The organism is Nostoc sp. C96 (assembly GCF_059384975.1).
Genome location: NZ_CM182020.1, coordinates 6,335,886 through 6,451,228, shown reverse-complemented (window position 1 = coordinate 6,451,228; position 115,343 = coordinate 6,335,886). Strand labels below are relative to the sequence as shown.

83 protein-coding genes and 1 tRNA gene (2 of these 84 cut by a window edge) are annotated in these 115,343 nt (G+C 39.9%); 38 read left to right on the top strand and 46 right to left on the bottom strand.

The annotated features are described in order from the left end of the window. On the bottom strand, positions 1-456 hold the start of the coding sequence (locus AC504W_RS27495; protein ID WP_494875431.1) for a cysteine peptidase family C39 domain-containing protein. It extends 2,616 nt beyond the left edge of the window; the window shows 456 of its 3,072 coding nt (coding positions 1-456); its start codon is at positions 454-456; the stop codon falls past the left edge of the window. A gap of 606 nt (positions 457-1,062) precedes the next feature. Here AC504W_RS27495 and AC504W_RS27490 point away from each other — a divergent pair. The 3 genes from AC504W_RS27490 (at position 1,063) to AC504W_RS27480 (ending at position 5,124) form a co-directional block, all read left to right on the top strand. Then, positions 1,063-1,719: a class I SAM-dependent methyltransferase family protein gene (locus tag AC504W_RS27490; RefSeq protein ID WP_494875429.1), complete on the top strand. Its 657-nt coding sequence runs from the start codon at positions 1,063-1,065 to the stop codon at positions 1,717-1,719. A gap of 63 nt (positions 1,720-1,782) precedes the next feature. Further along, a complete protein-coding gene (locus AC504W_RS27485; protein ID WP_494875428.1) occupies positions 1,783-2,871 on the top strand; it encodes an aliphatic sulfonate ABC transporter substrate-binding protein in 1,089 nt (362 codons plus the stop codon). Positions 2,872-3,714: 843 nt separating this feature from the next. Next, positions 3,715-5,124, top strand: a complete 1,410-nt coding sequence (locus tag AC504W_RS27480) for an AAA-like domain-containing protein (RefSeq protein ID WP_494875427.1) — start codon at positions 3,715-3,717, stop codon at positions 5,122-5,124. A gap of 64 nt (positions 5,125-5,188) precedes the next feature. On the opposite strand, the gene AC504W_RS27475 is transcribed toward AC504W_RS27480, so the two are convergent. From AC504W_RS27475 to AC504W_RS27460, 4 genes are all read right to left on the bottom strand, one after another. Beyond that, positions 5,189-5,884, bottom strand: coding sequence for a class I SAM-dependent methyltransferase (locus tag AC504W_RS27475; RefSeq protein WP_494878788.1), 696 nt, complete (start codon positions 5,882-5,884; stop codon positions 5,189-5,191). Positions 5,885-6,026: 142 nt separating this feature from the next. Beyond that, the gene (locus tag AC504W_RS27470) at positions 6,027-7,145 is read right to left on the bottom strand and encodes an iron-containing redox enzyme family protein (protein WP_494875426.1); all 1,119 of its coding nucleotides are present in this window, start codon (positions 7,143-7,145) and stop codon (positions 6,027-6,029) included. A 353-nt stretch (positions 7,146-7,498) separates the two neighbouring features. Beyond that, positions 7,499-9,337 (bottom strand): peptidoglycan D,D-transpeptidase FtsI family protein, encoded by a 1,839-nt coding sequence (locus tag AC504W_RS27465; RefSeq protein ID WP_494875425.1) that lies wholly within the window; start codon positions 9,335-9,337, stop codon positions 7,499-7,501. Between the two features lie 190 nt (positions 9,338-9,527). Continuing rightward, the gene (locus AC504W_RS27460) at positions 9,528-10,145 is read right to left on the bottom strand and encodes a hypothetical protein (RefSeq protein ID WP_494875424.1); all 618 of its coding nucleotides are present in this window, start codon (positions 10,143-10,145) and stop codon (positions 9,528-9,530) included. Between the two features lie 562 nt (positions 10,146-10,707). On the opposite strand from AC504W_RS27460, the gene AC504W_RS27455 reads away from it, so the two are divergent. From AC504W_RS27455 to AC504W_RS27440, 4 genes are all read left to right on the top strand, one after another. Beyond that, positions 10,708-10,926 carry a hypothetical protein gene (locus AC504W_RS27455; protein ID WP_096581765.1) on the top strand — a complete coding sequence of 73 codons (219 nt, stop codon included), beginning with the start codon at positions 10,708-10,710 and terminating at the stop codon, positions 10,924-10,926. A 623-nt stretch (positions 10,927-11,549) separates the two neighbouring features. Then, positions 11,550-11,882: a hypothetical protein gene (locus AC504W_RS27450; RefSeq protein WP_494875423.1), complete on the top strand. Its 333-nt coding sequence runs from the start codon at positions 11,550-11,552 to the stop codon at positions 11,880-11,882. Between the two features lie 215 nt (positions 11,883-12,097). Continuing rightward, positions 12,098-12,547, top strand: a complete 450-nt coding sequence (locus tag AC504W_RS27445) for a Het-E N-terminal domain-containing protein (RefSeq protein ID WP_494875422.1) — start codon at positions 12,098-12,100, stop codon at positions 12,545-12,547. A 28-nt stretch (positions 12,548-12,575) separates the two neighbouring features. After that, positions 12,576-14,804, top strand: coding sequence for an nSTAND1 domain-containing NTPase (locus AC504W_RS27440; RefSeq protein WP_494875421.1), 2,229 nt, complete (start codon positions 12,576-12,578; stop codon positions 14,802-14,804). A 141-nt stretch (positions 14,805-14,945) separates the two neighbouring features. Here AC504W_RS27440 and AC504W_RS27435 read toward each other — a convergent pair whose 3' ends face one another. Next, the gene (locus tag AC504W_RS27435) at positions 14,946-17,135 is read right to left on the bottom strand and encodes a S8 family serine peptidase (RefSeq protein ID WP_494875420.1); all 2,190 of its coding nucleotides are present in this window, start codon (positions 17,133-17,135) and stop codon (positions 14,946-14,948) included. A gap of 359 nt (positions 17,136-17,494) precedes the next feature. Here AC504W_RS27435 and glgB point away from each other — a divergent pair, with 359 nt between their 5' ends. Continuing rightward, positions 17,495-19,789, top strand: coding sequence for a 1,4-alpha-glucan branching enzyme (gene glgB, locus AC504W_RS27430; protein ID WP_494875419.1), 2,295 nt, complete (start codon positions 17,495-17,497; stop codon positions 19,787-19,789). 119 nt (positions 19,790-19,908) lie between these two features. Beyond that, positions 19,909-20,655: a Uma2 family endonuclease gene (locus AC504W_RS27425; protein WP_494875417.1), complete on the top strand. Its 747-nt coding sequence runs from the start codon at positions 19,909-19,911 to the stop codon at positions 20,653-20,655. A gap of 37 nt (positions 20,656-20,692) precedes the next feature. Here AC504W_RS27425 and AC504W_RS27420 read toward each other — a convergent pair whose 3' ends face one another. The 4 genes from AC504W_RS27420 to AC504W_RS27405 form a co-directional block, all read right to left on the bottom strand. Next, complete coding sequence (locus AC504W_RS27420; RefSeq protein WP_494875416.1) at positions 20,693-22,132, bottom strand: RtcB family protein; 1,440 nt, start codon at positions 22,130-22,132, stop codon at positions 20,693-20,695. 228 nt (positions 22,133-22,360) lie between these two features. Beyond that, positions 22,361-23,527 (bottom strand): IscS subfamily cysteine desulfurase, encoded by a 1,167-nt coding sequence (locus tag AC504W_RS27415; protein WP_494875415.1) that lies wholly within the window; start codon positions 23,525-23,527, stop codon positions 22,361-22,363. A gap of 2 nt (positions 23,528-23,529) precedes the next feature. Next, complete coding sequence (locus AC504W_RS27410; protein ID WP_494875414.1) at positions 23,530-24,156, bottom strand: type I restriction endonuclease; 627 nt, start codon at positions 24,154-24,156, stop codon at positions 23,530-23,532. Between the two features lie 44 nt (positions 24,157-24,200). Continuing rightward, positions 24,201-24,899: a Uma2 family endonuclease gene (locus AC504W_RS27405; protein WP_494875413.1), complete on the bottom strand. Its 699-nt coding sequence runs from the start codon at positions 24,897-24,899 to the stop codon at positions 24,201-24,203. A gap of 546 nt (positions 24,900-25,445) precedes the next feature. On the opposite strand from AC504W_RS27405, the gene serA reads away from it, so the two are divergent. Further along, entirely contained in the window at positions 25,446-27,026 is a 1,581-nt protein-coding gene (gene serA, locus AC504W_RS27400; RefSeq protein WP_494875412.1) for a phosphoglycerate dehydrogenase, read from the top strand. A gap of 74 nt (positions 27,027-27,100) precedes the next feature. Then, positions 27,101-28,015 (top strand): 50S ribosomal protein L11 methyltransferase, encoded by a 915-nt coding sequence (gene prmA / locus AC504W_RS27395; protein WP_096581745.1) that lies wholly within the window; start codon positions 27,101-27,103, stop codon positions 28,013-28,015. Positions 28,016-28,544: 529 nt separating this feature from the next. Here the strand turns inward: prmA and AC504W_RS27390 are convergent. From AC504W_RS27390 to AC504W_RS27370, 5 genes are all read right to left on the bottom strand, one after another. Then, entirely contained in the window at positions 28,545-29,570 is a 1,026-nt protein-coding gene (locus tag AC504W_RS27390; protein WP_494878555.1) for an IS701 family transposase, read from the bottom strand. A 77-nt stretch (positions 29,571-29,647) separates the two neighbouring features. After that, positions 29,648-29,908: a SemiSWEET transporter gene (locus AC504W_RS27385; protein WP_015112981.1), complete on the bottom strand. Its 261-nt coding sequence runs from the start codon at positions 29,906-29,908 to the stop codon at positions 29,648-29,650. Between the two features lie 101 nt (positions 29,909-30,009). Then, complete coding sequence (locus AC504W_RS27380) at positions 30,010-31,815, bottom strand: tetratricopeptide repeat protein (protein WP_494875411.1); 1,806 nt, start codon at positions 31,813-31,815, stop codon at positions 30,010-30,012. Between the two features lie 128 nt (positions 31,816-31,943). After that, positions 31,944-33,032, bottom strand: coding sequence for a chorismate synthase (aroC, locus tag AC504W_RS27375; protein WP_494875410.1), 1,089 nt, complete (start codon positions 33,030-33,032; stop codon positions 31,944-31,946). A 243-nt stretch (positions 33,033-33,275) separates the two neighbouring features. Next, entirely contained in the window at positions 33,276-34,859 is a 1,584-nt protein-coding gene (locus AC504W_RS27370) for a DHA2 family efflux MFS transporter permease subunit (protein ID WP_494875408.1), read from the bottom strand. A gap of 407 nt (positions 34,860-35,266) precedes the next feature. Here AC504W_RS27370 and AC504W_RS27365 point away from each other — a divergent pair, with 407 nt between their 5' ends. Beyond that, complete coding sequence (locus AC504W_RS27365) at positions 35,267-35,848, top strand: TetR/AcrR family transcriptional regulator (protein WP_494875407.1); 582 nt, start codon at positions 35,267-35,269, stop codon at positions 35,846-35,848. 360 nt (positions 35,849-36,208) lie between these two features. Continuing rightward, positions 36,209-38,866, top strand: coding sequence for an MASE1 domain-containing protein (locus AC504W_RS27360; protein ID WP_494875405.1), 2,658 nt, complete (start codon positions 36,209-36,211; stop codon positions 38,864-38,866). Between the two features lie 24 nt (positions 38,867-38,890). On the opposite strand, the gene AC504W_RS27355 is transcribed toward AC504W_RS27360, so the two are convergent. The 3 genes from AC504W_RS27355 to AC504W_RS27345 form a co-directional block, all read right to left on the bottom strand. After that, positions 38,891-38,963 (bottom strand) — tRNA-Ala (locus AC504W_RS27355). A 70-nt stretch (positions 38,964-39,033) separates the two neighbouring features. After that, positions 39,034-39,762, bottom strand: a complete 729-nt coding sequence (locus AC504W_RS27350) for an HAD family hydrolase (RefSeq protein WP_494875403.1) — start codon at positions 39,760-39,762, stop codon at positions 39,034-39,036. Beyond that, on the bottom strand, positions 39,759-40,673 hold the full coding sequence (locus tag AC504W_RS27345) for a class I SAM-dependent methyltransferase (RefSeq protein WP_494875401.1): 915 nt from the start codon (positions 40,671-40,673) through the stop codon (positions 39,759-39,761). The genes AC504W_RS27350 and AC504W_RS27345 overlap by 4 nt, the downstream gene beginning before the upstream one ends. A 268-nt stretch (positions 40,674-40,941) precedes the next feature. Here AC504W_RS27345 and AC504W_RS27340 point away from each other — a divergent pair, with 268 nt between their 5' ends. Then, positions 40,942-42,123 carry an RtcB family protein gene (locus AC504W_RS27340; RefSeq protein WP_494875400.1) on the top strand — a complete coding sequence of 394 codons (1,182 nt, stop codon included), beginning with the start codon at positions 40,942-40,944 and terminating at the stop codon, positions 42,121-42,123. A 226-nt stretch (positions 42,124-42,349) separates the two neighbouring features. Here AC504W_RS27340 and AC504W_RS27335 read toward each other — a convergent pair whose 3' ends face one another. Then, positions 42,350-42,967 carry a PadR family transcriptional regulator gene (locus tag AC504W_RS27335; protein WP_494875399.1) on the bottom strand — a complete coding sequence of 206 codons (618 nt, stop codon included), beginning with the start codon at positions 42,965-42,967 and terminating at the stop codon, positions 42,350-42,352. A gap of 242 nt (positions 42,968-43,209) precedes the next feature. On the opposite strand from AC504W_RS27335, the gene AC504W_RS27330 reads away from it, so the two are divergent. Then, positions 43,210-44,571: an alpha-keto acid decarboxylase family protein gene (locus AC504W_RS27330; protein ID WP_494875397.1), complete on the top strand. Its 1,362-nt coding sequence runs from the start codon at positions 43,210-43,212 to the stop codon at positions 44,569-44,571. On the opposite strand, the gene AC504W_RS27325 is transcribed toward AC504W_RS27330, so the two are convergent. Further along, entirely contained in the window at positions 44,548-45,885 is a 1,338-nt protein-coding gene (locus AC504W_RS27325) for an RNA-guided endonuclease InsQ/TnpB family protein (protein WP_494875395.1), read from the bottom strand. The genes AC504W_RS27330 and AC504W_RS27325 overlap by 24 nt on opposite strands. 84 nt (positions 45,886-45,969) lie before the next feature. On the opposite strand from AC504W_RS27325, the gene tnpA reads away from it, so the two are divergent. Next, a complete protein-coding gene (gene tnpA / locus AC504W_RS27320; protein ID WP_015112402.1) occupies positions 45,970-46,377 on the top strand; it encodes an IS200/IS605 family transposase in 408 nt (135 codons plus the stop codon). A 93-nt stretch (positions 46,378-46,470) separates the two neighbouring features. Further along, positions 46,471-46,788 (top strand): thiamine pyrophosphate-dependent enzyme, encoded by a 318-nt coding sequence (locus tag AC504W_RS27315; protein ID WP_494875394.1) that lies wholly within the window; start codon positions 46,471-46,473, stop codon positions 46,786-46,788. 145 nt (positions 46,789-46,933) lie between these two features. Here AC504W_RS27315 and AC504W_RS27310 read toward each other — a convergent pair whose 3' ends face one another. The 4 genes from AC504W_RS27310 to AC504W_RS27295 all read right to left on the bottom strand — a co-directional run bounded on the left by AC504W_RS27310 (position 46,934) and on the right by AC504W_RS27295 (position 54,006). Beyond that, entirely contained in the window at positions 46,934-47,539 is a 606-nt protein-coding gene (locus AC504W_RS27310; RefSeq protein ID WP_494875392.1) for a DNA-3-methyladenine glycosylase, read from the bottom strand. Positions 47,540-47,692: 153 nt separating this feature from the next. Beyond that, positions 47,693-51,001, bottom strand: a complete 3,309-nt coding sequence (locus AC504W_RS27305) for a GAF domain-containing protein (RefSeq protein WP_494875390.1) — start codon at positions 50,999-51,001, stop codon at positions 47,693-47,695. Positions 51,002-51,323: 322 nt separating this feature from the next. Then, entirely contained in the window at positions 51,324-52,511 is a 1,188-nt protein-coding gene (locus AC504W_RS27300; protein ID WP_096581672.1) for a TRC40/GET3/ArsA family transport-energizing ATPase, read from the bottom strand. A 247-nt stretch (positions 52,512-52,758) separates the two neighbouring features. Next, entirely contained in the window at positions 52,759-54,006 is a 1,248-nt protein-coding gene (locus tag AC504W_RS27295; RefSeq protein ID WP_494875389.1) for a glycosyltransferase family 2 protein, read from the bottom strand. Positions 54,007-54,312: 306 nt separating this feature from the next. Between AC504W_RS27295 and AC504W_RS27290 the strand changes: the two genes are divergently transcribed. Beyond that, entirely contained in the window at positions 54,313-55,716 is a 1,404-nt protein-coding gene (locus AC504W_RS27290) for a protein kinase domain-containing protein (RefSeq protein WP_494875388.1), read from the top strand. Positions 55,717-55,822: 106 nt separating this feature from the next. Here AC504W_RS27290 and AC504W_RS27285 read toward each other — a convergent pair whose 3' ends face one another. The 4 genes from AC504W_RS27285 to pedR all read right to left on the bottom strand — a co-directional run bounded on the left by AC504W_RS27285 (position 55,823) and on the right by pedR (position 58,708). Continuing rightward, the gene (locus tag AC504W_RS27285; protein WP_494875387.1) at positions 55,823-56,224 is read right to left on the bottom strand and encodes a hypothetical protein; all 402 of its coding nucleotides are present in this window, start codon (positions 56,222-56,224) and stop codon (positions 55,823-55,825) included. 161 nt (positions 56,225-56,385) lie between these two features. Next, entirely contained in the window at positions 56,386-57,384 is a 999-nt protein-coding gene (locus AC504W_RS27280; protein ID WP_494875386.1) for a glycosyltransferase, read from the bottom strand. Positions 57,385-57,397: 13 nt separating this feature from the next. Further along, complete coding sequence (locus tag AC504W_RS27275; protein WP_494875385.1) at positions 57,398-58,060, bottom strand: DUF6391 domain-containing protein; 663 nt, start codon at positions 58,058-58,060, stop codon at positions 57,398-57,400. A 384-nt stretch (positions 58,061-58,444) separates the two neighbouring features. Beyond that, complete coding sequence (gene pedR / locus AC504W_RS27270; RefSeq protein ID WP_096581660.1) at positions 58,445-58,708, bottom strand: photosynthetic electron transport-dependent transcriptional regulator PedR; 264 nt, start codon at positions 58,706-58,708, stop codon at positions 58,445-58,447. A gap of 478 nt (positions 58,709-59,186) precedes the next feature. Here pedR and AC504W_RS27265 point away from each other — a divergent pair, with 478 nt between their 5' ends. Beyond that, positions 59,187-60,164 carry a carbohydrate kinase family protein gene (locus AC504W_RS27265; protein WP_494875384.1) on the top strand — a complete coding sequence of 326 codons (978 nt, stop codon included), beginning with the start codon at positions 59,187-59,189 and terminating at the stop codon, positions 60,162-60,164. A 301-nt stretch (positions 60,165-60,465) separates the two neighbouring features. Here AC504W_RS27265 and sfsA read toward each other — a convergent pair whose 3' ends face one another. From sfsA to ssuD, 3 genes are all read right to left on the bottom strand, one after another. Then, positions 60,466-61,191, bottom strand: coding sequence for a DNA/RNA nuclease SfsA (gene sfsA, locus AC504W_RS27260; protein WP_494875383.1), 726 nt, complete (start codon positions 61,189-61,191; stop codon positions 60,466-60,468). A gap of 200 nt (positions 61,192-61,391) precedes the next feature. After that, complete coding sequence (gene ssuE, locus AC504W_RS27255; protein ID WP_494875382.1) at positions 61,392-61,958, bottom strand: NADPH-dependent FMN reductase; 567 nt, start codon at positions 61,956-61,958, stop codon at positions 61,392-61,394. 25 nt (positions 61,959-61,983) lie between these two features. Beyond that, positions 61,984-63,144, bottom strand: coding sequence for an FMNH2-dependent alkanesulfonate monooxygenase (gene ssuD, locus AC504W_RS27250; protein WP_494875381.1), 1,161 nt, complete (start codon positions 63,142-63,144; stop codon positions 61,984-61,986). Positions 63,145-63,556: 412 nt separating this feature from the next. Between ssuD and AC504W_RS27245 the strand changes: the two genes are divergently transcribed. After that, on the top strand, positions 63,557-64,093 hold the full coding sequence (locus AC504W_RS27245) for an MgtC/SapB family protein (RefSeq protein WP_494875379.1): 537 nt from the start codon (positions 63,557-63,559) through the stop codon (positions 64,091-64,093). 45 nt (positions 64,094-64,138) lie between these two features. Here the strand turns inward: AC504W_RS27245 and AC504W_RS27240 are convergent, their stop codons facing one another. Further along, positions 64,139-65,437 (bottom strand): FAD-dependent oxidoreductase, encoded by a 1,299-nt coding sequence (locus tag AC504W_RS27240; RefSeq protein WP_494875378.1) that lies wholly within the window; start codon positions 65,435-65,437, stop codon positions 64,139-64,141. Between the two features lie 196 nt (positions 65,438-65,633). On the opposite strand from AC504W_RS27240, the gene AC504W_RS27235 reads away from it, so the two are divergent. From AC504W_RS27235 to AC504W_RS27225, 3 genes are all read left to right on the top strand, one after another. Next, positions 65,634-66,245, top strand: coding sequence for a GDSL-type esterase/lipase family protein (locus AC504W_RS27235; RefSeq protein ID WP_494875377.1), 612 nt, complete (start codon positions 65,634-65,636; stop codon positions 66,243-66,245). 214 nt (positions 66,246-66,459) lie between these two features. Beyond that, on the top strand, positions 66,460-67,707 hold the full coding sequence (locus tag AC504W_RS27230; RefSeq protein ID WP_494875376.1) for a RuBisCO small subunit-like domain-containing protein: 1,248 nt from the start codon (positions 66,460-66,462) through the stop codon (positions 67,705-67,707). Between the two features lie 176 nt (positions 67,708-67,883). Beyond that, on the top strand, positions 67,884-70,163 hold the full coding sequence (locus tag AC504W_RS27225) for an FUSC family protein (protein WP_494875375.1): 2,280 nt from the start codon (positions 67,884-67,886) through the stop codon (positions 70,161-70,163). A gap of 215 nt (positions 70,164-70,378) precedes the next feature. On the opposite strand, the gene AC504W_RS27220 is transcribed toward AC504W_RS27225, so the two are convergent. After that, on the bottom strand, positions 70,379-70,783 hold the full coding sequence (locus tag AC504W_RS27220; protein WP_494875373.1) for a peptidoglycan-binding domain-containing protein: 405 nt from the start codon (positions 70,781-70,783) through the stop codon (positions 70,379-70,381). A 356-nt stretch (positions 70,784-71,139) separates the two neighbouring features. Next, positions 71,140-71,727 carry a hypothetical protein gene (locus AC504W_RS27215; RefSeq protein ID WP_494875372.1) on the bottom strand — a complete coding sequence of 196 codons (588 nt, stop codon included), beginning with the start codon at positions 71,725-71,727 and terminating at the stop codon, positions 71,140-71,142. Between the two features lie 842 nt (positions 71,728-72,569). Here AC504W_RS27215 and AC504W_RS27210 point away from each other — a divergent pair. After that, positions 72,570-73,001 carry a cyclic nucleotide-binding domain-containing protein gene (locus tag AC504W_RS27210; RefSeq protein ID WP_015112880.1) on the top strand — a complete coding sequence of 144 codons (432 nt, stop codon included), beginning with the start codon at positions 72,570-72,572 and terminating at the stop codon, positions 72,999-73,001. A gap of 263 nt (positions 73,002-73,264) precedes the next feature. Here the strand turns inward: AC504W_RS27210 and AC504W_RS27205 are convergent, their stop codons facing one another. Together AC504W_RS27205 and AC504W_RS27200 are read right to left on the bottom strand one after the other, a co-directional pair. Beyond that, a complete protein-coding gene (locus tag AC504W_RS27205) occupies positions 73,265-74,161 on the bottom strand; it encodes a succinate--CoA ligase subunit alpha (protein ID WP_494875371.1) in 897 nt (298 codons plus the stop codon). Positions 74,162-74,199: 38 nt separating this feature from the next. Beyond that, entirely contained in the window at positions 74,200-75,426 is a 1,227-nt protein-coding gene (locus AC504W_RS27200) for an ATP-grasp domain-containing protein (protein WP_494875370.1), read from the bottom strand. Between the two features lie 886 nt (positions 75,427-76,312). On the opposite strand from AC504W_RS27200, the gene AC504W_RS27195 reads away from it, so the two are divergent. Continuing rightward, positions 76,313-78,112 carry a hypothetical protein gene (locus AC504W_RS27195; protein ID WP_494879495.1) on the top strand — a complete coding sequence of 600 codons (1,800 nt, stop codon included), beginning with the start codon at positions 76,313-76,315 and terminating at the stop codon, positions 78,110-78,112. Between the two features lie 181 nt (positions 78,113-78,293). Here the strand turns inward: AC504W_RS27195 and AC504W_RS27190 are convergent, their stop codons facing one another. Then, entirely contained in the window at positions 78,294-79,319 is a 1,026-nt protein-coding gene (locus tag AC504W_RS27190; protein ID WP_494875368.1) for an acyltransferase, read from the bottom strand. 357 nt (positions 79,320-79,676) lie between these two features. On the opposite strand from AC504W_RS27190, the gene AC504W_RS27185 reads away from it, so the two are divergent. Both AC504W_RS27185 and AC504W_RS27180 read left to right on the top strand, forming a co-directional pair. Then, the gene (locus AC504W_RS27185) at positions 79,677-80,525 is read left to right on the top strand and encodes a peptidoglycan-binding domain-containing protein (RefSeq protein ID WP_494875367.1); all 849 of its coding nucleotides are present in this window, start codon (positions 79,677-79,679) and stop codon (positions 80,523-80,525) included. Between the two features lie 88 nt (positions 80,526-80,613). Next, complete coding sequence (locus tag AC504W_RS27180) at positions 80,614-80,967, top strand: phage holin family protein (protein ID WP_494875366.1); 354 nt, start codon at positions 80,614-80,616, stop codon at positions 80,965-80,967. 16 nt (positions 80,968-80,983) lie between these two features. On the opposite strand, the gene AC504W_RS27175 is transcribed toward AC504W_RS27180, so the two are convergent. Beyond that, positions 80,984-81,445 (bottom strand): cobalamin biosynthesis protein, encoded by a 462-nt coding sequence (locus AC504W_RS27175; protein ID WP_494875364.1) that lies wholly within the window; start codon positions 81,443-81,445, stop codon positions 80,984-80,986. A gap of 515 nt (positions 81,446-81,960) precedes the next feature. On the opposite strand from AC504W_RS27175, the gene AC504W_RS27170 reads away from it, so the two are divergent. From AC504W_RS27170 to AC504W_RS27140, 7 genes are all read left to right on the top strand, one after another. Next, complete coding sequence (locus tag AC504W_RS27170; protein ID WP_494875363.1) at positions 81,961-83,238, top strand: AAA family ATPase; 1,278 nt, start codon at positions 81,961-81,963, stop codon at positions 83,236-83,238. An 8-nt stretch (positions 83,239-83,246) separates the two neighbouring features. Then, positions 83,247-83,765 carry a hypothetical protein gene (locus tag AC504W_RS27165; protein ID WP_494875361.1) on the top strand — a complete coding sequence of 173 codons (519 nt, stop codon included), beginning with the start codon at positions 83,247-83,249 and terminating at the stop codon, positions 83,763-83,765. A gap of 95 nt (positions 83,766-83,860) precedes the next feature. Next, on the top strand, positions 83,861-86,431 hold the full coding sequence (mutS, locus tag AC504W_RS27160; RefSeq protein WP_494875360.1) for a DNA mismatch repair protein MutS: 2,571 nt from the start codon (positions 83,861-83,863) through the stop codon (positions 86,429-86,431). A gap of 293 nt (positions 86,432-86,724) precedes the next feature. After that, positions 86,725-89,034, top strand: coding sequence for a heavy metal translocating P-type ATPase (locus tag AC504W_RS27155; RefSeq protein ID WP_494875359.1), 2,310 nt, complete (start codon positions 86,725-86,727; stop codon positions 89,032-89,034). A 14-nt stretch (positions 89,035-89,048) separates the two neighbouring features. Then, positions 89,049-89,315: a hypothetical protein gene (locus AC504W_RS27150; RefSeq protein WP_494875358.1), complete on the top strand. Its 267-nt coding sequence runs from the start codon at positions 89,049-89,051 to the stop codon at positions 89,313-89,315. Between the two features lie 1,072 nt (positions 89,316-90,387). Then, complete coding sequence (locus AC504W_RS27145; protein WP_494875356.1) at positions 90,388-91,359, top strand: terpene synthase family protein; 972 nt, start codon at positions 90,388-90,390, stop codon at positions 91,357-91,359. A gap of 217 nt (positions 91,360-91,576) precedes the next feature. Next, entirely contained in the window at positions 91,577-92,965 is a 1,389-nt protein-coding gene (locus AC504W_RS27140) for a cytochrome P450 (RefSeq protein WP_494875355.1), read from the top strand. A 10-nt stretch (positions 92,966-92,975) separates the two neighbouring features. Here AC504W_RS27140 and AC504W_RS27135 read toward each other — a convergent pair whose 3' ends face one another. Then, on the bottom strand, positions 92,976-98,654 hold the full coding sequence (locus AC504W_RS27135; protein WP_494879494.1) for an AAA family ATPase: 5,679 nt from the start codon (positions 98,652-98,654) through the stop codon (positions 92,976-92,978). A 325-nt stretch (positions 98,655-98,979) separates the two neighbouring features. Then, positions 98,980-99,372 carry an MAPEG family protein gene (locus AC504W_RS27130; protein ID WP_494875353.1) on the bottom strand — a complete coding sequence of 131 codons (393 nt, stop codon included), beginning with the start codon at positions 99,370-99,372 and terminating at the stop codon, positions 98,980-98,982. 215 nt (positions 99,373-99,587) lie between these two features. On the opposite strand from AC504W_RS27130, the gene AC504W_RS27125 reads away from it, so the two are divergent. Further along, on the top strand, positions 99,588-99,989 hold the full coding sequence (locus tag AC504W_RS27125; RefSeq protein WP_494879493.1) for a nuclease A inhibitor family protein: 402 nt from the start codon (positions 99,588-99,590) through the stop codon (positions 99,987-99,989). A 224-nt stretch (positions 99,990-100,213) separates the two neighbouring features. On the opposite strand, the gene AC504W_RS27120 is transcribed toward AC504W_RS27125, so the two are convergent. From AC504W_RS27120 to AC504W_RS27110, 3 genes are all read right to left on the bottom strand, one after another. Further along, the gene (locus AC504W_RS27120; protein WP_494875350.1) at positions 100,214-101,083 is read right to left on the bottom strand and encodes a DNA/RNA non-specific endonuclease; all 870 of its coding nucleotides are present in this window, start codon (positions 101,081-101,083) and stop codon (positions 100,214-100,216) included. Between the two features lie 316 nt (positions 101,084-101,399). Then, positions 101,400-105,278: a PAS domain-containing hybrid sensor histidine kinase/response regulator gene (locus AC504W_RS27115; protein WP_494875349.1), complete on the bottom strand. Its 3,879-nt coding sequence runs from the start codon at positions 105,276-105,278 to the stop codon at positions 101,400-101,402. Positions 105,279-105,511: 233 nt separating this feature from the next. Then, positions 105,512-107,848: a glycoside hydrolase family 31 protein gene (locus AC504W_RS27110; protein ID WP_494875348.1), complete on the bottom strand. Its 2,337-nt coding sequence runs from the start codon at positions 107,846-107,848 to the stop codon at positions 105,512-105,514. A gap of 839 nt (positions 107,849-108,687) precedes the next feature. On the opposite strand from AC504W_RS27110, the gene glgP reads away from it, so the two are divergent. Further along, entirely contained in the window at positions 108,688-110,901 is a 2,214-nt protein-coding gene (gene glgP, locus AC504W_RS27105; protein ID WP_494875347.1) for an alpha-glucan family phosphorylase, read from the top strand. Positions 110,902-111,014: 113 nt separating this feature from the next. Beyond that, positions 111,015-111,815, top strand: a complete 801-nt coding sequence (locus AC504W_RS27100) for a Tab2/Atab2 family RNA-binding protein (protein ID WP_494875346.1) — start codon at positions 111,015-111,017, stop codon at positions 111,813-111,815. Positions 111,816-111,980: 165 nt separating this feature from the next. Here the strand turns inward: AC504W_RS27100 and AC504W_RS27095 are convergent, their stop codons facing one another. After that, positions 111,981-112,268, bottom strand: coding sequence for a DUF2470 domain-containing protein (locus AC504W_RS27095; RefSeq protein ID WP_096581593.1), 288 nt, complete (start codon positions 112,266-112,268; stop codon positions 111,981-111,983). 497 nt (positions 112,269-112,765) lie between these two features. On the opposite strand from AC504W_RS27095, the gene AC504W_RS27090 reads away from it, so the two are divergent. Beyond that, the gene (locus tag AC504W_RS27090) at positions 112,766-113,524 is read left to right on the top strand and encodes a metallophosphoesterase family protein (protein ID WP_494875345.1); all 759 of its coding nucleotides are present in this window, start codon (positions 112,766-112,768) and stop codon (positions 113,522-113,524) included. Positions 113,525-113,556: 32 nt separating this feature from the next. On the opposite strand, the gene AC504W_RS27085 is transcribed toward AC504W_RS27090, so the two are convergent. Together AC504W_RS27085 and AC504W_RS27080 are read right to left on the bottom strand one after the other, a co-directional pair. After that, entirely contained in the window at positions 113,557-114,411 is an 855-nt protein-coding gene (locus tag AC504W_RS27085; protein WP_494875344.1) for a M48 family metallopeptidase, read from the bottom strand. Positions 114,412-114,570: 159 nt separating this feature from the next. Further along, positions 114,571-115,343 carry the 3' portion of an IS110 family transposase gene (locus tag AC504W_RS27080; protein ID WP_494875343.1) on the bottom strand. It continues 604 nt past the right edge of the window, so only the last 773 of its 1,377 coding nucleotides appear in the window; its start codon lies beyond the right edge, outside the window — the gene reads right to left on this strand; the stop codon is at positions 114,571-114,573.

The window sequence follows — 115,343 nt, the reverse complement described above, 5'->3', positions numbered from 1 at the left end:
GTGCTGCGCTAAATTTGGTAAGCGTTGCAACCAAACTTGTAAATCCGCAATTGTGATTTGCGCCACAAAACCCGGACTGGCACCAATCGCCCGGTATGATAAAGGGCGATCGCAAAATAAATCATCTGCGCCAAATGTCTGCTCTGCTAATAACAACTGCGTAGAAACTTCTCGTCCAAGAGTTGCATCAGAACTTAGCAAACGCACTCGTCCTTGGCAAACTAAGTAAAAAAAATTGCTTTTATCTTCAGAAATACTACTATCAGTATAGTTTGTTAAATTATCACCGATTTGAAACTTATTAATTGTCCAAGACTGGCTAAATTCTGATGCTAAATTTGTATCCCCTGCAACTATGCTCAACAGTTTAAGAATGGTTGCTTCTGGAGTAATTGATTGCTGTTGGGCGCTAGAGTTTAATTCTTCTTGAACTCTGAACGAAGAAGAGGGGTTCATGGTTTAATTTCTGTTCTCAGTGTAAGTTTTTGATGCTATGCAATCTTTGTTTTATTTAATTAGATATAAGCAGTTAGTTTATCTGGAACACATAAGATTCATAGTTGACTTTTGAAAAAATTCAGTAATACTTACAGAGCTTTTTTTTATTCCCTATCCCTTCTCCTTGCGTGTTACCTCCCTACAAAGATAATTTCAGACATCACATCAGATTACTAAAGTAGTATTTTTATTTGTCTGAGCAACTGGTGAGCGAGTATTTAATTTTTCTTTTTCGTTACTTACATTTTCTGTTAATTTATCCATTACCCGGAAAATAAAACCATATCTTACACATATCAGTCTCAGACTGGATGTTAAGCAAATACGATTGTATTTATGTAGCTAAAATTACAATACCCTTAGCGATCGCCCGACCATTAATTACATTGCCAATTAAATCTTTGTAACTTCCAATACTCGTATTTACCACTTTGCCATCAGACTTGATTTTGCTGGAATTTCTGTGATAGCCTGCTTTTACTCTAAAATACTGTTAATCGATAGATTTACCGTAGTTTAGTTATGGTGCAAAGCCATAGTTTGCAGAAACGGAAATAACCCCTTATGCCAAAAGACTGGTTTGAATGGCACGACCTCTACAAAACTGACCAGAGGTTGCAGCAACGCTTAGAAATAGTGCGAGAATATATTGCCCACAGCTTAAATTTTTCCTCACCAGGAGTAATTCGGGTAGTGAGTGTTTGCGCTGGTGATGGACGAGATTTACTAGGTACTTTAGCAAATCACCCACGCGCTCAAGATGTTTATGCACGACTGGTTGAGCTAAATCCACAACTCGTAGAACGTGGACAAGCAACTATAGAATCGTTAGGTTTGACAAAACAAATTGAGTTTATCAATGGCGATGCAACTATCGCCTCTAACTATTTAGGAGCAGTACCAGCAGATATTGTGATTGTCTGTGGTGTTTTCGGTAATCTTGCTGATGAAAATGAACTAAATCGCTTATTAAGGAACCTGGGTTTTCTTAGTAAACCAGGTGCATTTGTAATTTGGACTCGTGGACATTCTCATAATATTCCTCACTCTGAAACAGTCCGTCAATCTCTGCAAAAAGCTGGATTTGCAGAAGTTAACTTTCAGCTGACAGCAACGGGAGATATGGGTGTGGGTATTCATCGCTACCTGGGTGAAAGCGTGGCTGAACCCAAAGAGGAACAGTTTTTTGTGTTTTCTGGGATTGCGAATAGAGCCAGGTAAACAATTACCGCTTAGTTATCAATTGTCTGGAAATAAGTTTCAATCTAGCCGTACAAAAAAATTATGGTCGCAACAGTTAAACCTCAGTATATAAACATTTTTCATCGCGTTACCCGGTTCTTCGTTCCAGGGTTGATCAGCGCCGCCACTTCATTCACATTGGTTAGTTGCACACAACCAACCCCAATAGCAGAAACCTCATCGACAGCTAATAACGTATCTGATACCAAGTCAGTGGGTATCAAAACCAAAGTACTGCGTATGGGGTATCAACAAGCTGGTGATTTGGTTAGGGTAACAAAAGTTTTAGAAAAGCGGCTGGAACCTTTAGGTATAAAGGTGGAATGGGCGCAATTTGCCCAAGGGCCACAACTAATGGAAGCGATGAACGTGGGCAAAATAGATTTGGGTTCTGTAGGTGAAACTCCACCCATCTTTGCTCAAGCGGCTGGGGCGCAGATTGTGTATGTCGTTGGTTCACGACGTACCGAAAATAGTGGTAAAGGTAGTGCGATCGCAGTACCACCAGATTCTCCCATTAAAACTTTAAAAGATATTAAAGGACAAAAAGTCGTCTTCCAAAAAGCATCCGCATCTCACTACTTTATTCTCAGAGCTTTAGAAGATGTAGGTTTGAAATATAGCGATATTAAAGTTTTGAGTATCCCCAACGTAGAAGCGAGTAGTGCCTTTTTAGAAGGGAAAATTTCGGTTTGGGTAACAGGTGATCCGCATCTAGCTAGAGCCGAAAAATTAAATAAAGTTAGGATTCTCAGAGACTCTCAAGGACTGGACTCTCCTGGGGGATACTATATCGGAGGAAAACAGTTTGCCATTGATAATCCAGAATTGCTGCGAATAGTCATTGAGGAGATTGATCAAATTCAGCGTTGGGCTGAGGCGCATCCCAAAGAAACTGCACAACTAATCGCACCTTATCAGAAATTACCACCCGATGTGATGGACTTGGTAATTAGCCGTCGCAGCTATGGGTTAAGAGCTATATCTACAGATTTAGTTCAAGAACAACAGCGAGTTGCAGATTACTTCTATAAAAATGGGTTGCTTCCCAAACCTGTGAATGTTCGAGAAGCAATGTTAACACCTGAGCAATATGCCGCGATTACTCCACCCACAATCAGTCAAAAATAACATCAAGCTGAATTTAGCTAGACTAGATGGTCATTATAGGTAATTAAGGTGCATATCCCCAAATTATTGAATAATTTGGGGATATTGTCGTTTACAGATGTTTGAGCATATCTATATCTTCTGGCTGTCGCCTAAGATACCTGAACTGATGAGATGCGATCGCATTATTAATCATAAGTCTGGCTAAAATCTAGTGTATTTACTTAATACATTTATTATGATGTTAATATGTTGTAGGTTAACTTAGAGGATTTACTCAGAAAAATCAATAGTTTACATACACAAGTTTATAAAAACCACAAAAGATAACACAAGCGTTGGAATTGCAGTAGAATGTCAGTTAACCAACCTAAAATAACAAGTTTGGGGCTGAATACAGCCTGAAATAGCTTAAAAATCAGCATTTACTGTGTTTTAGGCATTTTAATTTGACTAAAGTACTAGTTTGTTCTGAACTTAAGCTTTCTAGCTTATTCTGCAACAAATTTAATTTGCAGCTATAGCAATCCGTTAATGAATGGTAAATAAGCTCATTAATTTTTAATAATTTTTACTAGCGAATTAAGTAAAAAAACGGAGCAAAAAAATTCATTTTTTATACAATGCTTTTGTTGGTGGTTTCGACTTCCGTGAAAACTCAAAATTCGGAATGTTTTACGCTGTTTAAATTCTTCGAGTAGTTGGATCATCAGACTCTACAAATAACCTCTGGCAAAATTCATAATTTGTGTGCTTCTGCACAGTAGTTGCAGCAAATCAACGCACTGTCTGAGGCTAAAAATTGTTGATGCAAGAAGTTTGAAGTAGATTTTGTGTCCACAAACAATTGTTGGAACACAGCCTATGCAAGTGAAACAAACTAAAAGCAAAAGAAAACGAGGCGTTGTACTAACTCCGTCAGGGCTACAACGCTTACATGAAGCGATTTTATCTTGGGAGATTGCTAGAAATAAAGGCGATCGCTTAACTCTACAAAAACTCAGCACCCAGATTAGTATTTCGACTAAAACTCTGAGTCGATTATGGTCTTTAAGTAAAGGCGTAGATCAAAAAACTCTCAAATTGTGCTTTAGTGCCTTTAACCTCAAATTACAAGAAGAAGATTACACAGTATCGAGTGGTGAGGATGAAGGCGAAATCAGAGAATTCTTTCCCAGAAGTTCATATAAACAGGAAAATCATCTTACTCGGTTATCTAATTACGAAATCGAAAATCGTTGGCCATATCCAGATGGGCCTGTAGGTCTAGATTCTCCTTTATATATCGACCGTCCCCCAATCGAAGAAATAGTTTATCGAGAAATTACTCGCCCAGGCTGTGTAATTCGGATTCGCTCTCCCAGACAGATGGGAAAAACTTCTTTAGTGCTACGTATTTTAGCCTTTGCTCATCAGCAAGGATATCGCCCTGTTAACGTCAATTGCTACCAAATTGATGACACTTGTTTGACTGATTTAAATAAGCTTTTGCGTTGTCTTTGTTGGCAAATTGCCCAACAGTTAGAAATTGAGCCTAACCTTGATGATATATGGGATGAAGAAGTTGGCTATAAGTTAGCCTGTAGCTTCTACTTGCAAAAGTATATTTTTAAACGGAGCAGTAGTCCCATAGTGCTGGTTTTTAACGATGTTGATCGCTTTTTTGAATATCCGCACATTGCTCAGGAATTTTTTGCTTTGTTACGTTCTTGGTGTGAAGAAGCACGACAAAATTACAGTTGGCAAAAACTGCGATTAGTAGTGGTCTACTCCACAGAACAATATATCTCTCTAGATATTAATCGTTCACCATTTAATATCGGCTTACCTATTCATTTAACTGAATTTACTCAAAGCCAAGTCGAAGATTTAGCCAGAAGATATGAGCTAAACTGGAGTTCTGGTCAAGAATCTGCTCAAATCATGTCTTTAGTTGGTGGTCATCCGGCGTTAATTCAACTAACTTTATTTCATCTTGTTTCTCGCAAGATTACTTTACAAGATTTGATCGAAGAAGCGATCGCTAATGGCGGTATATACCGTCATCACTTATGGCGACACAGCTTAAAACTGCAAAGCTATCCTCATTTGAGCAAAATATATGCTGAACTTATCAAAACAAAACAAGGTCTGGTAATTGATCCTGTGGATGCTTATCAGCTAGAAAGTTTAGGCTTGATTTGCTTGGATGGCGATCGCATTTTACCCCGTTGCAAACTCTATCAAGCTTATTTTAAAAAACTACTACCTACTATTTGCTTACAATCTGTTTAGACCAGCCCCATAAAAAAACCTCCAATAATGCCTCTCCAAGAGGGGTATTGTTGAATACCATTGTTTATAAACTTGTCATAACTTGACCTAATTCATGAGATAAATCAATGGCTGATTCCTGCGATTTTTTAAATAGAACGCCAGCCAAAAAATAATAATCTCCAGAGTAAAATGCTTTATGATTTTCTTTTAAGGATTCTATATGTTTTTTTACTTTTGGTTCAGAACTATAATAGCCAAACTGCAAAGGTAAAACGACAAATTTATTCACACTATAGCCATTTTCTGCTGCTGTTTCTAAAGTACTAATTGGGTTAGAATAACTAGAAACTAAAACCAAGACATTTTCATAATCTAAAGATAAAAGCTCATTGGTAATTGATGCGCCATCTACACCGCCAAATAATAATGGCAGATAAATATCATCATCTGGGGCTGGTAAATATGGCGGATTAGCAACAAGATAATTAGCTTGAGGTTTATCAGAGTCAAACAAAGAGGAATTATGAATAATATATTTACCGGTAAGATTGTATTCATCTATAGTTAAATTTGCAGCTTTCCAGGCAGAAGTATTAAGTTCATAGCCTTGAATTAATCCCTCAAACTTATTTCTCAGTAGAGAGTTGATAACAGGACTGCCATCACCAGAACCAAATTCAACAATAGATGCCGGATTTTGACAATCTCTCATGACAAAATTTTCTAAACAATTAGAATAAAAATTAGATTCTTCCGGGCAGAAAAATATGTCTTTCATTTGATTGAAATACTTCCTTAAAGTAAGAGTTTTGCTGACATCAAGCCGAATCAAATTAGCTGTTTTGAGCAATTTGTTACTCAAACAGAACTAGGTTACAAAGCAATTAAAAATGCAATGAAAGGTAGCAATTTTTAGGTATTTATCTGATGGGTAAACTTGCTTGTTCGGCTGCACGAATAGAAAGGACAACAGCTTGAGCAGCGCGATCGCCCATTAATTTTTCTTGGTCGTATCCCAAAATTAATTCCCACCCATCATGGGGATATTGTTCGGCTAAAGGTAAAGCCACACTGTCTAACATCCATTGACCGTGGCGTTCATCTTCTTTGATATGCAGTTCCCAATAACCCATTGCTGCATCTGAAAGTTGCAATCGTTGGGCGGCTGTCAGATAATTTCTGTAACTCGCCGGGCCAGCAACTTCAAAATAAGTTAGCGCACCACTGTAACGCAGAAAATAACGTTTGCGTTCTGTTGTTAAAAAGTTTTGATTAGCACAAGCCAACACTTCCCAAGGGACTAAATCAAAGTAACCCTCTGGTTCAGTGTTCATATCAAACTCAGCTAACATTTGGGCAAAAAATGTAGAGTGCTTGCGAGATAAGCGCCCATTACCGTATTCTTCTAAAAGTACTCGCACCAAAGTACATTGCACCTCATTCGCCGCACCACCTAAAATCCGCGATAGACGACTACCTTCAACTAAACCATCAAATGAAGCGATCGCCAGTAAATGACAATAGCCAATCTCACTCATTTGTTCTCGAATATAGCGACTCTCTGGTGATAATGGCGGATCTAAATCGGCGGTGGCGCGTTCAATTAGTGCTTGTTTGACATTTAATTTTTGTAAGGACAGCACATCAATTTGCGCTAGTTCCCAAGCTTGCCAAGCTGCTTCAATTTGATGAAGACAACAACTCAAATAAAGCGATCGCTCATTTGTATAATGGCGCAAATCGTCATACCAAAATAACTTCAAGCGATTAATCCAATATAAGATTCTCTGAAGAAATAGGTGAGCGCGATTATCTCCATTACCATTTTGATAAGCAGCTTCTATTGCTATAGAGAGTGTTTGTTCAAACTCTCTGACTTTTGCTGTTACCTGATGCAGTTGATTATCTAAATCATCAATAGCTAGTAATTCTAAAAATAATTGTTCAGCCCGATGATACTGAGGCTCTATCTTTGCTTCTGGTTGTGAACTCTTAGCCACAGCCTCAAAGTTAGGGAATGTCAATAAATAGCTTTGCATGAAATCTTAGATACCTTTGCCAAAGAGTGAAAGTATTTTCATCTCTAATATCTAAAGTTCCACAGTTAAGCTTTCTTAACCTCTTTCGTGAGTTATAAACAAATATTAACTCTAGAGATACAGAACTTATGCCCCCTTATACCATTTCACTTTAAGTTTGATACAAATAGGTCGCAGGGGAGCAGGGAGCAGGGAGCAGGGGGAAAGAATGAAAAAACAATGAATTTGCATCAAGATTTTCGTGAAATGGTATGACTGCACCTATAAATCCTGTAGAGACGTGTACAATACAACGTCTCTAAATAATAAATTGCATCTTCATCAAGAAATGGGATTATAAACTTCAGACTTGATTATCGTGCTGTTTCTGTTGCAGAATTGACTTGTTGTGGTGGTAGATGTTCTAGAGGAATTAATGTTTCCATCACCGATTTGACAATTGGTGCAGCCACAGTAGAACCATAGGCATTTTCACCCTTCGGCTCATCGACAATGGCCAAAATTACATAGCGGGGAGCTTCCACTGGCAAAACTGCGACAAAGCTGGTAATTCTTGCACCAGGGATATAGCCACCATTGGGACTAGCTTTTTGGGCTGTACCTGTTTTCCCACCAATGCGATATCCGGCAATTTTAGAAGGTTTCCCAGTACCTTCCGAAACCACAGTTTCCATCATTTCCACAACTTGTTGGGCAGTTTTAGCGGAAAAAATTTGCCTTGGCGTAGGGAGTGTGGGTGAATAGTGCATTTTGCCATTGCTATCAACTAATCCTCGAACTACATGGGGTGTCACAAGTTTGCCACCATTAGCTAAAGCGCCGTGCAGTTGTACTAGTTGTAAAGGAGTCAGGGAAAAACCTTGTCCAAAAGATGCCGTGGCTGGTTCAATAGGTGAAGAAATAAATCTTGGTTGACTTTTTAATGAACCGCTAACTCCAAAAGGCAAATCAGTTTCTAAAGGTTGTCCTAAACCCAGACGTTCTAACCAGGTGTAGTAAACCGAGGGGCGCATTTTTTGAATAATTTGCACCATGCCGATGTTGCTGGAATTTTGGAGTATTTGGGCAATATTAATCCGCCCATAACCATTATGTTGAGCATTTTTAATTACCCGGTCAGCGACTTTAATATAACCAGGATCATTAAAAGTATCATTTGGTTGAATCACACCATTTTCTAATGCGATCGCCACATTTAATGGTTTAAAAGTTGAACCAGGTTCATAAAGATCAGCTACAGTCCAGTTTTTGAATAAATCAATTTTCGCTTTGCCATAGTCATTTGGGTTATATGTAGGTTGAGATACTAATGCTAGTAAAGAACCATCTAACGCATCCATCACAATTACGGCTCCACGTTTTGCATGGAACTTTTCTACCTGTGCTTTCAGCGCCGAGCGAGCAGCCCGTTGTAAGCGTGTATCAATAGTTAGTTGCAATTTCAGGTCATCAGCATGGAGAAAACCTTCTGGTGCATGATCTGGCTTTAACTCGCCGTTACCAGACTGCATTAACCGTACCTTCTGCACAGAACGTTCTAGCAGTTTTTCTTGGCTATATTCCACACCAGCTTGACCGCGACGTTCCAGGTCAACATAACCCACCACATCAGATGCAACATCTGCTTGCGGATATAAACGGGAGTATTTGGGAATAAATTCTAAGCCATTTAAGCGTAGTGCAATTACGCGATCGGCAACTTCTTCGGGTAATGCTGGCATGAGAATGATCCCACTTTTGCGACTTTGAAAAGTTTTGACTAAATCAGCCGCATCTTTATCAATGATAGGTGCTATCTTTTGGGCGATTTCTTCATTAGATTTATCAAATAGCTTCGGATGAGCATAAACAGTATATACAGGACGATCAACCGCCAAAACATTGGTATTGCGATCGACAACTAAACGACGCGGCATAAAAGGTCGCAAACTCACCATTTGTTGATTGCGCGCCTTCTGCGTCAGTTTTTTTCCTTGCAGAATTTGTAAATTATATAAGTTAAAAGCCAAACCTAATCCTGCGGCTAATAAAATAGCCCATACTACCAAAAGCCTGACTTTGCTACTTTGTACAGGTTCTTGAGTGTTGGGAGTGAAATTTCCCATTAACCTTTGTCGGGAAATCTTTTGCCGCTTTGAAACTGCTTGATTCCGAGAATTTCTAAATTTTAATCTACTGGATGACTTCTGCATCGGCTTCGTCCTTGATTATTTGTCATTTGTCTGTCAAAAATGACTAATGACTATTGCCTTTAACTAAGTTATTAATTCGTAATTTTTGGGTTTTATGCCCCTACCCTACAGCAACATCTATACGTAGACTTGTTTCAGCCTGTGTCTAAATCTCCTTTCCAATAGTTTTTAATTACGAATTACGAATTTTTTAATATCCCAACGGTGAGGAAGTTGGCTGTTGTATAGGAGAATTAGAAGCTTTATTAGAGGGCAAAGAACTGGCACTATCAGATGCTGAAGGTAAGAAAATAGTTTTATCTGGCGTTGGTGAAACTAATCCTGCACTGGGATTTTCGGCATCTTCAGCCATTTTGTTTTTTAACATGGCGTTAGTTGTAGTTAATTGTCGCTCATTGCGTTGCAGATTTTGTAAGCGGCGAAACTCTTGATTCCAAAGCTCTTGAGAATAGACTGTCCAACCATAAACAACCAGAGCCACTGCAACTAATAAAAACGTCACCACAGACGAGTAACGATGAACAGTGTACAACCGCAGCAACCAACTGGGTAAAACTTCAGCAGTGGGAACATGAGAAACTTTTGATGGTGTGAATTCTTGTAAACCTTTGGTAGCAGGAGCCGATAAACTTTTCGCAGCACGTCGACGGCGTTTAGGCGATGCGACTGGAGATTGATCTGGAAGTGGGGATGCACTGCTCATGGCTGACCCATTACCAGGGGAGCGCCGTCTTGGTGCAGTTGGTTTGGAATTTTGCCAGAACCAGGGATTAGGTGCAGACACAGCTGATTTACGAACAGCAGCCATAAATTTTCTTAGATAGGAAATAATGTATTCTAGTCTGTTTATTTAGTTTTGCTCAGGTTAAAATAGCCTTTTTTGGGATCTGAATGAGTATAGCGCTAACTATAGACCATGTTTAGATGTTTTTGAGATATAGCTATCCGTTGAGAAGTTGCACAAAAATTTGTTCTATGGTATCCGTTCTGTCCCTTCACAAGTAGTTCAGCAATCAAATATAATTCTCTATCTAAACCAATGTTTGCCTGACTTGAGCTATTCCCATATTTACAATCAAGGATTAGCCATTGGATAACTTGATATTTTAAGTAGTGCATCTCAGTATGGCAATACAAGACAAAAAGAAATTACTGTTTGCGATCGCCTGAACATCTTTGGGATAATCACTTAATCTCCCAATTAGATATCCTCATCCGTCTTTAGCATAGTAACTCAAGCACCAATAATCAGCCCTAAGTAGTGTTTTTAAATATCTCATAGACAGGGATTTTAACAATTACCAATAAATAGGTTATCGTAGTCAAAAGGCACAAACATTTGATTGCCACAATTTGGTGAAAGAGGAGTTATGAAAACAAAAATCTTTGGTTTAGCTGTAATGTTAAGTTTGGCGGCAGTTTTAGGAGCATGTGAAGGTGGTAACAACACAACACCGAGTGCTACAACTACACCAGCCACTACAGGTGAACCCTCCGATACTGGGTCTACACCTACTAATTCCCCCGCTGCGACAACTACTCCTACTGCTACTGCTTCCCCCACAGCAAGTCCTACTACAAGACCTTAGTTCTTTGTCTAAGATTTTAGTTTCTCAGACAAGTGCTTGAGTTTTAGTATTTCTCAGAGAGTGGATACCCAACTCAAATAAATTTCATACATCTGTTCAGCTAAGACAGTAATTATTGGACATTGGTAATGTTGGTTAACACCACAAACCAGTGTCCATTTAAATTTTGAACGTGAGCTTGCTCCCCTAAATTGATCTAGGTCAGCTTATAGTTCATCTCTGCACTGTATGTAAACCGGGAAAGCTAAATTTGCTATTTTGCTAACAAAGATTGAATCAATCATCCCGACTAGTATTCAAAAACATGGGTGATATCAAGTCTGTTTAATCACTGACAATATGTGATTGCAAGTGCAACGAAGTGGAACAACGCGATCGCCATGACTATGCGACTACTAAAGTGTACGAGGTTCGCCGTAAGGCATTCTCGTACCCTTCGGGAAGCAAGCTACACGCAGCGTCTCCCTTAGGAGAAGATTAGGCTTACGCCTACTTAATGACAAGTATTTAGCCGGACGTGGTATCGGTGTAAAGCCAAAAAGACAAGAAATTAAAATTAAATGGCAAGATTTAATTAGTATTTCTTTTCTTTTACAGCTTGATTTTGACTTTAGGGTGATGAGATGAGAAAAGTAAAATCTACCAAGCGATTAATATTGGGAATTTTGAGTATTACCTCTAGTGTGGGTGTGTGGTTAATCAGCCATTGGGGATCAGCCGTTATGGCCTTACCACCACCGGAAGACATTCCAGAAGAGATATTACGCACAGAAATTATTATAGAGGCTCGATCGCCCATTGATGGCAAACCCGTAAGTGCTGCCGAATACGTAGAACTACAAGCACAACTTCAAAAAGTTCCGCCACCAAAATTAAGCACCAATCTGCGGCAAACAGTCTTTCTGCTGCGGATACGTAATGCTTTGCTTCAGTTATTCCCATTTTTAGATTTGTAGTTATTGACTATCCAACTGGGATACAAACTTGATACTATAATACTGTTGATTATACTGACACCATGAACTTGTACTAGCGATCGCCCAATTAGGGAAGATGGCAATGGTACTGCATAAAACTTTGACGAGTAGCTGAACACTTATATAGATAACAAACTAATTTGACTGCCAAACCTGACAACATTGCGGATTCGGATATTAGATGAGGTGCATAGATGGATATTGTATTTCTGACTAAATTACTAGCTCCCTGCTTACCCTATTTGCTGAAATTAGGTGGGATAGCAGCCGAAAAAACCGTAGAAAAAGCAGCAGAGAATATTGCTCCCGATATCTGGGAAAAGGCCAAGAAAGTTTGGTCGAAACTAGGCACTAAAGTTGAATCCAAAGAGGAATTAAAGGTAGCAGCCGAGCAAGTAGCCGCCAAACCTGAAAGTTCAGCCCGTCAAGCCGTCTTTCAAGAAGAACTAGAAATCTTGTTGAAAGAAAATCCCAATTTGGCTGAGGAAATCGGCAAAATCTTGCAAGAAGAACAGCCAACAGCATCAGGAGTTCAAATCAATCAAACTGTCACCCATAATGAAGGACAGGCCATTGGACAAATGACCAATAGCAAGGCAGTTGGCAGAATTGACGGCAATATTCAGGGTGGAGTGAATTTTTAATCAAAAATAAATTGAGTGCGATCGCACTATGGAAAATCATTCAGATAGTGATGTACTTTCCCCTTCTAACTCCACTAATCAAATTCAGCAGGATTTTGGCAGTAATTCTGGACAAGTATTAGGCCAGATGATTGGTGGAATGGCCATCGGTCAACTCACAGTCTATCTTTCGCAAGTCCGAACTGAGTTAGAAACTTCCCAACCGCCTGCAAATAAGCTTGGTGCAAATCCCTATCAAGGTTTATTAGCATTTCGAGAAACGGATGGCGATCGCTTTTTCGGAAGAGACAAGCAAATTGAGCAACTATGGCAGAGATTTCGTGAGTTGCATGACAATGAATCTGCGGTGCGGGTGCTACCTATATATGGCCCATCAGGTTCAGGAAAATCTTCACTAGCCTTGGCTGGGCTAATCCCTCAATTGGGAGCTAAACCATTACCAGGAAGGAATCAGGCGCGGTTGGTGGTACTCGTACCAGGAAGCCACCCCCTTGAGTCTCTCGCCGCTATGTTGGCGAGGGTTACAACTAATGATCCCACCCCAGTGAGTAAGACGCGGGAATTTGCCCAAGAACTTACTCAGCAAAACAATCATCAAGAATATGATGGCTTGCGCCGCATTGCTGATGTCTTTCCTGATATTGCTGTCTCTCCCTTAATTGTTTTAGTCGATCAGTTTGAGGAAGTTTACACACTTTGTAAAGATAAAGCAGAACGGGATGCTCTTGTCGGAAACTTGCTGTGTGCAGCAGCAGAACCTTCAAAACGAGTATCTGTGATTTTGACATTACGGAGTGACTTTTTAGGCGAAACCCAACAACACCCACGCCTCAACAAACTCTTCTCAGAGCAAGGGTTTCTCGTGCCAATTATGCAGCCAGAAGATTTAGAAGCTGCTATTGTCAGACCAGCAGCACAAGCTGGATATCAGTTAAACAGTGCAGTTGTTCAACTCCTAGTAGAACAAACCGAAGGGCGAGAGGCTTTACCTTTATTACAATTTACCCTGACGCGGATTTGGGAAGGCTTGCAAAACGATGTTGACCCAGCCGAAACCCTAGAAAATATTGGTGGTGTAGGTGGCGCACTGGCCGAAGAAGCACAACGCCTGTATAAATCTTTGAATGCGGAAGAGCAAGCGATCGCTCGACGGATTTTTCTTGCATTGGTACAAATAGGGGAAGGCACAAAAAACACACGTCGCCGTGCTGCTTTATCAGAACTGATCGCAGATGAAAAAGAAGCCACAACTGTTCGGGCTATTATTAATCGTTTTGCTGCGCCTGGAGTGCGTTTCTTAGCCACCTTCTCAGATGAACAGTCTGGTGAAATGATTGAAGTCGCCCACGAAGCGATGATTCGCAATTGGGGACAACTGCAAGAATGGTTAACTGAATGCCAAGAAAATCTTCGCAAGAAACGCAAAATCGAGCAAGCTGCGGAAGACTGGATAGATAAGGATAAATCTCAAGAATATGTTCTTCAAGGTCGTCCACTGCGTGATGCGAGAGAGTTTATGCAAGCCCAAAAAGATTATCGGGAAACTGCACTCTCAAGTTTGGCAAAGGATTTCGTGATGGCAAGTTGGAGGAAACAAAGAAGCGATCGTTGGAAAAATACTGGATTTTTTATCGCTTTTCCATTAATAGGAACACTGATAATTCTGTATATTAGCATGATTAGTAGAGCGCAAGAAATACTCCATAGTACAACGTGTGAACCTAATTCTGAAATTCAATTAATGTTTTGGTATATATCGTGGACACATAACAATCAATTGCAAAAAGGAAATTTTTGTAATGAGACCATTAACGAAATCAAGCTTAAGAATGCTGATCTTGAGGATGCAGATTTTAGAGGAGCAAAACTGTACAAATCTCAGTTTCAAGGAGCAAATCTTTCAGGTGCTAAATTTATGAATGCTAGGCTGATAGATGCTCAGTTACAAAAAGGCAAAAAACCCACTAATCTGAAAGATGCCAATATGGAAAAAGCAACCTTAGATGGTGCTAATTTTCAAGAAGCTTACCTAGAAAATGTAAATTTTAAAGAAGCAACACTGAAGAATACAAATCTTTCTGAGACATATTTAAACAAGGCTAATTTTGATCATGCTATTCTTGACAATACAGATATGACTAAAGCCGAGCTTGAAGACTCTATCAATATCACAAAAGAGCAAATCAAAAATGCAAAACTTTGTCAAACTAAGTTACCAAAGCATCTTCAGAGTCTACGCAATCGAGATTGTCCATAATAAAAGAATACTTTATCTTGATTTATTAATTATGATTTTATGAATTTTACAATCAGCATTAACATTAAAAAATGTATTTTAATTTTATTCAATATAAATCTAAACATTATTTGAAATAAAACGAATTTATTTTGTAATTTTCTAGCACTTACATTGTAAGCAATCTTCTTTATTAGAGAATTTCTTACCTCTACAGCAGTCTAGACGATAATATTGTTTGTTTATTGTATCATAATAGAATGTTATGGCTTGACCATTATAATTATCTTCATATCGGTCATCATAAATATTAGAAATAACCTCTTGTTCCAAATTATTTCTATTAGCACTATCAAAATTATTAATATCAGAAACACATTCTGACAAAGCTTTGATAGCTGCATCTCTAACAGCATCATCATTACTCTGCAAAGCTTCAGTTAAAACTTGGAGTGCTGTTTCCTGATATTTACCAAATTTAATTAAACCTTGGGCTACAGAAATATGTTTAGCATCTATTTTAGAAACATCCAATGTTTTCTGCACTTCTATTACTTGACCTCTGATGTTTTTTGCTTCTGTCTTCCAGCAATCTTCTAAAGATTTTCGCAGAGAAGAAGTTAATTTCGCTTTTACTGAACGAGGCACAAAATTTATTTCGCTAATTCTAATTTCAACATCTTCAATCTCACGATTTTTAATTGCCCTTTCTAGAACCTGCTCAATTTCCCACAATATTTCATCGAGTTTTGCTTTGAGTTTAGGAAAATCTGAAGACATTGTTCTGCTCCTTGTGATTGTGGGAATATTTTGCCAGTTTTCTATTTCTGAATTCTGAGAATTGATCAACGGTAATTCAGCGTCATACAAGCTCATTTTTAAAACTGTATTTTTCACTGCTTCTATCGCAGCATCAGCATCAGCTAATCCATAACCTGTGGCTAAGTCTGGGCCTGCACGCGCCCGATACCCTCCTGTTCTTGGATGACCATAACCTTCCACAACATCGCGGGCTGTTTGCTGTAAAATTTCTTTGACTTTTGCTGGAGATAATCCTGAATCAAGCTGTTTCATCAAGGCGCAAACACCAGCTAACTGCGGTGCTGCGGCTGAAGTCCCGCTAAATGCAGCCCAGCCATCACTAGATTTAGTACCATCATCAAATAAAGAACGTACCTGATCTTTCTCGCTTCCAGGAGGAACAGGCAACATAATATAGGCTCCATAGGGACGCTGCCCAACCAACCCACATACATCGGGAACCCTGCGCCCTGGATAAATCGGACTGATAAAACTGCTGGCGTAATTGCTTGCTTCTAACTTGCCTTGCAACAGTCCATCTAGATGCAGATAAACACCTCCTGCTGCAATCACATCTGGGTGCTGAGATGGAAAGCTCCATTGACCATTCCCCGCCGCGAAAATGACGATAATTCCGCGACGCACGGCATCAGCAATGGCTACAGCTAAGGCTTGATTAAACGGAGAAAATTTGCGATCGCTCAGATCACAGCCCCAACTGCAAGTAATAATATCTGGTCGTAGGGCAACAGCTTTCTTAAAAGCAGCAACAGCGTTGACGTTCTTTACTTTGCCTGGGGCTGTGAAAACATCAGCTTTAACCATCGTTAACTCAACATCAGGAGCCACCGCCAGCAGATTGGCAGATTCTCCAGTGCCATGACCATTCTCATCTGCCAAAGGAGCCGATGCACCAGGCGCAAGAACAACATTGACTTGGTAGTTATACCTGTTAAAAAATGGATGACGATACCACCCGGTATCAAGCATGACCACCTTGACACCTCTACCTGTGATGCCTTGTTGATGAGCTACACTGGCATTTAATCCTTGAGCTATGTCTTCTGGTACACGCAAATATTTTGTAGTTGTTTCTGGTGGAGACTCCGCAGGAGTCGGGGGTCGAAAGTAAAAAACTGGTTCATTGATGGCAATTCCGTCTAATAGATGATCCCAACTGGTTTGTGATGTATCAATTTCACCAAAGGGCTTATCATCGATCGCATTGATAAATGTAGCTGTTGTTTCTCCAACTATCTCCTTGATCACCGGAACTTCCACTGTCTCTAGAGTTGTCTGAAGCGATCGCTCATAAACCTCAGCATCGGCAGCTATACTGATTGATGTTTTTCCCACATCTAAAATCTCAAAGCCTGCTGCCTGTAAGCGTTGCACTGCTGCATTGAGTCGGTTTGGTTCCGCATAAAATTGAGCCACATTCTCACTAGTGACGCGGCTTGAAGAATTTAACAACGATTCCCCACTGACTGAACGAACAATCGCTTCAGCGTAGATTTTTGACGGTAGTTGTACCTGCTGTTCCTTGCTCATTACATACACCTACTCGTAAGTAGCGGTGTAATCAATATCTTACAGATATTTTCCAAAAGTTTGAGAGACAATACAGCGTTATAACTATTAATTTACGTAAATAATCATCATTTCTGGTACTTTTCCTAGCTTGTAACTGAAAACCCTAGTTTTAAGTACCCAATGTCAAAATCTCTACCTTTTATCTTTCCCTAGCTCAACAGATATTTTCTGAGACTGAACGTGATCACCCCTTATCCCCCTTGTGCCTATCTGATGTACTATAACGGTGGCGATAAATTGCAAATAAATGTAAAGAATATATATAGATATTAAAAAAGTCGCTTTAGTTAATCACTTTATTCAACACAGGTAGCTTCATGTCCATAGCCACGATCGCTCAGGAACAGGTTAACCGCATTGTTTGGAATCAACATCACGATCCGTTTGAAATACTCGGTTCTCATGCCATAGAACAAAATGGTAAAAAAGTATGGGCTGTACGCGCCTACTTACCAAACGCAAGTGCAGCCTGGGTAATCGTTCCCGAAGAACGCCAAGAATACCCAATGCAACCCGTACATCATCCCCATTTTTTTGAATGTACGATTGAAACCCCAGAACTCGCCAACTACCAGTTACGAATTCAAGAAGGAGAACATGAGCGAGTTACTTATGATCCCTACGCTTTCCATTCTCCGCGCCTCACCGAATTTGACCTGCATTTATTTGCGGAAGGCAACCATCATAGAATTTATGAAAAACTAGGAGCGCATTCCACCGAAATTGACGGTGTGAAAGGTGTTTATTTTGCGGTTTGGGCCCCTAACGCCCGGAACGTTTCTGTACTGGGAGATTTCAACCTGTGGGATGGACGCAAACATCAAATGCGTAAAGGCTCCACCGGGGTTTGGGAATTATTCATTCCCGAAATCGGGGTAGGGGCACATTACAAATATGAAATTAAAAATTTTGAAGGACACATTTACGAAAAATCTGATCCTTTTGCTTTTCAGCAAGAACCCCGCCCAAAAACAGCATCCATCGTTACTGATTTAAGTTCATATCAATGGAATGACGAAGACTGGATAGAAAAGCGTCGTCACGCCGATCCCTTAACCCAACCTGTCTCTGTTTACGAACTCCACTTAGGTTCTTGGTTACACGCTTCTAGTGCTGAACCACCTACACTGCCAAACGGGGAAACTGAGCCTGTCGTTATTGTTTCGGAACTCAAGCCAGGTGCGCGATTTTTAACTTATCGAGAATTAGCAGACCGACTTATCCCCTACGTTAAGGATTTGGGATATACCCATGTCGAACTATTACCCATTGCCGAACATCCTTTTGATGGATCTTGGGGTTATCAAGTTACTGGTTATTATGCACCTACTTCCCGGTTTGGTAGTGCGGAAGATTTTATGTATTTTGTTGACCAGTGTCATCAACATGGGATAGGAGTAATTGTTGATTGGGTTCCTGGACACTTCCCCAAAGATGGACATGGTTTAGCTTTCTTTGATGGTACTCACTTATATGAACACGCAGACCCCCGCAAAGGTGAACATAAAGAGTGGGGAACTCTGGTTTTCAATTACAATCGCAACGAAGTCAGGAATTTCTTAGCCGCAAATGCCCTGTTTTGGTTCGATAGATATCACATAGATGGTATTCGTGTGGATGCTGTGGCTTCCATGCTATATCTTGACTATTGCCGTAAAGAAGGTGAATGGGTAACTAACCAATACGGTGGTCGAGAAAACTTAGAAGCGGCGGATTTTTTACGTCAAGTAAATCACCTAATTTTTAGTTACTTCCCAGGCGTGCTTTCCATTGCGGAAGAATCAACGTCTTGGCCGATGGTTTCTTGGCCAACCTACACAGGCGGTCTAGGTTTTAACTTGAAATGGAATATGGGTTGGATGCACGATATGCTGGATTACTTCAGCATGGATCCTTGGTTCCGCCAATTCCACCAAAATAACATCACCTTTAGTATGTGGTATAACCACAGCGAGAACTTCATGTTGGCCTTGTCCCACGATGAAGTGGTGCATGGTAAGAGCAATATGATTGGTAAAATGCCTGGTGATAGATGGCAGAAAATGGCCAATGTGCGTTGTTTATTTACCTATATGTTTGCTCACCCAGGTAAGAAAACCATGTTTATGAGCATGGAATTTGGACAATGGAGTGAGTGGAATGTCTGGGCTGATTTGGAATGGCAATTGCTACAATTTGAGCCACATCAACAATTAAAGCAATTCTTTAAAGAACTCAACCAACTCTACCGTTCTGAACCATCTTTATACACCCAAGATTTTGCCAGAGAAGGGTTTGACTGGATTGATTGTAGCGACAACCGTCACAGCGTGGTTTCCTTCATCCGCCGCGACAAAGATTCTGACAATTTTATCGTGGTGATTTGTAACTTTACACCCCAACCTCATTCGCATTACCGCATCGGTGTCCCAGAAAAAGGATTTTATACCGAGTTGTTTAATAGTGATGCTCGTCAGTATGGTGGTAGTAATATGGGCAACTTAGGTGGTAAGTGGACAGATGATTGGTCAATGCACAATCGTCCTTATTCTCTAGATTTGTGTCTACCACCTTTGGGTGTGCTGATGTTCAAATTGGATAAAGAGAAAACGGCTGAGGCTTTAGGTTATTAATTGTGGGGGTGGGGAGAGTCCCACCCTTTTTGATTTGGGAAAGTGCGATCGCGATCGAAAAATTTTGACCATCAATTAATATAAAAATACCCGCAACAATTACTCATCGGTGAAAAGCTATGTCAGATATCACCCTAGCTACACCAGATATTCAACTTCCACCCACTCAAGCAGAACTTTCCTATGATGACGGTGTACCAATGGAAAGCGCCCGACATAAAGCTCAGATGGATTTGCTCATAGATGCGTTAATTCCTTGGTTGGAACAAAGAGAGGATGGGTTTGTTGGCGGAAATATGTTTGTTTATTACAGTCTGGCACAGGTGCGAAACAAAGATTTTAAAGGGCCAGACTTTTTTGCTGTGTTAGGAGTTCCGCAAGGTGAACGTCGCAGTTGGGTAGTTTGGGAAGAAGGTAAAGCACCGGATGTAGTTATTGAGTTACTGTCTGACAGCACAGCGCCAGCAGACAAAAATGAGAAAAAACTGATTTATCAAAATCAAATGCGTGTCCCAGAATATTTCTGGTATGACCCTTTTAATCCTGATGATTTGGCTGGTTTCTCTAACGAAAAAGGTGTTTATCAACCCATTACAATCAATCCTCAAAACCAATTGGTGAGTCAATCTTTAGGTTTAGCATTGCAATTGTGGCAAGGAAATTATAAAGGTATTGATGCTACTTGGTTGCGCTGGGCAAGTTTGGGCGGAGAATTATTACCAACTCCTGAAGAAAAAGAACGCCAACGCGCAGAGAAAGCAGAATCCCAGTTACTCCAAACTGCGCGTAACTTACTGGAAACTGGGATGACAGTAGAACAAGTAGCTAGGTTAACAGGTTTGAGTGTATCTGAACTAGAAACATAGAACTTTGCTGTGCCTGTGGCGGGCTATACCTACGCACTTATGCTTTAAAAGTCAACACTGGACTCAATCTTGCTACGACATCTACCATTCCCTCCTCTACCTGCACATCAATCACTGACTGAATTGGCTTATAGGCTGCGGGTGCTTCTTCTATTCGGCGTTCTTCACGCAAGGTAATGCAGTCTACACCAGTTAATCCCAGTTCTGACTCGGTTTGAGATGCACCTTGGCGACTCAGGTCAAATCGGCTGCGTAGTCTCCCAACACCATGCGAGGCTGAATTACAAAAAGCTGGATTGCCTTTTCCTACCATCAGATAAGAGTAAGCGCCCATTGAACCAGGAATAATTACGGGTTGTCCTGGATAAGCGGGACAAGCACCTTTGCGCGTTACCCATCCTTGACCTTCGGGTAAGGTAATGTTGTGGGGTAAGTCGTAAATTAACGGTGCTTCCACATCACCATAGACTTCTCGCAACCGCAGACGTAGCAGTTCTGCTAATAACAGGCGATTGATAAAGCCGTAATTAGCAGCAGTCCCCTCGGCTTTGAGATAACTAGCAACTAGTTCCGGGTGGGAATGCACAGACAAAGGAAAAATCTGAGATTCTGGATACTTCAGACTTTTCGGCCAAGTTGCTTTAGTCCGGTCTCGCCACATTCCGCCAATGTACTTACCCACATTGCGCGAACCAGAGTGAATCATAAAGGCTAATTGTCCCTCTCTGATTCCCCAAGCATAAGCCAGAGCGCGATTTTCGATTCGCTCAACTTGCTGCACTTCGACAAAATGGTTGCCAGAACCAATGGTTGCGAGTCCTCCATCCCTTACTAGTCCAGTATCGGGAACTAATTCTTCTGGTGCTAAATTCCACTCACCATCCATTGCACCATCTAAAAAAATGCGATCGCTTTCCTGGGAAATTTGCTCCAAGTCTGACTTGACGAAACTACCTGTCGCCTGATTCAACATGGCATCCAACCAACCAAGAACACCATCCTGAAACAAGGCTTTCATCGTGTGTGCCGTCATAGTGACATCCCTTGTACCAAAGAAATAATCCCCCTTCATCCGTTCTACGAATGAGTCCCGCTGGGAGAGAAATTCATCAATGGTTAAATCGGCAACGTGCAGCCGCATTCCACAGTTAATGTCAGAACCGACAGCAGCGGGGATAACTTGACCAACAGTTTCGACTACAGAACCAATGGCTACACCTGCATCACCAGGGTGAAAATCAGGTGTAGCACAGGCACGACAGACACATCCGCCATTAGGGTGGCGCACATTTGCTAAATTAGCTAGTTGCTTAAGTGCCTTAGCTTCGACGGGAAAGCCTTCTGGTAGCAACACTTCTGCCGCTGGTGCATCGGGAGAATTAGTTAAACGGACAGAATAAACACCATTGAGATAATTGACATCTAACCCTTGTCGTGCTAAGGCACGCAGGAGACGTTGAAGATTTTTGGGCTGCATGAAACTCCATAAGAGTCTAAAAAAAGACCCTCGTTTTAAATTGATTGCAGAGACATGGGTTCAGCAGCCGCGTCTCAAGTATTTTTATGGGTTATTTTCCCAGAACTGTGGGGAAAACAACGGGTTAATTTTGAGTATTGTGCCTCTTTTTTTAATAACATAGGCTTTTAGGGTCTGGCAAGTAGATGATGTAAAGTCTGAGTAAGTGCTTTAGATTGGGTGATCTCATTACACCAAGGTTTTTTGCTTACGTAAACTTTGAATGGTAGCGATCGCACATTTGGCTACTATATCAATTTCCTCGGCAGTGTTAAATCTGCCAATGCCAAACCGCACAGAAGCATAAGCTAGTTGCTCAGAATTCCCCAAGGCTGTAAGAACATAAGAAGGTGCGGTAACTGCGGATGAACAAGCCGAACCGGAAGACACCGCCATTACAGGTTGCAGTCCCAGAGAAAGTGCAGCACCATCAACTCCCGCCACGCTGATATTCAAGTTTCCCGCTAACCGCTGGGTGGGATGTCCGTTGAGGTGAATTCCTTCTAACTGCGACAGTTGTAACCACAAACTTTCTCTTAATTGCGTCAGGCGTGCAGTTTCTGTTGCTTGTTCTGCTAAAGCAATTTCTACAGCTTTGCCAAAACCAACAATTTGCGGTGTGTACAAAGTTCCCGAACGCATTCCCCGTTCATGTCCACCGCCATGTTGTTGGGGTGCAAGTTGCACTCTGGGGTTGCGCCTGCGGACATACAATGCACCGATACCCTTTGGCCCGTATACTTTATGAGCAGTCAGCGACATTAAATCAATGTTCATTGCCTGCACATCTAAGGGAATTTTACCAATAGCTTGGGCAGCATCTGTATGGAAAATAATATTGCGATCGCGGCAAATTTTGCCAATGTCTGCTAAAGGCTGCAATACGCCAATTTCGTTATTCGCCGTCATCACAGATACCAAAATTGTTTCTGGACGACAGGCTGTTTCTAATTCATTTAAATCAATCAGTCCATCTTTTTGAACAGGCAAAATTGTAATTTCAAAACCCAGACTTTTGAGATACTCGCAAGGGTCTAAAACTGCTTTATGTTCTGTAGCGACAGTAATAATATGCTGACCTTTTTGAAAGTAAGCTTCTGCTATACCTTTAACGGCTAAATTATTCGCTTCTGTTGCACCGCTGGTAAAGACAATTTCTTCGGGTGTGGCGTTAATTGCTGCTGCTAATATTTCTCGCGTTTTTTTTACAGCCGCTTCGGCTTCCCAACCATAAACATGATTAATACTCGCAGGGTTGCCAAATTTTTCGGTGAAATACGGCAACATTGCTGCTAATACTCTTTCATCTACTGGTGTCGTAGCATGGCAATCAAGATAAATCGGACGATTAGACATAATCAACTTAAAACTTGACTTAATTTTCTTAAAATTTGCAAAACTTTATATAATTCATTTTCTCGTCTGGATAAAGTAAATTTATCAGACAAAGCATATTGGGGGTTATCTTGCTTGATTAGCTTGATAAATTGAAAATCTTCTCCATTAGTCACAAATCCATACACAGGCTTATCTATATTGGGACTAGCCAGCATATAAACTAACGCCTGGGGAATTGCTTCTAAAAGAGATAAACTGGTTCTTTTAGATTCAATTACCAACAGCCAAAATTCTTCTTGAATAACTAAGACATCGATTCTGCCTCTGATAATTTCTTCTGCATCTTCAACTGTAATTTCTATCGATTCTTCAGTGGCGATCGCAAATGGTTCACGATAAAATCCCGCCAAATCTAATAGTGGGGATAGTATCACCATTTTGACAGCATTTTCTAAGATTGGCGGGCGCTTAACTAAACTTAAAAAATTAGCTTTGACCCTATCTAAATATTGTGTATCTAAATTTGTAACTTCCGGTAAATCCTCTAACCATTCTGTGAATAATCTTTCATCTTCTGAAAGTTGTAGACTAAATCTTTCCTCTAAATAGGCAAGTCCGATATTTTGAGCTTGGACAACTTGAACCATATTAAATATTATGAATTTCGATTAATTATGCTCTCAACCAACTCTTAATCCAGAGTATCTGGATCTATCCCCAAGGCTCTTAATTTTTCTGCTAGTTGTTGAGCTTGTTGTTCTGCTAATTCCGCGCGTTTTTGTGCTTGTTTAATTTGTTCTTCTGGTGTCGGATATCTGTTCCCGGCTTCGTTATACCAATAAAGCCATTCTCTAGTTAAGCCACAGTAATTTCCTCGTTCACAACCAATTCCCAAGCCAATTTCTGCTAACCAAACAAGATTTCCTGGTTGTAATTGATACTTACCATTAACTAATTTATGTACTTCTAAACGAGGTTTGCGGCGACGACGAGGAGAATAAATCACATAATAAAGTACACCTAAATCCTGGTATTTATTTAATTTATCGGTGTATTCTTTACGATAATTTTGCGAAACTACTTCTAAAGCCAAAATTGGCAGAACATTTTCATCCCAAAGCACATAACTAGGACGCAGTTCTTCATCATAGAACCGTTCTACACCCAAACTCAAAAATCCATCTGGGACAATTGGTGGTTCATCAGGGTCATAATAAATACCCATATCTATGCCAAATAACCAGTCCATCCTTTCAGACCAAAGTATTAACAGAATAGCCTTGAGTAACCCTGGTATTAATTCTTGCAGTTCATTATCCACAGGAGTTTCATCAGAATCTGGTAGTTCTTCAGCAGAGGGCAAGTACTTCGGCAAGTTGTACTCTAACATAGCTGGTTTCCCCAAAACTTACGGACACTGGGCTTTACTCGATGAATCCACGCCAATATCCTCACCAGAATTATAGCGATTTCGGATTAACAGGTTATAGGTTACAGGTTATAGCTTACAGGTTATAGCTTACAGGAGAAACGTTTTATACTTCCTACTCCCTTGTATCCATAAGTCTTAACGATTAATAAATATATTAGTTTTTTGGCTCTCTTATTGGTTTATATTTACCAGAGGGTGTAATAACAGCCATTGATTTTCAGAGACTAGGAGGCAGCGTCAGACGATTTTAGATTTGAAATTTTGGATTTTGGATTGCTCCATAGACGTTGTTTTCAGAAGATGTCTAAGAAGTATCAAAATATTTATTCTGATCCCCCCGCCTGCGCCAGTCGCTTTCTTGTTTTACCTGACACTCTAATATCAACAGCACAAACTAGGCAATCTAAGTTGATAGTAACCGAATATTTTTGCTGAATTGCAGCGGATAAAGACTAAACTAAAAAGTCTTGTGCAGCAAAACCTATAGATTTAAATGAAGTAATCATGTCCAAGGTTCTCGTCTCCGATCCTATTGACCAAGCTGGGATTGACATCTTATCCCAAGTTGCTACTGTTGATGTCAAAACTGGTCTAAAACCCGCAGAATTAATTGAAATTATTGGTGATTACGATGCGCTAATGATTCGTTCTGGTACAAGGGTAACAGAAGAAATTATTGAAGCTGGCACACAGTTAAAAATTATTGGTCGTGCTGGTGTTGGCGTGGATAATGTTGATGTGCCTGCTGCTACACGCAAAGGAATTGTTGTAGTTAATTCTCCTGAAGGGAATACGATCGCAGCAGCAGAACACGCACTGGCAATGATGTTGTCTTTATCTCGTCACATTCCTGATGCTAACGCTTCTGTTAAACGTGGTGAATGGGATCGTAAAACTTTTGTAGGTGCAGAAGTTTACAAAAAGACTATCGGTATTGTCGGGTTAGGTAAAATTGGCTCCCATGTGGCGGCTGTGGCTAAAGCAATGGGGATGAAATTACTCGCTTATGATCCCTTCATCTCTAACGAGAGAGCCGAGCAAATTGGCTGTCAGTTGGTAGACTTAGATTTACTGATGCAGCAAGCTGACTACATCACACTGCACATTCCCAAAACCCCAGAAACTACCCATTTAATCAATGCCAAAACTCTGGCAAAAATGAAGCCCACCGCGCGGATTATTAACTGCGCTCGCGGTGGAATTATTGATGAAGCAGCTTTAGCCGCAGCGATCAAAGAAGGTAAAATTGCTGGTGCAGCCTTGGATGTGTTCGAGTCAGAACCTCTGGGTGAATCGGATTTGCGATCGCTCGGTAAAGAAGCTATCCTCACCCCCCACCTAGGAGCCTCTACCACAGAAGCTCAAGTCAACGTAGCAATTGATGTGGCTGAACAAATTCGTGATGTACTTTTGGGACTCCCTGCACGTTCCGCAGTCAACATTCCCGGACTTGGCCCCGATGTCTTAGAAGAACTCAAACCCTACATGCAGCTGGCAGAAACCTTGGGTAACTTAGTCGGTCAGTTAGCTGGTGGTCGAGTCGAAACACTAACCGTCAGACTGCAAGGAGAACTCGCAACTAATAAGAGTCAGCCCTTAGTAGTAGCATCCTTAAAAGGTCTACTTCACCAAGCTCTGCGAGAACGGGTCAACTACGTCAACGCCAACATCGAAGCCAAAGAACGGGGAATTCGCGTCATTGAAACCAGAGATGCTTCTGTGCGCGATTACGCTGGTTCTCTGCGTCTGGAAGCCACAGGTACTTTAGGTACTCACTCAGTTACAGGTGCTTTGTTAGGTGAAAAAGAAATTCACTTAACAGACGTTGATGGCTTCCCAATTAACGTTCCACCCAGTAAGCACATGGTGTTTACCTTACACCGTGATATGCCAGGGATTATTGGTAAACTCGGCTCTCTCCTCGGTAGTTTTAACGTCAACATTGCTAGTATGCAGGTAGGACGGAAAATCGTCCGAGGTGATGCGGTAATGGCTTTGAGTATTGATGACCCCTTACCCGATGGCATTTTGGCTGAAATCACCAAAGTACAGGGAATTCGAGACGCGTATACAGTAACTTTATAAGGCAAAAGTAAAAGGGCAAAAGTAAAAAGAACTCTCTTTCTTTTGCCTTTTGCCTTTAAATTTTTAACTTTTTTATGGCAAACACTTGGTGGGAACTGCAAATTTTATGTGAACCAGAGCTAGAAGATTCTATCTTTTGGCGACTGGAAGATTTTGGTAGTCGGGGGACAGCAAGTGAACGCAAAGGAAATTCTTCGTTAGTCAAAGCTTACTTACCGCAATTTCAAGCGCAGTTATTAGATTTAGCCGCATTAGCGTTGCGGTTGCGCCAAGATGCTTTGTGTGTAGGAATGTCTGCGCCTAGCTTGCATTGGCAATTAATAGATGAAGAAGATTGGGCGAGTAGCTGGAAGCAATATTGGCAACCCCAGGAAATTGGCGATCGCTTTTTGATCAACCCTGCATGGCTACCAATGCCAGAAACAGACAGATTAGTTATTCTCCTTGATCCCGGTGTGGCTTTTGGTACGGGGAATCATGCCACAACTCAACTTTGTTTAGAAGCCCTAGAAATGCGCTTGAGTGAGGTTCCCCAATCGTTTGTGGGGAATCAAGAAAGAGAACCAGTGATAATTGCAGATATAGGTTGCGGTTCTGGTATTTTATCCATCGGTGCAATTTTGCTAGGTGCCGAAAAAGTCTATGCTGTTGATAATGATCCCCTAGCGGTGCAATCAACTTTTAGCAACTGCGCTCTCAATAACGTGAGCCTGGAACGCCTGATTCCCGCCGAAGGTAGTGTAGACGTTTTGAGCAAAATCATCGAGAAACCAGTAGATGGCATCGTCTGTAATATCTTAGCTGACGTAATTATTCAGTTGGTTCCCGAAATAACTGCGATCGCCAAACCTAGCACTTGGGCTATCTTTAGCGGCATTTTATTAGAGCAATCAAAATCTGTTGCAGATGTATTAGAAAAACATGGTTGGGTTGTTGCAGCTTTGTGGAAAAAGAAAGAATGGTGCTGTTTAAATGTGCGGCGTTCTTGATTTAAGAAAAATGCAATAGCTATATTCGCCGTATTTAAAATGTAAAAACTATCCAGCTTCATCACTCTGCTTATTAAGTAAGCGGGGTGATTTTTTGTGTGTAATTACACTTGTGAAAATAATGGCAACACATCAATCACTATCAGGGGTTAAGTTGAAACTGAATTAACAAATTTACAAGGTATTGTACTTCTAACTTTTAACATATATAGGACTTACGCAACGTCAATAATGTCATTGCGACCGGAACGAAGTGTAGGGAAGCAATCTCAGCGTCAGGGGAGATTACTTCGCTATCGTACCCTACGAGAAGGCTAACGCCTACGTAATGACGGAGTTACGTTATTTTTGCATAAGTCCTAATATAATTTTAGGATATTAACAAAGATTATTAGCTAGTTAGGTCTTTTAACTTTTTGATAACCTATCTAATGGAATTGTATTAGATTAATTTAAACTCAATCGGCAATTATAAAATTACATAATTTAATAGGACTTACGCATTGACAAAAAGCATCAATTACGGGCTTTAATAAATGCCTGCACTAGTGATGTTGTTCAAAATATACTCGCGCAAGACTTCTGTAAATAAATTCCTTTGGACTTCATACCAATTGGTAATTGTTTTTTCAGAGCGCATTAGCTCCAATCTGACAAATGCTTGAAGTGAGCAAAATATGTGAGTCTTGATTGCTTGGCTATCTCTAACCATAAATCGACAGATTCCACAGACCTGTTTGATTGCCCGATGAAATGTTTCAATTTTCCAATGGGTATCATGAATTGTGATAAATTCACTCCTCGATATTTGTTGGAGCCTATGCTCATCAGGTAAATATAAAATATAGTGTCTAGAGTCTTCTTTTTTAAAGACTTTCCTAAACAACTTAATAAATCCAAATTCTTTTAGATGAGTGATTAAACCTTCATCTGGAATCTCTAGAGTGCTTATCTGGCTGTATTTACCTACTTGATTCGAGACAGTTCTATTTTTCTCAACCCCGAATAGAAAACCCAATTTCTGGTTTCTTAGAAATTTCAAGTTCTCCACTCCTGAGTACCAACTATCCCCAGTTACGACTCTTGGTTTTAAACCCCATGCTATTACCTCAATTACCATTTCGCGGAAATAGTCGTTCTTGGTTTTACCTTCCCTTTTGTCATATATTCTGTAATTAATTGGAACTGAATTCTCATAAATATCACTGTAATATAGTGTGATTAAATTCAATCCCTTGATGCTTTTATGATATTTACCTGACCAAAAATAACCTATTAATTCTGCATGTTTTGGGTCACTGTAAAGCTTCTCTATGACCGTATCGTCAACACTTAAAATCCCTCCTACCAAATTAATTATGCTCTTTACCCTATTGTACAAATCATAGGGAGTGTATCTCTCTCTGAGTAAAAAGCGATTTACACTATCATCTGAAACATCTTCCAATATCTCTGCTAATCGGCTGCATCCCCCATGCTTTGGCTCTGATAGCAGAAATAGAGTGTAATGTTCCAGATTACATTGTGCTGTTGAGGGTTTGCTGATTTCTCTAATTTTCCGATACCTGTGAGTAGACGACACCAATCTCAAGCCAGCATTATATTACTACTGTGTCAATGCGTAAGTCCTATTTAATTTGATTTATATCTAATTTTTAAACATAAAATTATCAGGTTAAAAATAAATGATATGGCATTGGCAAGAATAATTGGCAAAGCTTGTAAAGCAATGCCATAAACTAACCACAATAATAATCCACTCATAAATGTAATCAGCATCACAAAAGAAACATCTTTTGCAGATTTGCTTTTCCAGGTTTTAAACATTTGGGGCAAAAATGCTATGGTAGTTAATGCCCCAGCAACTAATCCTAAAATTGTCAAAAAGTCCATTAGATGTGACTAATAGCCGTGAATTATAGTGTCATATTACACTGAGAGTTTACAGTGCGACTGACACATATTAACATAGATTAATATTGCAAAATCCCTATTTACTCATGATTTTTGGGTGTTTTCAAATAACTTTTAGCCCAAGCATACCTTTTTGGGTCTTTCTTGAGTAAATATGTTGCTGCTTCATGACGTTTTACCTCATCTTTTATGCTGCGGAATATTCGTTTTATCTCATCATCTATATCTCCAGGTTTAGCCCCACGTTTTATTGCTTCATCAAAGTAATAATCACCTTTAGTATATTCACCACGATCATAATAAATTGCGCCCAGCAAGGTATAAGGTTGATAACTCTCAGGATGAAATTCTATAGCTTTTTTGGCACATTTTTCAGCCTTATCTAAGTTGTTCATATCTCTGAATGCTCCGCCTCTAGTAACTAAAATTGCTGACTTTAGCTTATTTTCTTTGACTTTATTCAAGTCTAAGTCAGTTACTCTTAATGCCTGTTCTGGTTCATTGGCTTTACGCCAATAACTACTAGCAGTTGGTATATTCCACTTATTACCAGTCCGCATAATTTCTTGCTCGTAAAACTCCGCTTCTAATCTAGAGTGTGCAGTTGCAATCTTGCCCTCACGAGACAACATATTTTGTTCTATTAACTGAGTGACTAATACAATATCGAGACGTTCTTTTTTCTCTAGTTTTAGCATGATTTCGTAAAAGGGCTGCATTGGTAGATTAGGTTCTATCAATCCATATTTTCTTTTGAGAATAGCGTAGTGCTTCTGTTGAGCTAAAAAAATGATATCTTCACGTCCGTTATTTTTCAGCCATTCAATTTCTAAATCATTAGGTAACTCTTCTAAATATATTTTAGATTTTAGAAGAGAGATATATTGTTCATTGGCAATTTGTATAGTCTCAGTCAGCTTGCGTTTTTTGAGAAAGTTAATATCTTGTTCAGCTAACTTATTGTCTCCCTCCAGACTTTTAAGAATTTTATACAAATGACTTTTGGGTGATGAGTCTTCATATTGATGTGCTTTATACTTAATTTTTAAATTTGTAAATTCTCGTGTTTTTTCCAACTCTTGAGCAATGGTAATTGTTTCAGTTAGCCCTTTTTTTTCTAACCACTTTAATTCTGAATCATTTAATATTTCATCACTGTCTAGCTTTTGTAGAATAGAGTACAGTGGACTAGATAGTGATACATCTATATATTTATCTGCGCGATAATTTATCTTTAACTGGACAAATTTTGTTTGCTTTTCTGCCTCTTGTTGCTCAAAAATTTTGACAGTTTCAAATAGTTCTCTTTTTTGCAACCATTCCAACTCAAGATGGCTGATTGTTTGCTTATTCTCCAGTTTATTGAGAATTTTATACAGTGGACTATAAGGTGATAAACCTTGATATTTAGTAGCTTGGTATTTTTCCTTCAATGTCAAAAAATGGTTTTCTAATTTCATCTTATTAACAAGAGAAATTATTGCACCAAGCTGATTATTTTTTAGCCATTCAAGCTCGGAATCAGTAAGTGCTTTTTCTGAGTTAAGCTTCCAAAGAATTGGGTAAAGAGTAGTACAAATATTTTGAAAAGCTCTCGAATTTTTAGGTACTTGATACTGAGATTTAAGATAGGAAAATTCATTTTCTAATTTTTTAAGTTCGTCTAAATTAGATTGTTGCTGTTGGTAAATGGTTTCAACAGTTTGAAAAAGTGCTTGCTTTTTTAACCAATCAAATTCTAGTTCAGTTAACTCAATACCTAAATTAGCTTTTCGTAGTATGAGATATAACAAACTAGATGGTGAAGTATCTTGATAATTAGTTACTTGATATTTAGACTTGAGTGCAGTGAAGTGTTTAAGCCGAATTTCCGATTCTGTATCCATGTTGATAGTAGATGCGATCGCACTTAGATAGATGTGTTATTCGCTACTATAACAACGCCGTAAAAAAAGGGCGAGTAAAATACTGCCCTAGGAAGAATAAATATTTTGGCAAATCAAAAGCGTATTAATTACAACACCTTACACTGTCCGTGATGTCGTAATAAATGGTCGCACAAAACCAGCGCCACCATAGCTTCTACCATTGGGACTGCACGAGGTAACACACAGGGATCATGTCTACCTTTTGCAGCTAATAGTGTTTCTTCACCCTCACGCGTGACGGTTTTTTGTTCTTTTCTAATAGTGGCTGTTGGTTTAAAAGCCACTCGTAAAATGATATTTTCGCCATTGGAAATACCGCCTTGAATACCACCAGAACGGTTAGTTACAGTGCGAACTTCCCCATTTTCATCAATATAAAATTCGTCGTTATGTTCAATTCCTGTTAACAGTGTCCCAGCGAAACCGGAACCAATTTCAAAACCTTTACTAGCAGGAAGTGACATCACAGCTTTGGCAATATCAGCTTCTAATTTATCAAATACTGGTTCACCCAAACCTTTCGGCACATTTCGCGCCACACATTCCACCACACCACCGATAGAATCACCTTGTCTACCAGTTTGCTCGATTAATTCAATCATCCGATTGGCGCATTCATCATCAGGACAGCGGACAATGTTGCTTTCTACTTGTTCTAAAGTGACGGTATTAGGGTCAACTATGCCTTCTAAATCTTTGATGCGTTTGACATAACTAATCACTTCTACATTAGCAACTTGTCGGAGAATTTTTTTAGCGATCGCACCTGCGGCTACTCTACCAATTGTCTCTCGTGCCGAAGACCGACCGCCCCCTTGCCAATTCCGAATTCCGTATTTAGCGTCATAGGTTGCATCCGCATGGGAAGGGCGATATTTCACCGCCATTTCGTCATAATCTTGCGGACGGGTATCTTTATTTCGCACCAAAATCGAAATCGGTGTCCCCAGAGTTTTTCCCTCAAACACCCCAGACAAAATCTCACAGGTGTCTGCTTCCTTGCGCGGCGTGGTAATTTTACTTTGCCCTGGTCGCCTTCTATCTAACTCAAACTGAATTTCTTCTGCGGTGATTTCCAGTTGCGGCGGACAACCATCAATGACAACTCCCACCCCGCCGCCGTGGGATTCACCAAAAGTAGTGATGCGAAATAGATGCCCAAAAGTATTGCCCATGATTGTGAGGAAAAAGGAAAAGGCTTATGTATTCTACCTAGAGTTCTCACAAATGTTAAGTTTGGCGAACTCGGAACTGGTGATTGTTTTACCAAACTGGAAAGATAATGGTGCCAATCATCAGAGGTGATCCCGTTTCACTTTAAGTTTGATACAAATAGACCGCAGGGGGGCAGAGGAGCAGAGGGGCGGAGGAGAAATTATTCGTATCATTTATTTAGTGAAATGGTATGAGGTGTGATCCTAATGTCCGACTGGGGCTTTCGCGCTTGCACCGCCTTTACCTAAAAATAACAGCAACGGTAATGAGCAAAGAAACGCTACTCCTACAACTCGAAAGATATCTGCAAATGATAAAACAGCCGCTTGAGTATTGATAGTTTGCTGAAGTAAAGCTAACGCTTGTTGTTGGGCGGTTGTTGCATCCATTCCTTGGCTTTGCATTGCGCCAGTCAGCAAATCGAGGCGCTGATTGGTTTCAAAATCATAAGGTGTGAGGTTAGTTGATAAAATCGCGCGATGAAAGGCTTCGCGTTTATCTAACAAAGTGGTGAGGATGGCAATACCCACACTACCCCCTAGTTGTCGGGTGAGGTTGTAAAAGCCGGAACCAGCAGAAACATCTTGCTTGGGTAAAGGCCCTAAAGTTGCCAAACTCAAGGGTAAAAACATCAATACTGTAAAGGCTCCCCGCCAGACCAAAGGCCAAAATAAATCATCTGTACCAGTTTGCACAGTCAGTTTTGACAAATCAAACATCACAAAGGCGGTTCCTACACCACCGATCGCAATTAATAATCTGGCATCAATTTTGGTAGATAATTTACCCAGCATAATCATCACAACCGCTGAGGCTAAAGCACCAGGCGCTAGTAATAATCCTGTCTGTGTGGCTGTAAAGTGCAGGATACTTTGGGCAAAAATCGGCACGGCAAACAGCGCACCATACAATCCCATCCCCACAATTGCAGATAAAAAACTTCCCGCAGCTAAAGAACGGTGACGCAAAACTCTCAATGCAACGGCGGGATGGGCAGTTTTTAGTTCCCACCAAATGAATAGTCCCAACCCTAAAACACTAGCGACAGCCAAACTGGTAATAAACCCAGAAGAAAACCAGTCTTCTTTCTCGCCTTCTTCTAAGACAGTTTGCATACAGCCGATCGCAATTACTAAAAGCCCAATCCCTAACCAGTCAACACCTTGGTTCTTGGTCTTGTTACTGTTATCCTTCGGCAGAAACGTCCAAGACATGAATACTGCTAAAATCCCAAAGGGGATGTTAATAAAGAAAATCCAGCGCCAGCCTAAAGCGTCGGTCAGATAACCTCCCAATGTAGGGCCAATTGCTGGGCCAGAAATCACTCCCACACCAAATACTGCTTGCGCTAAACCTTGCTCGGCTGGGGGAAAGGTTTCAAATAAAATGGCTTGGGCTTTGGCTAACAATCCCCCACCAAATAATCCCTGGGCGATGCGCGAAATTATCAGCATTGGTAGGTTAATTGACAACCCACAGACAACTGAGGCAATAGTAAAGCCAATCAGCGAAAATATGAAGTATGTTTTTTTACCGAAATAATCTCCTAACCAAGCAGATAAAGGAATTAACACGACGTTAGCGATCGCATATCCTGTCACTACCCAACCTATTTCACTCACAGTTGCTCCTAAACTAGCTTGCATCGGTGTCAGAGCAACGTTCACAATACTTGTATCAATTACTTCAAGAATCGCACCCAGAGCAGCAGAGAAAGCGATCGCCCACTTTAACGGCCCCTGTACATAACCAGCTTGGTTAACACTAGAACTTTGAGTAACAGCCATTTTTCTACATAGTCATCATCTTAAAACTGGCAAATTTCTAGAAAATGCCCTAAAAGCTTAGGGCATGATTGTGCTTATCAATATATTACGCTACGGTAGCGTATCATATTAAGAAAGGTCAAGGGTGGATCTACACAAACTAGAAAAAGACTATCTAAAGATAGAGAAAATAGCTGGTATAACTTTCCTAACGACAGGCTAAATACTAGGGGGTATAGCTGATGTGATTGGAAAGTTTGATGTCACCCTATAGACAAACATGCTTCATACCCCTATTTTTAATACCATTTCACAAAAAATGATACTGATACAAATTTATGGGTTTTTCATTCTTTCCCCCTGCTCCCTGCCCCCTGCTCCCTGCGGTCTATTTGTATCAAACTTAAAGTGAAACGGTATAACTCTCTATGAACAACCCTTTAGGTAGACCACGTAGTAGCCAAGTAGACCAAGCAATTCTGCGAGCGACCCTAGATTTACTCGCAGAAATTGGATATCAAAGTATGAGTATAGAAGCGATTGCCTCCCGTGCGGGTGTTGGCAAAACGACAATTTATCGGCGTTATTCTTCTAAAGAAGAATTAGTGGCAGATGCGATCGAAAATCTCAGAGAAGATGTATTAATACCGGATACTGGCAGTTTTTGGGGAGATATGGATATTGTGATCGATAATGCAGCAACAAGAATTCAGAGTCCCCTAGGCCGCCAGACACTCGCCTTAATTATCAGTACAGCATCTAGCAATCCGCAGTTTGCCCAAGTCTATTGGAAAAAATACACCAAACCGCGACGAGATGCCTTTGCACAAGTCATGGAACGTGCTAAGTCCAGAGGAGAAATACAAGCTGATGCTAACATCGACTTAATTATTGACCTTGTGAGTGGATCAATCTATTACGCACTCGTCTTTAAACCGACACCAGAACCATTAGCTACCTATATGCGCCAGACTCTAGAACTGATAATTGAAGGTGTTGGCACTAATTAACTATGCTGAAATCGTTAAGTAGGTCGTCGTGAATATTTATCGTCAGAATAAGGCAGGGGGCAGGAGGCAGAAGGCAGGAGTGAAGAGGCTTTTAGCTTAGTTAATCTTTCTTAACATAGTTAAGTTTTTTCCTAACAACTTACTTGGTTGTAAACTGAACTATCTTAAATTTATAAAAAAATTAAGCCGCAATAGTAGTGTGAACTCACCCAATTAAAACAATATTTGGTAAACCAGAAGTGTCTACCATTCCATATCATCCAAAATTAAGGAGCATCTAGTGCTATAAGTCAAGCTGTAGATGTATAACTAGTAGCACTAAATATTGGTAGGCTGATCAATCTACATTTCTTTGCAATTATGCAACGTTTGTCGCAATTTGCTAGGGTCGCTCCCAAACATCGACGGCTTTTGATTTTATCACTAGGGCTATTAGCTTTGGTTGCTGCTCATGGAATGGCGCTGATCTACCGGATTCAGCCAGGAGTGTCTTTATGGTTTCCGCCATCTGGGGTAGCGATCGCCCTCAGTTTCTGGTTTGGCATAGATGGTATCATCCTCACAGGTCTTGCATCTTTCCTCATGTCTCCTTTTTGGGGATTGCATGGTTGGGAGCAATTTATTGGTTTCACCGATGTTGTCGAACCTTTAGTTGCTTGGTTACTTTACTGTCGTCTTTGGAAAGGTTCTCTCATATTTAATAGCCTCAAAGATGCGGCTATTTTTACCTTGAGTGTACCTTTAATAGCCAGCACTAGTTTAGCTGTAGTCGGTAGTTTAACTTGGGTAGCCATAGGCAAAATGCCCGTTACTAACCTAACTACCAGTATTACTCATTGGTGGTTAGGAAATGCGATCGGGATTATGGGGATTACACCGACAATTTTGCTAGTATTAACTCCTTATCTGCAATCGTGGGGTTGGTTATCTCGTTCTCAAGTATCAGATTATGCCTCACCGAGTTTCAGATTTCCAGCTTGTCGTCCTCTCTTACTGGAAGTCAGCACTATCTTATTTCTGTGCATTAGCATCGCATCTGTAACTGTTTCGGAAGTTTCAGCCAATAGCAACACAGATTTTCGGTTTCAACAGTTATCTTTTTTGAGCTTTATTCCCGTAATGTGGGCTGCTACTCGCTTTGGAGTATCTACGGGGATGCTCATGTCTACATTTTCAATACTAATAACGCTGTTCTCTTATTTATTAATATATCCTAATGCTATATTATTACCGCGTTTTCCAGTACAGCCAGAAGTTTTACATGTTCACAAATTAAGTCTCCTAGTACAATCTATGGTGACTTTATTAGTCGGAGTTGCCATTACAGAAAGAGCAAAAGTTCAAGTAGAACTAGCGATAGAAAAATTCAGAATAGGAGAATATCAAGCTCGCGCTGAATTATCAGAAAAACTCATTCAACTCAATGATTCCCTAGTGGAAACGAATGTTCGTTTAGAAGACTCCAATCGAGAAAAAGATAAATTATTAAAAGCCGAAAAAGATTTACGTACTCGCCTCAGCAATATTTTAGAAAGTATGACAGATGCTTTTATAGCAGTTAATCAAGATTGGCAAATAACATACATTAATCAACAAGCTGCAAATATTCAAGGCGTAAAACCAGAAACTATAGTTGCTCAAAATTATTGGGAGCAATGGCCAGGAATGCAAGGTCAAGAATTTGAGCGTGAATACTGTCGGGCGATCGCAGAATCAATACCTGTGCATTTTGAAGCATTATATATGCCGAAAAATATGTGGTTAGAAATTCATGCTTACCCTTTTGAAGATGGACTGGGTATATTCTTTCGGGATATTACTCAGCGCAAACAAGCAGAGGTAGAAAGAGAAAATCTGTTATCAAGAGAGCAATCTGCCCGCACTGAAGCTGAAAAAGCCAATAGAATAAAAGACGAATTTATTGCCGTTCTTTCTCATGAATTGCGGACTCCACTTAATCCTATTTTAGGTTGGGTAACACTACTCAGAAGACGCAATTATGAAGATGATAAACTAACGCATGGGCTAGAAACCATTGAGCGTAATGCTAAATTACAAATTCAACTGATTGAAGACTTATTAGATGTTTCTCGAATTCAACAAAGAAAAATAATTTTAAATCTTCAGCCTGTTAATTTAACTGAGATTTTACATGCGTCTCTAGATACTGTTGCTTTAGCTGTTGAAGCTAAGAATCTGCAAGTAAACAAAATATTGCATCTTGATACAGCATGGGTTAAAGGTGATGCTGAACGCCTACAGCAGATAGTTTGTAATTTACTTTCCAACGCCATCAAATTTACCCCCACTGCTGGTAAAGTAGAAATTATTTTAAAACGAGTTGATACCTTTGCTGAAATTCAAATTCAAGACAATGGTAAGGGTATTAGTCTAGAGTTTTTACCATTCGTATTTGATTATTTTCGGCAAGCTGATGGTACAATTACCCGTCAATTTGGTGGCTTAGGATTAGGTCTAGCAATTGTGCGCCATCTCACAGAACTGCATGGTGGAACTGTACAAGCCGAAAGTCTGGGAGAAGGAATGGGTGCAAAATTCACAGTTAAATTACCCTTGATGCTGGATTTTATTCCGCAAAACAAAAATACTGTAACCGTTGATGAGGCTTTAAATTTAGCAGGTTTACATATTTTGGTAGTAGATGATGATTTAGATACGGGAAAGTTTTTAACTGTGGTATTAGAACAATTGGGTGCTAGAGTAACAGCGATCGCATCTGGTAGCCAAGCATTAGAGTTTCTCGCAACCAGTAAAGCAGATATACTTTTAAGTGATATCGGTATGCCAGGAATTGACGGTTATATGCTACTGCGTCTGATTCGCGCCCTCCCACCCGAACAAGGCGGACAAATACCCGCGATCGCCCTGACAGCCTACGCAGGTGAGATAAATCAACAACAGGCTTTAGCCGCTGGGTTTCAAATCCACTTAATTAAACCTGTTGAACAACCACAATTGCTAAATGCGATCGGGCAAATTTTGGCTAACTTACATTGATTCTTAATTAACGTGATGTCCAAATGGAGAATAGGGAACTCGAATCCCTGACCTCTGCGGTGCGATCGCAGCGCTCTACCAACTGAGCTAATTCCCCTTAAAATGGTTGTTGCTGAGTTAATCAAATTACTAGCGATTTAATCAACGCTCCACTACCAAAGGATATTTTAACACTCACTTACGCTTGGCTGCGGTTCTTTGCCAGAAAACACATTTTGGACTCGTTCGAGTTCTAAGTCAGTCAGATAGTCTACAGTCCAGTTACAACAGCGCTGAAGCATGTGGAAGGGGTAGGTATTCGCTACACCTATAACCTTCATCTGTGATTGTTTGGCTGCTTGGATACCTGCGAAGGTATCTTCAATTGCTAAACATTCTTGCGGTTGCAGATTTAATTCGGGATATTTTTGGTTAAAGCGTTCGACTGCTAAGAGATAACCCTCTGGGTTGGGTTTACTAGTGGTGATATTGTCACCTGCGACAATAACTTTAAAGTATTCTGTCAGTTTGGTGCGATGGAGTACAAATTCTATTTCTTTGCTGAGTGCGCCACTGACTAAGCCTAAATTGATATTTTGCGATCGCACTTGATATATTAAATCTTCTACACCTGGATATATGGGCAGTTTCTCTAATTTTTCCAGTTCCAGTAAGTATGCTTCAGCTTTGCGGCTCAGTAGTTGATTGAGAGACTCTTCTGTTAATACTCTACCGCGATTTGCCAGCAGTTCTTGAAAACAAGCGCGATCGCTCCTTCCCAAACAAGTCTGACGTTCTTGCAGTTTTTGGGGTTGGAGATTTTCTTGAATGAGAATCTCATCTATTAGTTGTAGGTGGATATGCTCATCGTTAATGATGACACCATTAAAATCAAACAGAATTGCTTTTAAACTCATGCTGTTATGCCAAAAGCTGGAGATCCTAAACCCTCCAAATCATTATTATCTATTGTGCTGTCTATTGATCCCTCACTATACTGGCGGACTGTGGCTTGCATAGCTGAACCTGTAATCAAAGTTGGTTTTATCCCACTACTTACTTGATGTATCCCCCAAACATCTTCGGTGCGTACTTCTTTAAACCCCGCAGCACCCATACGCGCGTCTACACTATCAGCAGCGTACTCACGAATATAAGGTTCCTCAAAGATATCATTGAGCCAATCTAACTGGCGCAGGGTTTTTTGATTGCCATCTAAAATTAAAACCTGTCCACCAGCTACTAATAAGCGAAAGCTTTCTTGCAAAATTGCTTGAGTAACTGCACTGGGTGTTTCGTGAAATAGCAGAGACGCTGTGACTAAATCAAAGGAAGCATCAGGGAAGCTTGTTTGCGCGGCGTTTCCATGTCGCCAGATAATATTTAAATTTGCAATTCTCGCTTTATCTTCTGCTCTTACTAGCATATAGGACGACAAGTCTAAGCCAATAACTTCGGCTTGGGGGAAAGTTTGCTTTAACATCAAAGTTGTGGAACCCGTACCACAACCTAAATCAAGTATGCGTCTTGGTTGGACTTTTACCGCATTAATCAATGCTTGACGTACCCAAGTTTCATTGGGTGGTAGGGCGTATTCCGTAATTGGGTCATAACTCACCGCCGCACTAGAATTGAGATATCCTCCCGTGATTCCGTGAAAATTGTGCTTGTAGTACGCAGGAATTGTCACATCCGCAGAACGGAAGCGCTCGCTTTCTTCTTCCCAATCAATACTCAGCGCGTATCGTTTTAACTTCTCCTCATCAATCAAAAAACGTACTACTGGAGATAAAAAACTTTTCCAGATAGTATTTTGAGCCATTTTCATAAAATTGATTTTAGCCTGATGAACGATCTATTTTATTGACAAATTTTAATATATCTTGCCAAAATCTGCTTTTGCTCATCACCGCGAGGATTGACACTCATCTAATTTATGTACTACATTTATAATACAGGTAAAATCATGCAGGCAAATAAGCAAAATCCTATGCAAAACTTGACTTATGTATTGACTTATCAAAATAGAGATTAATTACTAGTAAATACTGTCAGACAAATTATACCTACAAAACATATTTATAAATCAAAAAATTATGCCCTACGAACAATTAACAATTAACACACCAGCACCCGTTTTATCTTGGGCAAATCATCCTTTAGCCAGCGATGAAACCAAGATGGCTAAAAATGTAGCATCCCTACCATTTGTATTTAAACATGTAGCATTAATGCCAGATGTACATTTAGGCAAAGGTGCTTTAGTTGGCTCTGTCATAGCTACCAAAGATGCTATCATTCCTGCGGCTGTGGGTGTTGATATCGGTTGCGGAATGTGTGCAATTAAAATGCCATTTTCAGGCGAAAAATTAGAAGGCAAACTCAAAAAAATTCGCCTAGATATTGAAGCCGCAATTCCCACAGGTTTTAACGAAAACAAAGATATTGAAAAATCAGTTACTAACTGGCAACGTTGGCGCGATTTTCCAGATTTGCATCCAGGTGTGCAAGACTTGGAAACTAAAGCAATGAAACAAATGGGTTCTCTCGGTGGAGGAAATCACTTTATTGAAGTGTGCCTTGATACAGAGAATCAAGTTTGGCTGATGTTACATTCTGGTTCACGCAATATCGGCAATAAATTAGCCCAATGTCATATTAATACTGCCAAAGAATTAACCAAAATGGCAGGTAATAAATTACCTGATCCTGATTTAGCTTACTTTGTGGCTAAAACTCCAGAATTTCAAGCTTATTGGCATGATTTGCAGTGGTCGCAAGACTATGCTCGTTTCAACCGCGATGTGATGATGCTACGTTTTAAACACATCATCGAAAAACATCTAGCAGGTGGTAAATTAACTAAACCTTTATTGCAGGTAAATTGCCATCATAATTACGCCGAAAAAGAAGTACATTTTGGTGAAGATGTTTACGTAACTCGTAAAGGAGCAGTCCGCGCCCAAACAGAAGATTATGGGATTATTCCTGGCTCAATGGGAGCGAAATCTTTCATTGTCAAAGGTAAAGGTAATGCCCATAGTTTCTGTTCTTGCAGTCATGGTGCAGGCAGATTATTATCCAGAAGTAAGGCTAAAAATGTTTACACCCTTGACGACTTAATTGAGCAAACTAAAGGTGTAGAATGTCGGAAAGATAATGATGTTTTAGATGAAATTCCTGGTGCTTATAAACCAATTGAGCAAGTAATGGAAAATCAATCTGATTTGGTGGAAGTTGTCGCAACACTCAAGCAAGTTGTTTGCGTCAAGGGTTAAATGAAGCGCCTTACGGCGTTGCTGATTAACGGGATGAAATTTGTTTCGCGCAAAGGCGCAAAAAATCGATAGTTCACTTTACTAAAAAGCTTAATTCATCCCGCATTTATGCAATGCCGTACAATTTCTCTATTGCAGATTATGGAAACGTAACTATGAATCACTTGTAGCATAGTTGCGTTCGTCTACAAATTGATACACGAATATTCAGCCTTCACAATCCTGGTTATTTTTCTGACAATATTCCATAAATTTCTCGTTTTACCTGTTCTAGTAACTCACGCACCCGATTTATCCGTTCGACATCGCCACTACGAGCGACCTGCATAACAACAGAAGCTAACTCTGTTGCTACTTTCCGCAACTCGATAAATTCCTGCGGCTTGCTTTTGACAAAGCTTTTGAAGGTATCCCAAGGCGAATCTTCATCTTGTTGTTGGACACGTTCTTGGAGTAATTTTCTGCCTTCCTCGGTGATGCTATAAACTCGTTTGCCACTTTGCTGCTCACTGGTTAAATAACCTCCGTCTTCTAGCATCTGGAGTGTGGGATAGACCGAGCCTGGACTCAGACGATGAAATCCACCATATCGAGATTCCATTGCTTTGATGAGGTCGTAGCCATGACTGGGGCGCTCTGATAGCATTTCCAATAGCAAAAACTTGATGTCGCCCCGACGAGTTCGATATTCATCTCCCCAACCGCGACCAAACATTTGTTCGCCGGAGTGCTTGCCATGATTGTGTCTGCTGTGATGAAAGCGATAATTTGCCAAAAATGGTTCTTCTGGGCTAACTCCTGCTGATGCCAAGGCCATAAAGCGAGAACGAAAATGTCTAAACATAAATTACTTCTGAATTAACTTTCTCTAGTATACGATATATCGCGATATATTCCGATATATCGGAATATAATTTTAGAACTCATACAATAGGGACACAGACCGGGCTTATACCAATTCACCCAAATATTGATACACATCCAAGAACTTGTAGGGGTTTATGCCCAAATCCTATTCAGACTTTAGAGATACACGTCCTGGCTAGAGATTTCATACCCTAAAAAGGTAAAATCCAGGCTGACATCATGGCAAACTTTACTGTTGGAGACTATTTAGTACATCGTCTAGCACAGATTGGCATCAAGCATATATTTGGGGTTGCGGGAGACTACAATATGGAGTTTCTCGACTCTATTGTTAAGTGCGATCGCATTGAGTTAATTTCTACTTGCAACGAACTCAACGCATCCTATGCGGCTGATGGCTATGGTCGAATTAACGGTGTTGCAGCATTAGTAACTACCTTTGGTGTAGGTGAACTCAGCGCTATTAATGGTGTAGCTGGTGCTTACGCTGAAAACGTCCCAGTTGTAGCAATTACTGGTTCTCCTGCTACGAAAATTCAAGCATCTGGCTCACTGGTTCATCATACCCTTGGTACTGGTGATTTCTCTTTGTTTGCCCGGATGTATGAACAGGTAACGGCCGCGCAAGCATATTTAACTACAGAAAATGCCACAACTGAAATTGACAGAGTTTTGGGTATCTGTCTTTTGAAGAAGTTACCTGTTTACATTTCCATCCCGATGGATGTGGCTAAACATGAAGTGAACACACCATCTGATGCCTTTATACCTCCTGTATTTGAGAGCGATCGCACTACTTTAACGGAAACCATCGATATCTGCGTCAATCTCTTGGAAAAGGCTGATCAACCTGTAATTCTGGCTGATATTGGTGTAGTTCGTTATCACTTGCAAGCAGAATTGCGTGAACTCCTCAAAGTTACTGGCTACCCTTATGCCACGATGAATATGGGAAAAGGACTGCTGGAAGAAACCCACGCTCAATTTATTGGTATATATAATGGTGCTGCCAGTGAAGAATCTGTTATACAAAGGATTGAACAAGCAGATTGTGTTTTGAGTATTGGTGCTTTGATGACTGATTTCAACACAGGTAAGTTTTCTGCCAAACTTGATCCTAGTCGCACTATTGAAGTGCATGGACAGCATGTCAAAGTTAAACATGCTTTATACAAAAATGTAGCTATGGCAGATGTACTTTCTGCTTTATGTCAACGCTTACACCACCGGGATGCTCAAATGCTAAACTTCAAATCAGCAACTGAGAATTTAGATGCTGGTTTTATAAATACTTTTACAGCTAAAGAGTCTGCACCAATTACACAACGGCGTTTTTGGCAGAGATTTGCTCATTTTCTGCAAGAAGATGACATAATTGTGGCCGAGACTGGAACTTGTTTGTTTGGTGCCGCCATTGTTCCTTTACCAAAGGGAGCAACCTTTGTTGGACAAGTACTTTGGGGTTCCATTGGCTACTCTGTTGGCGCATTACTTGGTTGTGCGATCGCATCTCCACAGCGTCGTTCTATCCTACTGGTTGGCGATGGGTCTTATGAACTACCCACAATTGGCTTCGCCTGAACTGTGGGTTTCTACATCCCCCAGTTCGTTTTTAGCGAGTTTTTCTGTAGATTTTTGTCGCTTCTTCGCCCCTAGTTGCCTCATCGATCCAGATTGCTTACGCTTACCAGTAGATGTGGGAGAGCTAGGCGACTCTGCGACTACGAGGCTAGTTCCTAACCCCGGTAGAGTACCTTTAGACCAATAAAGCATTACTTCGGCAGCAGCAATATCCCTATCCTGCACGTATCCGCAAACAACACAATTATGAACTCGAATATCAAGAGTTTTTTTATGTTGATGACCACACTTCGGACAGGTTTGACTAGGCTTTACTTTCTTCGTTGGAACTTCTACAAATACACCACCAATTTGCTCAACTTTGTACTTGATGATATTGCGAAGCATTCCAAAAGCAACATCTAGTATTGACTTATTCAGTCCTGCTTTTTGCTTTTTACGCTTGCCTTTCTTTGCTTTACTAGTCATGTTTTTTACTTCTAGTTTTTCAGTCGCAACGAAGCTATTACCGCTTACAATTTCTGCTGCTACTTGATGTACCCAGTTTTGTCTTTGATTACCAACTTTACGAACTAGCTTAGTAACCTTTGATTGGGCTGTTTTATATCGTCTAGAAGCTTTAATTTTTTTGTTTCTATTTGGTGCGCGTTTACGCCTCTTCTCCTTAGAAGCTTTTTTGATTTTCTGTTCAGCATTTCTCAAAAACTTAGGAGCATCGATTTGTTGATGATTCTCTCCATCCGTAATTGATAATGCTGCTTTACAACCTAAGTCAATACCAATTGCACCAACTGGTAGAACTTTAGGCTTTAATGCTTGGTCTAGCACATCAACAGTAATAGATGCGTACCATTTACTATTGCGATAAACGATAGTGCAAGTAGTTGATTTACCCCAACCCAAAGCCTGCCCTCGCATCTGAATACGTCCAATTTTAGACAGATTGAGATATCCGTTTTCGCCTTCAGATTCTACTTTAAAACCTGCACAGTCTGGATAAGTCCATCCTGAATAATGTCTAATTGACTTAAATCTCGGACGCTTACCTAGCCCTTTAAACCAACGCTCAAATGCAAAATCAACACGTTTTAATGTTGCTTGCAGTGCATGGCTGGGAAGTTCTTTGTACTCTACCCAAACATCTTTAAATGCTGGCAAACAATTCTGTTGCTCAAAATAATCAACTTTGTGATTATAGATTTTGTACTGGTTAAATCTGTTATTTACTGCGGCATTGTACAAGTCCTTGTGGAGCTTTCGGTGATACCGCAAAATTAATTCAGTTTTCTCGTTTGGGTATAACCGAAAAGTCATTCGTCTTGTTGCCACAGGCTGTTTTTGTTTTCTCCAAAAATCTGGTATATTAATCAGAATACAACGGACACGGTTACTTGTCAAATGCTTTCTCGTAAAGGGTCACACGCTGTTTTTTCTATTCACTTACATTTCGTTTTTATTACTAAGTATCGTAAAAAAGTAATTACCGCACCAATCCTTGAGAGGATGCACGAGATTTTTGCAAATATTTGCATTAAAACTAATTGCATTTTGGTTGAATTCTCAGGTGAAGAAGACCATGTACATTTACTGGTGGACTATCACCCAGACAACAATATTTCTGACTTTACCTCTAGTTTAAAATCTGCTAGTAGTAGGGTCATTCGTAAAGAATTTAAGGAGCATATTGAAAAGTTTTACTGGAAACCTTTGTTTTGGTCTAGCTCGTATTATGTAGCGTCAAGTGGCGGCGCACCGATTGATCAACTTAGGCAATATATTAAAGAGCAAGATGCACCGACCGAATAAATATGGATTGGTTATTTCCACTTCGTTTCAATAACCCGCTCCGATCCCTACCCTACTAAGAGTTGAGGGTAGGGACTGCCGCGATACGTTCAAATGACTGCACAAGAACTTTCGACCATATTACGCTATGGTCTTAAACCCATTATTTTCCTTATGAACAATGATGGATACACCATAGAACGTGATATTCACGGTGAACGAATGCCTTATAACGACATTCAACCTTGGAAATATTATCAGCTTCCTGAAATTTTCGCTGGCAATAGCTGGGGAATTAAAGTTAGTACTGAATCTCAGTTAGAGACAGCATTACAAACAGCCGAACAAAACCACGAGCAACTTGCTTTTATTGAAGTTGTTATGGATAGAATGGACAACCCAAAAAATCTCTTGAAGATGTTGCAGCAATAAAGCAACATAGTAATAACAAAATAAATCATCTATCTAAAGCAAGATATTTTACGATATATAAACATTGATGCGATCGCTCAAATGACATGCTTAAATAGAAGTAATGAATCATACAGCAACATAAAATATTACTGAGACCGAGCGCTCATCCTTTTTGAGAGACAGCCTGACTGTTCAATAAATACCAACGCCAAGGCAAATCTACTCCTTTGGTTAAACCAATCCGAGTAGTTTGAATTAACGTGAGATTTCCTTGTTCTAGCTGTTGTTGAAACTCAGGATGGCGGTGTTCTAACCAGAGTGGTTGACCAAACTCTAAAAGTGTGGCATTCAATGTCAGATCAATTTTCAAAGCGCGGCAAAGTTTGCCTGGGCCAGCAGCAATGCGGTGTGGTTTGAGTTTGTGTTTATGGTCAACCCACATAGGCACTTGCTCTAACTCCAAGGCGCGGAGAAGCACTGCACTAGCCACTCCATCTTGGTCAGTGACAACATTCAAACAGTGGTAAACACCATAAATTAAATACACATAGGCCTTACCCGCAGCACCAAACATCACCTGATTGCGAGTAGTCCGGCCACGATAAGCGTGCATTGCCGGATCATCAGCTGCATAAGCCTCTGTCTCGACAATTAGTCCTCGCAAGATATTACCATCTGGCATTTGTCGTACTAGAGTACAGCCAATAAGCTCAGGTGCCAGTAAAGTTGAGGGACGACTCAACCAAGCGGCATCAATGCAAGCAGTCATACTCTTTTACCCCAAAAGTGCTGATCATCAACGAGTAAATTTTACTCAGCACTCATATCGTTTCACGAAAAAATGATACAGATTTATGGGTTTTTCATTCTTTCCCCCTGCGGTCTATTTGTATCAAACTTAAAGTGAAATGGTATCAGCACTTCAAGTATGAATACTTTGCTGAATAGGTACTTCAATGCGAAATTCTGTACCTTCACCTGGTTGGGAATCGCATTGAAAAAGACCACCATGCTTTTCTACGATAATTTGATAACTAATGGATAGCCCCAAACCTGTACCTTTACCCACGGGTTTAGTTGTGAAAAATGGATCAAAGACGCGGTTTTTCACAGCTTCCGGGATGCCTACACCATTATCTTTGATGTAAATTACCACACTAGATATATTGTTGCTCATCTCACCTACAGTAGTGCGAATGGTAACTTGATGTTGATGAGTTGCTGAGGTTGAGTCTTGGTGATATTCAAAAGCGTCGATCGCATTACTCAACACATTCATAAATACTTGGTTGAGTTGTCCTGCATAACACTCTACCAATGGCAAATCACCATATTCCTTGATGACTTGAATATCAATACTATCTGGTTTTGATTTCAGGCGGTGCTGTAAAATCAGCAGTGTACTATCCAGTCCTTCATGAATATTCACTACCTTCATTTCCGCTTCATCAAGGCGGGAGAAATTACGTAAGGACATCACAATTTGCCGGATGCGTTCCACACCAACACTCATTGAAGAAAGAGTTTTCGGCAAATCTTTCGAGAGAAATTCTAAATCAATATCTTCCAGGCGATCGCAAATTTCTAAACTGGGGTTGGGATATTGTTTCTGATACAGATGTAGCATTCCCAGCAAATCATCAGCATACTCCCGGACATGGGATAAATTGCCATAGATAAAATTCACTGGATTATTGATTTCATGGGCAACACCCGCTACTAACTGACCCAGTGAAGACATTTTTTCGGTTTGGATAAGTTGAGTTTGGGTTGTTTGTAATTCATGCAGAGCCTCAGCTAATTGTTGGGTTTGCTGTTTGGTCTGGGAGAGTAAATCAGCTTGCTCTAGCGCCACAGAAAGTTGAGTCGCGACTTGAGTGGCAAATTGAATTTCCGAAGCTTGCCATTCACGCGGTTGGTCGCACTGATGAATACACAACAAACCCCAGAGTTCATTACCTTTAGCTAGAGGAACTACTAAATTGGCTTCTACCTGAAGTTTCTCCAGCATATTCAAGTAACAAGGGTTGAGTCCAGAGTTGTGAACGTCCGTAATTACATGTACTCTTCCCTGACGATGCAAGGCAATATATTTTTGCTTAAAGCAAGTGTCTTGAATTTTTAAAGCGATTGTCGAGACAAACCCAGGTAAAATATCCTCGGCAACTACTTCACCCTCATCTAGTTCGGCATTCGGATCAAAGCGATAAACAACAACTCGGTCAGCATTTAAAGTGCGGCGAACTTCATGAGCCGTTGCACTAAAGATTGTCTCTAAGTCAAGAGATTCCCGCAGTTTGGCAACTACTTCAAATAGTATCTGTCGTTGTTCTGCGGCTTTCCGCAAATCAGCAGCTTGTTGCTGAGTTTGCATAAGTAACTGGGCTTGTTGCAGGGCTATACCTAATTGAGCTGCAATTTGGCTAAGAAAGCTAACTTCCGAAGGTTTCCATTCGCGGGGGCCAGAATGTTGGTAGGTGCAAAGTAAGCCCCACAGTTTCTGCCCGACAAAAATAGGAGCTAGGACAAAAGCATGAATGTGATAATACTCTAAATTATCTACATGGCACTGGGTAAAGCCCATTTTATAGATATCATCGACGGCAAATGTTTCGTTATGGCGGTAACGCCCTCCCTCGGTATTTTGTAGGTAAGTGTCGTTCCAAATGGTATTTACCCTAATTTTGGCTTCATTTGTCCAATGTGGACTAGCAGCTTCAAAATCTCCGACAAATTCGCCACCCCAGTCTTCTGTAAAGCGATAAACTGAAACGCGATCAGCTTTAACTAACTGACAGACTTCTTGGGTAGTGATTTGAAAAATCGTGTCGATATTTAAAGACTCACGAATTTTGGTAATCACACCAAACACAGCTTGTTGCTGTTCTGATGTGCGTTGCAATTCTAGTATGCGCCTTTTGACTTGATGTTCTAAATTATGATTAAAGCCTTGTACTTGTTGATAAAGTTCATATTGTTGAATTGCTGAAGCAAAATGTTTAGCGATTTCTCTTGCTAATTCAATTTCTGTTGCTGTCCATTGTTGCGCTTGGGCTGTTTTTGATTCTTTCCAGATATCAAAAGACAGACGGGGAAAAAGTTGGCGGCGATCGCGGTCAATTTGACCCGCCCACAAGGTTTCTGTGTCTATTTCATCTCGAAAAATGCTCAAGTAGCCGACTAACTGCTGACGATAATACAGGGGAATCATTAGCAGGCTGCGAATTTTGGTTGGCTGAAAAGCCAGTTGTAAAGTTCGCAAATTTGGGGTTTGATAAATATCGTTAATCGCCCAAATGTCGTATTCCTTGGACTCATAATGTTGTTGCCAGACACTATACTGCTCCATTAAAGGATAAATAGTATTTTCAGGTATTTCTGGCTGTTGTCCACAGGTGTAAACTTTAATGCAATCACTACCTGGTATTAAACATTCATTGATACTCTTAACGTGACCATTTTGGAGGGTAAAAGCTTCATTTCTGATACACAGTCTGCCACCAGAACCTTTAAAAGCAGCCACAGTTGCTTCTAATGCTGGTTGTAAAACAATCGTAGGGAGTGAATGCAGGAGAGTCGCAATGCGATTAATCACACTTTCCCGTTCTGCTTTAGCGCGGGCTTGGGTGAGCAGATTACTTTGAGCGATCGCCACGGATAATTGATCTACGACCATTTGCATCGCTGCTAATTCATATTCTGAAATAGAATGCGCTTGGGAATTATGAGATACTAACAGCCCCCAAAGTTGCTCTTGGTGAAAAATTGGCGCTACAACACAAGATTTGACTCCCATAGCCGTTAAATATTCAGCATGGCAAGGATCTACGGGGCGATAATGGATATCTTCTGGTTTCAGTTCGCCTGTTTCTAAAGGAATCACCGGACTGTGGCCAATCTGTTGCATTTCCACATTCACAATAGAACGTACCCTAGACTTAATAAATAGTTCACGGGCGTGGGGCGGAATATCATCGGCGGGAAAATTTAACCCTAACAGTGAAGGTAAACGCTGTTCATAAATTGACTCACCAACAACTTGACCAGTACCATCAGCATGAAACTGATAAATCATTACTCTGTCAGTTCCCAGCAAGTAGCGTACTTCTGCTGTTGTCGTTGCAATAATTTCTTCTAACTCTAATGTTTGACGAATACGGTTTGTAATCCGGCGTAGAAGACTTTCTTGATCGGGTCTTGTCCGCAAATTTAGATCCGCTATTTGAGACATTGTTTTTAAATTTTAAAAAATCAGAAATTAAATAACGAGTCATCGATAAATCTAAAATCATTGTGAGTTTCCTAGAATCTATTTGTCCACAGTAAAACCACGGTCAAAATACAGTAAATACTCTGAGGTTTTTGTTACAGGTTTTTACATTATTTTTTTTATAAAAAATTTCTCTTCTATTTATAGATTTTTGATAAATTTTTGTTTGTTAAAAAGTTCAAATAAACAGATATTTATCTTTTTATAAAAAAATAGAGACAAGAAAAACATTCTGTCTCCACTGTTAATTTTTCAGTTGTATTTGAGTCTTTTTACCAGAAAATTAAACTCTAGTATTATTGACAAAGCGGATTCTTAAATAATCTTCTTCCATCTTGGCACTAGCAGGTTGTAGCGCTGCCAAAGCTTGCGGCAGTACGAGGTTGCGGCGATGATTGCCAATTGTAATGTTTAACTCATCACCTGTTTTACTGAGTTGAATTTGGTGTTTTGGGATACCTGGCAAATACAGTTCTAAACTGTATTCGTTTTGTTCTTGCACCACTCTAACTGTTGTTTCTTTGTAATAAACTTGACTGGGGTCTTCATCTTTGTAGAGAATATCCTTTAATCTTTCTAGGGCTGCCAAGCCACACATTTCTTCTGAGAAAAGCGGCACTTCTTTGACAGGTAGAGGATGGAAATTTTCGTGAATTTCTTGACGATATTCTTCTTGATTTTGTTTCCAACGCTGAAAGAATGGATCTTCTACTTCTGGAGGAATAATCCGATTAGCAATGACTAAATCTGTAGCTACATTATACAGACTTAAATAAGCATGAGCGCGTAGTGATTCTTTAATCACCATTTTTTCGGGATTAGTGACAAGACGCACAGACGTTTGAGTATTATCTGTTAATACTTTTTCCAGTGCTTCAATTTGTTCATAAAACTCGTAAGGTGCATCCATTACCTCTTTGTCGGGTAAGGAAAAACCCGCAATAGGTTTAAAAATTGGTTCAACTAAAGGACGCAGTGCTACCGAGATATTTTGAAACGGTTTGTAAAAGCGGCGCATATACCAGCCACCGACTTCTGGCAAACTCAACAAACGCAAAGCTGTACCAGTGGGGGCTGAGTCAATGATTAAAACATCAAAATCCCCTTCATCATAGTGGCGTTTCATTCTTACCAAGCTGAAAATTTCATCCATCCCTGGTAAAATCGCCAATTCTTCCGCCTGGACTCCTTCTAAACCTCGCGCCTGTAAAACTTGCGTAATGTAGCGCTTCACCGCGCCCCAATTACCTTCGAGTTCTTGCAGTGCATCCAATTCTGCACCCCACAAATTTGGGCGAATTTGTTTGGGTGCATGACCCAGGTCTAAATCAAAACTATCAGCTAGGGAGTGTGCAGGATCTGTACTCAAAACGAGTGTACGGTAGCCAAGTTCTGCACAACGAAGTCCCGTAGCGGCAGCAACAGAGGTTTTTCCCACACCGCCTTTGCCTGTCATCAAAATTACGCGCATTATCTCGAATTTATAAGGTTTTTAGCTTGTGAGTCCTCTAAAATGCTTAATTAATGCTCAAAGAGGCAATCATTAGTTTTCAGCGAGATATTAAGTATGAATTTGATACTCAATATCTCTGCTAAAAAAATACTCTTCTTTTATTATTACGTAATTTTCCGGCTCACAAGTTGCCTCAATCCCAAATTCGGGAATAGCCCATCAAGTTTCTCATCCAAAATCTCAAATCTAAAATGGGAATGAGTCTTTACCTGATTAATCCTATCTCGTATAAACCTTGGCGCAGTCTTTTTGCTTCTTCAAGATTATGCTGCTGTTCGTGTAGCAGAATCGCATTTTTAAAAGCTGTCTTACTAGCTTGGAGATTGCCAACTTTTAGCTGCACTACACCTAAATTTTGATATGCTTCTGCATAATAAGGATTCAATCTGATGGCTTTTTGATAACACGCGATCGCATCAGTAAACAAATTCAAAGCCTTTAATGTCATTCCTAAGTTATAATGTCCAGTCACAAAGTCTGGGTCAATCTTTAAAGCTGTTTCGTAAGCTTTTTTAGCACTGTTTAAATCGCCTGCATCTTTAAGTAAGTTGCCTAAATTGTTATATGCTCCCAATTTTAGCATCGGATAAATTGGTAATTTAATGGCAGCTTGATAATGTTCTAGGGATAGTTGTGGCTTTTTTAAATGATTATAAGCAATGCCTAAATGATAGTGGAGTTCATATAAGATTTCGTAGTTTTCTTCTGATTGATTTGCTGCCATACAAGCTAAGTTTTTTTGCGGTACTGACTGACCAGTTGCTTGGTTAAGTCCACGTTGCAATAACTCTACACCTTGTGAGATTTTGCCAGTTTCAACGTAGAGCGCCCCTAATTTACTGCAAACATAAGGATCATTGGGATGGGTGGAAAGAAACTCTAACATTGCGGCTTGAGCTTTGACCGATTTATTATTTTGCGCGATCGCACTCTTCTGATATCCTGTATGCAGAATTGCTACACCCTGCAAATAACCGACTTGCCAATGAGGTTCTTTTTGTAAAATTGCCGCTACACTGTCATCGACTAAAGCATGATAAGGCCGTTCAAAGCGAATTTCGGGATGATTGCGAAACAAGCGCGAAACTAAAGAATAGGGAGATTGAATTGCACCTACTTCTTGGCGGATCAGATTAATTAAGATATATTCATCACTTTGGATTACCTCTTGCAACTGTGGCACAATGCTGGGAGTCAATACTTCATCCGCATCTAAAACCAGCACCCAATCACCAGTGACATATTTTAAAGCTGCATTGCGGGCAGTACTAAAATTATTTGACCATTGAAAATGATGTACTTTTGCCCCAAATTGTTGGGCAATTTCGGCAGTGCGATCGCTAGAGCCTGTATCTAAAACTACCATTTCATCAACAAAATCTTTAACACTATTCAGGCACTTTGGTAGCGCGGTTTCTTCATTTTTCACAATCATGCACAGACTAATACTCATAAGCAAACTTCAATTTATTTACTTGTATTTATTAAACATAGGAGATGCAGTTTCAAGAACCCAGCACTGAGAATTCAGAAATCACAATTCATCTAGCAATCCTCAATGAGTTGCTTACACATCTACTCCCTGTCTCTACGAGTAGTTTACACATCAAACCGGATTGCTATATGTCAACTCTACTGGCTGTCAGTCACCACTGAGAACTTTATGACAGATAGAAACTTATTCTGAATTCTGCTGTATGTGCAAAAATCAAGATTAACAAATCAGTGAGTAGTTATTCTCAAAGAGAGGGGAAACTTCATGCTGGGTCAAACGGTCGGGGGACGCTACCAAATTCTGACTCAATTGGGACGAGGCGGATTTGGCACGACTTTTGTAGCTCAAGATATGCAACGACCGGGAAATCCCCAGTGTGTTGTCAAGCAATTTAAGCCACTGGCTAATGATCCCTACACTTTAAATGCAGCTAAACGTTTTTTTGATTTAGAAGCCGCTATTTTGGAAATGTTAGGAAAACATGACCAAATTCCGCAATTATTGGCTCACTTTGCCGAAAATGAAGAATTCTTTTTAGTGCAGGAATTTATTCCCGGTCATGATCTCAAACAAGAACTCCCGCCTTACAGTGATAAATTAACTGAATCTGCTGTTATTCAACTGTTAAAAGATATACTGGCTGTTTTAGCATTTGTGCATCAAAATCATGTCATTCATCGTGACATTAAACCAGAGAATATTCGCCGCCGAGAATCAGATGGCAAAATAGTTTTAATTGACTTTGGTGCAGTTAAACAAGTTAGTACCCAAATGACTAGCACCTCTGGGCAAACAAGTTTTACTGTGGCTATTGGTACACCTGGTTATATGCCGAGTGAACAAGCTAATAGTAATCCTCATTTAAGTAGCGATATCTATGCGGTGGGTATCATTGCTATTCTGGCTTTAACAGGGATAAATCCAGCGGGTGGTAGTCATTCATTACCCAGAAACCCAGCTACAGGGGAAATTGATTGGCGTAACAAAGTCAAAGTTAGCCCACAGTTTGCCAGTATTTTAGATAAAATGGTGCGCTATGATTTTCGTCAGCGTTACCCTACAGCCGAGTCAGTATTGCAAGCATTAGAAATGCTGGACAAAGCACCATTAACTAAACTACAACAATCTTTGCCAAAAAGATTTGTGACGGGGTTAGGAATTACAGTAGCAGTGGCAGTAGGAGTGATAATTTTATCTCAACTAAAAATTAACACAACTAACTTTCTCAACTATGCTGCTCAGGGAGTAAAAATTAACTATCCTGAAAATTGGTCAGTCCAAGAAACACCCAATGCAGTGACTCAAGATATAGTCACATTTTTATCACCTAAACAAAGTGATGCAGACCAGTTTCCCGAAATTTTGACTATTAGAGTCGAACCACTTTCTAGTACTTTAGATGAGTCAAAAGATTTATTTATTCGAGAAGTTAAAAATACTATAGATGATGCCCAAATAGAAAGTTCCAATGAAACAACACTGGCAAATAAACGGGCAAACCAACTAGTATTTACAGGTAAGAGTGATACTGGTCGGCTAAAAAGTCTACAAGTTTGGACTTTACAAAATGATAATGCGTATATTATTACTTATACTGCAAACCTGGAAGATTATCAAAAATTTTTGCCGATAGTGGAAAAAATGATTCAATCTTTTGTGATTGAATAAAGCCTGAAATTATTAATTTATCAAAAAATATATCCCCGAATTCTTCAAGAATTCGAGGATATAAAGTTGACTAATTTTCACAAATCAATATTATTTGGAGATTGTTTTAAAACTGAGTAACCGTCAAACTGACACCACCAGAGTCTAGACGAGGAACTTTTAAGTAATCTACTGGTTCGCCGTTACGTTGAGTAGGTTGGCTATTATTTGGCTTTTCGCATTCCTTAATTGCCGCTTCAGGATCGTTAAGAATTTCTAAAGGTTTGATACTTTTACATCCTTTTTCTTCCCTGACTCGGCCGATAGACTCAGCGATTTGTCTTAAGGCATGAGCGCGATCGCTGGCGTTAACTGCGCTACTGTTAATTGTAATTGGTTCAGTGATCAGGGTAGCAGCTTCGTTGCGTTCGATAGTCAGTGGCGCGATTTCGGCTGATTGAGCTTGGACAGGACGAGCAAGGGCGATCGCACTGACAACCACAGCTAAAGTTATAAATGGGCGTTTCATCCTTTAACCCCTGAATTTAAGTTATGTGTGATACCTACAAGTGCAATTCCATGTTATCCGCAAGCAATTAAAATGTAATCTCCTGTCAATTTTACTGTGTTCCATTAGCAAAACTGGCACAGTTATCCATCAATATCAGTAATCTTACGATTCCGCGCTAATTAACCCTGAAAATATTTTTTCTTCACTTTAGTATATATACTTTTAATTATTAATTTTTTTAATCTTATTTGCGTCAAATTTTTGATATTAGATTGATAATGCTGTTTGTGGTCAAAAAACTCATTTAATTCATCTAAAATTATTTCTAGTCTTTGAACAATATTTTCATAGCGGTACTCATTCAGCACCTGTTCTGACAAACTTAAACCCGATGAAGCTTGAATTACTTTAAGAATTCTGGCAACATCATATTCTTGGGAATATCCAGCAATTTTATAACAATTAAATCCAGGATCTAAATAATCTGAAAGTCCACCATTGATGCTAGAGAATACCTGACATCCACAAGCTAAAGCTTCCATTGGTTGCAATCCAAAACCTTCGCTGACAGCTTGTTGCGCCCAGTATTCTGCCGAATCGTAAAGGTAAACCTTAGCCCGATTAAATAATCCTGGTAAATCTTCTACATAATAATCAACTACCTGCACATTACATTTTTGTTTTAATGCAGGAATTAGCTCGGTTAATAAATATTCAGAAGACTTTCGCGCCTGCACTAACACATCAATATCTCGATTTATATGTAAATTTTTAAATTCAGGGCTAATTTCATTTGGTAAATAATACAGTAGAGTATTGGGAGACTTTTGACCCCAATAACCCAATGTGTTGCGACTCACAGTAATAATGGGAATACTTGCAGGTAAATTAAACTTGTAACCAGAACTATGGGCATGATAAACCACATTTTGTTGCTTCAGTTTGTGAGCTAATTTAGCAACATCAAATCCCCAACTAATGACAAAAATTACATCATTTAAATTTTGTGCTTTGAGCAAGTCATTTAAAAATATCTTATCTGTTTCTCTTTGGCGGTAAGTGACAACTTCCGCACAACAAATTTGTTGAGCAAGTTTCAATGTTTTTAGTTCTGCCCAGAGACCACCACAGGCAAACTTGCCACTGGTTCCAGGAAGTAGGAAATAAAGTTTTCGCATAACAAATTACAAATTACGAATCAGGTTCTCGCCATTTTACCTTGATAAAATGCCCTTGCCTGCCCCAAACATCACGATTCACAGTAATATTTTCTACGGTCAGGTTAAAAGGAATAGCCGTTGTCAAATAACGTTGAGCGATGGAACCTATATCTGGGGCAATTTCTGCTGCTGTTGTCGCTGCTAGTCCTAAACCAATTAATTGTTCAACTGGCCGGAAAGGTAATAACAAATTGACACCTACAGCTAGTCCAGCTGTTAACAACATTGTTACTGATAAATTCGTACCACAACGGGGATGTACTGCTAAATCCCATTCACCATGTGTTAGGCGATACAGGGCTTGACTTACGGCACGCCGCAAGTTGCTAATATTCACTTCACCATAAAGGTAAAATCCTTGATCAGTAGATAAACCGCTCAATAATTCGTTATCAAGTTGAATTGTATTTGGTCTTCCTGGGGGAGTATGGGCGTTTTTTGTTTCACTTAGAACCCAGACAGTAGCATGTTCTAGGGCGTGAACTTGCCGCAGCATAAGTATTTCTTTCAAACCAGGAACGAATGATAGCTGTCTGAGTAAATCAGCATCTAAGGTAGATTGAGGCGTAGTGAAGTCAAAGTTAAAAAAGTTAAAGGAAGACAAGTTACCTTGAACAGAAGCAGAAGTTTCCATAGCAACACTGCTCCCCAAACTGATGGAGCAATATAGATTTCTTACAAATGTAGCGCTTGTGGCAAGGGTTTATTGCTAATTTTTATTGATGACTGGATAAATATCTTTTTAAATATGGTGAAATGTACCGTTGATGCAGTTTGGTAAAACTGCATCAACAGTAACAGTCTTGCACGATAACTAATAACTAAGTAATCTGTTCTGCCTGATGTTGATGCGAGCGAGAACTAAAGGTTCACGCTGAAATAGATGCGTGAGGAGGAAAACAAGCAGTGAACCGTCTAACTGTCGTAGCTGCACGCCAGACGAAATTTATCGCTATATTAAGACGCGATTTATGGCATCTGCCAAACGCCATTGACCGCATCTGTAGTAGCACATAATTCACTCGTTCTGGTTAGGTAGGGAACAGCAATTAACATCATTCAAGCAAACCTTTCCCCACTGTAAAGCCCAACGGACGAGAGCCACGCGGTTTTCGGTTTGGGTTTTGGTAAGAATATTGCTGATGTGGTTATCAACTGTTCGTTTGCTAATTTCTAGTTTTGCTGCAATTTCTTGGTTAGTTAAGCCAGCGGCCACTAAGTCGATAATTTGCAGTTCTCTGTCTGACAGAGTAACAGGGGTCTGAGACTCGCCACCAGCCATGACTGATTCTATCCTCTCTTTGGTATATGTACTTAATCACTCTATTTAATTCTAGAAGATTCTTTTGTTGGTAGGGATTTGAAGTGTTAGCTGCAATACGATTGACAATAATTTTTTTCAAGTTTAACTGGATGAAAAATTTACTAATACTTGACTATAAGTTATTTACTATACTTTATTTAATATTTAATCAAGTATTAATCCTTAAAAAGCAAAAGCAGGAATTAGAGCCTACATATTCCGTAAGAGTGATAAAAATTGCTATTTAATTCTATGAAGGACTGGCGACAGATAATGAAGATTATTGTAGATTTTATACTGACCTCACAAGACCTGAAAAGTCAGGGGTCAACAGGGAAAACTCAGAATTTAGAATTCAGAGTTCAGGTAGAAAAATTTTGAACAGTATTTATTTTTGAATTCTGATATCAGGATTCTTCCTTCCTTCCTAAACCCAAATCGCAAATCTAAAATTGAGATGAGCAATCCCCGTGTTTTGTGTCTTGGTGAAATTCTGTTTGATTGTTTAGCCGATCAGTTGGGGCTAAAGCTAGAGGAAGTACAGTCTTGGACTCCTTATCCCGGAGGAGCGCCAGCTAATGTAGCCTGTGCTTTGGTGAAACTGGGAACTACCGCCGGATTTGTCGGAGCCGTGGGTGAAGATGAACCGGGGAATGCGCTGGTTGAGTTACTACAAGAAGTTGGTGTAGATATAACGGGTGTACAACGCCATCCGACTGCGCCAACGCGACAGGTGTATGTGGTGCGTGATTTAGCAGGCGATCGCACTTTCGCTGGCTTTGGTCAATATGATACATCTGAATTTGCCGACACCCGTCTACAAGCCAAGCAATTACCCACTTTGCTGTTTCAAGAGGCAGATTTTCTCGTTTTGGGTACTTTAGAATTAGCCTATCCTGACAGCGAACAGGCAGTTTATCGCGCTTTAGATTTAGCAGAACAATTCGACCTGAAAATAGTGCTAGATGTAAACTGGCGACCAGTATTTTGGCAAGACGAAAATATCGCGCGGCAAAAAATTAAAAACATATTTAAGCGCGTTGACTTTCTCAAACTCTCTAAAGAAGAAGCCGAATGGCTATTTGATACCGCAGATGCAGGAGCTATTACTTACCGTTTAAATTCTGTGGAAGGGGTGCTGGTGACAGATGGTGATAAAGGTTGTGCTTATTGTTTAGGTGGAAGCGAAGGTGTGTTACCTTCTTTTCCTGTAAAAGTAGCTGACACAACTGGCGCAGGAGATAGCTTTTTGGCAGGATTTATCCACCAACTAAGTCAGCATGGTATTCAGAAATTAGCAGATGCCGATACAGCCAAGCGGATTGTTACTTATGCTAGTGCTGTGGGAGCATTGACTACGGTTAAACCAGGTGCGATCGCTTCTCAACCCACCGCCGCAGAAGTCGAATCTTTTCTCGTGGCTCATCAACTTTAACGTGAGTTCGATGAAACCTAACCCCAACCCCTTCCCTTCTAGGGAAGGGGCTAAAAATCTACAACTTAGGACGAAATAATCAGACTTTTAAGCCTCTCTCCGCGTCGGGGAGCCAGCGCCGTGGGCGGGTTTCCCGACTTGTTCGCGCAGCGTCTCTGAGGAGGAGAGGCGACTGGCGTGAGAGGTTTGGAGAGGGGTTTTGCCATCGAATTCACGTAAATTTAAGCAGGTGTAAGGGCGAACGGCCGTTTGCCCCTTTAAAAAGAAGTGCGTTGCTGATGTTGGTCAATCACCAAGTAGTTTAAATGATTAATTTAGCCAAACCTAAATAACGGATACCTTCGGGGGAGATATCAAACCGACAAGGTAACACTTCTAGACCGAGGGCGATCGCTTGCCGTAATAACTGCCCATATACTGGATCTGTAGTATCACCAGGGGCAAATTCTGTACAATCACTTCGGTTGATAAAGTACAACATGACAGAACGTGTTAAGGGTAACAGCGCCATGAGTTCTCGTAAATGTTTTTGTCCTCTGGTGGTTTCTGTATCAGGAAATAATGCTAAAGTTCCTTGCGCCCAAGTTGTATTTTTTACTTCTAAATATATCGGGCGTTCTGTATCACTACTTGTTAACAAAAAATCTACACGACTTTTTTTATCTAAGCCATAAACCACTTCACCTTGAATTTGGCTGTAATTACCCAATTCTGGAAATAAATATTTTGCTAAAGCTAGTTTAACGATGCGATTAGGTAAGGCTGTATTGACACCTACCCAAGTTGGTTGGTTATCTTGTACTTGAATTAGTTCGAGGGTGTAAGCCAGTTTACGGTTAGGATTATCACTTTTAGATAACTGTACTAAACTACCAAGGGTTGAGACTCCCGTCATTGGCCCTGTATTGGGACAGTGTGCGGTTACTATTTGGCCATCAGCAAGTTGCACATCGGCAAAAAAGCGCTTGTAGCGTTTGAGTAAAACACCAGGGTAGAGGGTAGGGTAACGATAAAGCCAATCAAGCATTTTTTTGCAAAATCAACCACAAATGCACAGAGCATCATATCGCGGTTAGTCTTTGGTTTGAAAATAAAAATCTAGATATTAAACTGAATAAATTTCCAAAAGTAAACAGATGGATAAAATTTACCCATCTGTAGCAAATAAGCGGAGGTATAAACTTGTGCCTTTTATCCTATCCGGTGAACCTTTCACCGAACACGATATTAATTGGCGTGTGCGAGTTGTGGAGATTCAATCGCAGAAAATTTCACAGCTTTGATGAATTCTTGTAAAACATCTTTGAGTCTTTGTTCGAGTTCTTCGTCTAGCAGGACGCTATCATCAGGTTGTTTTTGAATTTGTTTGTCTACTGCATACACTGTGGCGAGAATATTGCGTGCGCCTAACTCGCCCAGGATGGGTTTGAGGGCATATTCAATAGCTAACAAATGGGCAATTGTGCCGCCAGTCGCCAGAGGTAAGACGACTTTTCCTGTCAATGATTTTTGTGGCAATAAATCTAAAAAGGCTTTGAGTACACCTGTATAAGCAGCTTTGTAGATTGGGGTGGCAATAATTACCCCGTCAGCTTGGGCTAATAAAGCTTTAGGCTGTTCTAAGGCAGGGCTGTCATATTTGCCAAACAATAAATCTTCCGCAGGTAAATCCCGCACGGAAATAATGTCTATATGTAAGCCTTCTTTTGCTAATAGTTTGGTGGCATATTCCAAAATTCCGTAGGTTCTGGAAGGATGGGAAGGACTACCAGCGATCGCTAAAATCCGAGTCATATAATTAAGTTCCTGATTTCTCAAACTAAGATATGGATGTGGCTTTTTCCCGCGCGTTGTTTTTGGGAAAATCTTGGTTAGCAACAATTTCCCCAAAGGGACTGATGATATGTTGTGTTTCGACTTTGGGTAAATTTTCTAACGGTAAACGCGGAAATAGTAATTCTGCAACGCGATAGGCTTCTTCTAAGTGGGGATAACCTGACAGAATAAAGGTTTCAATCCCCAAGTCTGCATATTCCTGCATTCTGGTGGCGATTGTATCGGGATTGCCTACTAAGGCTGTACCTGCACCACCCCGCACTAAACCCACACCAGCCCAGAGATTCGGACTAATTTCTAGGGCTTCTCGACTGCCTTTGTGTAACTGACTCATACGACGTTGCCCTTCAGAGTCCATCCGGGAATATGCTTTTTGGGCTTTGGCGATCGCTTCATCATCTACATAGCGAATCAATTCATTTGCTGCATCCCAAGCCTGACTCTCGGTTTCCCGCACAATCACATGCAGACGAATACCAAACCGCAAAGTTCTACCTTCTGCCTCTGCAAGTCTTTGAACTGCGGCAATTTTTTCCGCAACTTGTGCCGGTGGTTCACCCCAAGTTAAGTAAACATCGACGTGCTTGGCTGCAATTTTTTGGGCAACAGCAGAAGAACCACCAAACCACAACGGCGGATAAGGTTGCTGCACAGGCGGAAACAAGATTTTGCCATCTTGAATATCTAAATACTCACCTTTAAAGTTAGCTGTTTCGCTGCTGACTAGCGATCGCCATACCGTTAAAAATTCATCTGTTAACTCATAACGCTGATCATGATTCAAATGCAAGCCATCTCCAGCCGACTCCACCGGATCACCACCAGTCACAACATTAATTAGCAATCTTCCCCCAGAAAGACGGTCAAACGTCGCCGCCATCCTTGCTGCTACAGTCGGCGACATCAACCCCGGACGTATCGCTACTAAAAAACGCATCCGTTGGGTGAGGGATACTAAAGTTGATGCGACAACCCAGGCATCTTCACAGGATCTACCTGTGGGTAATAATGCCCCTGTGTAACCAAGGTCATCCACGGCTTGGGCAATTTGTCGAAAGTACGGAAAGCTAACAGACCTCCCGCCTGTTGCTGTTCCTAAGTAACGCCCATCGCCGTGGGTGGGGATGAACCATAGTAGCTGCATGAGTCTTATCCTTACTAAAAACGGTAACTTTATCGATTTACCGTATTTTGTCTTGCATCAAGAGTATCACACATTGAACTCATGTAAGCAAGGGATTTTTTGCAACTGAGGTTGCTAGGTGCTAGTAACAACACAAACAAAGTATAAAAATATTTTCCTTGTTCCTATTTTCAGGTTAGCTAATCAAGAAAAAACTCAAAACGAAACCTAAAAATTTTGGATTTACTATTCTTTGCCTACTTTTTTTCTAGTGTGTATTAATTTACTTATTGTTATCTTTTTGTTAAACTAACCTTAAATTACATAAAGCCAATAGCTTTACCGTACTTTATTTTATACACATCATTAAGTAGTCAATTTAGCTATTGGCAGTAAGTACTAAATTTAGTTTTATATGTAAGGAGATAAAACAATGGGGCCGATGTTTATTACTTCAGATGATTGGCCACATATAGGATTCCGGCTAATTATGGCGCTGCTAGTAGGTTGTATGATTGGGTTTAACCGTCAGCAAGGTGGTAGACCAGCCGGAATGAGAACATTTATGTTAGTAAGTATGGGTGCTGCCTTGTTCGTAATGATTCCCTTACAGGCTGAAGGTGATAGTCCATACGCTGCAACTAATGCCCTAAGTCGGACAATTCAAGGTGTTGCTACTGGAGTAGGATTTCTCGGAGCCGGATTAATTTTACAAGAATCTCCCAGAAAAAGTGCTACTCCTAAAGTGCGGAATTTAACTACTGCTGCTTGCGTATGGACAGCCGCAGGACTAGGTGCTGCAATTGGCTGTGGTTTATGGCAAATGGGATTATTAGGAGGACTGCTGACATTGATTACCCTGAGTGGAGTAAAACGCATCAATAAATCAATTGGATTTAAATTTAGTCAGAGTGAAGTAACAGAAACTCAACAGAAAGTGAATATCTTTGAGTCCGATGATAATGATTAATTTGAGGATTTTAGACTAGAGCGATCGCTACTGCAACAAACATCTTTAAAACTTAGCATTAGATTTTTTGACTTTGGCAATCCAACCTTGATATACATTCAAAATTTCTGAATAAGGAACAGTCGTTTCTGAGATTAAATAAAACAGTGGTTGAGAAAAAACTTGAGGAAATATATTGTGGATAATTTTTGTCGTCCACTCTCTTAACATAAACTCAATAAATAATCCTTGAGATAAAGGAAACGCATTATCTCCAAGTTCTACTAAAGCATAACCATCTGGCTGACGGCGCACAGTAAATTGTGCAATAGCTTCTTCGATATTGTCTGAATATTTATCTAAAAGCTGGTCAAACATCAAGACATCTTCAAGTGCTGCATTGCAACCTTGACCAATAGATGGGGAAACAGCATGAGCAGCATCTCCTATTAGCAGTACACTATCGCCATGATGGTAACTATTACACCGAACTGTGACAACTGTTGATGCTGGTCTATGCAGAAAATCTTCTGCTTCTGAGTCTGGCATTAACTGACCAATTTCTGGAAAATTTTCTCGAAAGAATTGGAGTACTTCTTCTCTTGTGGCAAGATTATTCACTTGATTTTGTTGATGCGGAAAGTGAATAATCCCACTCATTATTCCGCCTAATTGATGCAGCAATAGAACCACTGTGCCATCATTGAGCATCCAAGAATGAATTTTATCTTCTGCTAAATTAATACTTGAACTTGTATGTTCAATAGGTAATATAAATGATTTATAATCCGTTATTATTGGTTTTTGTTCACATTTAAAACATTCTGTCGAATTCAAACTTTCTCTAACCGCAGACGAGGCTCCATCTGCACCAACTAAAAAATCATAATTTACAGTAAATATTTTTTCTGATTCTTCGGCAATAGTTGTGAACTTTATTGTCTTAGTAGTTAAATCAACTTGCTGACATTGACAGTCGAAATGAATGTTTAATTGATGATGATTGTACTTACTAGTTAAGTCTTCTAAAAGCGCGATCGCTAAATTTGTTCTATCAAGAGTAAATAAAGGATGTTGTCGAGGAGTATATCTCGTCTTGCCATTTTTTTGATGAAAAATAGTGCCGTTCATTGGTAAACTTATCGCTTTGATTGCGGCTTCTAATCCCTCAATTTGTCTCAAAGCGCTCATTCCTCTTTCGTTAAGAGAAATGGGATAAGTTCTGGATTTAGAAAATGAAACAATCTGAGGATCACTGCGACGTTCATAAATATCGATTTGATAATTATCTCCACGACGCAACAAGTAATGAGCCAATAACAGACCACTTGGCCCAGCACCAACAATAACTACTTTTTTCACCATAAGTTTATAATTTATATACAGATGATTAAAGTTTGCGAGTTTATATCACAATAATTTGTATTTATATAATTGATTATTAAATTAATTGAAAATATTTTTCCTGAATCTTCAGAGAGAGGTTATGTAACATCTACTAAAATGTGCGATCGCTCAAGATTACCAAAAAATAGAGAACACAAAAATTTAAACTATATTTATGAATATAAAACCTCTATCTGAAGTTAGAATTTGCTTCTTAGGCGAATCTTTTGTTAACGGGACAGGCGACCCAGAATGTCTTGGTTGGACAGGGAGAATCTGTGTAAATGCTCATAAAAAAGGTCATGAAATCACATACTATAATTTAGGTGTAAGGCGAGAAACCAGTACTGAACTGAAAAATCGTTGGCACAGAGAAGTTACTTATCGTTTACCAAAAGAATATGATGGTAGAGTTGTATTTTCTTTTGGCGTAAATGATACAACTCTAGAGAATGGTAAAACTCGCGTTGCTATTGCAGACTCGCTGAAAAATACTCATGATATTTTGAGCGTAGCTAAACAGTTATATCCTGTTTTAATGATTAGTCCGCCACCATCTACAGAGACAGAACAGAATCAGAGAATTGGCAATTTAGCGCAGGAATTTGCTTTAGTTTGTCAACGATTAGATGTGCCTTATCTCAACGTTTTTCCGATATTAATTAAATCAAACATTTGGATAGAAGAAGCAAAAAATTATGATGGCGCTCATCCGCAAGCCACAGGTTATGCTGAACTTGCTGAAATTGTTGATAATTGGGATGCTTGGTTAAATTGGTTTAAATAAGAATTGCTTATGCTAGATGCAAGAAAATTCCTAGGAAGTCTCTGGCTATGACAGCATCTGATTAAAAATATCACTGTGAGAAAGTAGTAAAATTTTTGATGCTCACCCTATAAAGCGTTTGTGATAGTGATGCTGAATTTATATCTAAAGATTAGTCAACATTAGTCACCAAAAAAACTTAGCATTGTTTAATTAGTCCTCACTCGCAATAATTATGAGTTATTATATTGCTCCTCGATTTCTGGATAAAATTGCTGTTCACATCACTAAGAACTTCTTGAATCTTCCTGGTGTGAGAGTTCCTTTGATTTTAGGCATTCATGGACGTAAAGGTGAAGGAAAAACCTTTCAGTGTGAGTTAGCTTTTGAAAAAATGGGTGTGGAAGTCACACTCATTTCTGGTGGTGAATTGGAAAGTCCAGATGCAGGAGATCCGGCGCGGTTGATTCGGTTGCGCTATCGGGAAACAGCAGAACAAGTCAAAGTGCGCGGTAGAATGTGCGTGCTGATGATTAACGACTTAGATGCAGGTGCAGGACGCTTTGATGAAGGCACTCAATATACTGTCAACACACAGTTGGTAAATGCCACACTGATGAATATTGCCGATAATCCCACAGATGTGCAATTACCGGGAAGTTATGATTCAAACCCGATACGGCGTGTACCAATTATTGTTACAGGTAATGATTTTTCCACTTTGTATGCACCGTTAATTAGGGACGGACGGATGGAAAAATTTTATTGGGAACCTAACCGTGATGAAAAAGTGGGAATTGTTGGTGGGATTTTTGCAGACGATGGACTTTCAGCACGAGAAGTTGAACAGTTTGTTGATACTTTTCCAAATCAATCAATAGACTTTTTTAGTGCTGTGCGTTCCCGAATTTATGATGAGCAAATCCGGAAATTTATCCATGAAATAGGGTTTGAACATATATCTTTGCGTATAGTAAATAGCGTGGAAGGGCCACCAACATTTAAAAAGCCAAATTTCAATTTGTCTCATTTAATTGAGTCTGGTCATTTTATGGTGGGTGAACAAAAACGAGTAGAAAATTCGCAGTTGGTGGATGAATATAATCGCTTGAATCGAGGTAAAGGTTATCAAGCAGCACCACCAAAGGTAGAAACCCCAGTTAGTCAGCCATCTACTAATGGATCTCGTCAATCGGAACCATTAAATACTCATGTATCTCTAGAAACACAAGAACAAATTCGGCAAATTTTATCTCAAGGTCACAAAGTTACTTTTGAACATGTAGATGAACGCCGTTTCCGCACAGGTGCTTGGCAGAGTTGCGGTACAATTCACATTGATGCTGAGTCTGATGCGATCTCAACTTTAGAGTCACATCTGACTGAATATAGCGGTGAGTATGTGCGTTTAGTAGGAATTGACCCAAAAGCGAAGCGAAGAGTTGTGGAAACAATTATTCAACGTCCGAATGGGAATAATTAGTAATTGATAGATTAATTTTAAAAGGCGATCGCACCACTCATAACCCAGGCGATCGCCTTTTATTGTTGATGATCGAAACATAGTGGTTTAAAAGCGATCGCTGTTTTCGTCCTTGAGGCATATTTCCTAGATGCTCTAATTTCTGCACAATAAATCAGTGAATCACCAGCAGCATAATGCCATTCCCAAATAAACGTTCTTTTAGTTGGTTGTTGCAGCAGTTTCAACTCAAGCCAGGTAAACCCGCTATTTTCTCAGGTTTTCGTAGCTTGTTAATTTTGGGTGTTCCCATTGGTTTTGGCATAATTACTGGTAATGCGGCTGCAAGTGCGATCGCGACTCTGGCTGCTTGGTTTGTGGGGATGGTAAACGTTGATGGTACTTATCGCCAGCAGTTAAAGGCGATGATTGCAACTACCATTGCAGTCACGACAGTATTTTTAATCGCCAGCCTGGTTAGCGGTCATCTTTGGTTAGCAATCCCGACGACGTTTGTCGTGATATTTATCGCAGGTTTAGCAGGTCTGTATGGCAATGTAGCCTCATCTATCAGCTTGGTTACTTCCATTATGTTTGTGATTGCCTTGGCTAGATTTGCGACATTTACCAATTTTCCGACCCTGATTCTACACTGTCTACTATGTCTAGCTGGGGGAACATGGACAACTTTACTATCATTAGGCATTTGGGTGGTGCAACCTGATGACCCTGTAATGCAAACTGTTGCTAACTGTTATCTCTCGTTGAGTAAATTTGTGGATTTAGCCAACGAGAGAGTATTAAATTCCCAGAATATTCAAGAGTGGACAGAACAATTTTTGCAAGCTCAAGATACGGTAATTCAAAATTTAACATCTGCCCGTAGTGTTTGGACAGCTAGATGGACTGTGCAGAAAGGTGCCAACCAGCAGGGAAATAATTTATTAGTTTTAATTGAGGATGCTAATCAAATTATTAATTCTGTTGTGGCACTGAATGAATTATTAGCGATCGCATCAGAACATCAATTATTTTCTCAGTTACAAAGAGAGATTCAACAAGTTATAGAACAATTGGCAATTGCTCTACAAATGTTATCAAAAGCCATTGCCACACAGAAAACCTCAGTGCATTTAGGAGATTTAGATCGCACAGTTGAGGCATTACAACATCAATGGCAAGTTCTGCGTTCTCAGGTTATCAAAACAACAAACTTTCAAACAGATAATTATAACAATTTAGTTCAACTGCGGAAGATTACCAGCAGTTTGCTCAATCTGGCACAACAAATTCATACTGATGCAGAGATTATTACAGATTTCAGGCAAGGAAAACAGCGTCGGATTTCTCAAGCAGAAATTTCCCCTCTACCTCAGTCACAGCCTGCGGCAATTCTTGATACATTGCGAAATAACTTTACTTTTGATTCCGTCAGCTTTCGCCATGCGCTGCGCCTAGCAATAATTACAACATTTGCAGAATTTATCGCCGCAATATTGCAACTACCTAGAGGTTACTGGATTACTTTAACAGCCTTAGTCGCCCTCAAACCCAACTTTGGTGGCACATCCGAGACCACAGTCCAAAGAGTCATCGGGACGATTTTGGGGGGAATTATGGGGATTGTGCTGATTTTATTAGTTAAGAATCAAAGTGCGATCGCATTTTGTTTACTGCTGTTGGTGTTTATTGCTATGTCAGTGCGACCTTTAAGCTACAGCATATTTACGATATTGCTCACTCCCGCCATTATCTTACTCCTCAACTTGATTAGTGCAGGTGGCTGGCAAGTGGGAGTTTTACGGATTATTGATAGCCTATTTGGGGGTGTTTTAGCCTTGGTTGGTAGCTATGTGCTGTTCCCGCGTTGGGAACGACAGCAACTTCCCATACAACTAGAAAAAACTATTCGCGCCAATCTTGCCTACTTTCAGCAAGTTATTGCTAACTATCTTCATCCAGAACAAAATGTGTTTGCTGCTATCAATACTCTACGCCATCAAGCAGCCCTAGAGAATGCCAATGCGACAGCTGCGGCTCAACGATTATTCAGCGAACCTCGTCATGTTCAAGGCGAAATCGAACCTGTAATGACCTTGATATTTTATATTCGTTGCTTGTTCAGTTCGGTGACAACTCTTGCAGAACATCTGCGAGAATTTAGCGGCGACTACCAATTTACTGAACTCCAACAACTGACAGATAACATTGTGCAAGTTTTAGAAAACTTAGCAGATAGTCTACAACGAGGAATGCCACCCCAACCATTACCAGATATGGATAACTATCTTGAATTAATTCACAATCAAATTGCACAGTTACATACTGCTCGTTTATCAGAAATTGCCACACAATCTCAGATTTTAACTCCTACATTACAAGCAGTACGTGAACAAACCCCTCTATCGACAGAACTAGAGCGCATTATTAATGAAATAACAGTGATTCACTGTGTAATTGCTCGTCTGCAAGGTTAAATAATCATGGATCAATTTTATGTACATAGGGGAGAAAGATTAAATTCTCTGCCCTAGTTATACCATTTCACTAAATAAATGATACGAATAATTTCTCCTCCGCCCCCCTGCGGTCTATTTGTATCAAACTTAAAGTGAAACGGTATTACTCGGCGCAGTCGAAGTATGCACCTCGGCTCACCCGCGCTCTGAAAGATACCGAACAAACAATATAATTACTGGAGAGCCGTTAAAGTTCTATGGCCAATTATGCCATCGGCTCTTAAGCCTTTAGATTTTTGAAACTTAATTACTGCTGCGCGTGTATTCTTATCAAAAATACCATTGACACTTGCGGTATAAAATCCTTGTTTCTTTAACAAAATCTGAGCATTTTTGACAGAATCTCCCTTGCTACCTACTGTCAGCACATTACTACGCTTGGCGACATTAGTAGATTTTTGTCTAATATTAGACTTTTGGGCAGTAGTAGTTTTTTTCGTAGTATTACTTTGTTGGAGATTTTGTGGTTTAACTTGTGTTGTAGTAGTTGGATTAGGAGTTTTTTTAGTGACAGAATATGCAGGTAAAGCAGTAGCTAGAGCTAGAGCCGGGACTAAAGCAATTACTTTCCAATTCATGGTGTTTTTCCTTCTTAATTATGAAGAATTTAACAATTTTGATTTGACGAGTCGATTTCATCAGAGCTTATGCCTGATTGAACTCTTATGCGTAAACTGGAATATCAATCCAGAGCTATAGCATCACACGTCTTATTGACAGATCTATGGCAAAAATATGACAAAAATATGAACTATTTATTAAGGATTGTATTGCACAAAGCTTTACTATAGATTGCTGAGAATATATAACGCTTCTCAGTTGGGTGAAATACAGAAATATTTTTAGTAGAAAACAAGCCTCATTCATGAATTAAATAAAATTCAGCATGAATGAGGCTTGTTACAAAGCTAATTATGTTAGCTTAACTCACATTTTAATGGTAGGAAAGTTCAAACAGAGAACCGCCATGAGAGGTAGGCACAGAGTAGGCAATTTGATCTAGCTGAACTTTAGTTGCCTCTGCATCTAAGTTTTTGTAAAATGTTCCTCGATGCTCAGGAGTCAAGAGTAATTTAGCTGAGTTATAACCTGTCGAAAGAGAGGATATAAAAATTTCTACATAACCTCTAACCTCAAACTCTTCATTTTTTAATAATTCTGGTTTAAGAATGTTGGGCTGTAGAAGAAATAAACCTGTGTCACTAGCTGGAATAGTTCTAGTAAATCTGATTTTGTTAGGAGCAAAATCCGGTTCAATAGTAGCCAACATATTACTCTCATCTACATCAATAAAGCCGACAAGTTCCTGAATATTTACAGGAGGATTAGAGACTATCGTGAATATCAGAGAAACAGTTACATCAAAAGCATTAACATTACTAATAGTTAGAAAATAGCCTTGGATAACTGTACGACTAAGCTTGTCAATCTTAGCTTTTAAATCTAATGGCACTTTTACAGGAATATCTTCCTGTTTAGGAAATTGTCGTTTGACGAGAAGCTCAAAAGTAGAAACAAGCATAATTTTCACCTTAAATCTTTGATGTGCAATTATTGTTGAACTTTAGAAAACTTTTTCTAAGTCTAAAAATTACTTCAAAACTGTTTATTACTATTTCGGAAAATTACCCTTATTTTTCGTCAAAAATCTGTATTTTCATAAATTATCTATTTGGGTAGCTACCGAGGTAGGTAAGCTAATCGTCATTTAAGTTGCACCATGTTCATGGTAATACAAGCTGCAAACCCTCTCCCCTGCTCCCTGCTCCCTGCTCCCCTGCGGCCTCAATGTGCAAATTAAATGCTTAACAGCTTATGACCACGGTCATGCCAAACACTCTTGGGGTATATTCTTCAGAGCAGTTTTCTTGGATGTTGATGAAAGTCCTTTTGCAATATCGGTGATTTTTTTGCCAATCCCGCCGGAATTCAAAATATCTTGAGCCGCTATATCTAAAATTCTCTCGTAATTAGTAATATGGTTTGATGCTTCATTACCGAGATTTCATCAAACATGAGCATCAGCGATCGCAGTTGATTACCTTTCAGCTTCTGGCGGGAAACAGCAATTCTGTTCTAGGAATATTTCTGTGTTAATACGTATTGATGAAAGTTAGCAGTAATATAATTTACTCATAAACACCCTATTCATCGTTTGTCGTGATAGATTTAGCTACAGCAACCGCCAGCCTAATTTTTTCTGGATGCGGCTGTTGTTTTTGAGAATTTGCTAAAAAAATGTGATGATCAAATTAATCAAACTCAGTACTTAGTTGTGATTTTTATCGGTTAATATGGCGATCGCATATTCAAAAATCCCAAAATTGCCCGATATTCTGCATGGGTGTGTCTTAACTCTTAATTATGCTCAGTAGTGTTGACCGATTGTTATTTGTGCGCCGAGTCCCGATTTTTAAGGAATTGCGGGATGATTTTATTGTGCGACTGACTTCAGTGATGCACGAGTTGTCATTTCCAGCAAATTACACAATTTTTAGACAGGGTGAAGAAGGGCGATCGCTTTACATTGTGGTATCAGGTAGAGTTAAAGTCCACATTGGCAATAAATTCTTGGCAGAAGTAGAACAGGGCAAATACTTTGGCGAAATGGCAGTATTTGATACACAGCCCCGTTCTGCTACCGCCACTACCATCGAACCTTGTGAATGTTTAGAACTCACACAAGAACAACTTTATGACGCAATTGAAGAAACTCCCGAAATTGCTGTAAATATCATTCGTGAGTTATCACGCCTCATTCGTAGATTGAATGAGAGTGTTGAAGTGACTAATTAATCACAAACTTCATTCCATAACTAAAGCGTCTCGCCAAGTGCTGTTATGCCATTAAACGTCTTGCGCCACAAGATTAACCTGTAGAACCTCAACCAAAATTTGGGGGATGGCTGAGTCATCTGTGGTGCTGGTTAAAACAACTTTGGCAGCGTATACTGGCGCGATTCACTTAACAATAGCTGTAGTCAGTTAGATTCGGTCAATGTTGATTTATACTCAGCACTCAGACTAATTGCTTCCTATGATCATCAAAGCTGTTGCTGTCATTCAACCGAAAGGACTTTCAACTCATTCCTGACCAACTCAGGAATTAGGGAAGGACGGTCAGCCACAGGAACTTCTGCTTCTTTGAATGCTGTTAATTTACTTTGGGCTGTACCAAAAGTAGGATCACGGCCAATAACTGCGGCTAAAGTGCCAGTTTGTTGCCAATTTTTGACTGGTGGTACTTGTCTACCTGCAATATAGGCAATTACTGGTTTATCGATCGCTTCCGTAATATATCGCGCTGCGGCTTCTTCGCTACCACCACCAGGTTGACCAACTAACACAATCGCTTGTGTATTTTCATCTTCATCCAGAATTTGTAGCCATTGCAAAAACGATGAACCGACGATTGCATCACTCCCAATGCTGACACTAATTGATTGTCCTAAACCAGCTTTGGTTAATTCCCTAGCGACTTCGTAGGTTAAAGTGCTGCTGCGGCTGACAATTCCCACAGGGCCGGGAGTATAAAATTCGCTGGGCTGAGTCCCTAAAAGAATTTTTCCGGGAACGATGATCCCCGGACTGTTTGGCCCCACTATCAAGGTTTCACAAGCTTCGGCTTTGCGAAGTAATTGCACCATATCTAATGGTGGCATCCCCGCTGTAATGATGATAATTTGGCGGATGTTAGAGGCGATCGCTTCTAAAGCCGCATCTAATAATTGGTATGGATGAACACAGATAATTGTTGTGTCAATTGTGCCGAACTGTGAAACAACTTCCTCAACTAAATCAAAGACTGGCAAATCATATTGTGTTTGTCCACCAAAACCAGGATTAACACCCGCAACCAAATTTGTCCCATAAGCTTTCATTTGCAAAATATTAGTTGCTGAGATAAATTCACTGAAGCCTTGGATGATAACTTTACTCTCTGGCGTTAAGTTCATAAAAAGTCTGAAGTTGGAAATGGGAAATTTGATCAGTTCTAGCGTTTAGCCTTGACAGATTGATAAGTGGCTGGTTTAGCCAGACGAACAGCTTGCGCCACTGCTTCATCTAAATCTTCTACCAAGACAATTTCACCTTGATTTTCTAAAGTGGCTAGTAAATCTTTAGCCACATTCAATTCCGAACCAGCCAAGCGCACAACTAAGCCAGGAAAAGATAAATCCCGACGACTGCGGCTGCTATGAGTACGTTCAGGGTCACTATGCTCTTGAATAAATTTGGCAATTACTTGGGCGGTAGCTTCAGCTTGGGGAATACTACCGAGGAGATTAATGAGAATAACTTGAATATTTTTGTCAGCAGCGAGGAGATTCAGACCTTTAGCTAGGCGATCGCCAAAACTTGTGGGTAAAGTATCAGTTAACAAACCATGTCGGAGATTCAGCGGATGACTGGGCTTACCCCCAAGACTAACGACTAAATCAAAGGTAGCCATAATCGAACCTGCACCATTCCCCAAAATCCCGATTTTGCCTTGGGTTTCTGCACTGTTCAAGTCTTTTAATCGGCTGTGATTTTTGTTGTTGCTGCTGTGACGGTTGTTAATTTTTGTGGCTAATTCAGCCAGTTCTGGATGACGACCAATAGCCCGTTCGTTAATGCTGACTTTGCCATTTAAGGCCATCACCTCATCTGCTGCATTCACTGCTAAGGGATTAATTTCTACTAAGTCTAAATCTTTTTGGATAAATAACTCATACATCTTTTCTACAACGTTGCTGACTGACTGCATCAGCGCACCTTGCAGACCCATTTTCAAAGCTAGTCGTCGCGCATAAAAAGGCGAAAATTCTTGTTCTACTACCACGTACTGTAATTTTTCTCCGGCTGATTCCCAGTCAATATCTGCTTCTTTACAACCTAAAAGTACTGGTCGGCAAACAGCGGTATCTAAAACTACTGCTAAATAAAATTCTTGTTTGCTATCATATCTAGTTTCTGCCAATAAAACTTCTGGTAATTGACCCCAAATTGGCAAATTAAAAATAGTTTGGGCTGCGGCGATCGCATCAATAGTTGTTTCAACAATTCTGACTCCACCAGCGTGAATCCTTTCGCCTGCGTATACTTGGGATTTGAGGACAATGGGATAATTAATTTTTAGGCGTTTGAGATCTGTCGGATGATCTATCCTTTGAGATGGCAAAACAGGAATGCCTATGTTCCCAAACCATTCTTTAACTTGATATTCTAATAAATCCATCGTTATGCACCTTGTTTTACCACTACTAAAAGTATTTTTGTGGTGCTGTTGTTGATTTTTTACAGCAGCATAATTGCAGAATTAAGTCTAGTTCATCTGTATACATTAATTTTTGATGGATCAATTCTATCGAATTCAGCAAATGTAGCAAATGAATTTCCAGCTTCAACCCATAGAACTAAAGTTATATATTATCCAATATTCTCAGTGAAATTGACAGCATATAACAAAATTAGCTGTTGTGTCAAAAACCTTAGCTTAGTATTTTTTCTCTAAGTTGAAAGATTTTTGTAACTAATACAACATTCAGACTTGACTTATCAACCGACTCAACTAATAGTGCGATCGCTATTGTCGATTTCTTATACTTGAGGCTGTTAACAAATAAGTTAAGAGTGTGTTAAACATTAAGCACACAGTGTTTCCTCGTGACCAAAAACTATGTTTAAAGGTAAAAATTTTATTATTCCCAATTTTTGATTTGTAATTACTTCTGAACTCAAAATAATTTATGAGTCTGGATGCAGAATTAGGCATAAATTCTGTACTGCTAATGTATCAATACATGATAAAAGACCGCATTAAGTTGCCAATTTAGCAGTCTAAAATTAGCAGCATGTATAAATTCTCGACTCATTAATTCTCATGATTAAATTAATTCGGAATTAGTAAATTCGCGCAGGTAAAAAAGTCTCATCATAAAAATACGAATAATCACTGATATTAGATTTCGCCAGAACAGCCAAAATCTATGTTAGAAAGTTGGTTTATTTTATTTCTGGTTATGGTTGGTTAAATTGTGCATCTGGATTCAACAAACTCAAGTCATTCATTTATTTCGCTCAAAGATAAAAAAACAATTATAGATAATCAGCGGGAACGCTCTATGAAAGTAGCAGTCCAGCAAGAAGATTTACAGCTGTTAGCTAGAACTTTGCAAGAACAACTTCTGGCACAAGTTCCATCGGGTAAAGTCTTCCAAATTAGGTGTGCGGTTAACAAAGACGAGTTAATGATTCTGATTCAACATCCACCCGGCGTGAAGGTTGACATCGAACAAGTATTTGCAGTGCTTGAGGATGCACTCCAGTCCCTACCCACCTACAGGGAACAACGGATACAATGCTTTATCAGAGTGACCAGTGAAAAACTTCCGTATGCCAAGCGGGGAATTACTGTTAAGCAAAGAGAAGAAGACTTAGGTATTTGGGAAACTGGTAATACACAAGACTTTTCTGATTCTGGCTCATTTCCAGCTAGTGGCTCATTTTCTGGAACTAACAATATCAATATCAACTCTGCATTTATTGCAGAAACTTTAGAAGAGCCAGAAGCGGAAACACTTTATGATCCCCTAGAGGATGCACCAGATTTAAGCACAATGCGCCGCCGCAAACCTTTATTAGTATTCTCACCTGTGTTGCTGGGTGTAGGTTTACTGGTGATTGTTGTTTCCGGAGTTGGTGGTTATTTATTAACTCAGCCTTGTGTCATATCTGAGTGCAAAGAGTTAGAAACTGCGATGCAACTCAAAACAGAATCTCGCCAGCTGATGTATCGTGCGAAGTCAGAAAATGAATTAGTTAGAGTTAAACAACAACTAGAGGCGACTAGCGCGGCGTTGAATGTGATTCCTCAGTGGTCTCCCCGTCATCAACAAGCCGAGGAACTCAAAACCACCCTGTCCGAACAGTCAGACAAAATTAATCAAGTGGTGACAGCTTTGCAAACAGGTGCTACGGCTGAACAAAAAACCCAAACAGCCACCAATAGTTTAGAGGAATTAGAAGCTAGACAACACCTCTGGCGGCAAGCGATCGTTCCATTAGAGACAGTCAATCCCAATAGCGAACTTTATAATTTCATTCAGCCTAAATTACTGAAGTATCGGATTAATTTGCAAACTGTTAATAAGCGGTTAGTTGCTCAAGAACAATGGCTGAAAAAACTAACAGCCGCCAAAGAGGTAGCTAGTGTAGCTATAAAGTGGCAAACTTCGGCTAAATCTTTAAGAGAATGGCAAAAGGTACAGTCTACTTGGCAAGTTGCGGTGAACGCTTTAAGTGTCATTCCCCAGACTAGTCCAGCTTATCCTCAAGCACAAAAGCTGTTAATAGAATATAAACCACAATTTGCGAGGGCGCGCGATCGCGCTACTCTAGAACAATTAGCTGCTAAAAGCTACTTACAAGCACTTAGCATTGCTAAACAAGCCAAAGACTACGAAAAACTCAACCAATGGCAAGCCGCCGCCGCATACTGGCAACAAGCTTTACAAACCGCTAAAAATGTTTCCCAAGATAGCTTGTACTACACCCAAGCACAAAGTCTAATTGCACCTTATTCTGAAGAACTCAAGCAAGCACAAGCCAAAGTCGAACTGATGAATACTTGGCAACAAACCCGTGTAGATTTAAATAAAACTTGTACTGCTGAAATTCGCATTTGCACTTTTACTTTAAATTACACCGGAATTATTGTCAGAACCACACCTGAATATGAACAAGCTATTCAAGGCGAGTTGTCACCAGCTAATCCTGAAAATCCAGACTCCACAACTAATACAAATAGTCACTGGCAAATTTTACAAGAAGCTCTCTCAGTTATTAGTGAGAATGCTAATTTACCCATTGTCATCTACAATTCCCAAGGCCAAGAAATTTATGTCCGCACATCGGGTGGTTGATTGATTTACTTTTGCCAACTAGGAAAATCAGCAAATAAACACGATTTTGTAAAGTCTGTAAATTTTTTACATACAGACTTTATAGTAGCCATTGCTGCATAACTTCCTTGCGAAGTCGTGGTTTAATAAAAATGACAAAAACAAAGAACAGCAGGCTTCGCTTTAAATAGGTGGTTCCCTTCTACATTCCTAAATATTTCTGCGAAAACTGAACACCTGTAACTTTTCTTACCACAGCAATTATAAGACAGCATAAAGCTATTACTCCGCAAGAATTTATCAATAATTGTGCTATCCAAAAATTTTGAAAGCCAAACTTGCTAGTTATTCTATTCATCAAATCGAGTACTGGTATATGAAATAAATAGATACCAAAAGAAAATTCACCAAGAATAATTAAAAATCTTGACCAATTCTCAATTGACTTTCGCACTCCCAGGAATATTAATATTAATAAAACTGACGACAAAAAGGATGATATCTTAATTTGTGAATCTGCAAAACTAGTTAGTTTGTAAACCTTCCAAAGAAAAAACGCTTCAAGTATAGCTAAAAATATAGAAGCTATATACAGTAAAATAATTTTTCTAATATTTCTATTTTTAATAGTTAGTTTACTTTGAGTTGCTAGAATGCCTAAATAGTAAAAACTAACCCATACAGTAAAAGGAAGCGCATACCAAGGAAACTGAACATCATAATTAAGATACAAGCGAGAAAAGTACAACCCAAGCAACGACAAAGGAGACAGTGATAACCATAAAAAGTTTTTCACTATGCTTTTTGTAGACGTAGCCATTAAAGGCATCAGCAAAATTAACTGAACAAGAACAATTATGAAGTAATAAGGGCCTAAAATCTGCCCTGTTATCACATCTGTAAAAATTTTGCTCCAATTCCATTGATAATTATGCTTATAAAACAAAATTATTAAAATACACCATAATAAATAAGGAAACAGTATCCTGCTAAGTCTTTTTCTATAAAAATCTAAATAATCTGATAGTTTCGTAAACTCATAACTAGGTGTAAAATAACCAGAAATGAAAATAAACACGGGGACGGCAAAATTAACCAACTGCCTAAAAATCATAGATAAACCATAATTTAACTCAGTCTCATTATTAATACCAGATGCATGAATTGCAACAACTGCTATAATTGCTAACCCGCGCAAAGCTTGAAATGATAAATCTTTATTCTTCATTTTTGTAAAAACTTTATATGCTGATTTTGAATGTATCAAAAAGTGGTGCAGCAGAGTCATTTATATTAAACTGAATAAGTGAGTGAGCTATTTTTATAGCGAAGGTGACGCTAGGAACCACAGCCTTTACCTCGCAATATAGATGCACAGCATTGGCTTTCAAAACCATTGATTTATCTGGTCGATGACAAGTATTAGTAAGAAATTCAGGGCTGAATTTGCTTACTTTGAGTGGATTGTAATTATTGCTTGACTTGGGGCGATCGCAATCACACTCCATAATATATGCTGGACTAGCTTTTTTCTGGACTCACGCGGCTGTAATATTAGCAACAGAAGATTCTGGGAGTAAATTCCATGAAAGGCAGCCTAACAGTATGTATATTGAAGTACTTAGACTCACCGCCAGGGTTTCGCTCCTTGAGGGCTAATCAGTTGTATTGCTTGCTGCTGTTATCTTCCACATCTTTACTGATTGCTTCCTCGTCTGTAGTTTCATTTGCAGCACCGCCGAAAATTGCTCAAGCCGTGCCAAATGCTGCAATTAGTCGTCCAACGCTGAAAGTTGGTTCTCAAGGGGAGCGTGTCTCGGAGTTGCAAGCAGCACTCAAGCTTTTGGGCTTTTACTCAGGGACAGTGGATGGAGTTTATAACGAAAATACAGCAAATGCTGTGTCTCGCTTTAAGCAAGCAGTTGGCTTAAATCCTGATGGGGTAGCTGATGCTGCTACTTGGCAAAAACTGTTTCCCAAAGAACCAGCACTTACATCTAACACGGCTGCGTCTTTGTCTAGCACCACTGTTGCTAAACCAGAACCCAGACCTGCTAATCCCAAAACTCGCGCCACCCAAGTTCCCACCCTCGCACCAGAACCAAGACCAGTTAACAGGAAAACTCCTACAACTCAACGCAAAACCCCCACACGGTCATCATCAACTATTACCTTTCGCAAAGTTGCTGGTATTCAGTACACAGCCGAAGGATATCCCATTTTGCGTTTAGGGATGAGTGGTGAAGATGTACTGACGTTGCAAAAACAATTACAAAGGTTTGGTTTTTTGAGTGGGGGAATAGATGGTGATTTTGGCCGCACGACCGAAACAGCAGTTAAGGCATTGCAAAGGCGCTATGGTTTAGAAGAGGATGGTGTAGCTGGTGGCGCTACTTGGGACATTCTCTTGCGGCGATCGCCTGGGCAGCGATAGGCTAATACGTAGTTATACCAGTTCTCAGTAGAGATGGATGTATGGCATCTCTACTAAATTCATTTAATGGAAGTCATACCTGCTGTATATGAAACACTTTTTGTTAACTTGGTTAGCTACTGCGGTGGCTTTACTGATTACCTCTAGAATTGTGGATGGTTTTATTGTCAATAATTTTGTTGCAGCTTTGGTTGCGGTATTTATTATTGGATTAGTTAATGCTTTTGTCAGGCCAATTTTGCAGCTTTTGGCATTTCCCATTACTTTGTTGACGTTTGGTTTATTTACATTTGTCATTAATGCTTTATCTCTGTGGTTAGCCAGTGCTGTTACTCCTGGTACTGGTTTTGAGATTAAAGGCTTTTTACCCGCAATGCTTGGGTCTATTGTGTTATCAATTGTTTCGAGTGTGATTAATTATTTCCTCAGAGTCGTTGAATAGTCAAAAAGATGATTAATCACGGCTGCATTTCTTCAGCCACCGCTACAGTGACTACTCCAGGTAGTGCTGATAAGCGGAAAATATTTTTAGGAACCAATAACTTAGCACCCAGTTGGGCATTTGTAGCAGCAGCTAAAATCGCCGCCGCTTCTGCAACACTAGGTGTTCCCGTGGCTTTGGTGATGATTGCAGATGGGTTGGGAACTGCAACAGTAGCCAAATTTTCTGCGGAAAATGTTTGTAACAGCCAATTGCGGAGTTGACAGAGTTCGACGAAAGCAATGTCTGAGGCTTTGGTATCAATGGTAGCAATTCCGGCGATCGCACTTTCGTCGAGGAGATTTTTTTGAAATACTTCTTCAATAGCTATTGCAATCAACTGTGACGAACTACCTCGTTGAAACCCAATCCCCACCCATAAATTTCGTCGGTAGTGAGAATCTTTTTCGTTGGATGTTTTAGTTAAGTTAGTCAGCAATCGCCGATGATATTAGCTTTGTTAGGCAATACCTGAAAACTGATCGATAGAATACTGTTCCCAAAAAGTAAACACTATATATTGAACATGTCTAGCACAGTAGGAAGCACCAAGGGAGAGAATAGGCAAAAATAGTAGGTTATTTCCTCATATTTTGCTTCAATTTCAGCGTTGAAGCATGAATTTTCGCTTGTGCTTTACCTTGGTGTTTCAATTTCTTCTTTCTCTGTCGCAGTTGGCGCAAAATAGCTGCGATGGAGTTTTGCTTTTTCGGTAATTAATTACTGATTGAGATATAGTTTTTCTACTATTTAAGTAAATACCGTGGATTTGGGATTTTGTCAACACTGCACTGCTGCAAGTTACATTTAAATATGCGCTGGGTTTGTTAATTGCTATGCTTGGAGGGTAAAGTAAGAAGTTTAACGCAGAGTTACGCGGAGTTTGGCGCAAAGTTACGCGGAGTTTTTAGAAGGAAGAATCAGAGTAAATTTTGAGAGTTTTTGGAGTTGGCTATGCTTAAGAAACTCATCTTAGAAAATTGGAAAAGTTTCCGTTATGCGGAGCTTCCTCTTGACCCGTTGACGGTGCTTATTGGGACGAATGCAAGTGGTAAGTCTAATGTAGTTGAAGCTTTGGAATTTTTACAAAGAATAGCTAGAGGTGAAAACATTGAAACAGCTTTAGCAGGAGATAAAGCACTTTCGTCTATTCGTGGTGGTGTGGAATGGGCTGCACGAAAACCGGAAACAGAATTTACATTAAAAGCATTAATTCAGGGCGAGGATGAAAGAATAGATTATTTATATTCTATTCAGATAAGAACACTTCCTGAAGTGAGGGTTATAAAAGAGTACATTAAATTTCAAATTTTTATTAAAAAAGAGGGAATAAACAATAAAGAATATACTATAACCATAAAGCTAAAAGATAATAGTTTTGCTACAAAAAGTGGTTTGCAAAATAGAGGAATTGACCTAAATCTTCGTGAAAAGATAGTATCTAACCTTCCTAACAATAAAAAAGAGGTAATCTTAATAGAAGATAATGATTTCATAAAAAAATTGTATGATACATTTTTTGTTTTAAGTAATGAAGGAAAAAAAAATGTTGTTTCAACGCTGGAAAATATTTTAGTTTTAAATCCAATTCCTTATAAAATGCGGGACTATTCACGTTTGTCAGACAATCTAGAAAGTGATGCTTCAAATATTGCTGGCGTATTAGCAGCATTGGATAGGGAAAAAAAAGTCGAAGTCGAATCAAATTTATCAGATTACATCAAAAATTTACCGGAAGGAGATATCAAAAAAGTATTTGCCGAAGCAGTCGGTAGACTAAAAACTGATGCCATGCTTTACTGTGAAGAAGAATGGCGACCTGGAGAGACAACATTAATAGACGCTAAAACTATGTCAGATGGAACTTTACGTTTTCTGGCGATTCTTACGGCTTTACTCACTCGTCCTGAAGGGAGTCAAATTGTCATTGAAGAAATAGATAATGGTCTGCATCCCTCTCGTGCAGAATTATTAGTCAAAACAATGCGTGAGATTGGCAGCAAGAGAAATATTGATATTTTACTTACTACCCATAACCCAGCTTTACTTGATGCTTTAGGCCCTGAAATCGTTCCCTTTGTGGTTGTCGCACACCGTGATGCTGAAACTGGTGAAAGCAAGCTGACTTTATTAGAAGATATTGATAATTTCTCGAAGCTATTTGCATCATATTCTTTGGGAAATATGACAACTAAGGGTGTCATTGAAAGAAGCCTTTCTCATGGTGAATAGTAGCTAGTATGAGAAAGGTGTTACTGATAGATACATCGCTGTTATGCGTTTGGTTACAAGTTCCAGGTAAAGAAATTGCTGGTAATAATGAATGGAATTTTGAGTGTGTAAATCAGAAAATTCAGCTAGAAATCTCAAAATCTACAACTTTGGTATTACCTTTAGCTACTGTTATTGAAGCAGGGAATCACATCGCCCAAGCTAAAACAACAAATTCTGAAAGTAAGCGTATAGCTGCTCAAGAATTTGCAAAAATTATGACTTATGCCGCTGATGAAACAAGCCCTTGGGCGGCTTTTAGTGAGCAAATTGTACTTTGGGAAGCAGAGGAACTCAAAAAACTAGCGGGTCAATTTCCTAATCAAGTTGTAGAAAAGACTTCTATGGGTGATGCTAGTATCGTTATCTTGGGCTGGCATTATCATCGTAAGGGATATGATGTGGAGTTTCTGACTGATGATGACAAGCTAAAATCCCAAGAACCACCTCCACCATCACCACCTACGCGCCGTAGCAGTCGTCGGTAAAACCTAAAAAATTCTTGAGCGATCGCTACTCAACTCCACATCACGTTATCATCAGATATTGTGGCTTTTGCGTGCATGACTTCCTGCATCTATCTATGACCGCTTCTGACTCTGATAACCAGCCGACGGAATCTCTTCAACCCCCTGCGCCTCACGCGGACACACGACTAGTAGACCGCAGTAAGCTGAGTAAAATGTATCAGCATTATGTGGAAGTTAAAGATCAGTATCCTCATGCGCTGTTGCTTTATCGGGTGGGTGATTTCTTTGAAACTTTTTTCCAAGATGCGGTGACTGTTTCGCGGGAATTAGAATTAGTTCTCACCAGCAAGCATGGCGGTGAAGCTGGGCGAGTGGCGATGACTGGTGTACCGCATCACGCTTGGGAACGCTACACTACCCTATTGGTGGAAAAAGGTTATGCAGTTGTTATTTGCGACCAAGTAGAAGATGCTTCGGAAGCAGTGGGTTTGGTGCGCCGGGAAGTGACGCGCATCCTTACCCCTGGGACGTTGTTAGAAGAGGGAATGTTAAAGTCTAGCCGCAATAATTATTTAGCAGCGGTAGTTATTGCTGGGACTCATTGGGGTTTAGCTTATGCAGATATCTCAACAGGGGAATTTCTCACAACTCAAGGTGGCGATTTAGAACATCTCACCCAAGAATTAATGCGTTTGCAACCTTCCGAGGTGTTGGTTCCCACTAATGCGCCTGATTTGGGTGTATTGCTGCGTCCAGGGGAAACTTCGCCCCATCTTCCCCAATGTTTACCACCATCATTTTGTTATAGTTTGCGATCGCAAGTACCTTTTTCTCAAGGAGAAGCTAGAAGTAAATTATTGCAGAAATTTAAGGTGCGATCGCTTGAAGGTTTAGGCTGTGACCATCTTCCCTTAGCTGTGCGGGCGGCTGGCGGTCTTTTAGAATATGTGGAAGATACCCAAAAAGAAAATACTGTTTCCTTACAAAGACTCCGCACCTATACACTCACAGATTATTTAATTATTGACCACCAAACCCGTCGTAACTTAGAAATTACCCAAACCGTCCGCGATGGAACTTTTCACGGTTCGCTGTTGTGGGCGTTAGATAGAACTAGCACCGCAATGGGGAGTCGGGCTTTGCGTCGCTGGTTATTACAACCTTTACTCGATGTTAAAGGCATCCGATCGCGGCAAGATACAATTCAAGAATTAAAAGAAAATACACCTCTGCGTCAAGATTTGCGGCAGTTATTAAGGCAAATCTACGATTTAGAACGCCTCACAGGACGGGCGAGTTCTGGTACTGCTAATGCACGAGATTTAATCGCTTTAGCTGATTCTCTGTCTCGTTTACCAGAATTAGCCCGTGTAGTCGCTGATGCGGGTTCTCCCTTTTTGAAGGCTTTGCAAAAAGTCCCACCTGTATTAGAAGAATTAGCCCAGAAAATTCAAGCCCACCTTGTCGAAGCGCCACCCATACATTTAAAAGAAGGGGGGCTAATTCGTCCGGGAATTAATGTACTGTTGGATGAAAGAAAGGCAACTGTAGAAGCAGACCACCAATGGATTGCTAATTTAGAAGTAGATGAAAGGGCGAGAACGGGAATCCCGACTTTGAAGGTGGGATTTAACGAAACCTTTGGTTACTACATTAGTATTTCCCGCACCAAAGCTGACCAAGTACCCGCTAACTATATCCGCAAGCAAACCCTGAAGAATGAGGAACGATATATCACCCCAGAACTGAAGGAACGAGAAGCGAGAATTCTCAGTGCGCGGGATGATTTATATAAGTTGGAGTATGAAATTTTCGTGGCGTTGCGCGAAGAAGTCGGCGAACAAGCCGAGGCTATACGTCAACTTTCTCGCGCTGTGGCTGCGGCGGATGTGTTGTGTGGTTTAGCTGAGTTGGCGGTACAACAAGGTTATTTTCGTCCCGAAATGATATCGGGGCGAGAACTAGAAATTGTAGATGGTCGTCACCCGGTGGTAGAACAGTCCTTACCTGCGGGTTTCTTCGTCCCTAATTCCACTCAGTTAGGACAAGATTCATCAACAAAGGACAACCCCGATTTAATCATTCTTACGGGGCCAAACGCCAGTGGTAAAAGTTGTTACTTGCGTCAGGTAGGGTTAATTCAGTTAATGGCGCAAATTGGGAGTTTTGTCCCCGTGAAGTCGGCAAAGTTGGGAATATGCGATCGCATTTTTACCCGTGTCGGGGCTGTGGATGATTTGGCAACTGGTCAATCTACCTTTATGGTGGAGATGAATGAAACTGCCAATATTCTCAACCATGCTACATCTCGGTCGTTAGTCTTATTAGATGAAATTGGGCGCGGGACAGCAACTTTTGATGGTCTTTCCATTGCTTGGGCGGTAGCAGAATATTTAGCAATGGAGATTCGTTCACGGACAATTTTTGCCACTCACTACCACGAACTAAATGAGTTGGCGGGAATGTTACCCAATGTGGCTAATTATCAAGTAACGGTGAAAGAATTACCAGACCAAATTATCTTTTTACACCAAGTTCAACCCGGTGGTGCTGATAAATCCTACGGTATTGAAGCAGGAAGATTAGCAGGTTTACCCGCCGTGGTGATTCAACGGGCAAAACAAGTCATGGGGCAAATTGAGAAACATAGTAAGATTGCGATCGGTTTGAAAAATTTGACGTAAGTTGTTCTAAATTGCCGAATGATATAGCGGTAGTCAGATATGTTAGGACAACTGGAAAGCTTGAATACCAGGAATAGTAAGACTTTTCTTCCTGCCTCTCCGCAGTCGCTACAACGGGGGGAACCCCCGCAACGGGCTGCTCTCTGCCTTCTGCCTCCTGCCTCCTGCTATAAATTAAAGAAGGGGCTTTTCTGCTAATTCCAATTTTTCCTTATACCCCTTGACACTCCAGTTCACTGGAGAAGTCAAGATAAAGTCAGTCTGGAACAAGACTTGATAATTGGAGTTTTCAAATGGAAAATGCCACCTTGAAATTGCGCGGTATGAGTTGCGCTTCCTGTGCCAGAAGTGTAGAAGATGCAATTCGTTCTGTCCCTGGTGTGAAAGAATGTAGTGTGAACTTTGGGGCAGAACAAGCAACAGTTGATTATGACCCCAGAACCACAAATTTACAAGCCATCCAAAATGCTGTAGATGCCGCAGGTTATTCAGCCTACCCACTGCAATCACACAATCTGATGGCTGGCGAAGATGATGCAGAAAAAAGACATCGCCAGAAAGAATCCCGTGATTTGCTACGAAAGTTAACTGTAGGGGGAATTATTGGCATTTTACTAGTAATTGGTTCACTGCCAATGATGACAGGATTACACTTACCCTTGATTCCTACATGGCTGCATAACCCTTGGTTGCAATTAGTTCTGACTACTCCTGTACAGTTTTGGTGCGGTAAAACTTTTTATGTCAATGCCTGGAAAGCTTTCAAGCGTCATGCTGCCACAATGGATACCTTAATAGCTTTAGGTACAAGTGCCGCATATTTTTATTCTCTATTTGCGACTTTGGTTCCTGGCTTTTTCATTGATCAAGGATTGATGCCTGATGTGTATTATGAAACTGCGGCGATTGTCATCACCTTAATTTTGTTAGGGCGATTATTTGAAAGCCGTGCCAAAGGACAAACCTCAGAAGCTATCCGTAAGCTAATTGGTTTGCAGGCGAAAACTGCACGGTTGATTCGTAATGGACGAGAAGTAGATGTACCGATTGCAGAAGTACAAATTGGCGATGTTGTGCTGGTTCGTCCTGGAGAAAAGATTCCTGTTGATGGCGAAGTGGCGGAGGGAATATCCACTGTTGATGAAGCGATGGTGACTGGTGAAAGTGTACCAGTGAAAAAGCAACCAGGAGATGAAGTTATTGGCGCAACTATCAACAAAACTGGAAGTTTCCAATTTCGGGCGACAAGAGTTGGTGCGGATACTGTATTGGCACAGATTGTTCAATTAGTACAGCAGGCTCAAGGCTCAAAAGCTCCCATTCAAAGACTAGCAGACCAAATTACTAGTTGGTTTGTACCTGGGGTAATTGCGATCGCTATTCTTACCTTTGTCGTATGGTACAACATCACGGGCAACCTCACCTTAGCCTTGATTACCACAGTCGGGGTGTTAATTATCGCTTGTCCTTGTGCTTTGGGTTTAGCTACACCAACTTCTGTGATGGTAGGTACAGGTAAAGGTGCAGAAAACGGCATCTTAATTAAAGGCGCAGAAAGTCTAGAATTAGCACACCAAATTCAAATCATTGTCTTAGACAAAACAGGCACAATTACCCAAGGTAAACCCACTGTTACAGATTTTGTCACAGTTAACGGTACAGCTAACAGTAACGAAATTCAGCTAATACAACTAGCCGCATCCTTAGAACGCAATTCTGAACATCCGTTAGCAGAAGCCGTTGTGCGCTATGCCCAATCTCAAGAAGTAACCTTAGTTGATGTCAGAGATTTTGCAGCAGTAGCAGGTAGCGGTGTACAAGGTATTGTTTCTCATCGTCTGGTGCAAATTGGTACACAACGCTGGATGGAAGAATTAGATATTAATACCCAAGTCTTGCAACAAGACAAAGAACGCTTCGAATACCTGGGTAAAACCGCAGTTTGGTTAGCAGTTGATGGCGAAGTTCAAGGGTTAATAGGCATTGCTGATGCAATTAAACCCACTTCATCCCAGGCTGTGAAAGCATTACAAAAACTCGGTTTAGAAGTTGTTATGCTTACAGGCGACAACCAACGCACTGCCGAAAGTATTGCCCGTGAAGTTGGTATCAAGCAGGTTTTGGCAGAAGTCCGTCCTGATCAAAAAGCTGAGGTGATTAAGTCACTGCAAGCAGGGGAGCAGAGGAGCAGGGGAGCAGGGGAGCAGAGGAGCAGAAGAAAAATTCAGCACTCAATTGTCGCGATGGTTGGTGATGGGATTAATGATGCACCAGCTTTAGCGCAAGCTGATGTGGGAATTGCCATTGGTACAGGTACAGATGTAGCGATCGCAGCTAGTGACATCACCTTAATCTCTGGTGACTTGCAAGGTATAGTCACAGCCATTCAACTTAGCCGCGCCACAATGCGTAACATTCGCCAAAACCTATTCTTCGCCTTTATTTACAACGTTGCTGGTATTCCCATCGCCGCCGGAATTCTGTTCCCTGTATTTGGTTGGTTGCTGAACCCGATTATTGCAGGTGCAGCAATGGCTTTTAGTTCAGTTTCTGTAGTCACTAATGCGCTGCGTTTGCGTAACTTTCAGGCTAAAACACTCTAATTAAGGAAATAACAATGTGCCGTAAAGCAGGATTTGGATTGCTGCTGGGAGTTGTATTCGCAATTGCAGATGTTCAAGCGATCGCGCGATCGCCTAGCATCATCAAGACAGAGGCGATCGTACAAACCTCTCATGATCCACACTCATCTACAACATTCCACACAAATCAATTCCAACGAATCAATCAGCCCTTAGAAAACAAAGTAGCCGTCACTCTGGGCGGATTAAGTTTAATCGGTTTACAACTTTGGTGGTTTTTGCTAAGTAAACCCAAGTCTTAGAAAGCAGTCCTAACTCAGTAGACGTTAAATTATTTACTCACCTAAAAGTTCACTACATTGATCTACTAGCCATAAATCTATACAAGTGTAGCCGCTGAGACACATAAAAACTTAAATTTTTCAACTACTATTTGGATGAAAATAAGTATTACTTAAGTTATATTATTATACAAGTAGTATTTGTTACATCGCTTATTTGCTATATACTTGCTTAATTGTACATTTTTTTAGTAATAAAACTCTATGGTTATTGAGTTTTTTTATATTCACTTTACAAATATTTAGTAAATACCATTAATTGCAATAATTGGCATGTCATAGATTCATGACATTTAAGTATATTAACTTAAAATAACCATATTTTTTAACATAAGTATTTACTTGTTAAAAGATAAAATTTTGATAAAAACCTCTACATAACTACTAAATTAGTCAAAGAAATTTAGTAATTACTTATAAAAATATAGTAATTTATATTACACTGTATAAATAAACTTTAGTATAACCTTGTAATTACACAAAATTACAGTTATCTTTTTGACAAAATTATTAAATAATAATAAAAGAAGTTGGGTAATAAATCTGAGATTTTACTTAAACAGAGTCTCAAGTGAAGTTAACCATAGTGTTATAAATCACAAGAAAAAATTTTACACAGTATAAAACACAGTGTAAAGGTCAAGAGTGCTGTTCATTCAGATTTCGACAATACTATAGCAAACATAATTAATTTGTGAGAATTTTTGTGTTGACTCTTCCTGATATTTAGTTATTTCTCACAAATGACTTGTAGCTGCTATGGGAAATATATCATCAGCAAAAATTCAGACTCTGCATAAGATTTTTTAGAAATTTATACAGGCATCAAAAGTATGTCTTCAAAATTGGTTGCCGTTTTGCAGCTATGCTGTTGTGTCTAAAATGCAGAAAAGACATTAGTAAGAATTCAAATAGTGAATTTTTGCCTGCATAAATTAATAGCTGTAAATATTGCTATCTAAGTGTCTAATTTGAAATTAGCCACTAACGACTATGCCATTTATTTAAAAACTTGGAACAATTCAGAGGAATTATGGAAAAGTTAATTTTTCCCGATTTATACTGCCCATTTCCATCTCAAGTTAATCAGTATGTAGATGTTTTAGAAGATTATGCTTTTGAATGGGTGCTGCGTTTTAATCTTTTGTCTAATGAATCCACTTATCAGCATTTTTTGAAGACTAATTTCTTTTGGCTTACAGCAAATACCTACCCTCATTACCAACTAGAAGAACTAAAGATTGGAAATGATTGGTTGAGTTGGTTATTTATTTGGGATGACCATTGCGATTTATCAGATTTAAGAAAACAACCTCAAGTACTAAAAGTTGTTCACAAAAGATTTCTAGAAATATTCACAGGAGCAGAAGAACCAACTAGCAAAGATATCCCACTTACTCATGCTTTAAGTGACTTACGACAGCGCATGATTAAAATGTGGGGTGCAAGGTACTTTCATCTTTTAATACCTTGTCTTGAAGACTATTTCAACGGATGTGTCTTACAAGCAGATAATCACTCGCAAAAGACAATACCCGATTTGGAGACTTATATCAAGACACGTAGGCTAAGTTTAGCAGGAGATCTTGTACTTGCCTGGATTGAATATTTCAATTGCTTGAGAATTCCCAATATTTTACGAAAGCACCAAATTATAGAAAAAGTCAATGGAATGACAATTAACATTCTTGCTTGGTGTAATGATATATTTTCCTTTCCCAAAGAATTAGCTAGTAATGATGTTCATAATCTGGTATTAATATTACATTATCAACAGCAACTTTCTTTAGAACAGTCTGTTGATTATGCTGTGAACATGCACAATCGAGAATTACAAGCATTACTAGAATTAGAAAAATCACTTCCTTCTTTCGGAGAAGAATTAGATACTGAAATTGCAAAATACTTATCAGGAATACATGATTGGATTCGTGGTAACTTCGACTGGTGTACTAAAACTGCTCGCTATAATTCTGTAGAAAATCTAGATTTAGTTAAATGTTAAGGTAATTAACAAACTTCAAATCAGACAATACTACCTGATGCTTCTGAATAAGAGTTATACTATTTCATCTGATTTTTTCTATGGATTAATATCTCAATCATTTTGAATCAGAGAGATTGTGATATATCGGAACAGAAATCTTGCTTTTTCTATGTGAATTGATATTACTCCATAGCAGAGACTAGAACATCAACACAATTTCAATCGGAGAAATTATATGCAACGACCTAATCCTCTGAAAACCCCCTCGTTTATTCAGAAGCTCGAATGGGTTGTTGATCCTATGGGATACATGGAAAGAGCAGCCCAGCAGCATCCTGATATTTTCACCGCTGAGATAGTTGGTTTTGGTGATACCTTGGTATTTGTGAATCATCCTCAAGCCATCCAGGAAATTTTAACCAATGAGAGAAAGAAATTTGTTGCGGTTGGTGAGCTAAACAAAGTTTTGCAACCATTATTAGGAGATCATTCAATCATCATGTTAGGGGGTAATCCCCACAAAAAGCGACGACAACTCCTAATGCCAAACTTTCACGGCGATCGGATGCGAGCCTACGGTCAGCTATTTTCTCATCTTACGGAAACAGTCTTTAGTAAGTTACCAATAGACCAGCCTTTCCTAGCTCGTACTGCTATGCAGGAAATTTCTCTGCAAGTCATCTTACAGGTTGTCTTTGGCATATATGAAGGAGAACGTTGCGAACAACTCAAGCATTTATTAATATCGATGTTGGATTTTTTTCGCTCCCCGCTGACTTCTGGATTCCTTTTGTTCTCATTTCTGCAACAAGATTTAGGAGCTTGGAGTCCTTGGGGAAAGTTTTTGCGTCAACGGCAGCAGGTAGATGAATTGCTCTACGCTGAAATTGCTGAACGCCGAACTCAACAATATCCAGACCGCATCGATATCCTTTCTTTGCTGATATCAGCTCAGGATGAAGCTGGACAATCTATGACTAATCAAGAATTGTGCGATGAGTTAAAAGCTTTGATGTTTGGTGGATATGAAACTACAGCAACAGCAATGGCTTGGGCATTGTATTGGATTCACCATAAGCCTCAAGTTCGGGAAAAACTGCTTCAAGAATTGGATACTCTTGGTGATTCACCTGACCCTATGAGTATTTTCCGACTACCTTATCTCACTGCTGTTTGTAATGAAACCTTGCGAATTCACCCTATTTTGATGTTAACGTTGCCTGCTGTAGTGCAAGAATCAGTTGAATTACTAGGACATTCGTTAGAGCCAGGCACGATAGTGAATGGCAGCATATATTTGATTCATCAACGTGAGGATTTATATCCCCAACCCCATGAGTTTCGCCCAGAACGCTTTTTAGAGCGCCAATTTTCTCCCTATGAATTTCTTCCCTTTGGTGGTTTTCGTCGCTGTATTGGTGAGGCTTTAGCCATGTTTGAAATTAAGCTAGTTTTGGCAAAAATTCTGTCTAGCTATGAACTTGTATTAGCGGATAGTCAACCAGAACGACCTCAACGTCGAGGAGTTACCCTTGCACCAGGCAATGGAGTCAAGATGGTAATTAAAGGGCGGCGTATGCGCCAAAGGTCTCAAGTACCTACAGCAACTGCACCAGCCCATTAATGCCAGCATCTCACGGCTTGATTGGTATTTCAATCACAAACTCAGTTCCTTTTCCGGGAGTAGAATCACAGGTTAACTGACCCTTATGTTTATCTACAATTACCTGATAACTAATAGATAATCCCAACCCTGTACCACTACCCACTGGTTTAGTCGTAAAAAATGGATCAAAGATTTTCTTCTTGACTGCTTCTGTCATCCCAGAACCATTATCAGCAATGCTAATCCGCAAGGTATTTGAGTTTATCAAGGTAGTACAAATGCGAATCTGAGGTTTAGTTAACAGTTCATTTTGACTATTAACCATTGACTCATCTAACGCATCGATCGCATTACTCAAAATATTCATAAATACCTGATTTAGTTGACCAGCATAACAACTAATATTGGGTATTTTTGCATATTCTTTGATAACTTCAATTTCCGGGGAATCACTCTTCTCTTTGAGTCGGTGCTGCAAAATCATTAAGGTGTTGTCAATACCTTCATGAATATCAACAGCTTTCATTTCCGATTCATCCAAGCGGGAGAAGTTACGTAAACCTAAAACTATATTACGAATTCGGGAACTGCCAACCTTCATAGAATCAAGAATTTTCGGCAAATCTTTAGCCAAGAAATCTACATCTATTTCTGCTGATTTTGCTTTGACTAAATCTGAAGAATGAGAGCATTCTTGCCGATAAATAGCTAATAAATCTAGTAAATCTTGGACATATTCACTAGTATGATTAATATTGCCATGAATAAAGTTAATGGGATTATTAATTTCATGAGCAATACCCGCCACCATTTGACCCAATGAAGACATTTTTTCACTTTGTATTAATTGGGTTTGTGTGCGTTGCAATTCTTGGAGTGCTTCTTGCAGATGTTGATTTTTGTGATGTAGTTCTTGTGTTCTTGTTTCTACTTTTTCTTCTAAGCTATGGTTGTATTCTTCCAGATTTTGATTTGCTTGTGCTAAATTTTTATAGAGAATCGCGTTCTCTAAGGAAATTGCAGCTTGGGTAGTCAGCAGTTTCAAAACTTCAACGCGATCGCGTGTAAATGCTCCTGTAGTAAGATTATTTTCGAGGTAAAGAATCCCCAATAATTTACCTTGATTAATAATTGGGATGCACAAAAGGCTCTTTGGCGGCTCACGCATAATATAGCGATCGCCAGTTAAAAAATCAACAGTCTTAGCATCATCAACCACAAACACTTCTTTAGTGCGGTTAACATATTTCATCAAAGTAATCGGAACATCGTTGCTAGACTCAACATCAATTGATGGGAACTGTGTAGAGATAGATGAAAAATTGGCATTAGAACTAATAGCTGTTACCTTTAATTCCAAATTATTATCTTCAATCAAAATTAAAGCAGATTTAGACGCTCCGGCATTTTCCATCACAAGTTGCATTAATGTAGAAAGTAGTTGCTCCATCTCAATTTCTCCAGAGAGCGCTTGAGAAGCTTTAATCACAGAGGCTAAATCTAGTGATTCAGAAATACTTGTTTTAGAACCGACTAATGTTTGGTAACTACTTTGATGTGATATAGATTGATAAGTAGAGATAGTGATTTTGTCAGATAATTGTAGGCTCAGTTTCTCTTGCTGAAGTATTGGCATGAGTAATTGTGGATAGCGTTTTGCCAAATCATCTACTTTGGCTTTTGCGCCCCAACGCACATAACAATAATAAGCATCAGTGAGATAGGTTTGAGCAATTTTCTCTTTACCCCATTCCAGATAGAATCTAGCTGCTAATTCATTAGCGAGAGCTTCTTCGTTAATGTACTCGTTTTCTTTAGCCAGAGCAATGGCGCGATCGTAAGATTCTATTGCTTCGAGATATTGACCTGTAACCCGATATCGTTCAGCCTCTACTAAATAAAATTTATGCAGATAATTCATCGGAGCATGATGCGCCCATTTATCCATCTTTTCCTGATTAACTTGGACTCTATCAAGAATGACGTTTTTCTCAGAATCATCCGCATCAGTATATATAGTAAGCTGTGCTAGAGAATCATAAAAATGGAAAAAAGGAATAGCCTGTTGTCCTATGCCCCCATCTAAATACTTTTCTGCTAAAGTACAGTTTTCAACTGCTTGAGAGTAATCTTGAAATAAGTACGACAGATATAGTTTACCCAAATATAAAGATAAAAGTCCGATTCTATCGTTAGCTGCTAGGTGAATCGGAAACATTTTTTCTTCATTGTAAGCTTCGCCGATTAAATAACAGGGATTTTTCTCAACTCCCAACAAGTTCAATACAGTTTGTTGATAGATACTATTCCAGTTAAATGTTCTTTGTTGGTTAATTTGGATGATAGCGTTACCATAATTTGCTATTTCTCTCTCTAGACCTATCAGTTCTCTACCGATAAAATATGAAGAGTAAGAATAGTTGTAAAGAGAATAGGCAGCATATTCTAAATCTCCAGTTTCAAGTCCAGTAGAGTATCCTTCTAATAGAGAATTTAATCCTTTCTTTGGATGTTCTTTCCAATGTCTGATAACTCCATGAAAGGTACTCATTGTTTTAGCTTTGATTTCTTTAGAATTAAACCTCTCTAATAGATTTGCAGCTAGTTTGCCAAATTCAAAGCCAGATTCAATATCTCCTAATAATCCGCAGAGTATTACAGCATAAGTAACGTATGCGTAGGCAGATGAAGGCGCATTGGCATATTTCAATGACAAGTTAATTTGCTTGAGGACAATTAACAGAAATAGCACAGGAGCAACGGCATAGGCTACAGGAATGGTGCTTGATAATATACCCATAGCTGCAAGAGGATAGGCTTCTGTCATTTCTGGTAGATCAATTAAATCCTTGATTTTTCTATCAGCCAGATTTGATGTAATTTCTGCTATAGCCGATTGCATATCAGATTGGCTAGGATTTTCAGGAAATTCGACACCCAACTGCTTCAAAACATTGAGCGCAGTATTGACAGCTTCTAATGCTTTATTTTGTGCGCCGTAAGCTTGAATTTTTACTTCATAAACTTTCACTTTTTCTAGTAATGTTTTAGCCTGTGCTAACACAACATCAACTAATTTCTGCATCTGCTCAAATTCACCAGCTAAGTATGTGGCTTCTGCTGCTGCTTCATACAAAGCTAAAGAAAGTTCATATTGTGTTTCCCAACTATCAGATGAGAGGAGTTCAATCCCCGTTGTTAAATACTTAATTCCGGCTGCATACGCTGTTGCGCCTAAAGCTTTACGTCCAGCCATTAAATTCATTTGGGCTATTTCATCACGCCTTGTATAATCAGTGATCAATTCTAATGCGATATTGAACTGATTTACTATCTGAAAAATCTTCTCTTCGCGTTCTCCAACGGGGATACTATTGAATAGTAATAAGCCAATTTTTAAATGTGTTTGCTGCCTTTGGTTTTCAGAAATTAAAGAATAAGCAGCTTGTTGTACTCTGTCATGAATAAATTTGTATTTAGGAATAGGAAAACTATTATTAAAAAAATCTGGAGAGTTTGAATTCGGAACAAGTTCTGCTGAACTAGGCTCATTTTGGAATAACTTATAAATATCAGTTTGAGGTAAAATTATTCCTTCATGTAAGGCTATCCATAAGTCCGATGCTGTATCTACTACAGATTTTTCGTTGACGATCGCCAGAGTTTTTAAGTCAAATTCATGTCCAATACAGGCAGCCATTTTTAAGACATTTTGCGTCATTATTGGCAACTTCTCTATTTGCCGTGCCATAAAATCAACAACATCATCTGTCAGTACTAATGCCTGTATTGCAGCAAAATCATACTGCCAATAACCTACATCAAAGTTAAATTTAATGATGCCATCTTGATGTAAAGACTTCAAGAATTGAGTTGCAAAGAAGGGATTACCTTTGGTTTTAGCAAACACCATTTGTCCCAAAGGAGTTGCTATCTCTTGATGGCAACCAAGAGTATCAGTAATCAAGGAATTTAAATTACCTTGATTTAAAGGTGCTAGGTTAATCTGATTAATCCTTGTCCCAGTTTTTTCAATTTGCTGTAATGTTAGGCAAAGTGGGTGGGCTGGGTAAACTTCGTTATCACGATATGCACCAATTAGTAAAAAATTTCCTTCAGTTTGAGTAACTTTTGGCTCTTCATCAACTTCCCAAACTACCCCATCAAATATAGGGTTCCACAAGTTATTTGTAGGTTCAGGAGTAACTAAAACAGAAGTTTGATTATTGGCATTATTTTGGTTCATCAATAGTTGCATAAACTGCAAAGAGGCTGAGTCTGCCCATTGCAAGTCATCTAGAAAAATCACTAAAGGATAATCTTTAGTACTAAATACCTGAATAAACCTTTGGAATAATAGATTAAATCGATTTTGAGCAGCAGTTCCAGAAAGTTCTGAAATAGCTGGTTGTTTACCAATAATCTGTTCTAGACCAGGAATTACATCGATAATTACCTGTGCTTGTTCACCCAATGCTAAGAGAATTTTGTCTTTCCATTGTTGAATTTGAGCATCAGTTTCTACCAGAATTTGCCCTATCAAGTCTTGAAAAGCTTGTACTAATGCTGATAAAGGAATGTCTCGTTGGAATTGGTCAAATTTACCTTTGATGAAATAACTGCGCTGTCTGGAAATCGGTTTATGTACTTCGTTGACTACGGCGGTTTTACCAATCCCAGAAAACCCAGCAACTAGGATCATTTCTGTCGTACCTCTGGCTACGCGCTCAAAGGCTGTAAGTAAGGTAGCAACTTCTTTTTCACGACCATAGAGTTTTTCTGGGATGAGAAAACGGTCGGAAACATCTTTAGTGGCTAACTCAAAGCTGTTAATATTACCGATTTCTAGCCATTGCTGATAGCAAGCTTCTAAGTCGTACTTAAGTCCGTAAGCACTTTGATAGCGGTATTCGGCATTTTTAGCCATTAACTTGCTAACAATTGCAGACAAAATTGGCGGGTGATGAGGATTAATTTGCTGTACGGTTGGTGGTTGTTTAGCAATGTGAGAGTGAACCAACTCCATCGGTTCAGTGTTGGCGAAGGGTAACTGTCCGGTTAGGAGTTCAAAAAATGTGACTCCTAAAGAATAAAAATCGCTGCGGTAATCAATACCACGGTTCATTCTACCTGTTTGTTCAGGAGAGATATAAGCGAGTGTTCCTTCTAAGACATTGGGATTTGTCAGGTATTGAATTTCTCTTGGTAGGAGAGTAGCAATACTGAAGTCGATAATTTTGATTTCTAAAGTAATAGGGTTAATCAGGACATTCGCAGGTTTGATATCTTTATGAATAATGCGACTGCGATGTAGACCTTCTAAAATAGATGCGATCGCTATAGCAATAGGAAAAAATTCTTGTAGAGTAATCCCAAACTCTTGTGTAGCTTTATTCTGCCGCCCCCAATCTTTGAGCGATATCCCGCCAAAATCCTCCATGATTAAAGCATAGCGATTGCGATAATTTTCTAAACACAGAGGTTGAACTATACCTGATAAATTGAGGTTTTTGGTGATTGTATACTGATTACGGAATTGAGCAATTTCACTGAAAGTAGGATACTCATTTCGTATCAGTTTAATTACCACTGGTTGTTGGTCTTGTTCTTTAATACCTCGATAAACTAAGGTTTTGCTACCACAATAAATTTGTTCTACAATTCGATAACCAGGTAAGGAGAACACTTTATCAGATAATACTAACATTGCAGTGATATTCAAAATACTTTAACTGCGCTTAGTATTCCCTTTAATTTACCTTCTTTAACATCAAAATATTGTTTTTCATCAATTTACTGATTTTCTAGTATTTCCACGGTTATAGGGTGTTATAGAACTGTGAGTCAGAAGATATTGCTCAATTCTTAAGTTTATTAATTTCATTCTAAATCTCCCTTAAATAAGGAGACTTTGAATAGGCTATTCCCTCTTTTTGAGGACAGGCTGGAGCTAAAAGTATTCATCTATGAATAATAGCTTTTAAAACATCATCTAAGTTTTGTAGAGCGTTAATTGAACGCTCTAAAGTAGTTTATAACTTCACCAAAGTGAGAATGATGCCAATCAGCGAACCTAAAAGTAGCACTGTCCCACTAATAGTAGTAATGGCAAAGCCAATCATTCGCTTTTCTGCGGCCTGATAATATCCCCAAGCATAGACAATTCTACCTACTAGCCAGATAGCACCGATAATTGCCGCCCAAGATGGGTTGATATAAAAAGAGAACAACCATAAACCTGGTAAGAATAAAATAGTCTGTTCTAGAGTATTTTGTTGGACGCGCAGTACACGTTCAAAGTTTAGGTCTCCCGTCATTTGGGGAGGCATTACTTTGTATTTTGCTCTAGCTCGACCAACATTAATTGTGATCACTGAATACAGCAGTAGTGTTAAGGCAGTGATGAGACTAGTCCAAGGTGACATATCCAAATCCTCGTTTATCAACAAAGTATAATTCTTTCGTCTCATCTATGGACGTTCACAGAGTTTTTCTTTGGATCAGCGCCTAGAAAATCAATATATTTACATAAAAAATGAGCGATCGCTTCAGTAATTAGAATAATATTAAGATTTCAGCAATTTTCTCTAAATATGTTGTAATTTTTAAGGCTTAAATTTATTGTCACCATCTCAATTGTATGATTAATCAAGTTACGGAAAATTTGAAGCAAACCTCTAATGGTTTGCTCATGATGAGTGAATCAGAATATCCCTTTGAAGTTGTTTTCTGGACAGGTCAAGCTCAAGAGCCTTTGACTAATGAAAAACTTCTCCAGTTAACAAGTCATCCGCGAGAAACCCCAATGGAAATAGTAGACTTAGATTATTTTTTTCGTAATTGTGCTGAAGACAAAGAATGGCATGATGAAATTCAAAAACAAGATGTACAAAAATTTCAAGCTATGCTTAAAACACTCAAGGACAATCTCACAGATATCCAAGTTTATCGTTTAGGGATGATAAATATTGATGTCTATATTATTGGTAAAACGGCATCTGGTGATTTAGCAGGAATTTCTACAAAAGTTGTAGAAACCTAATTTTATTTGCCTGTCTGCACAGACAGACTTGAAGCTTGATACCAAGTTGCCAAAGTTAGTTTTGTTGAAAATCAAAAACCAATAATTCAAACTAAGACAACTTGGTATAAACTTAATTAACTATCTTGATTAGGACTTACACACTCGCCACGCAAATAAAGGCTTTGAGATTGCTTCCCTACGGTCGCAATGACGAAAATACGTTAGTTTTGCATAAGTCCTGTTTATAAATTGTCAACTCTAGCCTCAATTACATTTTGAACAGAGCTAGGAACGTTAGAAAGAAAGTTGTAGGTAGTTCCTGTGGCACTAGTAAGTCTTGATTCTAAAGTATCAACACTAATTCTATAACTTCTCCAATCTGCATTTCTCACACCCTGTGTATTGGGTATATCTACCGCAATAACTCTTGTATTGGTAGTTACGCTACTAGCTCCAGAATTTGGTTTATCTAAAACCACAATCACTTTGTAAGTTCTGGCTGGGACAGTAATTGTACCACCAGTAGGTGTTGTAATTGTGTTTCTCGCACCATTTGACCCTGTACCACCAGTACCATAAGAACCAGCAATAATATAAAGTTCTTTGCTTGAGGTGACTAAACTTCTAGTATAGTTTTCCAAATTTGCCCATACACCTTGATTATTATCAGGAGCTTGGGGAATGATATTTGTCATCAAGAAGGTAGCAGAATTGTTAGCAATTGTGTTGGTTCTATCGGCGGAAGGAGTCATGTGTCCTCTGTCAAAGCCGCTACCTGTGTAATCTGTACCTTGGACTCGATAGCAGCCAGAAGGTAAGGTAGTATCTGCACGAAAATCGTCTTGGCGAGGCGCACTTCCTAACCATGATGAGTTTAATTGCCAACTCACCCAATTTGGTGTTCCTCGGAAACAGTTATGTGAAGTAGCATACTGAAATTTGCTTAATAATAAATTATTGAGACTACTGCCTGCATTAGTGGGATTTCCCATCGCTAAATGATTTACATTGCTTTGAGCAGTTAGGGGCTTTTGGACAGAATTAAATATGGCAAAAGCTGCTGCTGGTAAAGCAATAGGTAGAATAAACTTGAAAAATTTAGACTTGTGCATTTGTTGTTATTTGTATAAACAGAGCAAAGTTTTCTCTGTATTGATTACAGAAAATAAGCAAAACTTAGCGATTGAAATATAAATCCGGTTTAATAAGAGCAGGTAAAAACCATGTAAACCGGACATTAATTTTTGGTAATGATTAGTGCTAAATATTAGTACAATTTCTTAAGAGTGATTTACGCATAAGTACTGTATGAAAAAATAATTAACTGTAAATAAACACAGTTAAAATAGATAAATATATACTTTCTTTGTAGGAAAATTTTTCTAGGTGATAATTCTTAGGTTGGGTGAAATGAAGAGAAACCCAAGTTTAAGTTCTACCTACAAGGCTGGCGACTACGGTAGCTAACTCAGCAGGTTCTATTGGTTTAGGTAAATGTAGTTGAAAACCTTCTTGAATCGCACGCATTCGGTCTTCGGCTCTAGCGTAGGCAGTTAAAGCGGCGGCGGGAATTTTACCGCCTTGTTCTGGGGGTTGCGATCGCAATTGGCGAATCAATGAATAACCATCCTCCCCAGGCATACCGATGTCACTAACTAACACATCGGGTTTCCACTGAGAAATTACTTGTAATGCTTCTTTAACTGAACTCACTGCTTGGACTTGAGCTTGGCATTTTTGCAGTACTGTGTGTATGTATTCCCTGGTGTCGGCTTCGTCATCCACTACCAAGACACGTACACCAGCCAATGAGGGAGATGCAGATAGAATATTGTCTTCTTGTGGTATGCTAACTGGCGCAGAAATAGTTTCTTTGTTGGGCAGAAGTAAAGGTAGTTTGACGGTAAAAGTCGTACCTTGTCCTTCTCCTGGGCTATCTACATTGACAGTTCCACCGTGTAATTCTACTAAGTGACGGACGATTGCTAAACCTAATCCTAAGCCACCGTGCGCCCTGGTGCTAGAACTATCGGCTTGACGAAAGCGATCAAAAACGTAAGGCAAAAACTCGTGCTGAATGCCCACACCTGTATCAATAATTTGAATTTGTGCGTAGCTGAGAGATTCGGTCACATGACCAACGCTCCTAGAAATTTGAATTTCCACTCTCCCGCCTTGGGGTGTAAACTTAATGGCATTAGAGAGTAGATTCCACATAATCTGCTGTAAGCGATCGCTATCACCAGAAATTAAAAATTGGCTGGCGTTGTGCTGTAAATCGCCCTGATTAACCCTAGAAAATTGCAACTCAATTTCTTTGGCTTGGGCGGCTAAAGTCACAGTTTCAATGGTTGATTCAATAATAGTGATCAGATTGCACGGAGAAACTTTGAGATTTAACTTACCCCTAATCATCCGAGAGATATCGAGTAAGTCTTCAATCATCTGAGTTTGTATTCTCGCATTGCGCTCAATGGTTTCTAAGGCTTTGGCAATTTGAGTCTCACTCAGGTTGCGACTACGTAGCAGCTGCGCCCAGCCGAGAATTGCATTGAGGGGCGATCGCAATTCGTGAGAAAGTATGGCTAAAAACTCGTCTTTCATCCGGTTGGCTTCTTGCAACTGTTCGGTTTGTTGCTGCAAGGAACTAATTAAACTTGCCCTTTCCATTGCGATCGCAATTTGGTCGCAAATCGCCTGCATCATCCCTCTTTGATTTTCGGTGAAGAAATCCCGTCGGCAACTACCAAAAGAAAGGGTACCGAACAACTTACCTTGAGCAATTAATGGATAACAGTAGTAAGCCTTCACACCTAGTGAGCGAATTAATTCTGTTTTGGGGTCGCTTGATTGTTGGACATCTTCTACATATATAAATTGGCGACATTGGGCTGCTGTACCGCAGACTGCTTTACCAAATTCTAATAACTCAATTTCTTTTGCTAGTTCTGCTGTCACGCCGCCATAAGAAGCGAGACGCATTACTTGAGAGTTATCTTCAATCAAATAATTGAAGTAAACATCTAAATTAATTTGTTCTTGAAGATGACGGAAAACTCTGTCTATCAGCGCCACAGGTTGCTGGCTAGATAAAAGAGCGCTGGCTGTACTAAATAATAATTGCAGTCTTTTATTACCTAGTGACAATGCTTTTTCTGCTTGCTTGAGCTTAGTGATATCTTGAAATACCAACACACAGGTAGCTGGATAGCCGTGCATTGCCGGCAGTGTATCTGCAAATATTAATAAGGAATATACACCTTGGTTAGTGTGCCAGTCCATTTCTACATTATGCAACCGCTCACCACGGGCAACTCGTACCCCTGGCATTTGCTCATTGGGAATGCGGTTGCCTGTGGCATCTGTGCAATAGTAGGCTGTGTGATAATCTTCGGCGGGGATATCTTGCGGAAATTCGCCTCCTGCTAATTCGTTTGCTGTGCGATTCGCAAATTTTACCCGTGCAGTTTCTGGTTCAATAAATAGCAATGGTCTGGGCATCAGATTCAACACATCTTCCAGCCATTTTTGTTGGTTCTGCTGTAATTCCTCGGCTTGCTTGCGGCTCGTAATATCTAAGAATGCACCAATACAACCCCTGCTGTTACCTTCTTCATCAAATAAAGGGGCAACATATTCTAACAATTTGGTGACTTGGCCATTGTCATGCACTACATCGACTTCAAAATCGAGAACTTCTACACCATGCGCGGCGGAATACTGCATAGGTAGTTCTTCTGGCAAGAGTTCTCTACCCTCACGGTAGACCTTAAAAGTTGTGGGTCGTTCTCCAACAGGGGCGGTGAGAGAAGCATTAATCTCTTTTGAGATGCCTAATTGCTTGGCAAAACAAGGGTTAACGCGAATTGTGCTACATTCAACATCTTCCGCAATGCCAATTCCTATGGGAATCACATCCAACAAGGTTTGTAACTCCACAACCCGCCGCTGTAAATCTCGATTTAGTTCCAGGATTTTTTCTTGTGCTTGTTGGCGTTCGCTTAAGTCCAGAATAAAGGCTACAGATTCTTGCTGTTGTTCTCCCACTAATACGTAACCAACTAACACTGGTATGCGGCTACCATCTTGGCGAAGATATTCTTTTTTATATGGTGTACAAGCGCCATTAGTATTTGCTTTGGCTTCGGCGATCGCTTGTTCATCTAAATGCTGATACTCTAGCGGTGTGATGGTATCCCGCTTCAATTGACCTGCGAGTAAATCTTCGCGGGTATAATCAACCATTCTGAGAAATTCGTCATTTGCTTGGTGAATATTGCCGTACACATCACCAAACAAGATACCAATGACGTTCGCATCTACGAAACTTTTGAGTTTTTCTTCATAGGTTCTCAGGGCTGTTTGCGTGCGTTCGTTGTTGAACCACAGGCGTTCTACCACTGCGGCACATTGCCAAATCAACAGAGCAAAAATAATAATTAAAATTAGTGCAAACACTGCTATAGCAAAATCCGGATCATAATGTCCGGCTCGCTGGCCTTGAACAATCAACCAGCCTAATAATAGCGGAACAGCGATCGCCGCTATTAATAAACGACGCGCCAGTAACCCGCCATAATTTTCACTGGTAATTACGCGCATAAATCCTTGGTCTACATTTGACCAGAGAATTCCCATACACAGCACACTAAACAGTAATACTGTGTGTAATGCCATCGGTGTTCCATTAGCAAAGAGACTATAGAGAATTTTGATTTTGTAGGTGTAGCCGATGAGCGCTTCTAAGGAAATCACCCCAGCCATCAGCGTCAAAATTTGACTATACCAATGGCGGCGTTCGCTTTTTCGATAAATTAAAATTTCTAAAGCACAGCCCAGGAAAAAAAAGTTAGCTGCTGTATTTAATCCCATCCTGCCTGGATAAGATGTCAATAAAGGAGTTTGTGTGTCCCGAAACAGTAGCTCGTCAACTCCAAAATTTCTGCCAAATAAATATTGAATAATTGTCAGTAAGGCAATTATGATTGGTATTAAACTCAATGCTCTAGCCAGCCATAAATAAATAACTTGCCGTCTGCGCTTGAGTTTCTGTCTAAAATCTACATCAGTCTGCTTGTTTTTGTTGATTTGTGACAACCACAGCGACATACCTAATAAGATAAAACACAGCGCTGTGTTGGCCTTCATGGTGAACAAACTAGGGTTGTTCCCCATTTTGAGAAATTCAATGTCGAACATCCACCCAAATAAGACAAAACTACCTGTGAGGATGGCGATCGCTGCTGCAACCTTGACCACTATTGAATTCCGTACATCTTGCAGTTGCAAGCGTTTGCTGTTTAGCATTGATATTTTTGTCACTGCATCTCTAACTAGACTAGCGTGCTGAAATTTGAGTTTTTTATAGTTTTACATCTTTTATTGTTCCTTTGGGATATTAGTATTAATTGGCTATCTTTTCATCTATCTATAATATGACTCTGATTTAATTTTGGCGCTGCTATCTATCTCCATCTTGATTACTTCTTTCTTCTTCCCTCGCTACACAAATGATTTTCCTAGCCAAATCTTATTGCTAATTAAAATAACAAGCTTTGTTCTTGACCATCATCGATAAATTGCTGCTGGCCTACGCCTACAACTTCTACAATTATTTGCCGCTGTGGTGGTGTCCATTTTCCCTCGCGCATACTTATGTTGACTATTATTTGATTGGTCTGTGTCAGTACGTTAATTCTTCTGAGGGAAAAATTTTGATTGATGTAAGCAAATGTTTGCCCATCATCTTCATAAAAACTATATTCACTATTACCAGGCCAAACCCGCAAGCGAATTTCATCAGGTGGTAATTCATTCACATATTGCATCACTGGCTGCATGGGAATTACTGCACCACCACGCACATAAAGGGGCATTTTTTCGAGGGGTGCATCCGCCAAAATATGAGTTGCGCCTTGATAACATTCGCCACTCCACCAGTCATACCAAGTACCTGCGGGTAAGTAGACTGCTCGATGTTCCACACCAGGACGGTAAATTGGCGCAGCCATGAGTGATGAGCCTAAAAGTACTTGATCGTAAAGGGTGTAAGTTTGAGGATCGTTAGGAAAATGGTAGAGTAACGGTCTTAAAATTGGTGCGCCTGTGGTGGCTGCTTCCCAAAATAAACTGTAAATATAAGGCAAAAGTTGGTAACGCAGATTAATATATTCTCTACAGATATTTTCAGTGCGATCGCCAAATACCCAAGGTTCATGACGCGCTGTAGACATGGCAGAATGAGCGCGCATCAAGGGGTAAAGCATTCCCACCTGCATCCAACGAGCAAACAGTTCAGCCGTTGCATTTCCCGCAAATCCGCCAATATCACAACCCACAAACCCCACGCCCGAAAGTCCCATATTGCAAAGCATGGGTAGGGACATTTCCAAATGTTCCCACAAAGAATGGTTGTCTCCCATCCACACAGAAGACCAACGCTGCACCCCAGCATACCCCGAACGAGTTAATACAAACGATCGCTCTTGTTGACGATGTTGCTGCAACCCTTCCCAACAAGCCTGCGCCATCATCAACCCATACAAATTATGTACCTCTGTATGAGTAGCAAAATTCTCTACTTCCCCCTGTGGTGCATCTAAGGGAAACCAAATCTTCTCCCCACCATCCCCAAAGGGACGAGTATCAATCGCAGGTTCATTCATATCATTCCAAATACCTGCAACACCAATATCTGTCAGGCTTTTGTGCAGATTCCCCCACCAATGACGTACATCCGTCCGCATAAAGTCAGGAAACACAGCTTTTTCTGGCCAAACATAACCGTGAAACAGCGCCCCATCAGCCTTCCGCACAAAATAATCGTTAGCTAATCCTTGGTCAAAAACGTGATAATTAGCTTCTGGCTCATACTTCACACCAGGGTCAATAATCGTAACTGTTTTAAAGCCATTTTTTGCTAAGTCTCCAATTAATTGTGCTGGGTGAGGAAAACGGGTAGGACTCCAAGTAAAGATGCGATAACCGCGCATATAGTCAATATCCAAGTGAATCACATCACAAGGAATGCGCCGCTGACGAAATCCCTGTGCTAATTCTCGCACCACAGTTTCTGATTCATAACTCCAACGACATTGGTGATAGCCTAAAGCCCACTTGGGCGGTAAAGGCATTCTCCCGGTTAACTGAGTATAGGTGCAAAGAATTTCCCCAGGTTCAGGGCCGTAAATAATGTAATAGTCCAACTCCCCGCCGCGAGTTTCCATTTTCCACACACCTGGTTGGGCTGCACCGATATCAAATTGACTCCAGAAGGTGGTATTCAAAAAAATGCCGTAGCCAACATGGGGACGCAACGCCATAAAAAATGGAATCGCTTGGTACATTTCATCGGTGAGTGCATCGTAATCTAAAGCATCAACTGTCCAGTTTGTTTTAACTTGACTGAGTTTATCCAAAAAGCCTGTGCGTTCACCAAAACCATAAAAATGTTCATCGGGGGCAATTTTTTTCCAGTTAGCAACTGCACCTAAACGCCAACCAATCCCCATATCTGCATCTTCAGCAAAAGGACGACCCGCTAAATCAAAGCAGCTAAGATGAAAATTTTGCTTTTGGATACAGATGCGAATTTTTTCTGTTGTAATTTCTAAAGTTGTATCAGTTTCTTGTACTTCATAAAATACTTGTTCCCATTCACTATCATCCATAGTTATCGCCCAAGGACGACGAGGCAAAAATTCGCCTGTGGGTGCAAAACGCACCCGAATTAAATTCGCGGCAATTATGCTGACACTGAGGCGCGAATCACCAGATGCAAAATAAATACTGCGCTCATTTTTGTTTACCAATTCCCCTGCGCCAAGTGTTTTCCACGGTTGGTTTGTAGTGGGGAGTTTTCCAAAATATTGCGGCATAATGTATAAGTTCTTTTAGCAACGGGACTGATGCAGTTGTTTAATATTAATCTGATTCTGAAAATTAAAAATGGAAACTTTAATTAACGATTTTTAGCTCTAGTAAACTCATCATTAATCATATTGATTGTTTTAGCGATCGCATCCACATTAAAGTAGATTTATCATCTCTGCCATATTATAGATACACACTGAGAAACTTCAAGTTTAAGCTACTCTTAGATAGAGTTCAGTAGAATGTAAATTTACATTCTGATAAAAGCAAAGGTTTGAAGACAAGCTAAGGAAGAGAAAGAAGAGGAAATTTGTCATGACAGCTTTCTTTTTCTTTCTCCCTTTTGTATTTATATGAAGCTCATAAAATTTTTCTGTGCCTTCTTTGCTGCTCACTGTTTCTTACATACACAAAATTGTCTCCTAAAAAATAAAAACTTTCAGAAATTATCAGTTTTGGCTTTCTCCTCAATCGCCCCAAACCAAAGTTGAGGTTTTTGTAATTCATGAGTAAAGAAATCAGCAAATTTTTGCATAATTGACTTTTTGGGAAAATCATAATTTTGTGACAAATAATTGTATTGAAACAAAAGTTAATAATACAAAAATTTTTGTAAACAAAAGTGATGCAAATTGATGTGCAAAAGTTGTTGAACCAGGGATAATACTAAAAAAGTCAGAGAAAGAAAAATCATTAATATTGGCAGAGTATTGATGAGATAACCTGCTTCGTCTTCAGGGGAGAATTCACATAAGAAGACTCCGGCGCAATCAACCTGAAGGTAACTATATGAAAGCAGATGATGAGTGAAATCGAAAAAGTTAAGAGAGAGCTTAAGACTTGTATGGCTAACAGCAGTGCAATGACCGCAGCGTTACGTTTAAGCGAAAAGATGCCTTTTCCCCTCAAGCGTTTAGCAGATTTAGCTTATAACTATTGGTGGAGTTGGAGTAGCGATCGCATATCTTTATTTCAAACCATTGATCCCCAAGAATGGGAACGTTGTGGGCATAACCCAGTAGCGATTTTAGAATCAGCCAGTTACGAACGCTTGACCCAATTAGCCGAAGACCCCCTTTACCTAAAGCAGATTTCTGCTTTAGTCCAAGAATTTGACCAATATATGGCGCAGAAAGACACTTGGGTGAGTCGAGTCGCACCGCAAGTTTCTGCCGAACATCCCATTGCTTATTTTTGTGCTGAATTTGGCATCCATGAATCTCTACCCGTTTACTCTGGTGGTTTGGGTATTTTAGCCGGGGATCACCTGAAATCATCCTCAGATTTGGGTGTACCCTTGATTGGCGTTGGCTTGTTATATCGCCAAGGTTACTTTCGCCAACGTTTGAACCGCAACGGTTGGCAAGAAGATTATTATCTGGATAATCCCTTTCATAAAATGCCCCTAGAGTTAATTAAAAACGAACAAGGGGAAGCACTTACCATCCAGATAGAAATTCGCCAACGCCAGGTAAAAGTTCAAATTTGGCAAGTACAAGTTGGGCGGGTAACTTTATATTTACTAGATAGCGATCGCCAAGACAACGATCCCATCGACCGCTGGCTAACAGGTCACTTGTATGGCGGTAATTTAGAAACTCGCATCGCCCAAGAAGTCGTCTTAGGAATTGGTGGCGTTAGGGCGTTAACAGCCTTGGGAATTAAACCCTCTGTGCATCACCTCAACGAAGGACACGCCGCCTTTTGTACCCTAGAAATTGCCCGCCAAGAAATTGAAAGTACAGGCAAATCCTTCTACGATATTGAGGCCAGCGTTAAGAAAAGCTGTGTCTTTACCACCCACACACCTGTTCCCGCAGGTCACGATGTCTTCTCACCTGATTTAATCGACTCATACTTTGCCCAATACTGGCCGCAACTGCGACTATCCCGCGAACAATTTTTAGCCTTGGGTGCTAGACGACTAGGCGACCCTTGGGAACCCTTTGGTATGACCGTTTTAGCATTGCGGATGTGTCGTGCTTGCAACGGCGTAAGCGAACTACACGGCAAAGTCTCCCGCAAAATGTGGACAGTCCTCTATCCACAACATACAGAAGACACAGTACCAATTGGTTACATTACCAATGGCGTTCATGCACCCACTTGGACTGCACCTTTACTAGCAGACTTATATGACCAGTATTTAGGAAAAGACTGGAAAACTCATGCCATTGATCCCCAGATGTGGGCGAAAGTTGACGACATTCCTGACGCAGAACTCTGGACAAGACATCAAATACTCAAAGAAAGACTCATTGCCTACACTCGTTATAAAGTCAAAAAATCACGAGAACAGCGCGGTGAAGCTCATCAAAGTATTCAAGCGGTTGATAATTTGCTTGACCCGAATATCCTCACCATTGGCTTTGCGCGGCGCTTTAGCCCTTATAAACGTGGTGATTTAATTTTACGGGATGCCGAACGGGCTGTGAAAATTTTTGGCAATGCCCAACGTCCAGTTCAGATTATCTTTGCCGGGAAGGCTCACCCAGCCGATGAAGAAGGTAAACGCATTATCCAACGCTTAATGGAGTGGTGCCATAATTCAGGTATTATCCATCGTGTGGCCTTTATTGAAGATTACGACATTTACACCGGACAAAAACTCGTTCAAGGCGTTGATGTTTGGTTAAATAACCCCCGTCGTCCCCTCGAAGCATCCGGGACAAGCGGTCAAAAAGTCTGCTTTAACGGTGGACTCAATTGCAGCGTTTTAGATGGTTGGTGGTGTGAAGGTTATCTAACTGGTGCAGACGGTAAAGGCATTAACGGTTGGGCAATTGGTGAAGATGCTCACACCAGCGACCAAGAATTGCAAGACCGCATAGATTCTCAATCACTGTATCAGCTTTTAGAGTCAGAAATCGTTCCCCTATATTACGACCAAGATGCTCAGGGTATTCCCCATCGCTGGATACAGATGATGAAAACATCAATTAAGACCAATGCACCTCTGTTCAATACAGATAGAATGATTGCTGATTACGTATCACAGGTGTATGTCCCAGAAATTGCTGCCCGTGTTGAACCTATTTTGGCTAAGGTATTGCTATAGAGTCTTAAAAGAATCGTAATTTTCCTGGTTCAATAGAGGGGTGGGTTAACCACCCCTTTTTTTGTCACTTCATAATACTTCATTATTATGTGTAATCTGAGCTATTAACTAATATGCGTATATGGCAAGCTGATTTTTATCGGAGTTCGCAACAAGATACATCTGGACAAGTATTGTGGGAGTTGTTGATTTGTGATGCAAATCGTAGTTTTGAGTATATAGCTACCTGTTTGCAGTCAGAGGCAAATTCAAATTGGGTAACTGCTCAAATCCAACAAGCCGCAACTGAAGAATTACCAGATTTAATACAAGTGTTTCGGCCACAGTCGTTAAGTTTAATTGAAACAGCCGGACGCAATTTAGGTATTGCAGTAGAAGCAACCCGCAGGACTGTTGCATTAAAACAGTGGTTAGAAGAAAGACAAGCAGGTTTTAGTTTAGAAAAACCTGCACCCTTACCATTACCGGAAAATCTTTGGGGTGAACAGTGGCGGTTTGCAACTTTAGCAGCTGGGGATTTAGAAACGGAATTTAGCGATCGCCCTATTCCTATCTTATCTATGCCAGAATTTCTTACACCTATAAATCTGGGTTTAGCTTCAACAACACCCGTTCCTGGTGTAGTAATTTATGGCGGTAGGCAATCTATGCGTTTGGCACGTTGGTTAGCCACAGCCAAACCTGTAGCTTTAAATTACATAGCTGGTGCGCCCGATGGTTTAATTTTAGAAGCCGGTTTGGTTGATAGATGGGTATTAGCCACCTTTGAAGATGCTGAAGTCACCGCCGCCGCCAAAGTTTATGAACAGCGTAAACAACAAAGTCGAGGATTACACTTTTTGTTAATTCAACCCGATGATTCTGGGATGACTTACAGCGGTTTTTGGTTATTACAAAGCGAATTGATTGAATAAATAATTTTTGCCATAACCAAGGTAATTAAAACAACTGCACAAAACTTTTAACTCTGTCATATCCGACAAATTAGTTATGATTCAGGATATCTGTGCAGAAAGACAAAACTTTTCCTCCCCCTGCACCCTGCGGTCTTGATGATAAGTCTTTTAACGGACACGATATCACCTGTCACCTGTCACCCGCGCCTGTCTTACCATCGCAATCAAGGTTTGATGGGCATCTTCTGCATCAGCTAAAACATGGTCAAATTGGATACGCACTGGTGTCGTTTCTCCATTTACTTGTGCGCTTAAATCCATACCTTGGGCATCAATTGATAGCATTTGGGCGGCTGTCGCCTCTGTGACACTAGCAAAAGCTTTTGCATATAGTAGTACCGCTTCAGCATGATCTTCGTTCATGTGAGTGCAGATGCGTGAGCTAATTTCGGGAGAAAATTGTTCAGACATTGGGCAAACTAAATAAACACAACAGCCTAAATTTTAAGCTAATGTAAAGCAACTTTTTAGTGTTATGGCGGTAGTCATATCATGTCCGGTAAAAGACTTATCATCAAAACCGCAGGGGGCAGGGAGCAGGGAGCAGGGGGAGAAAGAATTTTGTCTTTCTGCACAGATGTGTTGAATAATAACTGATTTGCCGGACATGATATCAGATATGTTAGGAGAATTGGAAAGCTGGAATGCCAGGAATAATAAGACTTTTCTTGCTGCGTCCTGCTTCCTGCCCTTCGGGTTCGGCAGTCCCCCATCGACGGGAACCGCCAAGACGGGGGCTACCTCACCTCCTGCTATAACGTGTGTTTGCAGATGTAGCGTGTTTGATACAGATAAGACTTCAAATAAAATTTAAATTTACTCAAGTAATATTTATCTTTATTTACGGAATAACCAGCGCTTATACTGTAGCAAAAATATTAAACTGATTTTATTCCAGTTAAAAGCAGATGAGCGAAACTAGGCAACGGCGAATAGTTATTGGGGATGTGCATGGCCATTATGAAGGCTTGATGACTCTGTTAGAGGCGATCGCACCAACATCAAATGATCAAGTTTATTTTCTCGGCGACTTAATTGATCGCGGCCCCCACAGCTACCATGTAGTTAACTTTGTCAAACAGAATAATTATCCCTGTCTGCTAGGCAACCACGAGCAGATGTTATTGAATATTCTCACCCAAAAAAATGTTCCTCCACCAGCTATGCAAGCCTGGCTATACAGCGGCGGACAAGCAACCCTCAGCAGTTACCAAACATCTACTGTTCCCCAAGACCATTTAGATTGGTTTCAAGCGCTGCCCACTTATCTCGATTTGGGTGACATTTGGTTAACTCACGCCGGATTAAACCCTAATATGCCTTTAGCCGAACAAACGGCCGATCAGTTTTGCTGGATTAGAGACGAATTTCACGGGATAGAAAAGCCGTATTTTCCTGATAAGCTCATTATTGTTGGGCATACTATCACTTTTACTTTACCAAACGTTACTCCCGGTAAACTAGCCGAAGGTAGAGGCTGGCTAGATATAGATACCGGAGCCTATCATCCCCGCAGTGGTTGGTTAACTGGATTAGATATTACCAATCAGCTAATTTATCAAGTGAATGTTTTTCAAGATTGTGTGCGTACCTTAGCTTTAGAAGATGGGGTAGTTACGGTTGAGCCTTCCCAAATCAAAGCTCGCCGCCATCCGCAGCGAGCATAGTGTTTGGTTGTTGATTGCACAATAAAATAAAACTAAACTAACGGTCGGATATTAGCTCGATAAGCAGCATTATCTAAGCCATCACGCCTACTACTAGGTTGAGCGTTAATTGCACGTTTGAGATTAGTAATGCGATCGCTTGTAGCCGGGTGTGTACTCAAGAACGTTGGGCCAGAACCACTTTTCAACAGCTTTTGCATAAAGGAAACCATACCTGATTGGGCATAGCCTGCTCTTGTTAAAGTTCTTAAACCTCTTTTATCAGCATCAAACTCATCTTGACGACTACGAGGACGGTTGAGGGCTAAGTCCACACCAATAGCTACCGCTTGATTCCGGTCTAAACCTGCGGCTGTAGCCACCCCACTAGCAAGCGCTCTTTGTCGCATTTGTTTAACTAAGTGCTTACCACCAATGTGACCAATTTCATGAGCCATCACACTGGCTAGTTCTGCTTCATTGTCGGCAGTTTTGAGTAACCCAGTGTTGATATAAACAAAACCCCCAGTAGTGGCAAAAGCATTCACAGAATTATCTTCTACTACCTGAAAAGTATAGGGAAGATTGGGGCGATCGCTATTGGCTGCTAATTTTTGACCAATTTCCTGCACATAACGATTCACTGCTTCATTTCGGTACAGACGAATTTCCCCATTTTTGAGTTCATCATTCATCTGTTTACCCAGTTCCACTTCTTGGCGATCGGATATATTAGATAGCTGAAGTATTTGCGCTCCTTGGAACAACAGCGGTAATAAATCTATAGCTCGTCCAGGTGAGGGAGTACTCAGACACAAACTCAGGGCGACCACCACCGAAATTATTGGGTATAACCAACTACGTCGCCACTGACGATAATTTGCTGCAAAACCTTTCCAAGTCATCATAAGCATTTCTGATAATAGTTTCGGGACAAGCGAAAATAATTAAGACAAAATATGAGACGAAATTACAGCTTTTGAAGTTGCATTTTCACTCTAGGCAACCTACGTAAGACTTGAAAACCCCACTTTGATAGAGTGGGGTTGAGCATCAGCTATTTATGATCATGAACTGGCGATCGCTCTCAACAACTCTCTAAACAAAATATTGGCAACCTTAGAACTGAGTTTGGATTGCAAGTGCTTACCGTTAAGCAGTTGCCTACCAGAAGCATCAACGTTGTTTTTGAGCGTGTTTTTGTAAAGGGTAATTTCATCACCAATTGGTGTATTGGGCAAGCGACCATCAACTTCAATTTTGGTGATGACGTGTTGCCAGAAGTTTTTTCTACATAAAGCACTACCAGAACCTTTTTCAACTAACTTGTCCCCGGATTGCTCCAGAACAGTACCCATACCTAGCCGCAGTTTAAAAGCATCCCTTGAGCGATTACGTTTAACTCGCTTCACATCGCCAGGGAGAAACTTAACTACAGATTTACCATTTTCACGGCTAACTTCTTTACGCTTCACTTCCCGCACTTCCCTTTCAATTAACGGTTTACCGTCAGTTAGAAATGCTTCAAACGGGTAAATGCGACTCAGCAACCTTGCCCGAATCCTCAAACCAAAGCCAAACTGATCAAAAATTTGATTGTAGGCTTTGAACTGTTCATTATTGATTAACAGTTTTAGCTCTGACTCCAGGCGTTGTTCTTCTAGATCAATGTCACAAAGCCAATCAGCGTGCAGTCGGGTAATAGGGTCAATTGTAAAACCAAATTCTACTGCTACTGACTCCTGGTACTGTTTGGTGAGCGACTTGTAACTTTGCGGGTATACTTCCGGTTCACGTTCTGCTAACCAACCCCAAAGCGGCGGCACATTTCCAGGTTTTG

Excerpts from the sequence above, each read along its gene's own strand:
- AC504W_RS27490 (WP_494875429.1), top strand. The coding sequence starts at position 1,063 with ATGCCAAAAGACTGGTTTGAATGGCACGACCTCTACAAAACTGACCAG.
- AC504W_RS27485 (WP_494875428.1), top strand. The coding sequence starts at position 1,783 with ATGGTCGCAACAGTTAAACCTCAGTATATAAACATTTTTCATCGCGTT.
- AC504W_RS27480 (WP_494875427.1), top strand. The coding sequence starts at position 3,715 with ATGCAAGTGAAACAAACTAAAAGCAAAAGAAAACGAGGCGTTGTACTA.
- AC504W_RS27475 (WP_494878788.1), bottom strand. The coding sequence starts at position 5,884 with ATGAAAGACATATTTTTCTGCCCGGAAGAATCTAATTTTTATTCTAAT.
- AC504W_RS27470 (WP_494875426.1), bottom strand. The coding sequence starts at position 7,145 with ATGCAAAGCTATTTATTGACATTCCCTAACTTTGAGGCTGTGGCTAAG.
- AC504W_RS27465 (WP_494875425.1), bottom strand. The coding sequence starts at position 9,337 with ATGCAGAAGTCATCCAGTAGATTAAAATTTAGAAATTCTCGGAATCAA.
- AC504W_RS27460 (WP_494875424.1), bottom strand. The coding sequence starts at position 10,145 with ATGGCTGCTGTTCGTAAATCAGCTGTGTCTGCACCTAATCCCTGGTTC.
- AC504W_RS27455 (WP_096581765.1), top strand. The coding sequence starts at position 10,708 with ATGAAAACAAAAATCTTTGGTTTAGCTGTAATGTTAAGTTTGGCGGCA.
- AC504W_RS27450 (WP_494875423.1), top strand. The coding sequence starts at position 11,550 with ATGAGAAAAGTAAAATCTACCAAGCGATTAATATTGGGAATTTTGAGT.
- AC504W_RS27445 (WP_494875422.1), top strand. The coding sequence starts at position 12,098 with ATGGATATTGTATTTCTGACTAAATTACTAGCTCCCTGCTTACCCTAT.
- AC504W_RS27440 (WP_494875421.1), top strand. The coding sequence starts at position 12,576 with ATGGAAAATCATTCAGATAGTGATGTACTTTCCCCTTCTAACTCCACT.
- AC504W_RS27435 (WP_494875420.1), bottom strand. The coding sequence starts at position 17,135 with ATGAGCAAGGAACAGCAGGTACAACTACCGTCAAAAATCTACGCTGAA.
- glgB (WP_494875419.1), top strand. The coding sequence starts at position 17,495 with ATGTCCATAGCCACGATCGCTCAGGAACAGGTTAACCGCATTGTTTGG.
- AC504W_RS27425 (WP_494875417.1), top strand. The coding sequence starts at position 19,909 with ATGTCAGATATCACCCTAGCTACACCAGATATTCAACTTCCACCCACT.
- AC504W_RS27420 (WP_494875416.1), bottom strand. The coding sequence starts at position 22,132 with ATGCAGCCCAAAAATCTTCAACGTCTCCTGCGTGCCTTAGCACGACAA.
- AC504W_RS27415 (WP_494875415.1), bottom strand. The coding sequence starts at position 23,527 with ATGTCTAATCGTCCGATTTATCTTGATTGCCATGCTACGACACCAGTA.
- AC504W_RS27410 (WP_494875414.1), bottom strand. The coding sequence starts at position 24,156 with ATGGTTCAAGTTGTCCAAGCTCAAAATATCGGACTTGCCTATTTAGAG.
- AC504W_RS27405 (WP_494875413.1), bottom strand. The coding sequence starts at position 24,899 with ATGTTAGAGTACAACTTGCCGAAGTACTTGCCCTCTGCTGAAGAACTA.
- serA (WP_494875412.1), top strand. The coding sequence starts at position 25,446 with ATGTCCAAGGTTCTCGTCTCCGATCCTATTGACCAAGCTGGGATTGAC.
- prmA (WP_096581745.1), top strand. The coding sequence starts at position 27,101 with ATGGCAAACACTTGGTGGGAACTGCAAATTTTATGTGAACCAGAGCTA.
- AC504W_RS27385 (WP_015112981.1), bottom strand. The coding sequence starts at position 29,908 with ATGGACTTTTTGACAATTTTAGGATTAGTTGCTGGGGCATTAACTACC.
- AC504W_RS27380 (WP_494875411.1), bottom strand. The coding sequence starts at position 31,815 with ATGGATACAGAATCGGAAATTCGGCTTAAACACTTCACTGCACTCAAG.
- aroC (WP_494875410.1), bottom strand. The coding sequence starts at position 33,032 with ATGGGCAATACTTTTGGGCATCTATTTCGCATCACTACTTTTGGTGAA.
- AC504W_RS27370 (WP_494875408.1), bottom strand. The coding sequence starts at position 34,859 with ATGGCTGTTACTCAAAGTTCTAGTGTTAACCAAGCTGGTTATGTACAG.
- AC504W_RS27365 (WP_494875407.1), top strand. The coding sequence starts at position 35,267 with ATGAACAACCCTTTAGGTAGACCACGTAGTAGCCAAGTAGACCAAGCA.
- AC504W_RS27360 (WP_494875405.1), top strand. The coding sequence starts at position 36,209 with ATGCAACGTTTGTCGCAATTTGCTAGGGTCGCTCCCAAACATCGACGG.
- AC504W_RS27350 (WP_494875403.1), bottom strand. The coding sequence starts at position 39,762 with ATGAGTTTAAAAGCAATTCTGTTTGATTTTAATGGTGTCATCATTAAC.
- AC504W_RS27345 (WP_494875401.1), bottom strand. The coding sequence starts at position 40,673 with ATGAAAATGGCTCAAAATACTATCTGGAAAAGTTTTTTATCTCCAGTA.
- AC504W_RS27340 (WP_494875400.1), top strand. The coding sequence starts at position 40,942 with ATGCCCTACGAACAATTAACAATTAACACACCAGCACCCGTTTTATCT.
- AC504W_RS27335 (WP_494875399.1), bottom strand. The coding sequence starts at position 42,967 with ATGTTTAGACATTTTCGTTCTCGCTTTATGGCCTTGGCATCAGCAGGA.
- AC504W_RS27330 (WP_494875397.1), top strand. The coding sequence starts at position 43,210 with ATGGCAAACTTTACTGTTGGAGACTATTTAGTACATCGTCTAGCACAG.
- AC504W_RS27325 (WP_494875395.1), bottom strand. The coding sequence starts at position 45,885 with ATGACTTTTCGGTTATACCCAAACGAGAAAACTGAATTAATTTTGCGG.
- tnpA (WP_015112402.1), top strand. The coding sequence starts at position 45,970 with ATGCTTTCTCGTAAAGGGTCACACGCTGTTTTTTCTATTCACTTACAT.
- AC504W_RS27315 (WP_494875394.1), top strand. The coding sequence starts at position 46,471 with ATGACTGCACAAGAACTTTCGACCATATTACGCTATGGTCTTAAACCC.
- AC504W_RS27310 (WP_494875392.1), bottom strand. The coding sequence starts at position 47,539 with ATGACTGCTTGCATTGATGCCGCTTGGTTGAGTCGTCCCTCAACTTTA.
- AC504W_RS27305 (WP_494875390.1), bottom strand. The coding sequence starts at position 51,001 with ATGTCTCAAATAGCGGATCTAAATTTGCGGACAAGACCCGATCAAGAA.
- AC504W_RS27300 (WP_096581672.1), bottom strand. The coding sequence starts at position 52,511 with ATGCGCGTAATTTTGATGACAGGCAAAGGCGGTGTGGGAAAAACCTCT.
- AC504W_RS27295 (WP_494875389.1), bottom strand. The coding sequence starts at position 54,006 with ATGAGTATTAGTCTGTGCATGATTGTGAAAAATGAAGAAACCGCGCTA.
- AC504W_RS27290 (WP_494875388.1), top strand. The coding sequence starts at position 54,313 with ATGCTGGGTCAAACGGTCGGGGGACGCTACCAAATTCTGACTCAATTG.
- AC504W_RS27285 (WP_494875387.1), bottom strand. The coding sequence starts at position 56,224 with ATGAAACGCCCATTTATAACTTTAGCTGTGGTTGTCAGTGCGATCGCC.
- AC504W_RS27280 (WP_494875386.1), bottom strand. The coding sequence starts at position 57,384 with ATGCGAAAACTTTATTTCCTACTTCCTGGAACCAGTGGCAAGTTTGCC.
- AC504W_RS27275 (WP_494875385.1), bottom strand. The coding sequence starts at position 58,060 with ATGGAAACTTCTGCTTCTGTTCAAGGTAACTTGTCTTCCTTTAACTTT.
- pedR (WP_096581660.1), bottom strand. The coding sequence starts at position 58,708 with ATGGCTGGTGGCGAGTCTCAGACCCCTGTTACTCTGTCAGACAGAGAA.
- AC504W_RS27265 (WP_494875384.1), top strand. The coding sequence starts at position 59,187 with ATGAGCAATCCCCGTGTTTTGTGTCTTGGTGAAATTCTGTTTGATTGT.
- sfsA (WP_494875383.1), bottom strand. The coding sequence starts at position 61,191 with ATGCTTGATTGGCTTTATCGTTACCCTACCCTCTACCCTGGTGTTTTA.
- ssuE (WP_494875382.1), bottom strand. The coding sequence starts at position 61,958 with ATGACTCGGATTTTAGCGATCGCTGGTAGTCCTTCCCATCCTTCCAGA.
- ssuD (WP_494875381.1), bottom strand. The coding sequence starts at position 63,144 with ATGCAGCTACTATGGTTCATCCCCACCCACGGCGATGGGCGTTACTTA.
- AC504W_RS27245 (WP_494875379.1), top strand. The coding sequence starts at position 63,557 with ATGGGGCCGATGTTTATTACTTCAGATGATTGGCCACATATAGGATTC.
- AC504W_RS27240 (WP_494875378.1), bottom strand. The coding sequence starts at position 65,437 with ATGGTGAAAAAAGTAGTTATTGTTGGTGCTGGGCCAAGTGGTCTGTTA.
- AC504W_RS27235 (WP_494875377.1), top strand. The coding sequence starts at position 65,634 with ATGAATATAAAACCTCTATCTGAAGTTAGAATTTGCTTCTTAGGCGAA.
- AC504W_RS27230 (WP_494875376.1), top strand. The coding sequence starts at position 66,460 with ATGAGTTATTATATTGCTCCTCGATTTCTGGATAAAATTGCTGTTCAC.
- AC504W_RS27225 (WP_494875375.1), top strand. The coding sequence starts at position 67,884 with ATGCCATTCCCAAATAAACGTTCTTTTAGTTGGTTGTTGCAGCAGTTT.
- AC504W_RS27220 (WP_494875373.1), bottom strand. The coding sequence starts at position 70,783 with ATGAATTGGAAAGTAATTGCTTTAGTCCCGGCTCTAGCTCTAGCTACT.
- AC504W_RS27215 (WP_494875372.1), bottom strand. The coding sequence starts at position 71,727 with ATGCTTGTTTCTACTTTTGAGCTTCTCGTCAAACGACAATTTCCTAAA.
- AC504W_RS27210 (WP_015112880.1), top strand. The coding sequence starts at position 72,570 with ATGCTCAGTAGTGTTGACCGATTGTTATTTGTGCGCCGAGTCCCGATT.
- AC504W_RS27205 (WP_494875371.1), bottom strand. The coding sequence starts at position 74,161 with ATGAACTTAACGCCAGAGAGTAAAGTTATCATCCAAGGCTTCAGTGAA.
- AC504W_RS27200 (WP_494875370.1), bottom strand. The coding sequence starts at position 75,426 with ATGGATTTATTAGAATATCAAGTTAAAGAATGGTTTGGGAACATAGGC.
- AC504W_RS27195 (WP_494879495.1), top strand. The coding sequence starts at position 76,313 with ATGAAAGTAGCAGTCCAGCAAGAAGATTTACAGCTGTTAGCTAGAACT.
- AC504W_RS27190 (WP_494875368.1), bottom strand. The coding sequence starts at position 79,319 with ATGAAGAATAAAGATTTATCATTTCAAGCTTTGCGCGGGTTAGCAATT.
- AC504W_RS27185 (WP_494875367.1), top strand. The coding sequence starts at position 79,677 with ATGAAAGGCAGCCTAACAGTATGTATATTGAAGTACTTAGACTCACCG.
- AC504W_RS27180 (WP_494875366.1), top strand. The coding sequence starts at position 80,614 with ATGAAACACTTTTTGTTAACTTGGTTAGCTACTGCGGTGGCTTTACTG.
- AC504W_RS27170 (WP_494875363.1), top strand. The coding sequence starts at position 81,961 with ATGCTTAAGAAACTCATCTTAGAAAATTGGAAAAGTTTCCGTTATGCG.
- AC504W_RS27165 (WP_494875361.1), top strand. The coding sequence starts at position 83,247 with ATGAGAAAGGTGTTACTGATAGATACATCGCTGTTATGCGTTTGGTTA.
- mutS (WP_494875360.1), top strand. The coding sequence starts at position 83,861 with ATGACCGCTTCTGACTCTGATAACCAGCCGACGGAATCTCTTCAACCC.
- AC504W_RS27155 (WP_494875359.1), top strand. The coding sequence starts at position 86,725 with ATGGAAAATGCCACCTTGAAATTGCGCGGTATGAGTTGCGCTTCCTGT.
- AC504W_RS27150 (WP_494875358.1), top strand. The coding sequence starts at position 89,049 with ATGTGCCGTAAAGCAGGATTTGGATTGCTGCTGGGAGTTGTATTCGCA.
- AC504W_RS27145 (WP_494875356.1), top strand. The coding sequence starts at position 90,388 with ATGGAAAAGTTAATTTTTCCCGATTTATACTGCCCATTTCCATCTCAA.
- AC504W_RS27140 (WP_494875355.1), top strand. The coding sequence starts at position 91,577 with ATGCAACGACCTAATCCTCTGAAAACCCCCTCGTTTATTCAGAAGCTC.
- AC504W_RS27135 (WP_494879494.1), bottom strand. The coding sequence starts at position 98,654 with ATGTTAGTATTATCTGATAAAGTGTTCTCCTTACCTGGTTATCGAATT.
- AC504W_RS27130 (WP_494875353.1), bottom strand. The coding sequence starts at position 99,372 with ATGTCACCTTGGACTAGTCTCATCACTGCCTTAACACTACTGCTGTAT.
- AC504W_RS27125 (WP_494879493.1), top strand. The coding sequence starts at position 99,588 with ATGATTAATCAAGTTACGGAAAATTTGAAGCAAACCTCTAATGGTTTG.
- AC504W_RS27120 (WP_494875350.1), bottom strand. The coding sequence starts at position 101,083 with ATGCACAAGTCTAAATTTTTCAAGTTTATTCTACCTATTGCTTTACCA.
- AC504W_RS27115 (WP_494875349.1), bottom strand. The coding sequence starts at position 105,278 with ATGCTAAACAGCAAACGCTTGCAACTGCAAGATGTACGGAATTCAATA.
- AC504W_RS27110 (WP_494875348.1), bottom strand. The coding sequence starts at position 107,848 with ATGCCGCAATATTTTGGAAAACTCCCCACTACAAACCAACCGTGGAAA.
- glgP (WP_494875347.1), top strand. The coding sequence starts at position 108,688 with ATGGCTAACAGCAGTGCAATGACCGCAGCGTTACGTTTAAGCGAAAAG.
- AC504W_RS27100 (WP_494875346.1), top strand. The coding sequence starts at position 111,015 with ATGCGTATATGGCAAGCTGATTTTTATCGGAGTTCGCAACAAGATACA.
- AC504W_RS27095 (WP_096581593.1), bottom strand. The coding sequence starts at position 112,268 with ATGTCTGAACAATTTTCTCCCGAAATTAGCTCACGCATCTGCACTCAC.
- AC504W_RS27090 (WP_494875345.1), top strand. The coding sequence starts at position 112,766 with ATGAGCGAAACTAGGCAACGGCGAATAGTTATTGGGGATGTGCATGGC.
- AC504W_RS27085 (WP_494875344.1), bottom strand. The coding sequence starts at position 114,411 with ATGATGACTTGGAAAGGTTTTGCAGCAAATTATCGTCAGTGGCGACGT.